Genomic DNA, 111,271 nt, shown 5'->3' with positions numbered 1-111,271 from the left:
CCTGGCTGCGGGCCATGAGCGGGTTGATCACCCGGCCCACGGCGAACAGCCCGAGCAGCCGCCGCACGCGCACCTCACCGGTCGCCGGGTCGACGACGGCTCAGGCGGCGATGACCTCGGAGACCGGCGCGTAAGGCAGGTCGAGGGCGATGGCGACCTGCTCGTTGGTGAGCCGCCCCGCGTGGGTGTTGAGGCCCAGCGCGAGGGGGGCGTCCTGCTTGAGCGCGTCCTTCCAGCCGAGGCCGGCCAGCTTGACCGCGTAGGGCAACGTGGCGTTGGTCAGCGCGTAGGTGGAGGTGTTGGCGACCGAGCCCGGCATGTTGGCCACGCAGTAGAAGACCGAGTCGTGGACCCGGTAGGTCGGCTCGGCGTGCGTGGTCGGCCGGGAGTCCTCGAAGCAGCCGCCCTGGTCGATGGCGATGTCGACGAGCACGGAGCCCGGCCTCATGGAGGAGACCAGCTCGTTGGAAACGAGGGTCGGGGCCTTGGCACCGGGGATCAGCACGGCCCCGATGACCAGGTCGGCCGCCAGGACCTCCTTCTCGATCGCGTACGAGGTCGAGACGAGGGTCTTGAGACGGCCCTGGTAGATGGCGTCGACGAAGCGCAGGCGGTCGATGTTGAGGTCGAGGACCGTGACGTCCGCCCCCATGCCGACCGCGATCTGCGCGGCGTTGAGCCCGGCCACGCCGGCGCCGATGACGACGACCTTGGCGGGTGCCACGCCCGGCACGCCACCGGGCAGCACGCCGCGCCCGCCGTTGAACCGCATCAGGTTGTAGGCGCCGACCTGCGGGGCCAGGCGGCCCGCGACCTCGGACATCGGGGCGAGCAGCGGCAGGGTGTTGCCGACCTGGACCGTCTCGTACGCGATGGCGGTGACCTGCCGCTCCAGCAGGGCGTCGGCGCACTCGCGGCCGGCCGCGAGGTGCAGGTAGGTGAAGAGCACCTGGCCGGGGCGCATGCGGTGGTACTCCTCCGCGATGGGCTCCTTCACCTTGAGGATCATCTCCGCCTGACCCCACACCTCGTCGGCGGCGTCCAGGATCTTGGCTCCGGCGGAGCGATACTCCTCGTCACCGAGGTGCGAGCCGACGCCCGCGCCACGCTGAACGTAGACGTCGTGGCCGTGCCGGACAAGCTCGTACACACCTGCCGGGGTCGCGGCGACACGGTACTCATGGTTCTTGACCTCGGCAGGTACGCCGATCCTCATGGGAGTTCCTTTCGGGGTTTCAACGGGATGTCACGGTGAGCCTCGGTGAACCGTGCGCGGCCGCTCGCGCTCAGAGCCGGCTCCACGCCTCCGTCAGCACCGAGCGGAGGATGGACTCGATCTCGTCGAACTCCTTGGGGCCGCAGATGAGCGGCGGGGCGAGCTGGATGACCGGGTCGCCCCGGTCGTCGGCGCGGCAGTAAAGGCCCGCCTCGTACAGGGCGCCGGAGAGGAAGCCCCTGATGAGACGTTCCGACTCCTCGGTGTCGAAGGTCTCCTTGGTGGCCTTGTCCTTGACGAGCTCGACGCCCCAGAAGTAGCCGGAGCCGCGCACGTCGCCGACGATCGGCAGGTCGCGGAGGCGCTCCAGGGTGGAGCGGAAGACCGGCTCGTTGCGGGTGACATGACCGAGCAGGTCCTCCCGCTCGAACAGGTCGAGGTTGGCCAGCGCGACGGCCGAGGAGACCGGGTGGCCGCCGAAGGTGTAGCCGTGGGCGAACATCTCGGTGCCGTTCTTGAACGGCTCAAAGAGGCGATCGGAGGCGATCATGGCGCCGATCGGCGAGTAGCCGCTGGTCATGCCCTTGGCACAGGTGATGATGTCGGGGACGTAGTCGAACTTCTGCCCGCCGAACATGGTGCCGAGCCGGCCGAAGGCACAGATGACCTCGTCCGAGACGAGCAGGACGTCGTACTCGTCGCAGATCTCACGGAGGCGCTGGAAATATCCGGGCGGCGGCGGGAAGCAGCCGCCGGCGTTCTGCACCGGCTCGACGAAGACGGCGGCCACGGTGTCGGGGCCCTCCATCTCGATGGCGCGGGCGACGCGCTCGGCGGCCCAGTAGCCGTACTGCTCCGGTGTCATGCCGGGCACGCCGGTGATCTCGTCGGCGCGGTAGTGGTTGGTGTTGGGCACCCGGACCGAGCCGGGGACCAGCGGCTCGAACATCTGCTTGAAGGCGGGGATGCCGGTGATCGACAGGGCGCCCTGCGGGGTGCCGTGGTAGGCGATCTGGCGGCTGATGACCTTGTGCTTGAGCGGCTTGCCGGTCAGCTTGAAGTACTGCTTGGCGAGCTTCCACGCGCTCTCGACGGCCTCGCCCCCGCCGGTGGTGAAGAAGACCCGGTTGAGGTCGCCGGGGGTCTCGGCGGCGAGGCGCTGGGCCAGCTCGACCGCCTTGGGGTGCGCGTACGACCAGAGCGGGAAGAACGCCAGCTCCTGGGCCTGCTTGGCGGCGGCCTCGGCCAACTCGCTGCGGCCGTGTCCCGCCTGGACCACGAAGAGCCCGGCGAGGCCGTCGAGGTAGCGCTTGCCGTGCACGTCGTAGATGTAGGAGCCCTCACCCCTCACGATCATCGGCACCTCGGCACCCTCATACGAGCTGTGCCGGGTGAAGTGCATCCACAGGTTGTCCTGCGCGGCCTTCATGAGTGAGGTCACGTCGGTGTTTTCAGGGTGCTTCATCACGATCTTCCCTCGTTTAGCTGAGCTCTCAACAGTCTGCCTGCCAGAACCGCTCTTGCCAAGTGAAAACGTGGTATTGAAGTGTTTGGAGCGTCGAAATCCGCAAAACATATATGCAACAACGACGAAATCCGTCATCGGGCGATGGTGGCTGACAACGGCGCCCGAATCTTACCCAACCCCCTGTTCCACTTGGCGGAACCCTGGCGCGCCGACGCCACGTGCGAGCGCCTCCGCGTCGGCGGCTGTGATCCAATAGGTAGGACGGACCAGATATTCAGATGCGAGGGAAAGTCGTGACTCCTGACGAGATCGAGAACGCCGTCACCGCCGGCCTGCCCCAGGCGATCGCGGACCTCAAGAGGCTCGTCGCCATCCCCTCCGTGGCCTTCCCCGGCCACCCGGAGGAGCCCGTGCACGCGGCCGCCGCGCTGACCGAGGAACTACTGCGGAGCACCGGCCTGCCCCGCGTCCAGCAGATCCCCGTCGAGGGGAGCTTCCCCGCCGTCTACGCCGAGGCCCCCGCTCCGCCCGGCGCGCCGACCGTCCTGTTGTACGCGCACTACGACGTGCAGCCCACGGGTGACCTCGCGCTCTGGCGCACCCCGCCCTTCGAGCCGACGGAGATCGATGGCGCGATCCACGGTCGCGGCGCGGCCGATGACAAGTCGGGTGTCATCTCCCATGTCGCGGCGCTCCGCACCTTCCAGGGCCGCTTCCCGGTCGGCGTCAAGGTCATCATCGAGGGCCAGGAGGAGTACGCCGGCGAGCGCCTGGAGTCCTTCGTCGAGCGCAACCCCGAACTGTTCCGCGCCGACGCGATCGTGGTCGCCGACACCGGTAACCCCCGGGTGGGCGATCCGTCGGTGACGACCTCGCTGCGCGGTATGGGCGCCTTCACCATCGAGGTGCGCACCCTCAAGGAGTCGTTGCACAGCGGCTCGTTCGGCGGCGCCGCCCCGGATGCCCTCGCGGCGCTGATCCGGATGCTCGCCGCCCTGCACGACGACCACGGCGACATCCGCGTCCCCGGCCTGCCACGCGGCAGCTTCCTCGGCTCCGGCCCGTCGGAGGAGGACTTCCGGTCCACCGCGGGCGTGCTCGACGGCGTCTCCACCATCGGCTCGGGCTCGCTGGCCGACCGCCTGTGGGCCTCGTACGCGATCACGGTCACCGGCCTGGACGTGCCGCCGGTCTCCGGCGCCGTCAACGCGGTCCAGGCTGTCGCCAGGGCCCGGGTGACGGTACGGGTGCCCCCGGCCGGCGACCCGAAGACGACGATCGAGGCGGTCGTCGACTTCCTGCGGCAGGTCGCGCCCTGGGGCGTCCAGGTGGACGTCGGCGACTACACCATGGGCTCCGGCTACCTCGCCGACACCGGTGGCGCGGCCCGCTCCGCACTGAACCGGGCCATGGAACGCGCCTTCGGCCGCCCGCCGCGCGACGTCGGCGCCGGCGGCTCGATCCCGCTCGTCTCCACCTTCGCCAGGCAGTTCCCCGCCGCCGCGATCCTGCTCTTCGGCGCCGAGGACGACGACGCGGCGATCCACGCCCCCAACGAGCGGGTGAACATCGAGGAACTCCGCCGCACCGCCACCGCCGAGGCGCTCTTCCTCCAGGAGTACGGCTCCGCGACGGCCTGATCGCCGAAGACCCCGGCACGGCGCCCACGGGTGCGTGCCGGGGTCTCCGGGCGATCCGGAGGGGCGCCGCGCTCGGCCTGTTCGACGGGGTGAACGACCTGGACGGGGCGCTATCCGTTCGCGAGCGGATGCCCTGCCTCCTGCGGTGGCGGTGCTGCGCGGCCGGCTGTCCGGCTGAGTCCCGTCTTCTCCGGCTTTCCGAGGGCGCTACCGTCCGGCGAAAAATCGCCATTGGTCGTACGATCACCTCGTGGTCTACTCCCCCGCAAGACCCCGCCGGCGTGTCCTGCCGTACCTGCTCGCCGTGGTGCTCGCCATCGCTCTGATCGCCGGGCTGCGCTGGTACTTCAGCGGTGGCCCGGGGGACGAGCCGAACGGGCCCAGCGCCTGTTCCGGCGAGTCGACGCAGATCAGGGTGGCGTCCTCGCAGGACAAGATCTGGATCCTGCGCGAGGTCGCGAAGGACTACAGCGGCCGTACCGTGGCCGGGCGCTGCGCCGACGTGGTCATCGACGAGGCCAACTCCGGCACCGCGATGCGGGCGCTGGCCAAGGGGTGGGACGAGAAGACCGACGGCAGCCGGCCGGACGTCTGGTCCCCCGCCGCGTCGGCGTGGGTGACGCTGCTGCGCCAGCAGGCCTCCAACACCGACGGCACCGTACCCGTCGCCGACGGCAAACCGAGCCCGATCGTCACCGCGCCCCTGGTCTTCGCGATGCCCAAGCCGATGGCCCAGGCGCTGGGCTGGCCCGGCAAGGCGATCGGCTGGTCGGAGCTGGCCGAGCTGGCGGCCGCCCCGCAGGGGTGGGCGAAGTACGGCCACCCCGAGTGGGGCCGGTTCAAGCTGGGCAAGACCAACCCCAACTTCTCCACCAGCGGCCTGAACGCCACCATCGGCGCCTACTTCGCCGCCACCGGCACCACCTCGGACCTGACGGCCCGTGACGTGGCCGACCCGAAGACCCGGCGCTTCGTCCAGGGGGTGGAGCAGTCGATCGTGCACTACGGCGACATCTCCATGACGTTCCTGGGCAACCTGCTGCGCGCGGACGACCGGGGCGAGTCGATGGCCTACATCTCCGCGATCACCGTCGAGGAGAACTCGGTCACCGACTACAACCGGGGCAACCCCTCGGGCAACCCGGCCACCCTGGGCCGGCACGCCCCGCCGCGCACCCCGCTGGTAGCGGTCAACCCCAAGGAGGGCACGCTCTACTCCGACCACCCCTACGTGCCGCTGACCTGGATGGACGCGGCCAAGAAGGCGGTCGCCGACGACTTTTTGACCTACCTGCACAGCCCCGAGGCGCAGGCGAAGTTCCAGGCGTACGGCTACCGCTCCTTCGAGGGCAAGCCCGGCCCGCAGGCCACCGAGCAGAACGGCGTCATACCCGACGCCAAGATCACCACGCTGAGCCCACCCACCCCTGTCGTCCTGGACAAGGTCCTGCAGAGCTGGTCGGAGCTGCGCAAGAGGGCCAACGTGCTGATCGTGGTGGACAAGTCCGGCTCGATGGAGGAGGAGGCGTCCGGCACCGGCGAGACCCGCCTGGAACTGGCCAAGAAGGCGGCGATCAACGCGCTGCCCCAGTTCCGGGGGGATGACAAGGTCGGCCTGTGGGCCTTCTCCACCGCGCAGGACGGCGAGAAGGACTATCTGGAACTGGTCCCGATCGACAGGGTGTCGAGGATCGGTGGCGCTCTCCGCGACCAGTTGAACGGGCTGACCGCCGGGGGTGGAACCGGGCTGTACGACACCACGCTGGCGGCCGTCGAACGGATGCGCGGCGCCAAGGACGAGGGGGCGATCAACGCGGTGGTCTTCCTCACCGACGGCAAGAACGAGAAGAACGGCGGCAGTGATCTGGACAACCTGCTCGGCAGGCTCAACCCGGAGGTGCGGCTGTTCACCATCGGATACGGCGAGGGCGCGGATCAGGGGGTGCTCAAGCGGATCGCCGAGGCCACCGACGGGGCCGCCTACGACTCGTCCCGGGCGGACACCATCGACCAGGTCTTCACCAGCGTGATCTCCAACTTCTGACCGCTACGACTTCTCGAAGACCTCTGGGCGTGGAGGCCTCCGGGCGTGGAGAACGAAGACTTTTGACCGTGGAGAACTCCGAAGGCGGTTCATTCGTCGGACAAGTACAGATATCCCCCGGGAGGCAGGGTTGTACCAGCAGCCGCAGCGACGGCGTAGGAACTTCGCCCCGTTCATCGTCGCGATCATTCTCGCCGGAGCTCTGATCGTCGCCCTGCGGATCTTCGTCGGCGCGAACGAACCCGGAGGGTCGGGCGCGTCGGAGGCCGGCGAGCAGCCCAAGGCGTGCGACGACGGCGTCACCCTGACCGTCGCCGCCTCGTCGGAGAAGGCCGAGCTGCTCAGGAAGATCGCCTCCGGCTACAGCGGCAGGACCGTGGAAGGGCGCTGCGCCGACGTCGTCATCGAGACCAAGGCGAGCGGCGGCGCGCTGCAGGCCCTGGCCAGGGGCTGGGACGAGCGGCAGGACGGCCCCCGCCCCGACGTGTGGTCACCCGCCAGCAGCGGCTGGGTCACCCTGCTCCAGCAGCGCGTCGCGGGAAAGGACGCCGGCTCCCTGGTCGCCGCCGAGAACCCGTCGATCGCCAAGACGCCCCTGGTCGTGGCGATGCCCATGCCGATGGCCCAGGCGCTGGGCTGGCCGGGCAAGAAGCTCGGCTGGTCGGACCTGCTCGCCGTGTCGGCCGGGTCGTGGGCGAAGTACGGCCACCCCGAGTGGGGCCGGTTCAAGCTGGGCAAGACCAACCCCAACTTCTCCACCAGCGGCCTGAACGCCACGGTCGGCGCCTACTTCGCGGCGACCGGCCTGTCCGGCGACCTGTCGGAGAAGAACGTGGCCGACGCCAAGACCAGGGACTTCGTACGGGACGTGGAGCGTTCGATCGTGCACTACGGCGACACGACGCTGACGTTCCTGTCCAACCTCCAGCGGGCCGACGACGCGGGCGCGGGCCTGAGCTACATCTCCGCGGTGGCGGTGGAGGAGAAGTCGGTCTGGGACTACAACCAGGGCAACCCGACCGGTGACCCCGCGACGCTGGGCAAGCACGCCAAGCCCAAGGTGCCGCTGGTGGCGATCTATCCCAAGGAGGGCACGCTCTACTCCGACAACCCGTACGCGGTGCTGACCGCCTCGTGGGTCGACGACGCCAAGCGGGCGGTGGCGGCCGACTTCCTGGCGCACCTGCAGGCCCCCGAGCAGCAGGCGCGGTTCGCCGAGTTCGCCTTCCGCTCCTACGACGGCAAGGCGGGCAAGCTGATCACCCAGGCGAACGGGCTGCTGCCCGCCGAGCCGAAGACGACCCTCAGCCCGCCCGCGCCGAACGTGCTCGACAAGGTGCTCACCAGCTGGGCCGACCTGCGCAAGCCCGCGAACGTCCTCATGGTCATCGACGTCTCCGGCTCGATGGGCGCCACCGTGCCCGGTACCGGCAAGAGCAAGCTCGACCTGGCCAAGCAGGCCGCGATCAACGCGCTGCCCCAGTTCGCCTCGCACGACAAGGTCGGGCTGTGGATGTTCTCCACCAAGCGTGACGGCGACAAGGACCACCTGGAGCTGGCCTCGCTCTCCGCCGTCGACGACGCCCAGCGCAAGAAGCTGCGCGCCAGGCTTGAGGGCCTGACCCCCGACGGCGGCACCGGCCTGTACGACACCGCCCTCGCCGCCCACGAGCGGGTACGGAAGCTGCGGAGCGGTGACGCGATCAACGCGGTGGTCTTCCTGACCGACGGCAAGAACGAGGACCCCGACAGCCTCTCCCTGGAGAACCTGCTGCCTGAACTGCGCACCGAACCCGGCCAGGAGACGGTACGGATGTTCACCATCGCCTACGGCCAGGACGCCGACCTCGACGTGCTGCGCAAGATCTCCGAGGCGACCAGCGCCGCCGCGTACGACTCTCGCAAACCTGGAAGTATCGACCAGGTGTTCACCGCAGTGGTATCCAACTTCTGATGGCACGCTTCGTCGACGAACTCAAGGACCCATGGGGCCTGCTGCTGGCCGCGACCGCCGGCGGCGCCGCGTGGGCCGTCAGCGTGCACCCGGTCGCCGCCGGATTCGTCGGCGTCGTCGTCTGGCTGGCCAAGGCCGGGATCTCGGCGTTACCGGAGCGCGGGAGCCGCGACCGGCCCGCCGTCACCCCCGGCAGCCAGGAGGAGTACTGGCTGAGACGGGCGGGATCCGCCGCCTACGGCTTCGCCGAGCTGAGCGCCTCGATGGGGCAGGGCCCGCTGGCCGAGCGGATCGCGCTGATGCGCCCCCAGGTGGACGACTCGACGGCCACCCTGGAGCGGCTGGCCGAGCAGGCCTCGCTCACCGGCACCGCGCTGGCCAGGTTCGACCTCGACAAGCTCGGCCACGAGCAGGCCCGGCTGACCCGAGCCCGCGCGGAGGCCAGGAAGGACCTGGTCGCGGACCTCGACCGCGCCCTCGCCTCGCTGGCCTCCCAGCGGGCCGTGGTCGACCGGCTCGCCTCGGCCCGCGAGCAGGTGCTCGCCCGGATGGAGTCGAGCGCCATCAGCATCGAGGAGCTCCTCGCCCGCGTGGTGGAGCTGTCGGCGGTGTCGGCGAACGGCCGGCTGGAGCCGACCCGGGTGCTGGACGAGCTCGCCGACGCCCTCGAAGGAGTCCGCCAGGGCCTCCACGAAACCGAGCAGATCACGCGCGACGCGCTGGATCGATAAGGAGCCCCCCATGTTCAAGGTCATCCGTAGGGCCTGGCGTTACCTGGTCTTCGCCCTCTCCGGACGGCTGGACGAGCTGTCCGACCCCCGCGTCCAGATCGAGCAGGCCATCGCGGAGGCCAAGGAGCAGCACCAGCGGCTGAGCCAGCAGGCCGCCTCGGTCATCGGCAACGAGCGCGAGATGGAGATGAAGCTCGCCCGCTCGATGGAGGAGACCGGGAAGCTCCAGGCCAACGCCCGCCAGGCCCTCCTGCTGGCCGAGCAGGCGCGGGCCGCGGGCGACGAGCGCAAGGCCCTGTCGTACGAGGACTCGGCCCGCGCCTTCGCCTCCCGCCTGGTGGCGGCCGAGGCCGCGCAGCAGGAGTCGCAGCTGACGTACGAGCGGGCCAGGCAGTTCTCCGCCCAGGCGCGCGCCGCGGTCGAGAACAACGCGATGGCCCTGCAGAAGAAGATCGCCGAGCGGATGCGGCTGCTCTCCCAGCTCGACCAGGCCAAGGTCCAGGAGGAGCTCAACAAGGCCATGGGTGATCTGTCCGGGCTCACCCCCGCCGGTGAGACGCCCACCCTGGACCAGGTCCGCGACAAGATCGAGAAGCGCTACGCCCGCGCACTCGGCGAGGCCGAGCTGACCTCGGGCTCCGTCGAGGCCCGCATGATCGAGGTCGAGCGCGCCGCCATCGACGTCGAGGGCGCGGCCCGCCTGGAGGCCATCAGGGAGAGCCTGAACACCGACAGGAAGCCCGAGATCGGGAAGTAGACGGACACTCCCAGGTGACAGTCACGGACACGCTCGGGGGCACTCTCGCCGGACCGGCCTCGCGACGAACGTACGATCAGGGCGGGGGTGCCCGCTCGACGGAGTCACGATCGCGGACCTGCTCCCGGCGTGGTTCAGCGAACGGGCAGGTCGTAGACGCGCCGCACGCTGGTGGGGGCGGCGCTGAGGTCGGCCCCGTAGATGTGCAGCGAGACGGCCGTCTCGTCCCCCGTGTTGTGGACGCGGTGGATGTCGCCGGGCGGGGCGAAACCACTGACCTCTCCGGTCCGGTTGGCGGTCCTGCCGATCTCGGTCAGGTGGTCGCCGTGGTCGCGGTAGAGGGTCTCGTACTCGACACCCCGCAGCACGCCGAACACGCACCAGGCGATGTGGTCGTGGATCGCGGTCTGCTGACCGGGCCGCCAGACCACGGCCACGATCGAGAAGCTCTCCTCGGCGTGGAGGGTGTGGCCGACGTAGCCGTCGGGGTCGCCGAGACGCTCCTCCTCGGTGAGAATCTCGGGGGACGGCAGCCGTTCACGCAGCAGGTCGGCCACCGCGAAGGCGGTCGCCCGGGGGTCGGCGGACGGATCGACGAGTGCCCTGACCCCCTCGACGATCTCGGCCAGGCCCGGACGGGTGCGCGTCAACGTCTTCATGGCCCCAGGATGCGCTTGGGGGATACATAACGTCTAATGCCCATTTTCCCGTTCATTCATCGATAAAGTTAATACATGCTCGATATCGTGCGGCTTCGTGTCCTCGCCGCGGTGGCCCGGCACGGCTCGGTGACCGCGGCGGCCAGGGAACTGCACTACTCCCAGCCCTCAGTCAGCCACCACCTCGCGAAGCTCGAAGCCGAGACCGGGGCCAAGCTGATCCAGCGGGTCGGCCGGGGCATCCGGCTGACCGAGGCGGGCCGTCTGCTGGCCGAGCGGGCCACCGAGATCATCGGCCGCCTCGACTCCGCGGCCGCCGAGTTGTCGGCGCACGTGGGCCTGCGCGCCGGGCGGGTCAGGCTGGCCGCCTTCCCCTCCGCCCTGGGCACGTTCGTGCCGCAGGCCGCCGCCGCCCTCGCCAGGGAGCACCCCGGCCTGGAGCTGCGACTGACCGAGACCGAGCCTCCTGACGCGCTGCGCATGCTCCGGGCGGGCTACGTGGACGTGGCGGTCATCTTCCGCTTCGAAGGCACCGACCCCGAGGAGGACGGGATCCGCCTGCTGCACCTGCTGGACGACACCAGCTACCTGGTCACCTCCGGCCAGAGCGACGGCAGTGGCGATCTGGCCTCGCACCGCGACTCCCGGTGGATCGGCGGCTGCGACCGGTGCCGCAGCCACCTGCTGGAACTGTGCGCCAGGGCGGGCTTCGAGCCGGAGATCGCCTTCACGACCGACGACGCCGTCGCGGTCCAGGCCCTGGTCGCCGCCGGGATCGGGGTGACCGCCCTGCCGAGGCTCGCCCTGCAGGCCCACCGGCACCCGGGGGTCACCGTGATCGAACTGCCCGGCTCGACCCGCCGCGTCTACGCCGCCACCTATGGCGAGCCCCCCGACCCGCCGGCCACCGCCGCCCTGCTGGCCACCCTGACCTCGGTGACCCGCCCGTAGGGAGACCGACCTGGTGGGGGCCCGCCTCCGCGGTATCGGCACCCGGCGGAAACCCGTTGGTCACCGGGCATCGGGCGAGCCTAGGATCTCGACATGCCTGATCTGACAATGGTCGCCCTCTTTGTGGCGGCTACCCTCGCCCTGCTGCTCGTGCCGGGGCCCGCGGTGCTCTATATCGTGACCCGCAGCATCGCCCAGGGCCGGAGCGCCGGGCTGGTGTCGGTGCTGGGGATCCACCTCGGTTCCCTGGTCCACGTGGCCGCCGCGGCCCTGGGCATCAGCGCCCTGCTGGCCGCCTCGGCGACCGCGTTCGCGGTGGTCAAGTATCTGGGCGTGGCCTACCTGGTCTGGCTGGGCGTCCGCAAGCTGATGACCCGTCCCGACCCGGACGGGGTGGCCGAGCCGCCGGTCGCGACGAGAAGCAGGATCTTCTGGGAGGGCTTCGTGGTCAACGTGCTCAACCCGAAGACCGCGATCTTCTTCCTCGCCTTCCTCCCCCAGTTCACCGATCCGGCCGCCGGCCCGATCGCCCCGCAGATCGTGCTCCTCGGCCTGATCTGGATCGCCCTCGGCATGGCCAGTGACGGTGCCTACGCCCTGCTCTCCTCGGCCATGGCCGGTCGCCTGCGCCGCTCGGCCCGCGCCCGCCGCCGCCTCGACGTCACCAGCGGCCTGGTCTACCTCGGCCTGGGCGCCGTGGCCGCGTTCACCGGCGAGAGCGCCGCGGCAAAGGCCTGAGCCCTCGTCCCGCCCTCCAGAGGGCGGGAGACTCAGCGGAAGCGGTAGGTCGTGGTGGAGGTGAACTCCTCGCCGGGGCGCAGGACCGTGGAGGGGAAGTGGTCCTGGTTGGGCGAGTCGGGGAAGTGCTGGGTCTCCAGGCAGAGGCCGGCGTGCCTGCCGTACGCGGTGGCGATGCCGTCCAGCATGTTGCCGGAGTAGAACTGCACGCCGGGCTCGGTGGTGGAGACCTCCATGACGCGCCCGCTGACCGGTTCGCCGACCTCGATGCCGCCGCGCAGCACGTAGCAGTGGTCGTAGCCACCCCCCAGCAGCGGATCGTCGATCCTGTCGCCGATCTCCCGCGGGGTCGTGAAGTCGAACGGGGTGCCCGCCACCGGGGCCAGCTCACCGGTCGGAATCTTGGTGGAGTCGACGGGGAGATAGCGGTCGGCGTCGATCCGGATCACGTGCTTGAGGATGTCGCCGCCCCCGGCGAGGTTGAAGTAGGAGTGGTTGGTCAGGTTCAGCACCGTCGGCGCGTCGGTGAACGCGCGGTAGTCCAGCCTTAGCGCGTCCTCGGTCAGCGTGTAGGTGAGCGAGACGGTCAGCATGCCCGGATAGCCCTCCTCACCGTTGAGGCTGACATATTCCAGCGTGATGGCCGAGGTGGAGACCTCGGTCACCCGCCACACCCGGTTGGAGAAGCCGCCGGGGCCGCCGTGCAGGCTGTTGGGGTCGTTGTTGACCGGCAGTTCGTGGTCACGGCCGTCGAGGGTGAAACGCCCGTTCGCGATGCGGTTTCCGTACCGGCCGACCACGGCGCCGAAGTAGCGGCTGCGCGTCAGGTAGTCGTCGAGACCGGTGTAGCCGAGGACCACGTCGACGCCGTGGACCTCCAGCGACTGCAGGATCGCCCCGTAGCTGAGGATCGAGGCGCGCATCGGCCCGTTCGACAGCACGTGCCGCTCGACGTGCTCCCCCGTCGGGGTGATTCCGAAGTTCATCAAAAAACCTCCAGCGTGGAGACCTGGAGCCTCAGCCCCGAGGGAAAAGCGCGGCACGGTCTGTGGATTCGCGGACGACCAGGTGGGTGTCGAGAGTCGCCAGGGTGGGGGTGGCGCCCTCGTCGAAGGACTGCAGCAGCAGGTCCACCGCCATCCGCCCGGCGGCGGCCGTGGGCATGGCCACGCTGGTCAGCTTGGGCCGGTTCAGCCGCCCGGCCACTATGTCGTCGACGCCGACCACGCTGATGTCATCGGGGACGCGCACGCCCCGTTCGTACAGCCCCTCGATGAGCCCGATGGCCACCAGGTCGTTGTAGGCGAGCACGCCGGTCACGCCCGAGGCGATCACCTCCTCGGCGACGGCGAGGCCGCCCCGCTCGGTGGGCGCGTTCGGGCCGAGGATCACCAGCTCGACGCCGTCCATCGCGGTCGCCGCGGCACGCATCTCACCGCTGGTCCACGAGCCGCTCGGCCCGGACAGCAGGGCGATCCTGCGGTGGCCGAGCCCGGTCAGGTGCTCGATGGCGAGGCGGGCGCCCTGGCCCACGTCCATCAGTATCGTCGGCATGCCCTTCACCCTCCGGTTGACCACCACGAACGGCACCTCGGCGTGGAGACGCTCTATGACCCGGTTGGAGAGCCGCGGGCTGCAGAGCAGGACCCCGTCCACCTGCTTGGCGAGGGTCTGGATCAGCTCCTCCTCGACCTGCGGATCCTCATCGGTGTCGGCGACGAACACGTGGTAGTCGCGGGCTCTGGCCTGCGCCTGGGCGGCCTTGATCAGCGGCGGGAAGAACGGGTTGGAGATATCTGCGACGATGAGGCCGATGTTGTGGGTCCTGCCGGTGGTGAGTGCCCGCGCGGCGCGGTTGGGCCGGTAGCCGAGGTCCTCGGCGACGGCGAGCACGCGGTTGCGGGTCTCGGCGTTCACCAGGTGCGGCGCCGAGAAAGTGCGGGACACCGTCGAGACGTGCACTCCCGACGCCCGCGCCACATCTCTGATCGTCGCTGCCACCGCACTCCTCCGTCATGGCCCTTCACCGGCCCCTGAGCACATTAGTGCAAGCGGTTGCGTAACTGTCAACGCCGGAACCGGACCGGGATCGAGCCCCGCAGCAGGGCACCCGGGGCCATGAAAGTTGCAAATAACGAAAAATCCGCAGATAAGCGGTGGTTTACAAAATTGGGCCCTTGACGTTGCCGGGATATGTCCGCCATGTTTCATGCAACCGGTTGCAGCCCCTGACGCCGACTCGGAAGGAGTTGCCGGCGATGGCAATCACCACGGCGAATCCCCGGATACGCCGCCGCCTGGGCCGCGCGGCCAGGACCCCCTACCTGCTGATCGCCCCCGCGGTGATCGCGATGCTCGGCTTCCTCGTCTACCCGATGGCCAGCGTCGTCTACTACAGCCTGCAGACCTACAACGTCACCAAACCCTGGGACAACGGCTTCGCCGGCCTCGACAACTTCCGCAGGCTGCTGTTCGAGGACCCGCTGTTCTGGCAGAGCCTCGGCTTCAGCCTCAAGTGGGTCGGCGTCGAGGTGTTCCTGCAACTGGTGTTCGGGCTGGTCCTGGCGCTGATCGTGAACGAGACCTTCGTCGGCCGTGGCCTGGCCCGGGCGACCGTGTTCTCCCCGTGGGCGGTCTCCGGGGTGCTGACCACCGGCATCTGGATCCTGCTCTACAACCCGACGACCGGCGTCTCCCGCTACCTCGCCGACCTCGGCCTCATGCAGTACGGCGCCGCGCCGCTGGCCAACCCCGACACCGTCTTCTGGGCGGCCGTGCTCGCCGAGCTCTGGCGCGGAGTGCCGTTCTTCGCGATCCTGCTCCTGGCCGACCTGCAGAGCATCTCCAAAGAGCTCTACGAGGCGGCCTCGGTGGACGGCGCCTCACGGATGCGGCGGTTCGTCCACATCACGCTGCCGCACCTCAAGGACGCGATCATCCTGTCCACGCTGCTGCGCTGCGTGTGGGAGTTCAACAACGTCGACCTGCTCTACACGCTGACCGGCGGCGGCCCGGCGCACGCGACCACCACACTGCCGCTGTACGTGGCGGCCAAGGCGGTGCAGTCCCACGACTTCGGGTACGGCTCGGCGCTGACCACCGCCGCCTTCCTGATCCTGACCTTCTTCTCGATCGCCTACCTGCGGCTGAGCAAGTTCGGAGCGAAGTCATGACACTCCAGACGGCCGAACGGCCGCGCCTGGCCCCGTCCGCGCTCGCGCCGCGTACCGGCCGCAAGGAGAAGGGGAAGGCCGGCCGGTGGGAGATCTGGGTCCCCCTCGGGCTCTACCTGCTGTTCACACTGGTCCCCTTCTACTGGATGCTGGTCTTCGCGTTCCGGCCCAGGGGATCGACCTCGCTGCTGCCCTGGCCGATCACGTTCGACAACTTCGCGACGGTCTGGAACGACCTGAGCTTCGCGGTCTTCTTCAAGAACAGCCTGATGGTGGGCGTCGCCTCCCTGGTCATGACGACCGTGGTCGCGCTGGCCGGCGGCTACGCCCTGGCCAGGTACGAGTTCCGCGGCCGGAAGCTGTTCATGGTCGGGATGCTCTGCACCCAGTTCATCCCCGGCGCGATGATGCTGATCCCGCTCTTCGAGATCTTCCGGGTCCTCGGCCTGGTCAACTCGCTCTGGAGCCTGGTGATCGCCGAGACGGTCTTCCAGCTGCCGCTCTCCCTCATCCTGATCAGCGGCTTCATCAGGAACGTCCCGGTGGAGCTGGAGCAGGCCGCCTGGGTGGACGGCTGCGGCCGACTGCGCGGCTTCTTCGCCGTGGTGCTGCCGCTGCTGCGCCCCGCCCTGGTCGCGGTCGGCTCGTTCGCCTTCATCCACAGCTGGAACAACTTCCTGTTCGCGCTGATGTTCGTCAGCGAGCAGGAGAAGTTCACGGTGCCCGTCGGCCTCGCGTACACCCTGGGCGAGTTCAGCGTGGACTTCGGCGCCCTGGCCGCGGGCGGCGTCGTCGCCGCCGTACCGGTGGTGCTGGTCTTCGCGGTGATCCAGCGCTACCTGGTACAGGGCATGTCCGCCGGGGCGGTGAAGGGATGAGTCCCCTGGCGGCGAATCCCCTGTCGACTAAGGAACGGTGAGCGACCGATGACACGAACTCTCGTCACCGGGAGCGCCGGGCGGCTGGGCCGGAGCGTGGTCACCGCGCTGGCCGACGCCGGACACGAGGTGATCGGCGTGGACACCGCGCCGGGCACCCCCTCGGCGGCCGCCACGGTGCTCCCCGCCGACCTGACGGACCTGGGTGAGTCCTTCGAGGTGATGGCCAGGTTCCGGCCGGACGCCGTGGTGCACCTGGCCGCGATCGCCACCCCGTTCAGCAGGACCGACGCCTTCACCTACCGGGTCAACACCCAGCTGGCGTTCAACGTCTGCGAGGCGGCCGCCGGGGTCGGGGTCGAGCGGATCGTGGTCGCCAGCAGCCCCACGGTCATCGGGTACGGCACGGACCGCTGGGTGCCCTCCTACCTGCCGCTCGACGAGGACCATCCGGTCGCGCCGTGGAACGCCTACAGCCTGTCCAAGCTGGTCGCCGAGCAGGTGATGGCCACGTTCGCGCGCAGTTCGAAGGCGAGGTTCGCGGCCGTGCGGCCCTGCTTCGTCGTCGCCCCGGAGGAGTGGGCGGGCGCGCCCACCCAGTCGGGGCACACGATCGCCGAACGGCTGGACCGGCCGGAGATCGCGGGGACGTCGCTGTTCAACTACATCGACGCCCGTGACGCCTCCGACATGGTGCTGACCCTGCTGGACAGGCTGCCCGAACTGCCGAGCGGCGAGGTGTTCTTCGCGGGCGCGGCCGACGCGCTGGCCCGCGAGCCGCTGGCCGAACTCCTCCCCCGCGTCAACCCCGCGACCGCCGGACTCGCGGAGAAACTGACCGGCTCGACGCCTGCCTTCTCCTCGGCCAAGGCCGGGCGACTGCTCGGCTGGCAGGCGAAGCGGAGCTGGCGCACCGAGATTGGAGCCCTGTGATGAACCTCAGCGGAGTGCTGTTCTTTCCCGTCACCCCGTTCCGCGCCGACGGCTCGGTGGCCGGTGACGTACTGGCCGAGCATGTGGGGCGCGGGCTGGAGCACGGTCCCGGCGGGGTCTTCGTGGCCTGCGGAACCGGCGAGTTCTCCGCGCTCTCGGAGGCGGAGCACGCCGAGGCGGTGCGGGTCGCGGCCGAGACCGTGAACGGCCGGGTGCCGGTGCTGGCGGGAGCGGGAGGGCCGATCGGCACCGCGCTCGCCCAGGCCAGGGCGGCCAGGGACGCGGGCGCCGACGGGCTGCTGCTCATGCCGCCCTACCTGGTGAACGGTACGCGCGAGGGCTACTCGGCGTACGTCTCGGCGGTCGCCGGGGTGCTGCCCACGATCATCTACCAGCGCGGCTCGGTGGTACTGGCCCCCGAGCAGGCGGTCGAGCTGTCCCGGATCCCCGGTGTGATCGGGATCAAGGACGGCGTCGGCGACATCGACCGCATGCAGCGGACGGTGCTGGCGGTGCGGGAGGAACGGCCCGGCTTCCTGTTCTTCAACGGCCTGCCGACGGCCGAGCTGACCATGCCGGCCTACCGCGGCATCGGGGTGGAGCTGTACTCCAGCGCGGTCTTCTGCTTCGCCCCCGAGATCGCCACCGCCTATCTGGGCGGCGACGAGCGGCTGATCAGGGAGTTCTACGCCCCCCTGGTCCGGCTCCGCGACCGGGTTCCCGGTTACGCGGTCTCGCTGGTCAAGGCCGGGGTACGGCACCGCGGCCTGGATGTCGGCGGGGTACGACCGCCGCTGGTCGACCCCTCTGCCGAGCACGTGGCGGAGCTCGCCGGGCTGATCAAGTCCGGCCTGGCCCTGATCGGGCGGTGAGCGGCCGATGACCGCGCGGCCAGTGATCACCTCCCTGGAGGCGACGCTGCGGACCGTGGCGCTGCCGCGGCCGTGGGGTGCCGACGTGCCCGCCAACCACGTGGTCGTCGTACGGCTGACGCTGGCCGACGGACGGAGCGGGACCGGGTTCTCCTGGACCCCGCAGATCGGGGCCCGGGCGGTACGGGCCCTGCTGGACGGCGAGATCGGCGAGGCCGTCGTCGGCCTGGAGCCGCACCCGGAGGTCGTCTGGGACCGGCTCTGGCGGCACCTGCGCGAGGCGGGCGGCGGCGGGCTCACCACGATCGCGATGGCCGGGGTCGACCTGGCGCTGTGGGACCTGCGCTGCGGCGAGGCGGGACTGGTCGACACGCTCGGGCGGCGCCGTGACAGCGTGCCGGTGTACGGCAGCGGCGTGAACCTGCACTACTCGATGGAGGAACTCGTCGCGCAGGCCGGGCGGTGGCGGGCCGCGGGCCACCCGGCGGTCAAGGTCAAGGTGGGCCGCGACTCGCTGGCCGAGGACGTGGCGCGGGTCGCCGCGGTCCGCGAGGTGATCGGGCCGGACACGCTGCTCATGGTGGACGCCAACCAGCGCTGGGACCTGCCTCGGGCCCGGCGGGCGATCGCCGCCCTGGCGGAGTACGGACTGCACTGGGTGGAGGAGCCGCTGCCCGCCGACGACGTGACCGGGCAGGCCCGGCTCCGCTCCTGCGTCGAGGTCCCGATCGCCGTGGGAGAGAGCGCCTACTCCGTCTACGACTTCCGGGACCTGCTCCTCGCCGGGGCCTGCGACGTCCTGCAGCCGAACGTGGTGCGGGTCGGCGGGATCACCCCGCTGCTCAGGATCGCCGAGCTGGCCAGGACGTTCGGGGTGCCCGTCTACCCGCACCTGCTGCCGGAGATCTCCGGGCAGCTCGCCCTGGCCCTGCCGCTGCCGTGCATGACCGAGGAGGTCGAGGACGCCTCCTTCGCGGCGCTCGGCCTGATCGAAGAGCCCTACCCGGTCTCGGTGGAGAAGGGCGAGTTGCGCGCCGGAGACCACCGGGGCCTTGGACTGCGATGGAGGTGACCTGATGGAACCGGTTCGCGTGGTGCTGGCCGGGGCGCACGGGCACGGCTGGTGGCACCTGTCGAACGTGCGGCGGCTGACCGAGGCCGGGCTGGTCGAGCTGGTCGGGGTGTGCGACGTGCGGCCGGCCGACGAGCTGCCCGCCGGGGTGGAGTTCTCCGGCGACCTGGCCGGGCTGATCGGGCGTACCTCCGCCGAGGTGACGATCCTGTGCACGCCCATCCACACCCACGCGGAGCTGGCGGAGCGGGCACTGCGCGCCGGCTCGCACGTGCTGCTGGAGAAGCCACCCGCCGCGACCTACGCCGACTACGAGCGGATCGCCGCGGTGGTCGCCGAGACCGGGCTCGCCTGCCAGGTGGGGTTCCAGAGCCTGGGCTCGGAGGCGATCCCCGCGATCCGGCGGATGGTCGCCGAGGGAGCGATCGGCCGGGTCACCGGGATCGGTGCCGCGGGCGCGTGGGAGCGCCCCTACACCTACTACAGCCGGGTGCCGTGGGCCGGCAGGCGCGAGGTCGGCGGCGTGCCCGTGGTGGACGGCGCCCTCACCAACCCGCTCGCGCACGCGACCGCGACCGCGCTGGCCATCTCCGGGGCGGAGGTGGGACAGGTCGAGGTCGAGCTCTACCGGGCCAACGCGATCGAGGCGGACGACACCTCATCCGTGCGGATGCGGATGGACGACGGGACCGTGGTGACCGTCGCGGTCTCGCTCTGCGCGGATCGGCGGCACGAGCCGTACCTGATCGTGCACGGCGAGGAGGGACGGATCAGGCTGACCTACACCGAGGACCGGGTCGAGTTCGACGGGACCTCGGCCGTACACCCGAGGACCGATCTGCTGGAGAACCTCGTCGCGCACATCCGCGACGGCGCGGAGCTGCTCGTACCGCTGGAGCGGACCCGGGGTTTCATGCGCGTCCTGGAGGCGGTCCGGCTGGCGCCCGAGCCCACCGCCATACCGGACGTGTTCCAGGAGGTCGGTGCGGAGCGCCGGGTGCTGCCCAGGATCGCCGAGGTGACGGCGTCGAGCGCGGAGCGGCTGGCGCTCTACTCGGAACTGCGGGTGCCCTGGAGCGGGCGCCTCCGCCGTACGGAGGGAGTCACCGCGGGACGGACGGTTCCCGGCCTGGGCGACGGGGCGCGGCAACCGCTCCGGGGCGACGCCTTGCGGCCGGTGCTCGTGGCGCACGGGCGACAGGTCGCCGAGTACGTCGTGGCGCCGGAGCTGCCGCCGACGTCGTCGCCCCGGCCGTACCTGCACCCGGTGCGCACCCTCGGCGGTACGACCGTGACCGAGGTCGCGCCAGAAGACCACGTGCACCACCTGGGAGTGAGCATCGCGATCTCCGACCTGGGCGGGGGCAACTTCTGGGGCGGGCGCACCTACGTCCGCGACGCCGGTCCCACCTGGCTCGGCGACCACGGCACGCAGCGGCATCTCGGATTCTCCTGGCGCGACTCCTCCGGGTTCGGGGAGTCGCTGGCCTGGGAGGGCCCTGACGGCGTCGAGACGGCCCGCGAGGCGCGGAGCGTGCGGGTGGTGGAGCTGGGCGGTTGCTGGGCGCTCGACATGTCGTTCACGCTGACGAACCTCACCGGCGAGCCGCTGCCCGTCAGGAGTTCGGCCACCAAGGGCCGCGCGGGAGCCGGGTACGGCGGTTTCTTCTGGCGGGCGCCGGGGACGGCCGCCGGCCGCCAGGTCTTCACGGCGGACGCCGAGGGCGAGGACGCGGTGCACGGGTCGACGGCCCCGTGGCTGGCCATGGCCTCGGCGGACTGGACCCTGGTCTTCGTCCAGCGGGACGATCCCTGGTTCGTCCGGGTCGTGGAGTACCCGGGCGCCGGGCCCGCCCTCGCCTGGGACACGCCGCTGCTCATCGAGGGCACCCTGCGGCGAAGGATCGTCACCGTCGTCGCGGACGGGCGGCTGGGCCCCGGCGACGCGGCGGCGCTCGCCGCGGAGGTTGCCTGGTGACGGGCCAGGGGCGAGACGACATCTCACGCGATGTAACCGACCCGGGACAACAGAGCGCCTCGGGCGGAGTTCGGCACCCATACCGTCAAGCAATGTCGGGGGACACGACACAGAGAGGTGGAAGAGCAATGACTTCACGCTCAAAGCGCCTGGCGATCCTGGCCACGGCCTTGACGCTCGGCACCGGGCTTGCCGCGTGCGGCGCGGAGGAGCCGGAGTCCTCCGGCGGGAAGACCACGATCACCTTCTGGGACGACAACGGCGGCCCGGCGCGTACCCCGGTGTGGCAGCACATCATCGCCGAGTTCCAGAAGGCGAACCCGTCCATCGAGGTGAAGTACGTCGGCATCCCGATCGCCCAGACGCAGCAGAAGTATGACACCGCGATCGCCGGAGGCGGCCTGCCCGACGTGGGCGGCGTCTCCACCGCGATGCTGTCGAGCCTGGTGGCGCAGAAGGCGCTGGAGCCGGTGGACGCCCGGATCTCCGGTGGCGCGCTGAACGGCAAGCTGAACGAGCAGGTCGTGAGCACGGTCAAGGGCACCGTGCCCGACGGCAAGACCTACCTGGTTCCGATGTCCACAAATATGGGTGTTTTCTGGTACAGGACCGACTGGTTCAAGGAGGCCGGCCTCAAGACGCCCACGACCTGGAACGACTTCTTCACCGCCACCGGGAAGCTGACCGACACCGCCAGGAACCGCTACGGCTTCACCATCCGCGGCGGGGCGGGCTCGATCGCGCAGATGCTGGAGGTGGTGTACGGCCAGTCCGGCATCACCGAGATCTTCGACGCCTCGGGAAGGTCCACGGTCAACGACCCGAGGAACGTGGCGGCCCTCACGAAGCTGGCCGGGCTGTACAAGAAGGTCACGCCCGAGGCCGACATCAGCAACGACTACACGAAGATGGTCGCCCAGTTCGACGGCGGCAACATCGCGATCATGCAGCACAACCTGGGGTCGTACCAGGACCACGTCAAGACGATCGGCGCGGGCAACGTGGCGGCCATGCCCGTGCCCAAGTCCGACAGCGGCGTCCAGGCGATCCTGTCCAACCCGGTCTCGGGCATCGGCGTGTTCGCCTCCGGCGAGAAGAAGGACGCCGCGTACAAGTTCGCGGAGTTCGCCGCCTCCAAGGAGATGAACAGCTACTGGTCGGAGCAGACCGGCGTGCTCCCGGCCAACACCGACGTCAACGACGAGCCGTGGATCGCGGGGCTGCAGCACATCGCCGCGGCGGTCAAGGTGCTCAACGACCCGGCGACGAAGATCGTGCAGATGCCCTACCACCTGCCGGAGTTCAACGCGATCACCAAGACCGACATGGAGCCGGAGTTCCAGAAGGTCCTGCAGGGTGCCCTGTCCCCCAAGGACTTCCTGGACGCGTTCGCGGCCAAGCTGACGGAGGCCCAGGCGTCGTACAAGCAGCGTAACGGCGGCTGAGCCTGACCATCGGGGGCGGGCGCTCCCATCCCTGACCTGGGCGCGCCCGCCTCCGCCATTCCGGAAGGCTCTCGGGGTTCTCACGGAGCCTCCCCTCCCACCTGACCTGTGGAGGAATCACCATGAAACGAGCCGTCGCGCTCACCACCCTGCTCTCCCTGGCGGTTCTCACCGCCCCGGCCGCATCCGCCGCCGTCTCGGAGACCCCCACCGCCTCGCCCGCCGGACGGAAGGCGGACCTGGGCCGCCAGACCCTGCCCGCGAACGACGGCTGGGCCGCCGAGGGCACCGGAACCACCGGCGGTGCCGCCGCGCCGGCGTCGAACACGCACACCGTGTCCACCCGGGCCCAGCTGGCCGCCGCGCTCGCCGCGCCCTCGCCGAAGATCATTTACGTGAAGGGCACCATCGACACCGACAGGACCTGCGCGGACTACGCGACCGGCGGCTACACGCTGGAGGCCTACCTCGCCGCGTACGACCCCGCGGTGTGGGGCAGGGACACCGAGCCCTCGGGCCCGCTGGAGGACGCGCGGGCCGCCTCGGCCGCCAGGCAGACCACCGACATCAAGCTCAAGGTCGGTTCGAACACCACGATCGTCGGCCTCGGCAAGGACGCGCGCATCCGGGGCGTCAACCTGCACATCGACAAGGCGGACAACGTCATCGTCCGCAACATCGACTTCGAGGACACCGCCGACTGCTTCCCGCAGTGGGACCCGACCGACGGCGACGAGGGCAACTGGAACTCCCTCTACGACAACATCTCGGTGACCGGCTCGACGCACGTGTGGGTGGACCACAACACCTTCACCGACGGCGACAACCCGGACTCGAGCCAGCCGCTGTACTTTGGCAGGCCCTACCAGGTTCACGACGGGCAGCTCGACATCACCAACGGCTCCAACTACGTGACGGCCTCCTGGAACCGGTTCGCCGACCATGACAAGACGATGCTGATCGGCTCGACCAACAACCCGGCGACCGACGCGGGCAAGCTGAAGGTCACCGTCCACCACAACCACTTCGACAACACGCTCCAGCGGCTGCCCCGCGTGCGCTTCGGCCAGGTGCACGTCTACAACAACTACTACGAGATCCCGGACGCCTCGACCTTCGTGTACGCCCTCGGCGTGGGCGTGCAGTCGCAGATCTTCGCCGAGAACAACTTCTTCCGGCTGAGCCGGGCCGTGGCTCCGGCGAACCTCCTCTACAACTGGGGCGGCACCTCCCTCACCGCCAGGGGGAACGTGCTCCGCGTCGGCGGGCCCGTCACCCCCCTCGACCTCGTCGCCGCCTACAACGCCGCCCACGACCCCGGCTTCGGCACGGACGCGGGCTGGACCCCCACCCTGCACACCGCGATCGAACCGGCCCCGGCGGTGCACAAGTCCGTCTCCCGGCACGCGGGCTCGGGCAAGATCGGCTAGGCCCTCACGGACCCCCGCCGACCACGGCGGACCCGGGCGGCTCGTGAGTCATGAGCCGCCCGGGTCCGCCGGCGCGTCAGGCGCGCCCCTCGACGAGGATCCCGTCGACCCGGCGGGGGATGCCGAGGGGGTTGTCGTCACGCAGCTCGGCTGGGAGCAGCTCGGCCGGCCAGTCCTGGTAGGCGGTGGGGACCAGCCACCTGCGGATCGCGGCGGCGCCGACCGAGGTGTGCGCGGCGGCCGTACTCGCGGGCCAGGGGCCGCCGTGGTGCATGGCCCAGCGGACCGCGACACCGGTCGGCCAGCCGTTCCAGATCAGCCGGCCCGCCTTCCTGAGCAGCACCTCGGCGCTCTCCCGCGCCTCGCCGGGGTCGGTGGCGTGGATCGTGGCGGTCAGCGAGCCGTCCAGCCTCTCCAGTACGGCGGGCAGCTCCGCCGCGTCGCCGTAGACCACGACGACGGAGACCGGGCCGAAGCACTCCTCGGCGATGTCGGGCAGGGCGTCGGCGAACGACGCCAGATCGGTGACGAACACCTGCGGCGCCACCGCGAAGGCCCCCTCGCCCGGCTGCCCCTCGGCCAGCGTGGTGAGCTTGCCGAGCCTGGCCAGCCCGTGCAGGAAGCCGCCCCGGATCCGCTCGGTGAGCATCGGCCCGCCCGCGGTCGCGGAGACCGCCTCGGAGATGGAGGTCAGGAGCTCGGTGTCGTCAGGGACGAAGACCAGTCCGGGGTTGGTGCAGAACTGACCGGTGCCGAGGGTCAGCGAGGCGGCGAACCCCTGGGCGAGCCCTTCGCGGTCGGCCGAGGGCAGCACGACGACGGGGTTGACGCTGCCCAGCTCGCCGTAGAACGGGATGGGTTCCGGGCGCTCGGCGATGAGAGCCTGGACGGCCTTGCCCCCGGGGACGGAGCCGGTGAACCCCACGGCCACCACGGAAGGGTGCGTGGCCAGCCGCTTTCCCGCGTCGAGCCCGCGGACCAGGCCCAGGAGTGCCGGATCGGGCAGCGCGCTCTGGATGATCTTCTGCGACAGCTCCGAGGTGCCCGGGTGCCCGTCGTGCGCCTTGACCACCACCGGGCATCCGGCGGCCAGCGCCGAGGCGGTGTCACCGCCCGCGACCGAGAAGGCGAACGGGAAGTTGCTCGCCGCGAAGACACCGGCCACGCCGGGCAGCGGGTGGTTCATCCGCCGCAGGTCGGGGACCGGCGGCTGGGCCGTCGCGTGGTCGATCACTGCCTCCACGTGCCCGCCGTCCCGCAACACCTGGGCGAAGAGCCGGAACTGGCCCGCGGCCCGCCCCACCTCGCCGCGGAGCCGGGTCTCCCCGAGCGCGGTCTCGGCGTCGGCGGCCCGCCAGAGCTCCTCGACGTTCGTCTCCAGCGCCGCCGCGACCGCCTCAAGCACCGGCGCCCGGTCGGCGGAACGCCAGGCGGGTCCCGCCGCGCGGGCGGCTCCGACGACCGCGTCCACCTCGCCGTCCGAGGTCAGCGGGTAGGGGTCCCCGGCGGGCTCGCCGGTCCTGGGGTCAACCGAGTGGATCAACACGAGAGCCTTTCTTCAATGACGCCTGTCACGCCGCGGGGGCGCCCCTCTTACGGTAAGCGCTTTCCCTCGTCGGAGCCACCCAACGCGCGACGGCTTCCAAGACATTCAACGGCACCGACCCCAGTACACCGGACATCCCCCGATTCACGGAAGGGCGGCCTTCGACGGGAGGCCGGTATCCGGCTCTCGTACCGCCACGTGACCCTCGCCGCGCTCAGCCGCGCGCCGCCCTGTTGGCCCCGGCACGAGCGGCGACCTCCGCGGCATAGCGCGACAGGCCGTCACCCTCTCGGAGGAAGAGGCGAGGTACGACCAGTTCACACTCCAGCAGGACGGGGGTTCCCAGATCACCCGGCAGCGCGTCGACACGGGCGAAGAGCAGCTCTCCATAATGCTCGGTGAGTGTGTTCACGACGTGGGTCGCCCAGTCCAGCTCCGCGCGCTTCGGTGTGACAGCGACGATCGTTCCTCCGAAGAGTTCGTGGGCGAACCAGCCGTCGTCGGCGACACGTTTGTGGACGGCATGACTGAAACCACCCCCCAGGAAGATGTAGGAGGTTTCTCCGGCGCTGAGGATTCCAGGCAGGAAGGGCTGTACGCCGATGGTGCGCTCGGCGAGCAGTTCCTCGAACAGCAGCTCCGCCTTCCCGTCGTCGGGCAGCAGGTGATGGTCCTCCCCCCGCCGGTCGGCGACCTTTCCAGTGCTCGCCCGGAATGTTCGCCAGGATCGCGAGGAGACGGCGGGCTTCACCACGACGTCCTCCCAGCCCTCGGCTGCCATCACGTCCGTCAGACTGCCGGGAGTGCCGCGCTGGAGCCATCTGGTCGGCACGGTGGCGATGCCCGCGCTTTCCAGCATCGGAATGTAGACGGACTTGTCGTACCCGCTGGGAATCAGTGTGGACGGGTTGACGAGGACCCCGGGGCCGCTGATTTTCTCGATATGGCGGCCAAGCCCGGAGACCCGTTCGGCGAAGTCGTCGTGCTTCTGGAAGCCGCGGCACATTCTAAGGTTGACCAGGTCAAAGCTCGCCCAGTCGGTACTGTCCATATCGTCCAGATGGACAGGGACCGCGGAGACTCCCCGCTCTTCCAGGGCCTCGGCCACCTCTGGGAATTCATCATGGGTCTGCCCCAGATGCACGTAGGCGACTTTCGTTGTGAGGGGCATGCGAACATTCGCCTTTCGTGAATTTCTGACTTGTCTGGCTTCGAATGAAGGGAAACGCGTGAGGAGGCTGATCCGTCGTTGACTCAGCGGGGGGCGACGCGGACGGCCACGGCCCGGCGATGACGACGGTCAGCCGATTCGCGCTCATGTGCCGTCACCGCCGACGGGCTATTCCGGGTGCACAGCACCGAGCTTCTCCGGCGACGCGAATCTTTTGCGGTGCCGACGTCGTCGCACGGCGGTGTCCGCGGCGTCGACCGCGTATCCAGCGATGATCAGCAGGGCCAGGGCGTGGGTACGCAATTTCAGCACGAGAGAGAATCGCCGCCACGTGCCGATCGGCAACCTGAGACGTGACTCCCTCGCCTTGCCCAGCCGGATCTCCCGCGGTGAGACGTAGTCGGTCGAGGAGACGTCGACGGTCCTCGTCGGCTCGGCCAGCAAAGCGCGCCAGAGGCGGGGGAAAGGGCGGGTCAGCGATATCTGGCAGTACGTTCCAGCGACCCGCTCGCCGTGTTCGACGCGCCAGCGGGCTCGCTCCGCCAAGCCCGCCTGCATGCGTCCCTGCCAGCGACGAACCGATGCGACGGGAAGCCAGCCCCAAATAGGGGCGTTCGAGTAGAACAGCCGGCGCTCACAGAATTTTCGACTGGCGGCCGTCCTGCGATCCTCAAGGGCGCTGTGGCCACCGGTGGCGCTCAACCAGTGACACCAGCGGGTCCTGGCGGTGCCGTTGGACCAGATCACCAGAAGATCGAGCATGTGGGAGAGCAGGAAGAAGCGCGGATCGGCTATCGCCGGGGTGTACTTCTCGCGGACCATGTTCCGGATAATGAGCCAGTCCTGGTATGTGCTTCTGTTGACTCGCCTTATGTATCGGGTGTCCAGGCGGTCTTCCTTGAGATCCCTTTCGATGATGTTCGCCAAATGCCATGAGGTCTGGCACGACTGGCCGATTCCCTGACTGTAGTACGCGTCGATGATCGAGGAGGCGTCACCCACCATCGCATAGCGCCTCGGGTGTATGAACGTGTCGGTCAAATACTGCACGTTGCGATACGACCGGAACTCGAGCAGCGTCTCCTCGGAGAGAACTCCGTCGAAAACAGGGTAGCGGCGGATTATCTCCCAGAATTTATCGCGGGGAGTCTTTCCCGGCGGCTGGCACCTTTGGTCGTACGTGACCCCCACGCTTACGCGTTGCCCGGAGAGGCGGATGATCCAGATCCAGTATCCTTCACCCCACAGGTGCAGGGTGTACAGATCGCGGCGACTCGAAGCCCCGTCCGGGTCTTGATAGCGCCACAGGGGTTCGAACATCTCCTCTTCGAGCCCGGAGAACTGACCCCAGAGAGCCGTCGTCTGGAAGCCGTCGACGAGTTCTCGTTTCTCTGCGACATGATCGAGGGAACGCGCCAGCACCCGGTTCCGGCCGGAACAGTCAACGACCCACCGAGCACGCAGTCGACCGCTCGTGTTCGCTGTGGAATCAGCCCACGAGACCGTGTGGAAGGCACCGTCGGATATGCCCGGGTCGGTAATACGCGCACTGTCCTTGAAATCGATTCCAGGATGGTCGCGCACCACCTTCAAAAGCACGTCCTCGGTTTCCGGACGGCAGATCTGCATATCAACGGTCAACGACCGGAACCACTTCTTGTCGTCGGCCAGCCGGTAGAGATAGTGGTCCTCGTGGCTCTCCGAAGGATGCGATACGGTGTACTCCGACAGCGGCGCGATCACCCACTCCGCCGGAGAGTCGAATTCCTTCTTTCCCTCCATGCCGTAAGTGAACCAAACACCGAGCTTGGTAAAGCACTCCTCGTTGAGGAAGTCGTCCAGCTCGCCGACGGTCCGCGCGAAACCGGTGGAGACAAGAAACGACTCCCCAACCTTGAAGCTCCGCTTCTGGCGAACCACGTCGTCGACTATCGTCACCCGCAGACCTCGCTTGGCGAGACTCAGAGCGTTGAGCAGTCCGATGATCCCCGCTCCCATGATGACGACATCCGTCGCCTCCGAAAGCTCCTCCGTACCGTCCATATCGCTGTAACAGTCCCTTCAACCCGGCGCATTGACTTGCCGAACCTCCCGCAGGCGCGGCCGCCGGCAATCGCAGGAATCCTCGGCACAGTCGTCGGACCTCCTACCATGTCGGCCCGACGCCACAAGCACAGCAAGGTCCGCTTGGAAACGGCTTGAAACAGATTGGGAACGGCACGACCAGGGCGGGTCCACCTGTTTGGACTCATCGCACGGGGCGGGATCAAGTCAGCTGCAAGCGGGCCCGGCGGCTTCGGGCGGGGCCGCCCGTCTCGGATCCAGGCGCGGGGGCGGCGCTCCCCTCACCGGATGGCCGGCCTCCGGCACCTCATCGACGACGCCGCCCAGACCGTCCGCGACCGGTGTTCCGAGAACCGGGGCTCCTCGTGCGGGACGCCCTTGAGCTCGTGGAAACCCGGTATGCCGGCCACCGGCGGCGTCCCGCCCCACAGACGGGCGGCCTGCTCACCCGTGAAGATCACCGGCCACTGGTCCACAGTGCGATGTACGGCCTCCCGAACGCCTCCTGGCCGTACTCCCGCCGCACGGCTGCGCCAAAGCGTTCACGGGTGCCGACCCGATACCCGTGTCGGTCTTCGGCAGCTTTTTGTTTCGGGCCCATTGCCACGCGGTTTGGTAGTGCACCCCGTTCCGGCGAGCCCATTCGGACAGCTTCACGTACTGATAACCCCAGACGAAAACTGAGAGACATTGATTATCTCACCAATAACAGAACGCCCCGGATATTCCGTGAATCACGGAAGCTCAGCCTTCCAGCTGGCGATCAGCGTCCGCTTCCCGATCCTTACCTCCACGTTGTCCTCGGCCGCCCCCAGGGCGGCCCGCAGCGTCTTCGCCTCCTGCCCTCGGTAGACCTGGGACACGATCCACCTGTCAGGCGTGGGCAGGGCCGGCGTGGGCACGTCCCTAGGCCAGGTCACCCGCCGTACCGGGTCGGTGTTCTCATCCTGGTACAGCGTCACCTCAATCGGCGCGGTGAGGTCCAGCTCGCCGGTGGTGCGGACTCGGTCGGTCAGCGCCGAGAGGCGCTGGATGGCGGCGAAGATTCGCTCGTCCTCCACCAGCGGCCCCCCCTCCAGCCGGGTCTCGTGGACCCCGCCGCCGGAATCCACCACGGTGACGACGCTGAAAGGCTGGTCGCTCGCCCCTCCGGTACGGTCGATCGTGCCCTCCCGCCACGCCAGGAGCGCGACGAGCTCGGACCTCAGATCACGCAGCTCGGCCGTGGAGAGCCGGACGACGACCAGTTCCCCGTCCCTCAGCGAGACGGCCCGCCCGTCCTCGCCGACGCGCAGCCTGTCACCTCCGACACACGTCATCGGACCGCAGCTCAAGAACCGGATCACGGGGTCGCCCGGCGCCCAGGCCGGCTTGGCGCTCTCGGCGGCCTTGCCGGTCTCGGCGGTCTTACTGGTCTCGGCGGCCTTGCCGGTCTCGGCGGTCTCGGCGGTCTTGGAGCAACCGGCCAGGAGGAGGGCGGCGGCCAACAGGAAGCGGATCACAGCATTGGAACGGACCAGGCGTCCATCCGGTTCACAAGAACGTCGGCCTGTCACAGGCGAGCTGGAACCGGCCCGCTCCGCCCACCTCGTCGTCGCGATCGGTCCCACGCGCTCGCCGGCCGATCCAGCCAACCCTCGCCAGGTGACCGGCCTCCGGCACCTCGTCGACGACGCCGACCGCGACGGGATTCAGAAAGTGGATCGCCCTCGACGAGCCGGCCGGCTCCGACCTCACCGGCGAGAGCGTCAGGACCGTACCCCGCCGCTGACCGGAGTGACTTCCGCTCCCCGGGCGGGGACACCGGGTGAAGACCGTCAGGACCGGGCGGCCTGGGCGGTTTCCCTGGCCCAGCGGTAGTCGGCCTTGCCCGCCGGGGAGCGGACCATCTCGTCGACGAAGGCGAAGGTCCTGGGCACCTTGTAACCGGAGAGCTTCGCCCGGCAGTGCGCGTCGAGGTCCTCCACCGAAGGGGTCGCGCCGGGACGGAGTTCGACCACCGCGGCGACCCGGCTGCCCCAGCGCTCGTCGGGGATGCCGGTGACGACCGCGTCGAAGACCGCCGGGTGCCCCTTGAGCACCGCCTCGACCTCCTCGGGGAACACCTTCTCACCGCCGGTGTTGATGCAGACCGAACCTCTCCCGAAGATCGCGATGGTACCGTCCTCCTCGACCTGGCCCATGTCGCCGGTGAGCAGCCAGCGCACGCCGCCTGAGTCGGTCACGAAGGTCTTGCCGGTCTTGTCGTCGTCCTTGTAGTAGCCGGAGGCGATCCGGCCGCTCCTGGCGACCATGCCCAGCTCACCCCCGCCGGGCTTGACCGGCTCCAGCCTCTCGTTGAGCACGGCCAGGTTGACCGCGACGTTGGCCTGGAAACGCTGGCCCGACTCGGGCGAGGAGCCGGGGATCGCCGAGGCGGTGTATCCGGACTCGCTGGACCCGAAGTTGTCCAGGATCATCCTGCCGGGCAGCAGTTCCGCCAGGCGGTCGCGGAGGGAGCCGGTCAGGATGGCGCCGGTGGAGCTGAGCACGAACAGCGACGACAGGTCGTAGCCGCCGCCCTCGAGCTCGTCGATCAGCGGACGGGCCATCGCGTCGCCGGTGATGTTGATCGTCAGGACCCCCTCCCGCTCGATCGCGCGCAGTACCTCGGCCGCGTCGAACTTGCGGACGTAGACCATGGTTCCGCCCATCCACCAGGTGATGAAGGTGGCCATCTGGGCCGCGCCGTGCATCAGCGGGGCCGCCGCCAGCATGGTGACAGGTCCGGAGGCCACAGCCGCCTCGATCACCTCCTCCGGCGTGGCCCGCGGCTCCCCACCCGGATTGCCGCCGCCGAAGGCGAAGAACAGGTCCTCGACCCGCCACATCACGCCCTTGGGCATGCCGGTCGTGCCACCGGTGTAGATGATGTAGACGTCGTCGCCGGACCGCGCGGGGAACCCCCGCTCCGGTGACCCGGCCGCCAGCGCCTCCTGGTACGGCACCGCCGTCTCGACCCCGGACGGCCCGCCCACCGCGATCAGGTGCCGGAGCCGCGGGACCTGTGGGGCGGTGGCCGCCACCCGGCCGTCGAACTCCACATCGAACAGGAGCGCCACGATGTCGGAGTCCTGGTAGAGGTAGAGCAGTTCGGCCTCGACGTAACGGTAGTTCACGTTGATCGGCACGGCCCGGATCTTGAGCGCGGCCAGCATCCCCACCAGGTACTCGACGCCGTTGTAGAGGTGGATGCCCACGTGCTGCCCGGCCGAGACGCCCCGGTCGAGCAGATAATGCGCGAGCCGGTTGGCCTCCGCGTCCAGTTCCGCGTAGGTCCGGCGATCATCGCCGCAGATGGCGGCGGTGCGGTCCCCAACCGCGTCCACGATCCCCTCGAACAGATCTGCGTGGTTGAACTCCATGGGCCCTCCTGGGGGGATCAGGGTCTGTCGCTGCCGACCATCCACATCGCGAAGAACTGGGCGCCTCCCCCGTACGCGTGCCCGAGGGCCCGCCTGGCACCGTCCACCTGGTGCTCCCCCGCCATCCCCCTGACCTGGAGCGCCGCCTCGGCGAACCGGATCAGCCCGGAGGCACCGATCGGGTTGCTCGACAGCACGCCGCCCGAGGCGTTCCACGGAATGTCGCCGTCCAGCGCGGTCGCCCCGGACTCGGTGAGCTTCCAGCCCTCCCCCTCGGTGGCGAAACCGAGGTTCTCCAGCCACATCGGCTCGTACCAGGAGAAGGGCACGTACACCTCCGCCACGTCGATCTCCCTGCGCGGGTCGGTGATCCCGGCCTGCCGGTAGACGTCCGCCGCGCAGTCCTTGCCACCCTGCGGGTTCACCGTGTCGCGGCCCGCGCGGAAGATCGGCTCGGAGCGCATCGCGGTGCCGAGGACCCAGGCCGGTGTGCTGTCGGTGAGCTTGTCGGCGGCGGACAGCACCATCGCGCAGGCACCGTCGGAGGACGGGCAGGTGTCGAGATAGCGGATCGGCTCCCAGAGCATCGGGGTCGACTCGACCATCTTCAGGTTGATCCCGGGGATCCTCAGATGGGCATACGGGTTCTTCAGGGCGTTCTGCCGGTCCTTGACGGCCACCAGGTGGCCGATGTGCTCGGGGGCGCCGGAGCGGCGGATGTACTCGCGGATGTGCGGGGCGAAGTAGCCGCCCGCACCGACGACCAGCGAGGCGCTGAACGGCTGGTGGGTGGAGAGCGCCCAGGTCGCGTTGGACTCCGACTGCTTCTCGAAGGCCACCACCAGCACCCGGTCGTGCACGCCGCCCTGGATCAGCGAGGCACCGACCAGCGCGGTGGAGCCGCCGACCGAGCCCGCGGTGTGGACCCGCATCATCGGCTTGCCCGCGGCGCCCAGCGCGTCGGCCAGGTACGCCTCGGGCATCATCACGCCCTCGAACAGGTCGGGCGCCTTACCGATGACCACCGCGTCGATGTCCTTCCAGGTCAGGCCCGCGTCCTGGAGAGCGCGCAGGGCCGCCTCGCGGACCAGGCCGGCGATGGAGACGTCGTGCCGCTTGGTCGTGTAGCGAGTCTGACCGACACCGATGACCGCGCAGGGGTTACTCATGGTCGCTCACCACTCCTCGCTCGCTCCGCGGACCACTTGCTTCGCGGCGCGGCCCACTCCGCTCACTGCGTCGGGTTCGCTCCATTCTCAGGCCTCCATCACGGTGACGAGGTTGTGCTGGAGGCAGGGGCCGCTGGTGGCGTGTCCGAGGGTGCGGCTCGCGGTGCCGTCCAGGATGTGCCGGGCCGCCTCGCCGATCCTGATGAGGCCGGTGGCCATGACCGGGTTGGCCGCGAGGGGGCCGCCGCTCGGGTTGACCCGGGTGCCCTCGGGAAGCTCCAGCGCCCGGCGCAGGATGATCTCCTCGTGGCTGAACTGGGCGTGCAGCTCGGCCACCTCGACGTCACCCTTGCCGACCCCCGCCGCTCGTGCGGCGTCCGCGGCGGAGGCCGACCGGGCGAGATCCCTCATGCCCAGGTAATGGGGTTCTATCCGGTGCGCGATCCCGGTGATCCACGCGGGGCGCTCGCACAGCTCCCTGGCCAGGTCCCCCGCCGCCAGCACCACCGCGGCGGCGCCGTCGGTGATCGGGGCGATGTCGTACGGCCGCAGCGGCTCGACCTCGGCCCCCTCCCCCGCCGGTTCCGGCAGGTCGAGGGCGTAGGGGTTGGCTCTCCCGTCGGCGCGGCTGCGCCGCACGATCTCGTCCAGCTCGGCCCGCTCCGCCCCGGTGGCCGACGCCTGGAGCGCGGCGAAGGAGACCTGGTCCAGGCCGAGGGGAGCCAGGTAGTACGGGTCCAGCTGGAGCGTCATGATCTCCCGCAGGTCCCCCTGGGAGGACTTGCCGAAGCCGTAGACCAGGGCCGAGTCGACGTCGCCGTGCTGCAGCCTGACCCAGGCCTCGTACAGCGCCCAGGCCGCGTCCATCTCGACGTGGCTCTCCGAGATCGGCGGCCAGGCGCCGAGCGCGTCGAGCGCGGAGACGAAGGAGAACGGGGCGCCCGCCAGATAGTCACACGACCCCGAGCAGGTGAAACCGAACTTCCGCAGCCCCGTGGCGGCCCTGACCGTCTCCAGCGGGGGCAGGATGAGCTCGGACTCGCTCTGTCCCTCGTCGACGGCGCTGTGCCTGGTCTGCGCGAACGCGACGATCGCTATCTCACGCATCTACAGCTCCACGTCCGGTTCGCCGGTGGGGGCGAACCACTTGATGTTCGACATGGACATCGTCCGCTCCTCCTCGGGCACCCACACGGCCCGCACCCGCATGCCCTGGCGCACCTCGTGGGCCGCGATCCCGCCGACCAGGGCGATCATCGGGATGTCGGCGCCGTCGAGCTGGATGTAGGCCGAGACGAACGGCACCTCGGGGGCGCGCGGGTCGGGCAGGTTGTTGATGGCGAAGGTGGTGATCGTGCCGGTGTCGGGGACGACCACCTCCTCGGTGATCGAGACTCCGCACTCGGGGCAGGACAGCCGGTAGGGCACGTAGACCTTGTGGCAGGTGCCGCACCGGCAGCCGATGAAGACGCCCTCGGCGACGCCCTGCAGGAATCGGGCCAGCGCCAGGCCTGGCCGGAGCGAGTACTCGACGCGGACCTCGGAGACGATCCTGGTGACCTCGGGAACGAAGCTCTCGATGTCGGTGATGTGCCCGGTGCGCTCGGCCCGCCAGCGGGGGCGTACCCGCAGCCCGGGGCGCATGGCCTTGACGTCTCCCGCGTCCACCGCGTGCACCAGTGCGGTGTCGGCTCCGTCCAGCCGGATCAGTGCCCAGGCGAACGGCCGGTCCAGCGGGTGGCCCTTCCTCGGGGTGTTCACCCACGCCCAGCTCTCGACGGTCCCGGCCGGCCCGACCTCGACGAACTCCTCGGTGACGGCATCGCCGGTGTCGGGGTCGTACTCCAGCGGCGGCACCAGTGTCCGCCCGGTCGCCGTACGGACCCCGACGACGCGTCCGTCCCGCAACTCGGTGAGAAAGCGTCCGATCACCGGTCCCGTCGTACGCGTGTATCCGCCGGGGAACTCCAGCGCGTGCCGAGCCCGCAGGGTCGTTGGATCGCTAGATGGCACGTTCGTGTCCCTCCCAGTACGGGTCACGTAGCTTGCGTTTGAGGAGCTTGCCGTTGGGCTCGCGGGGCATCTCGCCGATGAAGTCGACGGACTTGGGCCACTTCATCTTCGACAGGCGGCCTCTCAGCGACTCGATGAGCTCGGCGGCCAGCTCGGGCGAGGGCATCACTCCCGGGGCCGGCTCGACCACTGCCTTGATCTGCTCGCCCCACTCCTCGTCGGGGATGCCGAACACGGCCACGTCGCCGACCTTGGGGTGGACCATCAGCTCGTTCTCGATCTCGGCCGGGTAGATGTTGGCCCCACCGGAGATGATCATGTCGGCCTTGCGGTCGCAGAGGAAGAGGAAGCCCTCCTCGTTCAGGTAACCGATGTCACCGACGGTGAAATGGTCCTGCAGCCGGCCGGCCTCGGTCTTCTCCTGGTCGCCCTTGTACTCGAACCTGACGCCCATCATCTTCATGTAGATGGTGCCGGGGGTCCCGGTCGGGACGGGCTCCATGTCCTCGTCCACGATGAGCAGCTCGCTGATCGGCCAGGCGGTGCCGACGGTGCCGGGATGTTTCTTCCAGCCCTCCGGGGTGGCGATGGTGCCGCCGCCCTCGGTCGCCGCGTAGTACTCGTAGATGCAGTCGCCCCACCACTCGAACATGGCCCACTTGACCGGGACCGGGCAGGGGGCCGCGGCGTGGATCATCCATTTGAGGGAGGAGAGGTCGTATCGGGACTTCACCTCGTCGGGGAGCGCGAGCAGGCGCTTGAAGTGGGTGGGGACCATGTGCGAGTTGGTGACGCGGTACCTCTCGCAGAGCCGGAGCGTCTGCTCGGCATCCCACTTGTCCATGTAGACGAGCGTGTGCCCCATCTGCAGGGCCGTCCCGCCGAACTGGGTGACGGCCGTGTGGTAGTTCGGCGAGGTGACCAGGTGAACGTTCTCCTTGCCCGGTGTGATGCCGAACAGGGCGAGCAGGAAGGTCATCAGCTCGGCGGCGTCGTCGGGGTCCATGCCGTTGAGCGGGCGGCGCACGCCCTTGGGCTTGCCCGTGGTGCCGGAGGTGTAGTGCATGGTGGCACCCGCCGTACGGTCGGCGGGTGCGGTGTCCGGCTGCCCGTCTGTCAGCTCCGAGGCGGGCCGCACCCCGTCCACCTGGCCGAACGCGAAGACGCGGTCCCCGGCGATGCCCGAGGAGGTCACGCCGCGCAGGCCCTCGGTGGCGTGGCGCTCGTCTATGAAGAAGGCCCGCGCCTCGCTGTCCGCCACGATGTAGCCGATCTCGGGACCGGTGAGGTGCCAGTTGATCGGGGTGTAGTACCACCCGGCCTGCAGGGCGGCCAGGTAGAGGACCAGCCCGTCGGAGCCGTTGGGCACGAGCCCGCAGATGCCGTCGCCCGTCTTCAGCCCGAGCTCTCTCAGTCCGTGGACGAGGCGGTTGGCACGGGCGAGGAGGTCACCGGCGCGATGTTCCGTGCCGTCGGGATCAACGGCGGCCACCCACTCGGGGTCCGCCTGCGCCAGTCTCCAGAAACCGAGCGTACCCATCGGAAATCCTCTCTGTCGAAAGGCCCCGGCTCGCCGGAGTGAATCATGTTCTCTTTATGGCGACAAGCCCTGGCAGAACGGGGTAAATAGAACAGGAATCTGTTCTTGTACGCATGGGCAGACTAACCCCAGGAGGCACACCTAGCAAGCGCTTGATACGCACCTTGACCCCTGGATGGACCTTGACCATTTCACGATGACCCGGCCCCCTGGAAGGCGTCCGGGGAAGACTTCTCACGGCCGGGCGGCCTGGCGGTGCGGACCGCGCCGGATCTAGGATTGCCTACCAAGCGCTTGGTAAAGTAACGGAGGTCTTCCCGTGGAACTTCTGCCGATCAGCACGCCACACTGCCGGATCGAGCGCGACGGTCATGTCGTCGTCGTCACCCTGGACCGGCCCGAGGCGAAGAACGCGCTCTCGTCGGACATGCTGGTCGGCCTGGCCGACGCCTGGGCATACGTCTCCGACGAGCCCGAGGTCCGCGTCGCCGTCCTGACCGGCGCGGACGGGACGTTCTGTGCGGGCGCCGACCTCAAGGCCATGGGCACTCCTTCGCAGGATCCCCGGGTCAGGGAGCGGGCCGCGGCCATCCCCGACTTCCACTGGAAGGGCCTGCTCCGCGATTCGGACGCGCTGCCGACCAAGCCGATCGTCTGCGCGGTCGAGGGGTACGCGGTGGCCGGCGGCACCGAACTGCTGGTCGGCACCGACCTGCGGGTGATCGCCGAGTCCGCCACCCTCGGCCTCTTCGAGGCCCGCCGCGCGCTGTTCCCGATGGGCGGCTCGGCGATCCGGCTCCCGCGCCAGATCCCGTACGCCTTCGCCATGGACATCCTGCTGACCGGCCGTGCCGTCACCGCGCAGGAGGCGCTGAGCATGGGCCTGGTCAACCGTGTCGTCCCCGACGGGCAGGCGCTGGCCGTCGCGCTGGAGATCGCCGCCCAGGTCGCCGAGTGCGGCCCGCTCGCCGTCCAGGCCATCCTGCGCACCTACCGCGAGACCCTGGGCATGCCCGAGGCCGAGGCACTCAAGGTCTCCGACGGCATCGGCTGGCCGGTCATCGGCTCGGCGGACGCCAAGGAGGGCTCCCGCGCCTTCCGCGAGAAGCGCCCGGCCGTCTACCGGGGAGAATGAACCACCCACGGTGCTCGCGGGCCACCTGAACGGTGAGATCGCCGAGGCGCCGAAAGCCCTCATACGGAAGAGGGGACGCCCGGCGGGCGCCCCCTCTCATCGGTTCATCGCGGATCGCCGCGGCTCGGTTCAGCTGAGCGCGTCGGCCAGGTCGCGAAGAGCCTTGATCAGCGCTGCCTGCGCGCTGTCGGCGGCGTTGAGCTGGTTGGAGACAGCCCTCAGCTGCGCCACGGCGGCGTTCTTCTGCGGACCGTCCTTGAACTTCTCAGCCCGGTCGACGAACTTCTGCACGTTGTCGGCGGTGTTCTTCTTCATCGTGCCGGTACGCAGCGCCTGCGCGTAGTACGCCCGGACGACCTCGAAACTGGGCGCCCACGTGATCTTCGGCTGGGTCTGCGGGTTGAACGTGTCGAAGCGCACCAGGGCCGCGGCGTCGATCTCGGCCTTGTCCAGGTGCGCACTCGGCGTCAGCGCGAGCACGTCGAACCCACGGGCGATCTCGCTGCCGTAGACGTGGCCGTTGTAGTAGTAGCTGGACCAGACACCACCGGTGAGCAGCGAGGTCGCGTTGACCGGACCGCGGTCGAAGAAGGCGATCTCCTTCGGGTTGGCCGAGTCGGTGAAGTCGAAGGCCGAGATGCCGCCCTGGTACCAGGCCTGGACCATGATGTCGCGTCCGGGCACGGGGACGAGCGACCCGTTGTGGGCCACACAGTTCTCCTGGTTGACCTGAGGCACCGGGAGCTTGTAGTAGCTACGGAACTGCATCTTGCCGTCGACGATGTCGAAGATGGCGTTCGCGCCCCACGAGGGCTCGTCGGTCGTCCGGCAGCGCGCACCGGTGCCGCCACCCCACTCGTCGGTGAAGACGATCTTCGTCCCGTCGTTGTTCAGGGTCGCCGAGTGCCAGTAGGCGAAGTTCGGGTCGGTGACCTCGTCCAGCCTGACCGGGTTGGCCGGGTCGGAGATGTCGAGCAGGAGGCCGTTACCGGCGCAGGCCGCCGCGGCCAGGCCGATCTCCGGGTAGGCGGTGATGTCGTGGCAGTGGGTCGTGACCGGCTGCGGCGACCAGGTCGAGCCGGACGGGTGCCGGGGCGCGGGCGGGGTGTTCTGCAGGCCGTTGATCGCACCGGTCTCCCGGTCGGTGAACAGGCGGGGCCGGCTCACGATCGCCGCGTTCTGCGGCGCGGCCAGCGGCACCTTGATGATGTCGATCCGCCACTGCGCCGTGTTCGGGTCCGTCGCGGCCCCGTTGACGCAGCCGGCCAGCTCGCTGCCCGAGCGGATGCTGGAGGTGCCCGAGACGTAGACGTAGACGTTGTCCGGGTCGTCCTTGCTGGTCACCAGCGACTGGGTGTGCGATCCACGGCAGGTCTGGACCGCCGCCACCTGCACCGGGTGCTGGACGTCGCTGACGTCGAAGATCCGGACGCCCCGGAACCTGTCGGGGTTGACGGTGCCACTGGCACCCTGGGTACCGCAGTCGAGCCGTCCGCGCGTCTCCTCGACCGCCATGAACAGCAGGTTGCCGTGGACCGACATGTCACCCTGTCCACCCGGGCAGACCACCGAGGTGGTCAGGGTCGGATTCGCGGGGGTGGAGATGTCATAGATGTTGAAACCGTGGAAGTTACCCACGAAGGCGTGGTTGCCACTGAACGCCATGTCCGAGTTGGCGTACGAAAGATTGCCGACGTTCGTCGGCTGGAAGAACCCCTCCGGCTTGTCCCGGTGCGCCAGGAGCTGCAGACCGGCACTGGCCTCCTGTGCGTCCAGCCATCCAGCACCGAGACCGATCCGCGGATCGACGTCGGCCGCTACGGCCGTGGCGGGCAACATCCCGACCACGACCGCCCCCGTAGCGATCATCACCCCTAGCTTGCTCAACCCGGCACGTCCCCAACGTGCCGCACGGCCCTTACCCATGGGTCGTAGCTCCTTCTCTAATGTCTCCATTGACATGACCCAATGCAGTGCGATACAGGACATAAAGGACCCATACCGCACAAGCACCCAAGATCTATGCATCGGCACAAAAACTGTAGGGGAACATCAGGGGATGTGCTATACCCTGCGATATCTATTGATTACGGACTTTCAGCCCAATGAGTCGAAAGCGGATATATATCATGCTCTCGCCATCCCCGCTACGGCGCGTCTTCCCTCTTATGCTTATCGTTACAATTCTCGCGGCGTGCACGTCCGAGGGCTCCGAGCAGACCGCCGAACGCGCCCCCGCGGTCGTGCAGCCGGGCGCCCCCGGGCAGTCAGGCCAGGTGCTCACCGGCGACAAGCTGCCCCAACCCGAGGAGCAGCAGTACACCGAGGCCGACGTACGCTTCATGCAGGGGATGATCCCGCACCACGCGCAGGCCCTGGTGATGGCCGAGCTCGTCTCCACCCGCAGCACGCGCAGGGACCTGTCGCTGCTCGCCGAACGGATCAAGGCGTCACAGCAGGACGAGATCCGGCTGATGCAGGACTGGCTCCGGGCACGCCTCAAGCAGGTGCCGAACGGATCCTCCGGCCACGCGCACGGCGGGATCATGCCCGGGATGCTCACCGAGGCGCAGCTCACCGAACTGGAGAAGGCGAGCGGCGCCGAGTTCGACAAGCTCTTCGTCCAGTTCATGATCCGCCACCACACGGGCGCGCTGAGCATGGTGGAGAAACTCTTCGCCGACGGCGGCGGCCAGGAACCCGAGACCTACCGCTTCGCCACCGACGTCGACGCGGACCAGCGCATCGAGATCGACCGCATGCAACAACTCCTCGCCCAAATGGGCGGCACCCCGCTCAAGTAACCGTTCACCGACCGTCCCGAGGATCGCCGAATGCGGGTGGCTCACTGCACAGCGGAAATAACGGCTACTGAGCGGTTGCTGTATGCGTGGTATTTCCGGATTTCACACCACGGCCGGTGGGTGAGTGAGCACCGACGCGAGCCTCGCCGCCGCAGTGGCGGCAGATGACCATCGCGTCGAGGGGCTCGCCGCAGGAGTGCTGCCAGCGGACCGGGGGGTCGTCGGGATGCAGGTGGCGGTCGCCCCACCTCATGAGCGTGATCAGGACGTCGCACAGTTCGACACCCGCGGGCGTGAGGTGGTACTCGAAGCGTACGGGGTGGTCGCTGTAGCGCTCCCGCCGGATGATCCCGGCCGCCTCCAGCTTGCGCAGCCGGGCGGTGAGGATGTCGCGGGAGGCGCCGGTGTTGAGCACGATGCCGTCGAACCGCCGCACGCCGTGGCTGAGCTCGCGGATCACCAGCAGGCTCCACCGCTCGCCGACCAGGTCCAGGGTGTCGGCGATGGAGCACTCGCGCGGCTGAGCCTCCTTTGGCATGCCGTGCAGTTTAGCCGCCTCGGCCGCCGTTCCCACCGGCCCCGATCGGCTCATCGCTCAGCGCCTTTCGGGTCCGGTGCCGCCGGCCGGCGGGGCGAGGTCACACATCCCGCGGCCGACCCGTCACCAGGCGGAGCTGCCTGGCGGAGCCAAGATGATCCCCGTCAGGACCCCAGGCGTCGATCCGCTCGTCGATCCAGCCGTCGGCGCCCGCCTGATGCGTACGGGCGTGCAGGAGTACCCACGGTGACTCCGCCCGCGCGAGCCCGGCACCCGGCCGTACGGTGAACTCGACGGTGGGAATGGGCAGCATCTCCCGCAGGATCGCGGAGTAGGACGGCGCCAGCCCGTCCATCAGCAGGATCAGGCGATGCGCGTCCGGCGGCTCGGAGTCCTCCACCAGGCGGATCCAGGCGATCAGCTCGGCCTCGGTCCCGCCCGCGTAGGGACGGTCCGGCCCCACGGCACGGATCTCCATGGACGTGGAGATGGCCACGAACTCGGGCGGGATCGTGAAGACCTCGCAGTCCTCCGGTCGCGGCACGGCCGGCGCGGCGGGCGAGACGACCGGCCAGGAGGCGCGACCGGGAGACCCGAACGTCGCCGAGGCGTCGACATGGACGCCCTGCTCCGTCGTCGCCCGGCCCGCGAGCGAGGAGAGCGTGCGGCCGGAACGCACCGGCGAGACCTCGACGCGGAACCCTCCGTGGAGGGGGCGGTGGTAGCGCGCCGTACTACTCTGCAGCAGCGCGCCCGGCGCCTGCTCCCTCATCGCCGCCGTCAGCAGCGCGAGGGTCAGGCCACCGTGAACACCGCCGAAACCCCACAGGTGCTTTCCCGGATCGACGAGGTCGCCCACCGGTTCGCGCAGCAGGACACCCGGCGCGACGGCACCGTCCGTCCGCGTTGGGATCACAAATTCTCCTAGAGAGTTGGATTTTCCAACTAACTCGACCCTGGAGACCGTAACAGCAGCTAGTTTGAAAACACAACCCTCTGGTGATGGGGCAACGGCCGCCATGGTCGGGTCCGTCCGGTAACGGGACACCTCTTTATCGCACGGCTTCGTCCCCGACCCGGCCGATCAGCATCGCCACGCGGACGTGTTCGGTGAACGGCCGGTGCCGCTCCAGGGCACGGTGGATCTTCTCGGCGAAGAGCGGTCGCCGGTCCGGCGCGGGCAGTCGGTCGACGGGAAGCGCCGAGTAGACGCCGCCGACGATCTGGTCGAGATCGAGCTCGTCGGTGTAATCGACGTTGACCTCCCGCACATCGAACCCCGTGCCGGCCAGACTCTCGCGGTATCGCCGCCGGCTCGCCTCGTCGGTGCCGCAGGCATGGCTGACTTCGAACCCGAACCACTGTTCCAGACAGCCGCGCAGCGCCCGCGACCAGGCGGTGTCCTGCAGCCACAGCGGAGTCCCGTTGGCCACCACGGCCACACCGCCGCCGGAGCGCGCCAGCGGAGCCAGCGCGCGGAACAGCTCGTCATGGTTCATCCAGTGCAGGGCCTGGCCGATGGTCACCGCGCCCACGGTCCGGTCGCCGAGCAGGGCGCCCAGCGCCGGTATGTCGGTGTCCGCGCCCAGCATCCAGCTCAGGTTCGTCATGCTCCGCTCACCTGCGGCCTGCCGGGCCCGGAGCAGCATGTCGGGCTCCGGATCCACGCCGACGACCGCACGCACCCGCTCGGCGATCGGCAGGGCCAGCTGGCCGGTTCCGCAGCCGAGGTCGATCACGATGTCGTCCCGGGTCAGCTCGAACGCCTCCACCAGCGCGTCGATGACGGCCCGGGGGTAACCGCGCCGATACCGGTGGTAGAAGTCAACCACTTCACCGCGAAATCCCAGATCCATGGTCACAGCCTGCCCGCCGAGATCCCTGCCACGACAGCGATTCGGCTCGCGGCGTCAGTCCGGCGGGAACCGGCGCCGCGTTCGCGGGCCGCGGGCCGCAGGCAAGGAGGTCGACAGGGCACCGGCACAGAGCAAGACCACCCCGGTCTGCTCCCGCATCCGGATCGGCCCGCCTCACGCTGTCGCGCGGGTGGGCCGACCGCCCTTGCGGAACCTGCCCGGCGGACGGATTCCCCGCTGGACGAAGTTCCCCGCGCGGATTCCTCCGGGACCCGGCTGGATAGGCTTCGGCCAAGCCGTTCGCGAGCGGATCGGCCGCGGTCGGGTCGACAGCGATCCGGGAGGTCTCATGGCATACGACGTGGCAGCCGTACGGGCGCATTTCCCCGCCCTCGACGAGGGCGCGGCGCACTTCGACGGGCCGGGAGGCTCGCAGGTTCCCGAGCAGGTGGCGGACGCCGTGGCCGGCACCCTGCGGGCCGCCGTCGCCAACCGCGGCGCCGGAACCGCCGCCGAGCGCCGGGCCGACCGCATCGTGGTCGAGGCACGCCAGGCTATGGCCGACCTGCTCGGCGGTACGCCGACCGGCATCGTGTTCGGCCGGAGCATGACGCAGCTCACCTACGACATGGCCCGCACGCTCGCCAAGGGGTGGCGTCCCGGTGACGAGGTCGTGGTCACCAGGCTGGACCACGACGCGAACATCCGGCCCTGGACGCAGACCGCCGAGGCACACGGGGTCACCGTCCGCTGGGCCGACTTCGATCCGGAGCGCGGCGAGCTGGACGTCACCGCGATCACCGGCCTGCTCACCGAGCGCACCCGGCTGGTGGCCGTCACCGCCGCGTCGAACCTGCTGGGCAGCCGGCCGGACATTCCGGCGATCGCCGAGCGGGTACACGCGGCCGGAGCGCTGCTCTACGTCGACGGCGTGCACCTGACGCCGCACAGCCCGGTCGACCTTCAAGGGCTCGGCGCCGACTTCTACGCCTGCTCGCCGTACAAGTTCCTCGGCCCGCACCTGGGCGTGCTCGCCGCCGACCCCGCGCTGCTGGAGACCCTCCGCCCGGACAAGCTGCTCCCCTCCAGCGACGCGGTGCCGGAACGCTTCGAGCTGGGCACCCTCCCCTACGAGCTGCTCGCCGGTACGACGGCGGCGGTCGACTTCCTCGCCGGTCTCGTACCTGGCGAAGGCCCCCGGCGCGAACGCCTGGCCCGCTCGATGGCCGCGCTGGAACGCCATGAGGAGGCCATGCTCGGACGACTCGACGCGGGCCTCGCCGAGATCGGCGAAGTGACCTCGTACGGCACGGCCTCACGCAGGCGCACCCCCACGACGCTGTTCTCCATCGACCGCATCGGGCCTGCCGACGCCTACCTGTCCCTGGCCGAACGCGGCGTCAACGCGCCCGCCGGCACCTTCTACGCGCTGGAGTGCTCCCGCCGCCTGGGCCTCGGCGACACCGGCGCGATCCGTGCCGGAATCGCGCCGTACACCGACGAATCCGACGTGAACCGGCTACTGAAGGGCATCCACGAGCTGACCCGACAGGTCTGGTATTCCAGTGACACTTCGCGATCTTGAGGGGTCGGGCTCACATGGCGACGGCCACCGCGCGATCCTTCGTCGTCGATCGGCTGGGCCCCGGGGGCGTGCTGATACCGGCTTCGTCAAGAAAGGCACCCGGTCGGCGGGGGTACAACGGCAATACAGCGGCACCGCGGGCCGGATCGAGAACTGCCGGATCGGCGTGTTTCCGGCCTATGCCCACGCCGCGCCGGGCTGCACGTGATGACAAGGGCACAGCCTTTCGCTCGAGAGCACGGCGGCGGTCTCCGCCTGGCCGCTCCGCGGTTCCCTCTGCCCGGCTGTTGCCAATCACCGGCCTGCCATCGGGTGAATAAATCGGTTGCGGCTCGACAGGTGATCACATAGCTTGCGATCGGCATCGTCGAATCCGTCGTGAGGACACCCGCGTGACCCCGCCCGCTCTCTCCGCCTGACACCTTTCCAAAGCGCTTCGTCACCGACTCCGTCGGTACTACCGGGCTGTCCCGTTCCTGCGTGCCGCAACTGGCGGCTCTGCCGGGACCCCCGGCTCTTCAGCGTTTCAGGCCGTGTGACCACGGCCTTCGTCAGGTCAGAGAGATCATGTCTTCACAACCCCATAGAGATCATTCCGTGCTGTCCTGGACCGTACGGCGGACTCGCCTGCCCCTACTGCACTTCCACTGCCTGGAGTGCCGCTCGGCGGTGGCCACCGTCGCGGAGGGCAAGTTCCGGGTGAACGCCAACGGCAAGCTTCTCGACGTGTGGCTTCTCGTCCGCTGTGTCTCCTGCGATCAGACCTCGAAGATCACCGTACGCGAGCGAGTCCCGATTCGCTCCATTGATCCCGTCCAGCTCCACGCGTTCGAAACCAACGATCCGGCGCTCGTCATCCAGACGCTCCTGGACCCGTTGATCTCCCGGCGCAACCGGTTCAGCCTCGACTGGAAGGACGCATGGCGTCTGCATACGTCACCACCGCATCCGCCGGCGGACCCGGGCTGGCCGATCCGGGTGGAGGTCGAGTTCCTTGACCCCGTGCCCATCCGCCCGGAGCGGCTGATCGCCCACGGCCTCGGCATCAGCCGGAGCGAAACCGAACGCCGGATCAAGTCCGATGTCCGCCTCAACCGCACCACGACCACGAACTTCACCTTTGTCGTCCTTCCCGCCGCTCAGGGCGGGAGCAGGACGGTGTAGCCGCCCGGATCTCGTGCTGAATCCCTGTCTGCCGGTCGTGGCCGACCCGTCCGTCATCGCCCGCGATCTGTTTCCCACACGTCGGCGAAGCAGATCGCGGGCGATGACCTCCTCTGCCTCGTGTTCGGAAAACAGCCTTTCTCCGCTGACAGCGGAAACAGCTGATTTCCCGAACACATGCTTGTGGCGCATCCGGTGAGAGGCTCCCACCGCTGCGATAGAGACTGCCGCGAAATCGCTTCACCCGCAGGTCCGGGTTCGATGTCCACAAGCAACGCCCCGCACCGCAAATGACCTGGTCACGCCCCAAGCGGCAGGCGGGTTCGGCCCGGTGGTGCGGGACGGGCCATGGAGGTGACTCGCCACACCATCTGCCGGGTAGGAGCCTCAGAGGCCGACCGTCTCGTCCGTTTCGGGGAAGGATTTCACCATGTCAGTTGAGTTGAACCACACCATCGTGGCGGCCCGCGACAAGAAGGCGTCCGCCGAGTTCCTGGCAGGCGTCCTGGGCCTTGAGGTCGGGGCCCCCTACGGGCCCTTCATCCCCGTGGCGACCGGCAACGGCGTCACCCTGGACTTCGCCGACAGCCACGAGAAAGAGATCACCACCCAGCACTACGCCTTCCTGGTCTCCGAGAAGGAGTTCGACGCCATCTTCGGACGGATCCAGCAGGCCGGCATCACCTACTACGCCGACCCCTTCCACCGGCAGGTCGGGCAGATCAACCACCACGACGGCGGTCGCGGCCTCTACTTCGAGGACCCGAACCACCACAACCTGGAGATCATCACCCGCCCCTACGGCAGCGGTGGATGACGCAGAGGTGGGTGTTCCGGGCGGCGCGCAAAAGCCCGAGACCACCGCGCCCGGACAGGCCGGAGGCCTGAGAACACCAGACGGCGACTGAGACGGCCGCCCGGAACATCCACCCACCGGAGCGCGCGCCCTCGGCCGGCCATGGCTCATCGCAGCGGAACCGCGCCGATCAGCGCACGTGGACGCGAGAGTCACCGGAGTCCGTTCTACGATGCGAGAGAGAGGTGGAACGCCGCCCCCCGCGCACCATGAGATGGCGCGTGCCGTTCCGCCGAGGCCGGGCAAGTGACGAGGTCCCTCCGGCCGAACCTCGACAACGGAGAGCAGGAGCAACGGTGCGCACTTCTGACGGCCCGCCGGAAAGCGGCGGGAAACGGAGCGGGATCATCTCCTCCGCGCTCAGTTCCACCGTTCTGCTGTACTGGCTCCTTGGCCTCACCGTGCTTCTCCTGGTGTCCGGCTACCTGAGCGACAGAGAGAGCCGGCTGGTCCCCTTCCTCATCGTCCTGCCCGCCTTCGTCGCCGGGGTGGGGACGGTGCGGCAGACCTTCCTCACCGCCGGATGGGTCGTCCTCGTCGTTACCGGCTCGGTGCTCTACCACCCGTTGCAGCCGGCCGCCAATCTGTCATTGATCGTCTTCTCCGTCGTACTCGGGGGGTTGAGCGTCGCGGGAGGCCGGTGGCGGATCCACAAGAACGAGGAGATCGCCCGGCTGCGCTCGGCGTCGGCGGCCCTGCAACGGCAGATCCTGCGCCCGCTGCCGTTGCTCACCGACCAGCTCCTGGTCGACGGGCTGTACGAGCCCGCGGAGGAGGACAGCATGGTCGGGGGCGACGTCTACGAGGTCGTGGCCTCGCCATACGGCAGCCGGGTGCTCATCGCCGATGTCCAGGGCAAGGGCCTGCCCGCCATCGGCACCGCCTTCGCGGTGCTGGGCGCCTTCCGGGAGGGGGCCTTCCGGGAACCGGCTCTCCCCGCGGTGGTGGACGCACTGGAAAATGCCGTGGTGCGGCACAACGCCTTCGCGAAGCAGGCCGGCGAACCCGAACGCTTCGTCACCGCCCTCGTACTGAGCGTCGACAGCGGATACAAGGCCCAGGCCGTCAACTGCGGCCATGTTCCGCTGTACATCCTGTACGGCGAACGGGTCGGCCCGGTTCTCTTCCGTGATCCGGGCGTCCCCCTGGGGCTGGGCTCCCTCACCTCGCAACCACGTGCCGTCGAATGGTTCGACTTCCCTCCCGGTGCGACCCTGCTGCTCTGCACGGACGGCGTCACCGAGGCCCGTGACCCGTCCGGCGTCTTCTACCCCCTGGAGGACCGCCTGGCCCACTGGCATGACGCCTCCCCCGATCAGGTGGTCGGCACCCTCCAGACCGAACTGCTCCGACACACCCGGGGCAATCTCCGCGACGACGTCGCCGTACTGGCCGTCCGCCGGAACTCCCCCGGCACACCCGCGACCATCCATTGATCATGTGCACCCGGAACGGAGAGCGCGGCGGGCCACGAACCCGCGCTACTCCCCGGTCAGCCGCCCCAGCCGCTCGGTGGCCTCGATATACTCCTCCACCAGCCCGAACACCACGTCCTTGGTCGACCGTACCTGGTTCATGGTCCCGATGATCTGACCCGCCGGGAAGGTGGCCAGCTCGGCGGCGTCGGAGCGGGCGATGCGGCGGAGCGCGTCGGAGATCAGCATGAACTGCAGCGGCATCGGCAGGGTGCCGGGCGAGTCGGGCGCCTCCCAGGCGTCGGTCCACTCGTTCCTGAGCAGCCGGGCGGGCTTGCCCGTCCACGAGCGGGAGCGCACGGTGTCGCGTGAGGTGGCCTCCAGGATGCGCTGCTTGGCCATCGCGGGGGTGTCGGCCTCCTCGACGGCGAGCCAGATGGAACCGGTCCACACCCCCTCGGCTCCGAGCGCCATGCCCGCCGCCATCTGGCGGCCGTTGCCGATGCCTCCCGCGGCCAGTACGGGCACGTCCACCGCGTCCACCACCTGTGGGATGAGCACCATCGTGGAGATCTCCCCGGTGTGTCCGCCCGCCTCGGTGCCCTGCGCGACGACGATGTCCACGCCGACCTCGACCTGCTTGACGGCGTGCCGGGGGGTGGACGCCAGCGCCGCCACCTTCACGCCCTTGGCGTGCGCCAGCTCGACCACGTCGGCGGGCGGCGGCCCGAGGGCGTTGGCCAGCAGCGCGATCGGGTGCCGCAGCGCCACCTCGACCTGCGGCCGGGCGGTGGCGTCGGTCCAGCCGAGCAGGGCCCGGCCGGCCTCCTCGCCGGACAGCGGACCGACGCCGTGCGAGGTCAGCAGGTCGTCGACGAACGCGCGGTGCCCCTGGGGGATCATCCCCTGGAGCCGTCCCAGCAGATCCTCGGGCGAGTCGACGCCCAGGTCGGCTCCCGCATAGGAGGCGGGCATGACCACGTCGACGCCGTACGGCTTACCGTCGACGTGGTCGTCGATCCATTTGAGCTCCATCTCGAGCTCTTCCGGGGTGAAGTAGAGCGCGCCGAGCACGCCCATCCCGCCGGCGCGACTGACCTCGACGACGACATCCCGGCAGTGGCTGAAAGCGAATATCGGAAGTTCGATCCCGAGCATGTCCGTGACACGTGTCCGCATGCGCCCACGGTACGACCCGCCTCCGGCAAACTGCAACGTGTTCTAGTCTAGAATATTTCGTCGGTATTGTCGGGAAATCAAAATATTGCCGGGAAACTACAACAAGAACCCGTTTCACCGAGGCATTCGGCGCCAGATCGCGCGCGGCAGCACGCGCATCACCGCGAAGAACACCCGCAGCCCGCCGGGAACCCAGACGACCTCGGCGTCCGAGCGCAACCCGGCGATCACCGCGTCGGCGACCTGCCCCGGAGTGGACGACATCGGCGCGGGGGACATCCCCTCGGTCATCCTGCCGATCACGAAACCAGGCCGGACCACCATCACCCGGGCACCCGATCCGTGCAGGGCGTCGCCCAGCCCCTGCGCGAAGCCGTCCAGGCCCGCCTTGGCCGAGCCGTACACGAAGTTGGCCCGGCGCACCCGCACCCCGGCCACCGAGGAGAGCACCACCAGCGTGCCGTGGCCCTGCTCGCGCAGCCGCCGCGCGGCGAAGAGCCCGGCGGACACGTGCCCGCCGTAGTTGACCGCGACCGCCTCGGCGGCGGCCACCGGATCGGCGTCGTAGGTCTTCTGGCTGCCCAGCACGCCGAAGGCGGGGATGACCACGTCCAGGTCACCGACCAGCTTCGCGGCGGCCTCGATCACCTCGCCGTGCGTCTCGGGCCGGGAGGCGTCGAAGTCCAGCAGGTGCACCTCGGCGGCCCCGATCACCGGGGGCGGCCCGGCGGTGGCGTCACGGGCGGCGAGCACGACCCGGCGGGCACCGTCGCGGACCAGCCGCTCGACGATCGCCAGCCCGATCTCGCTGCGCCCACCCAGCAGCAGCACGGTGTCCACCGCGCCCAGGGCGTTCCTCATCGAATACCTCCAGCGTGGAGCCCCCGGGCCGCAGCCTTGGGGAGGAAGTCAACGGGCGGTCCTCCTCGGCGTCCCGGGACCGGGACCTGTCCGCTCACCCGCCACGGGGGCCGAGCCGCACGGCACGTCACGCGACCGCGGCTCACAGGGAGAGTCTTCTCGACAGGTCCGAGCGGAACACCCCGGCCGGATCCACCTCGTCACGGATCCCCCGCCACTCTGCCAGCCGGGGATACATCGCGGCCATCGTCTCGGCCGACATCCGCGAGTCCTTGGCCAGGTAGATCCGCCCGCCCGCCCCTGCCACCCAGCCGTCGAACTCGCGCAGCAGCCCGGCCAGCCCTCGCCGGCCGGCGGGGATGTCCAGGGCGAGCGTCCAGCCGGGGGCCGGGAACGACAGCATCCCCGGCGTGCCGGGGCCGAACCGCTTGAGCACCGTGAGGAAGGAGACCACCCCGTCGGCCGACAGCCGCGAGACGATCCGCCGCAGCGTCGCCTCCTCGCCGAACGGCACCAGGAACTGGTACTGGACGAAGCCGTGCGAGCCGTAGACCCGGTTCCAGCCGTCCACCGAGTCCAGCGGGTGGAAGAACGGCGCGAGTCCCTGGATGAGACCGGTGCCGGGGCGCGACTTCCGGTACCAGGCCTCGTTGAAGGCCCGTACGGTCACCTGGTTGAGCAGCCCGTTCGGCGCCCAGGCGGGGGCCTTCACCGCGAAACCGGGAGCGAACGCCAGCGGGTCGGCGCCGCGCGGCAGCTCGTCGCGGGCCGCGTGGTCTCCCCTGGTGAGCACGCTGCGGCCCATCCGGGCGCCCGCGGCGAGCAGGTCGATCCAGGCGACCGTGTAGCGGTAACGGTGATCGGTGGCCGCCATCGTCTCCAGCGTGTGGTCCAGGTCCCGGGTGCGCTCGACGTCCACCCGTACCCGGGAGGTCTCGATCGGCAGGCACTGGAACACCGCCTCGGTGATCACACCGGTGAGCCCCATCCCACCGACCGTGGCCCAGAACAGCTCGTCGCCCGGCGCCAGCGTACGGCCGGCGCCGTCGGCCGTGACGAGGGTGAGGGAGCGCAGGTGAGCGCCGAAGGAGGAGTCGGCGTGGTGGTTCTTGCCGTGCACGTCGGCCGCCACGGCCCCGCCGACCGTCACGTACCTGGTGCCCGGGGTGACCGGGACGAACCAGCCCAGGGGCACCAGAGCGGCCATCAGATCGTGCAGGCTCAGCCCGCCGGCGGCGGTGACCAGGCCGGTTGTCCCGTCCAGGGACCACGAGGTCAGCGCGGTGCAGTCGAGAACCAGGCCGCCGGAGTTCTGCGCGGCGTCGCCGTAGGAGCGGCCGAGTCCCCGGACCGCGACGCCCCGGCCCGGTGCCCGCCGTACCAGCTCGGCGACCTCCTCGGCGGAGCGGGGCCTGGCCAGACGCGCGGGGGTCGGCGCGGTACGGCCCCAGCCGGTCAGGAAGGTCATCGAACCTCCTTGAGCGTGGAGAACTCGGGCCTCGGCCCTGGAGAGGAGGTCAAGGCAGGTAGATCCCGAAGGCGAGCGAGACGAGCAGGAGCGCGACGAACACCTGCGTAGGCCGGTCGCGCAGGGCGAGTTCCTCGGGCTCCTCCCCCACGCCCCTGTCCACCAGCAGATTGTGCCGCAGCACGATGAGCAGGAAGGGCACGATGCTGATCCCGTAGAACGGGCCGGGGTGGTCGTTGAGCGCCCACAGGCAGTAGGTCACGATCATCGCGCCTGACGACATCATCCGGACACCGGCCAGGTAGCCGGGAGTGTAGGCGGCCAGGATGGCGCGGGTGGAGTTGCCACCGGCGGCGGCGCGCAGCTCGGCCTCCCGCTTGCCCGCCACGAGCTGGAGCGAGCCGAGCGAGATCACCACAAGGAACCAGCTCGTCACCGGCACGTCCACGGCGACCGCCCCGGCGAAGGCGCGGATCACGTGGCAGCCCGCGACCGCGACCAGGTCCACCACCACCTCGTGCTTGAGCCAGTAGGTGTAGGCGAAGGTCAGCGCCAGGTATCCGACGACGACGGCCGGCAGCCGCCAGTCACCCGACAGCGCGGCGAACACCGGGGCGAGCACGACGAGCAGGGCTCCGACGATCCAGGCGAGCCGTACCGAGACCAGACCCGCCGCGATGGGGCGGTGGCGCTTGCGCGGGTGGCGGCGGTCGGCCTCGACGTCGGCGGCGTCGTTGAGCAGGTAGGTGCCGCCGGCGGCCAGGCAGAACGCCACGAAGGCGATCAGCGCGCCCAGCAGGCCCTGGGCGGTCCCCAGCACACCGGCCGCCGCCGGGGCCGCGAACACCAGGGCGTTCTTCAGCCACTGGCGCGGGCGGCAGGCCCGGACAAGGGCGACGGGCGAGAGGCGCCGGGCGCCCGGAAGGGGGAGCTCCGGCGCGGCCGGGGCGGCCGTCGGCGAATTCGCCGACGGCCACGCGGCCACCGCTTTCTCGTTCACCGGATCCTGGCTCGCCAGGATCCGGTCACCGGAGCTCACCGCATTCCGATCGTCAGCCCCGGCCGGTCCTGCGGACCAGGAGGAATCCGGTGACCAGCAGGGCGAGGCCCACCAGCAGCAGGATCACCGGGATCGTCACCTTGAGCAGGGTGATCTGGCTCTTGCCCTCGGTGGCGTTGCGCACCAGCTCGTCGACGGTCTGCGGGGTCATCTTGGCCGTCGCCGCGAAGGCGATGATGCTGTGGGCGCCGTCCTGGGTCCTCAGGACGTCGTTGCGCTGCTGCTCCTGCTTGACCGGCGAGCCGGTCACCGGCTCGATCCAGTAGGTGTTCTTGCCCTCGTAGAACCGGTCCACCTGGACGTCGCCCGTCACGTCCGTCACGCCCATGATCGAGGCGGGGACGGTGCGGGTCTCGGTCTTCGTCTCCGGAGCCACCTGCTCGAACTTGTACGCCGGCAGGCCGTTGACGTCCTCCTCGCCGACGAACGTGGCGTCGAAGGCCATGCCCGCGGTGGAGTTGAAGACCTTGTAGGTCTTCTTCTCGACGTCGAAGGGGAACTTGTAGATCTGGCCTTCAAGCTTGCTGGGCTTCTTGTCGATGTTCACCGCGCAGCAGTTGATGCCCTCGCCGGTGTACTTGTTGAAGGCGCTCCGCCGTTCGTTGATCGCGATGCCCGGGTTACCGTTCGTCGGGTCGTTGACCGCGGTGAACTCGTCCCAGACGACCCGGTCCCCCTGGGACTGGGACACGTCCCCGCGGGTGGTGACGGTGATGGCGAGGTCTCCGGTCATCACCTTGAGGTCCTTGGCACTGAAGTACTGCGCTCCGGTGGCCTCCAGCTTGCTGATCCCGTATTGGGCGGCCGGAGCCGCGATCAGGCTGCCGCCGATCTGGAAACGCACCAGCGGCGCGAGCACAATGAGGAACGCCCCGACGGCTAACAGGATTACTCCGACGACCCGACGCATCTACCCTCCTGGGGGATTACAGCATGGGGGGTTTGGGGGGAAATATGTGGATTGACAAGGCTACTGACCAGTATGTTAGGTGCAGGGAGTGATCGACGTCACCGGGGGATGCGGAAAAGTGATCGAAACAAGTTCTAGATCGGAACAGCTCTCTCCGCAGGTTCCATCCAAAATAGTCGGTCATCTGGACACTCTTGACGGCGTGCGCGCCGTCGCCTCGCTCGCGGTGCTCGTCTTCCACGTCGCGAGCGAGTCCGGTGCCGCGCTCCGCGAAGGCTTCACCGGCGCGCTGCTCTCCCGCGGCGACGTGGCGGTGCCGATCTTCTTCGCGCTCTCCGGGCTGCTGCTCTACCGCCCCTACGCGGCCGCGCTGCTGTGCCGGACCCCCGCCGTCCGCACCCGCGCCTACCTGTGGAAGCGGGCGGTGCGCATCCTGCCCGCCTACTGGCTGGTGGTCGTGGTGGCCATGTTCATCTGGTCACGCGACCACACCTCCGACGCCTGGAGCTGGCTGACGCTGCTGACCCTCAACCAGAACTACGTCACCGAGCCCTGGTGGTTCGGCCTGGGGCCCAAGGGCCTGGCCCAGATGTGGAGCCTCTCCGTCGAGGTGGCCTTCTACCTGCTGCTCCCCCTGCTCGCGGCGGGCCTGGCCGCCTTCGCCCGGCGCGGCGGGGCGGACGTGCACCGGCGGGCCCGGCGGCTGCTGATGGGCCTGGGCGTGCTGATCGCGCTCTCCTTCGCCTGGACACTGCTGACCTACTACCCGGAGTACCGGCCCTTCCTGAACAGCTGGCCGCCCCGGTCGATGATCTTCTTCGCCGTGGGGATGGCGCTGGCCGTGGTGCTGGCCTGGATACGCGCCACCCCGGACACCGACTCCCCCGCCCGGCGTTTCGAACGGGCGGTGTGGGCCTCCCCCGGCTCGTGGTGGCTGGTCGCCGCCCTGGCGTATGCCGTCGCCGCCTCCCCCGTGACCGGAACCCGCTTCCTCGGCATCGACGGCGTCTGGTCGGGCCTGTTCGAGCTGGCCCTCTACGCGATCGTGGCCCTGTGCCTGCTCGTCCCGGCCACGCTGCCGCCGCCGGGCGACTCATTGGTGAAGGTCCTGCTCGCCAACCCGGTGATGGGCTTCCTCGGCCGCATCTCCTACGGCGTCTTCCTCTGGCAGTTCGTGGCCATCTACCTGTGGTACGGCTTCACCGAGCAGCAGCAGTTCTCCGGCAACTTCCTGGGCAACCTGGTACCCATCACCGTCATGACGCTCGTGATGGCCACCCTGACCTACCGGTTCGTGGAACGGCCCGCCCAGCGCCTCAACCGCCTCGTGCGCCCGCCCCTCCGCCCTGCGCCGGCGGAGGGCTCGGAGCGGCCACTCCCGCGGCAGGCCCCGGAGACCTCCAAAGGCTAGGAGGGCTGCTCGCCTTCGGCGACCGGCGCCCCGAGCGCGACGCCGGTCATGCAGAGCGGGGCCGTCGGGTCGTCCATCACGATCTTCATCCCCTTGCCCACCCCCGTCACCGGGAAGTGGACGAGGCCGCCGGAGGTCTGCTGCAGGCTGAGCACGATCCGTTCCTCACCGACCTGCACGGTCACCGAGACCGGCCGGTCGGAGATGTAGACCAGCGCGCCCGCCGTGGCCTTCCCGCCGAAGGAGACCGCGTCGGGGAAGAACGCGGTGCCGTCCAGGGTCCGTATGCACTGCTCGCCCTCGCCCCGGGTGGCCAGGAAGCCGAAGATGCTCATCCGCACCAGCCTGCCTTCACGATTGAAGACCTTGGCGTCCTCCGAGGGTTCCGGGTGCGCCATCCTGACCCGTACGGTCGGGCGGGCCAGCGGGGCGAGCAGATGGCTGCTGAGCCGCCGCTCGCCGTTGACCGGGAGCACGATGTCATCGGGGACCGGAGTCGGATAGATCACCACATTGTCCGGCGCCGCGGCGAGCTGCCCGGCGACCGTTTCAAGATATGTCCGGACGTGGTTGCCGGTGAGGGTGTCCCGATAGGCCCCGATCGAGATCAGCGACAGCATGAGGTAGGCACCCGAGGTCAACCCCGCGGCGAGGACGAGCGAGGACGGCGCGGGCAGCGCGCGGCGGTAGGCACCACTCTCCCCGCTGACCGGCAGCAGGGCGAGACCCAGGCAGATCATCAGGACGACCACCGCGTCCGCGACGTAACGGCTCTCCAGGCCCACCAGCGACGTGTAGTTGCCCCGGGCGATCACCGTGGGGATCGCGTCGGCGAGCAGCAGGTAGCCGCCCAGGACGAGCCACGCCCGCAGCGCGCGGCGCCGGTAGCGGACGGTGATCACAAGCAGGACCGCCAGGACCGCCCAGGAGACGGCGACGAGGGCGTCGGAGGGGGCGGTCAGGCCGCCGGTCGGGGTCGGCGCCCAGTCGACCGGACCCCCGATCGCGCCGCTGGGGAACGTCCGGCCCAGCAGGAGCGAGAGCAGGTCGGCGGTCACGCCGGGATCGGGCACCGAGGCGCCCTCCCCCGGCGCCGTGCTCATCCTGGCGAGATAGAGGACCGTGTAGGTGGCGAGCACCATCACGTGCGCCGACCAGAGCCGCCAGTGCCGCCGCACCTCGCCGAGCGCCGAGGTGATCCAGCCCTTCTCCCGCTCCCGCAGGAAGGCGGTGGTCAGGGCGAAGAGCAGGAAGGTGACGAAGACCCCCTTGGTGCTGAAGGCCATGCCGACCACGCACCACGCCAGCGCGTGCCGGCCGTACCGGGTGCCCTCGCCGCGGGCGAAGCGGACCTGGTCGGTCAGCGCGAGTACCAGGACCAGCTGGAGCGGCACCGCGTTGATGGCGGCCGCCCACCAGCCGAACGCCGGAATCGTCAGCGGGGAGAACAGGAACAGGGCCAGCAGCGGCAGGATCGCCGGCCGGGTGCCGAACAGCATCCGCAGCAGCCGGAGCGCCAGCACGCTGAGCAGCGCCTGCGCGACGAACGTGACACCGGCCACCAGCAGCCAGTCGTAGGGCGCGATGCGCGAGAGCACCCAGGTCAGCGCGAGGGCACCGGGCATGAAGTGGCCCTTGTGCACCCGGGTCACGAAGTCGAGGGTGAGGTCGCTCCGGTAGGCGTCGCCGACGAAGAGCAGGTCGTCCTCGACGAAGTAGGAGTCGCGCAGGATCAGCAGCCGCAGCACCAGCGACACCACGATGAGCAGGGCGGCGCCGAGCAGCACCGGACTGCGGAGGGCCGCCAGCCAGCCGGGCAGCACGATCCGCAGCGCCGGTGGCTCCGGCCGCTCCGGCCGTTCTGTCTCCGTGGCCTCCACTGGCCCTCCCCTGCTGATCCCCGTGTTCCGGCGGAACACCCTACGAGTGTGAAAAGTTCGCTGGCGATGCGGTGTTATGCTCCGCCCCACCTGGTTTGTTCTACTCCGTAGAGGAGCAGCGTTGGAGACCCACCCGGCATCGTTCCGTGCCACCCTGGGCCGGTCCGTCGCCCTGCTCGGCGGCTTCCGCAAGGAGCAGAGCGACCCGGACTTCTTCTACGGCATGCTGGCCAGGGACACGGTGGCCCAGCTCGCCTCCTACACCGAGCTGGACGGCGCGCTCGTCGCCGACGTCGGTGGCGGCCCCGGCTACTTCACGGACGTGCTGCGGTCCGTGGGCGCCCGGCCGGTCTGCGTGGACTGCGACGCGGGCGAGATGATGGCCCGCCAGGGCGCCGCCCCGGAGGGCGCCGTGCTGGGCAGCGCGCTCGACCTGCCGCTGGCGACCGGCTCGGTGGACGTCTGCTTCTCCTCCAACGTGCTGGAGCACGTGCCGCAACCGTGGCGGATGGCCGACGAGATGGTCAGGGTGACCCGTCCCGGTGGTGTGATCTACCTGTCCTTCACCAACTGGCTCTCGCCCTGGGGCGGCCACGAGACCTCGCCCTGGCACTACCTCGGCGGCCACCGCGCCGCCGAACGCTACACCCGCAAGTACGGCAAGCCGCCCAAGAACCGCTACGGCGCCGGCCTCTACCCGGTCTCGATCGGTGCGGCGCTGCGCTGGGCGAAGCGGCAGCCGGACGCCACGGTCCTGGACGCCCTGCCCCGCTACCATCCGCGCTGGGCGACCCCGGTGATCCACGTTCCCGGGCTGCGCGAGATCGTGAGCTGGAACCTGCTGCTCATCCTGCGCCGCCACTGACCACCTCCTCCGGTACCGCCATGCCGAGCACCACCGCGCGCAGGCAGACCCCGTCGTCCTGGACCGAGATCCGTACCGGCCCCGAGCCGGCCCCGGCCGGCAGGTAGACCCGGTCCTGGCCGGCCCTGAGCGGAACCTCGGTCCGCCGCCCGTCCCTGAGCACCGTAGCGCGCGTGTCCCTCGGCACCCGGTAGTCGATGCGGAAGATGTTCCCCTCGTACCCGGCGGGCAGGTCGGCGACGGCGGTGCGGTCGCTCAGCGGGAGGCAGCCGCCGTCCCAGGCCGCCACCTGGGCACCGAACACGGCGGCGGGCACCAGATGGCCGCGATCGTCGAAGGTCACCGCGTGATGAGCCGCCCCCGGATACCTGATCCGCTCGCCGAGGGCGCCCTCGGCGAGCGGGCTGAGCGCCCGGGAGGTCAGCCGGTCCTCGGCGGCCTGCCAGGGGAAGAGCATCCGGTCGGGTATCAGCGAGGGGTAGACACCCGTCTGGGGGCCGAGCCTGGCCAGGTCCGCGCGGGCCGCGTCGAAGTAGGCGCGGTTGCGCTCGCCCGGCAGCCCCTGGGCGAACCCCGCGGCCGACACCAGGGTGAGCGCCACGTAGGCGCACGCGGCGGGGAGGACGAACGGCGAGATCACGCCGTTCCCGGGTGAGTCCTGCCCCGGGGGCCCGGTCTTCCGCCACGGCATCAGGGCCAGGGCCAGGCAGACGGCGAGCACCGGCGTCGCGTCGGCGATGTAGCGGCTCTCGAAGGCGTGCTGCACCGACCCCGACCGGCTGAACATGATCAGCAGTGCGTCCGCGACCAGCAGGTAGCCCACGGCCAGTGCCCAGGCAGCGGCCGCCTCGGGGCGCCTGCGGCAGGTGCCCGCGACGACGGCCGCCAGGACCAGCCAGGCCACGATGACCTCGACGGCCCGGTGGGCGACCAGCGGGCCCGCCGTGGTCTCCGCCCCCCAGCTCAGCGGGCCCCCCACGAGCAGTGTCGGCACCGTGCCACCGAGGAAGTTCCCGATGTACTCCACGGCCGTGTAGAACTCGGGGAGCGCGAACCCCTGACCGCCGCTCCGTCCCGAGGCCAGCAGGTAACCGGTCAGATAGGCGCCGCCCATCACCAGGTAGGCCAGCCAGAGTCCCCAGTGCCTGCGCACCGCCCCGACCACGCCGTGCTCGCCTGCCAGCAGCAGCACCGTGAACAGCAGCAGCACCGGCGGGATGAGCACCGCCTTCTCGAAGAAGAACAGCCCGGCGCACGTCCAGGCGATCCCGGCGAGCGCGTGTCCGGCGCGGCCGGTACGGATCAGCAGCAACTGGGAGCGGATCGCCATGATCATGGCGATCTGCAGCGGCAGGATGTTGAGCGCCGCCGCGAACCAGGTGCCGGCCTGGAAGTTGGCGGGTGCGAACAGAAAGAGGGTGAACGGGACGAGGATGAGCGGCCTGGCACCGCAGATCAGGCGCAGCAACCGGTAGAGCGCCAGGGCCGCGCCCGCGTACAGCGCCATGATCACGATCGAGACCAGGCCCCAGTCGTAGGCGGAGATCGCCGTCAGGGCCCGGACCAGGGCGAGGGCGCCCGGCATCAGATGGCCGATGTGCACCCGGAACAGGTGGTCCCAGCCGAGGGGCTCGGCCAGCGCCCTGCCGACGAAGACGATGTCGTCCTCGGCGAAATAGGAACGGCTGAGCAGCCACCCCTTGACCGCGAGCCCCGCGAGCAGCAGGAGCAGCGCCACGACCGTGAGCCCGTGCCGCCGCGCGAACGGACTGTGCACCCAGCCGGGCAGCCGCAGCTCCACCTCCACCTGGCCGCCGCTCATCCGCGTTCACGCTCCGGTCCGGCACCGGCGGCCTTGGGAGGCCACACCCGCTCCATGAAGACATCGGCGGGCTCGGGAGGCCATACCCGCTCCATGAAGACGTCGGCGGACCGAGCGGGTCCGGCGAGCTCAGCCGGCCCCGGCTGCCCCGGACCGGCACCGGCAGGCTCCGGAGCCCGGGGAGGCCTACGGGGACGCAGGCCCCAGAGGACCAGCAGGAGTCCGGCGGCGAGGAAGACAGCGGGCAGCAGGTCACGGACGACGAGGACCCAGCGGGTGAAGGCGCGGACGTCGGAGACCCTGGCGTCGACGTCCTCCTCGGACATCACCAGGTCGGCCCTGAGACTCTCCTTGCGCTCGATGCCGTCGGGGGTGCGCAGGCCCTGGCGGTGCCGTTCCTCCACCTTCACGGTCAGGCCACTCTCCGGCTCGACCCAGAGCGTGCGGGTCACCTGGGCGTAGCGGGAGACGCCGATGGCCCGCCAGGCGGGCAGTCCCAGCACCTTGCCGGGGAACTGCTCGGGGAAGTCCTCGATCTTCACCGGGCCGGCCGTGTAGGTGTAACGGTAGGTACGCAGACCGTTGATCTGTTCCTGGCGCTCGTAGCGGAGCGGGACGGCCAGCCGGAGCGTCGTGTCGTACATCGGGTACGAGCGCGGCTCGGCGCGGAACGGCAGGCGGAAGGCCAGGCCCGACTGCCGGGCCTCGGGGTCCTCGTCGACATAGCTCTCGCAGCAGTCGACGGCCATCCCGGTACGGCGGTCGAAGGCGGTCCGACGCTCGTGGTAGTCGATCCTGTCCCCGGTGGCGGTCGTCAGCGAGGTGAACTCCACCCACACCGCCGTGTCGGCGGTCCCGGCTCCCGCGTCCCCGCTCAACGTCGTGGTGGACACCAGCGGGACACCGGTGTGCGAGGTCAGCGTGCCGGTGTCGAAGTAGTCGGCGTCCAGCGCGACCATCCGGTAGGTCCTGCCCTGCTCCAGCGGCAGGACCAGCACGCTCTCGTAGACGTAGAAGCGGAGCAGCGCGGCGAGCGTGAGCAGGAAGGCGCCCGCGCCCGCGAACACCGTCCGGGGGATACCGGCCCGGGTCACCGGCCCACCACCACCGATTCGGACTCGGGTTCGGGCCGCCGGGCCGTCCCGCGGCGCGACGGCGCGGGCGCCTCGGCCGCAGCGCGATCGGGAAGCCAGGCCGTCAGCCAGGCGAGCGCCAGCAGGCAGAGCACCTGCGGCACCGCACCGGTCAGCGGCCCGGTGAGCACCTCGGTCGCGTCGACCCCGCCGTACCGGGTGCCGACGGCGAGCGCGAGACCGGCCAGGCCGGTCGGCACGGCCAGTGCCCAGGGCGTGGCCACCGTGCCCGCCAGGCCGGGGAGCACGCCGAGACGGGCGTGCCTGGCCTGGGCCACCGCCCCCAGCCAGGCGAACAGGAGCGCCGCCCCGGTGACGATCGCGACGCCCGCGAAGCCCCCGGTCCACAGGCCGAGAAGCGGGACGAACGGCCAGACCCACAGCGCCCGGATCGCGACGGGCCCCGCCCCCGGCGACCGGGCAGGCCAGGCGGGACGGATGAGCGCCAGCGCCACCACCAGCAGCACCAGCATCCAGCCGCCGACCAGCGCCGTGCGGTAGGCGGAGTCAGGCTCGTAGCGCATGGTCACGACGCCCTGGCCCGAAGGCAGTTCCCACGCCTGCCGCCAGCCGTCCAGCCTGACCGGCTTCAGTTGCCTGCCGTCGAGGTACGCCTGCCAGCCGACGTTGTGGTTCTCGTTGACCACCAGGTAGGAGGGGGCCGTGGTGGAGACCTGGACCCGGCGCTCCCCCTGCCCCCACGCCTGCACGGTGGCGGGCGTGGCCGTGACCGCGCCCCGGGCGCCGTCGTCGGACGTCCGCACCACCATCGACTCGATCCTGAAGGCATCGCTGGGGGACGCGCTGATCCGCGCCTCCCCTGCGCCCAGTTCGACCGGCTCGCAGGTCCGGTAGCCGAGCGGGCGGCCGTTGACCACGTCGTCCAGCGTGCCGCTGACGATCTCGGTGGCCGCCGGGTTGCCGTTCACGGTGAGCGTGGGACCGTAGCCGCAGGGCAGCCTCAGCGGGAAGGGCTCCAGCGAGCCGAGCGGTTCCACCCCCGGGATGGTGATCTCCGACACCTCGATCGACCGGGACGCCGGGGCGATGAAGCCGATCTCCAGGCGGTCGGCGCGGATCGGCGCGAAGGAGACGCGCCCGTCGGAGCCGACCCAGCCCTGCGCGGTGCGGCCGCCGCCGCGCACACTCACCTTGATCGGCGGCTGCCCCAGGAACGAGTCGGGGAAGAGGACCATGATCTGCGAGATCGTGGTCTTCTTGCCGAGCTTGACGGTCAGCGTCGGATGGCGGTCGGTGGTCTGGGCGTACCAGGCCGTGTCCAGGTCGCCGTCCATGGCCGCGCGGCCGAGCACGGCCGGATGGTCGACCAGCGTGGAGGAGGCGCTCACCTGGGGGTAGACGCCCGGGACGGTGGTGAGCAGATGGGCGGAGGCGGGGTCGGTGAGCACCGTCCTGCCGGTGACGACGCGTTCCCCCGCGTCCCGGACCGTGAAGGTGCGGTCGAAGCCGGAGCCGTCCTCGCCGGTGATCTCCAGGGACGGCGAGCAGGTCCAGGTCGCCGAGCCGTGCATGCACGGCGACGCGGCCCCCTGGCGGGTCAGCAGCACCGTGCCCGGATCCCGCTCGCCGTCGGCGGGAACGACGATGCTGCGCCTCGCCCGGACGCCGGGAATCGCGACCTCGGTGATGCCGACCCGGGTGCCGACCCGCGACGCGGGCTCCGAGACCAGCTTGGTGACCCGGATCCGCAACCGGGAGGTCTTGCCGGCCGGCGGGTTCAGCAACTGCGGTTCCACCGAGTCCGCGACCGGCACCAGGCGCGTTCCCGCGTCGGTCTCCAGGGCGACCTCCGCCACGGCGGGTCCAGGCCTGCCCCTCTCGAACGCGACAGTGATCCTCGGCATGTCGATGGGCTCGACGAGGCGCACCTCCAGCCACTCCCCGACGGCTCCCCTCCAGCCGTCGGAGCGCCATCCGGTGCGCGGGTCGGCGTCGAGCGCCGCGTACGGCTGCCGCCCGGGGTCGCGCCGGTCGGCGGCCCCGACCCGCGACTCGGCGGAGGAGGCCCGCACGTCAAGGATGCTGGAGTAGCGGGCGGTCGCGGTGGCGGCGGTCCAGGCGGGGTCGGTGAGGTCGCTCTCCCTGCCACGTTCCAGCGGCTGGTCCTCGGTGAGCGTGGCGGTGCCGATCCGGCGCAGGTCGCCGAAGATGATCTCGCGGCGGCGCAGCGTGTCGGTCATCACGGTGTGCTCGGGGGACGTCGCGCCCGCGCCCGGCTCGTTGCCGACCACCATGGGCCGGTCGTCGTCGAGCAGGCCCTCCTCGGCGAGGGCCAGCGCCGCCTCCGGGGCCCCGGTCACCCTGAGGGTCCCCTCGCGGGGCACCGTGGCGACGAGCGGCGCGGGGTCGGGGACCGCGTAGACCTCCAGCGCCTGGTAGGGCTGCTCGAACCAGCCCGCGGCCGTCGTGCTGGCCCTGGTCCCGATCTCCGGGCCGAAGCCGGCGACCCGTTCCAGGCCGGTGGACTCGGCGATGGTCTCGTGCACCCGCGCGGGCCAGGCGGTGCCCAGGCTCTCCCTGGCCAGGTCGTTGCGGACGAGCAGGTAGCTGACCCCCATCCGGCGCAGCGCCGAGGTGAGCCCCGGCGAGCCCCGGCCGGTGGCGAAGCGCTCGTCCACCGCCTGGACCAGCCTGGCCAGTCCCGGCGACCCCCAGGGGACGTTGGTGTGGGTGGCCCAGCGCACGGTCAGCAGCGACTGCATGGGCTCGTCCATCGGACGGCCCCACAGGTACTCGCCCCGGCGCGATCCGGGGGCGGCCAGGACCATGCCGTCCCCGGTGTTCCGGTTCAGCCAGGTCGCCGCGTCCCGCCAGTAGGAGGGCACGTCCTCGAACGCGCCGGCCGGGGTCGTGCCCGCGGTGACGACGGGCGACGCGCCGAGTGCGACGAGGACCGCGGACGCCGCGAGGACGGGTCTGCGCAGCCGCGCGGGACCGGCCAGTGGCAGGGCGGCCAGGCCGAGGGCGAGCGGGAGCCGCAGTAGCGCGTCGAACTTGTGCAGGTTGCGGAAGGGCGCGAGGGGACCGTCCAGCAGCGCCCTCACCTGCTCGGTCCACGGGTGGGCGAGCACGTCGGCGTGGCCGGCGGAGACGATCACGACCCCGGCCAGCAGGCTGATCGCGAGGAATCCCCGCTCCGGGGTGGCGCGGGCGGTGATCCCGGCCAGGCCGAGCCCGGCGACCAGCGCGGTCAGCGCGATCATCACGGGTCCCGTCGCCTGCTCGAACGCCGCGGGCAGGAACGCCGCCCCGTCGACCGGCAGGAACGCGATCCAGCCCGAGGTGCCGCGCAGGACGTTGATCAGCGAGGTGACGTACGTGGTGGCGTCGGCGGTCTCGATGAAGGGCAGGAAGGAGAAGATGTAGCGGCCCATCACCAGCAGGGGCAGCAGCCACCACATCGACACCGCGCCCACACAGCCCAGCCACCACAGCAGCAGGTGCCTCCTGCGGGGGCCGCGCTCACGGGTCAGCAGGTACAGCAACGGCACGACCAGCACGGCGAGCACGGCCACGGCGTTGATCCCGCCGGCGAACAGGAAGGCCAGCGCCGACAGGGCCGCCGCCCTGCGCGGGCTCGCCCGCTGTCTGGCACCGTGCACGAGCGGCAGCAGGATCCAGGGCAGCACCGCGCTCGGCTGGAACTCCGAGGAGTTGACCCCGATCAGCGTGACGGCGTGCGGCGCCAGGGCGTAGGCGAGCCCGGCCAGTACGCGGGTGACGGGGGTGCCGATGTCCATCGCGCGGGCCACCCGCTCGACGCCGACGAACGCGGCGCACAGCACCAGGGTCATCCACAGGCGCTGGATGTTCCAGGGGGGCATGTCCAGCGCCTCGAAGAGGGCGTAGAACGGGCCCATCGGGAACAGGTAGCCGTGCGCCTGGTTCTGCAGGTGACCGAAGAACGCGCCGTCCCACAGGTGCATCGCCCGGGCGAGGAAGCCGAGGGGGTTGAGCGCCATGTCGAGCTTGGTCTCGGAGATGACCTGGCCGGGCGAGGTGTTGAACGCGATGGCCCCGAGCAGGAGGCAGCCGGCCAGCAGGTGCAGCCGGTGTCGAAGCCGGGCGGGCCCGGTGTCCGTGCTGTCAGGGGTCAATGCGGTGCTCAAATGGGGTCGGTCTCACCCATGGCGAGATGGAGGTCGGGGGTCCTGACCGGCGAGCTCACAGTGCTCACGGGCTGCTGTCGACGGGCGGCTACGGCGAGCTCTGTGGCGATAAGTCTGGTTATAGTAGCGCCAGTTCTTCCCCAGGTGAACTCGCCTGCCCAGGTCCGGCAGGCCTGCTGGATCGCCGCGCGCCGCACGGGGTCGGTCAGTTCCCCGATCGCCCGGTCCACCGCGTCCGCGAGCGTCTCGCCGTCCCGGACCAGCCAGCCGGTCACCCCGTCCTTGATCGAGTCGCGCAGCCCGGCGACGTCGTAGGCGACCGTGGGCACGCCGAAGGCGGCCGCCTCGATCACGGTGAGACCCCAGCCCTCGAACTCCGAGGCGGTCACGTTCAGCAGGGCCGAGCCGAGCACCGCGTTCTTGCCCGGCTCGCTGAGGAATCCGTGCAGGTGCACGCGGTCGGCGACGCCCAGTTCGGCCGCCACCGCCGCGAGGGCGTCGGACTCGGGCCCGCGGCCCACCACGTGTACGCGCAGCCCCGGACGGCTCTCGGCGAGCTCGGCCGCCAGGCCGACGACGCGGTCGACCCGTTTGTGGCCGACCAACCGGCCCAGGTAGACCACGGCGGGGTCGCCGGGCAGGGGATGCCGCGCGACCGAGCGGGCCACCGGGCTGCCGTTGGGGACGACCTGGATCGGGGCCAGCCAGCGCAGCCTGGCACGGAGGTCCGTCCTGGAGGACTCGGAAACCGTGATCGTGGTGCGGCGGCGATAGAGCAGCCGGGCCACCGGCCCCTCGATGAAGCAGCCGATCCTGGCCAGCCAGGAGGGCAGGAAGGCATGGAACTGCCGGTCGTGCACGTGATGCACCAGGCAGATCACCGTGGTGCGGCGCCGTACCACGAGGGGGGAGAAGAACGGGATGCCGTTCATCGAGTCGATGACCACGTCGAAGCGGCGGCGGTGCAGCAACAGCCAGAGCGGCACGAGCAGGTAGACGAGGTAGCGGTTGCCCATCCTGCGCAGCTCGACGCCGTTGCGCCGCTCGGCTCTGGTCTGGCCGGGCTCACGGCCGGTCACGAAGTGGACCAGGGCCCCCTGGGCGATCAGGTAGCGGCTGACCTGCCAGGCGTACTCCTCGGCGCCGCCGGCCGCCGACTGCTGTGGCTCGCGAAAGTTCAGCACCGCCACCCGAACCCCGTGCAGGGACGCCTCGGGGGTCTCGGTGACCTCCATGCTCAGGTTGGGCCACGACGGGTTGAACAGACGGGATCCGGCGTTCACGTTCCCGCCGGAAAAGGCCACGGTGTCGGCCACACTGTCTCCTCGGTCCTCTACGGCGACGCGCGCCCGACTCGGGGCACGGCGGAGCCACGCTCCGTACTGTCCATTGGTGTTCAGCCTGAGCGGCTGGGAGAAAACCGCGTCCGAGGGGCCCTTGTCCGGCCCCTCGGATCACCTGTCGCCGTAGTTGTACAGGGGCCGGTTGGGCGGCTCCGGTGTGGGGGCGGCCACGTTCACCACTGCCACGGAGGCACCCACCGCAAGCACCGTGCCGACGGCCAAGGCTGCGATCACTCGTAACACTGAGCTCTCCCTCCAGAATTCGGACAGTGTGCCGAGAGTAGAACGTGATTCATCTCATAAGCCATAGCTTTGGTGAAAATGTGACAAATAAAGTTACCACCGGGTAGTACGGAGGTCCGGGGATACGCCCAGTTCAGGAAGGTGCGTCAAGGCGCAGCAACCGGAGTTCGGGCCCATGGAAGACGGTCGCGGAACCGCGGAACGAATCGTCTCCCCCCGGGATTTGGAACGGGTTGTCACTCCCATGAATAAGAACATAACGGACATTCAGTCCTGATAGTGCCGCCAACCGCCCACCCGGCTCGACGGCCAGCGCCGCCTCCACCCCGGCGGAAGCCGGATCCTCCGCCGCGACCCGCAGTCTGCCTCCGCCGGGCAGCCCCACCAGCAGCGCGTCGTTCCAGAGCACCCGGCGCCGGAACATCTTGGTCGCGGGGTCGAGGATCACCCGGTCGCCGTTCCAGCCGAACGCCCGGTGCGCCCCCCACGGCAGCGAGAGCAACGCCCCCGGCGCGGGATCGGCGTTCACGATCGCCTGGACCTTTCGCCACTCGTCCGGGTAGTCCACCGCCGACAGCCTGCCGAACGCGCCGAGGGCGAAGGTGGGCAGGACCAGGACCGGGGTGGCCACCGCGACGGCCGCGACGGCACGCGAGTTCCAGCGCGCGACGACCGCGGCCAGGCCCACCGCCTGCAACAGGACGAACGGGGCGAGGTACAGCTGCCCGTCACGGAGCGGCCCGAACCCGGGCCACCAGCCGATCAGGCCGCCCAGCACGCCGGGGGCGAAGGCCCCCACCAGCGCCACCGCCAGCCCGGCCACCGCCGCCACCGCCAGCCCCGCCCGGTACGGCTCCGCCACCCCGGCGCCGTGGCGCGCCGGCGAGCCCGGCAGGCGAGCGAACCCCCAGACGGCGACCGCGGCGAGCAGCAGCCGTACGATCGCCGACCACCAGGTCTCCTGGCCGGGCAGGACGGCATGGGCGTTCCAGATCCCGCCCAGCGAGAGCAGGCTGCCGACCGTACCCAGTGGGCCGTCGGCCCTGGCCGCGAACGCCCAGGCCCCGGCCGGATCGGTCACGGCCCGGCTGCTCAGGGCGGGCACCAGCCAGGGCAGGCTCAGCACCGCCATGACCAGCGTGACCTCCAGCACCCGCCGGACCCGCACCCTCCTGGCAGGCGTCACGGACCTTCCATCGGCTGTCACCGGCCCTGTCACCGGCGCTGTCGCCGCCGTCGCGAGCAGGGCGGGCGCGGCGACCAGCATCGCCTGGAATCCGCCCACCGCCGCCGGGAGCAGCGCGGCGACCAGCCGCGACCGCCCGCCGAGCGCCACCGCGCGCACCGCCCAGGGCAGTCCCGCGACTCCCAGCAGCAGTGCCCACTGGCCGAGCAGCAGCCGCTGGGCGAGGTAGGCGTTCCAGCTGTAGAAGGCCGCCGCCGCCAGGCGGGGCCCCAGCCTCCGGGAGGGCGCCAGCGCGGCCGCGCCGGACGCGGCCAGCACGAAGACCCCCAGCAGCACGACCTTCTGGACCACCTGTTCGGGGACGACCCAGGAGAGGAGCGCGACCACCAGGTCACTGGGCACCGCCCGGGGAAACCCCTCCCCGGGCAGCACCGGCGGCGGGTCGGGCACGAACACCATGTCGTACCTGAGCACGAATCCCGGTCCCAGAGCGGGCCCGAGAGCGAGCAGCCCGAACAGCAGGCCGAGCAGGGCAGGCGCGAACCGCTTCGCCGTCTCGCCCCACTCGCCGCCCATGCTGACCGACTTTATGTGCTTGCTCCGGATAAACATGCATATATCCGGAGCTGTGGACTACTTACCCGGCTCGGGATCGCGGGGCAGGCCGAGCATGCGCTCGCCGATGATGTTGAGCTGCACCTCGGTGGTGCCGCCGTAGATCGTCATGGCGCGGGTGGCGAGCACGGCGCGGTTCCAGTAACCGGCGTCGCCGAGCTTCATGTCGGCGGCGACGACGGCCGAGGGGCCGAGCAGCGAGACCGCGCACTCCGAGACGTGCTGGGCGTGCGAGGTGGACAGCAGCTTGCGGACCGAGGCGTCGGCACCGGGCTCGGCGCCGGTCAGCTGCTTCAGGGTCACCCGCAGGCCGAGGGCGGCGATCGAGTGCCCCTCGCAGACGACCTGCGCCACCTCCTGGCGCTCGGCGGCGGTCAGCTCCCGGCCGAGGCGCCCGACCAGGCCGAGCAGGTCCGGAACGGACGCGCCGGTGCCGCCCGAACCCCCCGAGAGCGAGACCCGCTCGTTGGACAGGGTGTTCCTGGCGACCTTCCAGCCCTGGCCCACCTCGCCGACGACCAGCTCGTCCGGGACGAACACGTCGTCGAGGAAGACCTCGTTGAACAGGTTCTCGCCGGTCATCTCGGTGAGCGGCCTGACGGTGACGCCGGCCCCCTTCATGTCGACGAGGAAGTAGGTGATGCCCTCGTGCTTGGAACCCTCCGAGGAGTTGCGGGCGATGCAGATGCCCCACTCGGCGACGTGCGCCACCGAGGTCCAGATCTTCTGGCCGTTGAGCCGCCAGCCGCCCTCGACCTTCTCGGCCTTCATCTGCAGGGACGCGAGGTCGGAGCCGGCGCCGGGCTCGGAGAAGAGCTGGCACCAGATCATCTCGCCGCTCAGCGTGGGCGGCAGGAAGCGCTCCTGCTGCTCGGGGGTGCCGTACGCGGCGATCGACGGCACCACCCAGGCACCGATGATCATCTGGGGCAGCTTGACCCCGGCGGCCTTGAGCTCCTGGAAGATGAGAACCTGCTCCAGCGGCTTGGCGTCGCGGCCCCACGGCCTGGGCAGGTGCGGCATGACGTAGCCGGCCTCGGCCAACGCCCGCTTCTGCTCCTTGCCCTCCAGCGCGGCGAAGGCGGCGACCTCGGCCCGGATGTTCTCGCGCAGCTCGGCGGCCTCCTCGGGCAGCTCGATCTCCAGCTCCCTGCTCACCCCGTTCAGCGCCAGCTCGGCGACCACCTCGGCCCACTCCACCGAGGAGCCGAGCAGGGCGCGCAGGGTCAGCGCGCGGCGGTAGTACAGATGGGCGTCGTGCTCGTAGGTGTAGCCGATGCCGCCGAAGATCTGCACGGCGTCCTTGGCGCAGAGCACGGCCGCGTCGGGGGCGACCACGCCCGCGATCGCGGTGGCGTAGGCCAGCTCGTCCGCCGAGACGTCGCCACCGTCCGCGGCACGGGCGGCGTCCCACACCGTCGCGCGGGCCTGCTCCAGGGCGACGAGCATCCGGGCGGCCTTGTGCTTGACTCCCTGGAACTGCCCGATCGGACGGCCGAACTGCACGCGGACCTTGGCGTACTCCGCGGCCGCGGTCACGCACCACGAGGCGACGCCCGCCGCCTCGGCCCCGAGCAGGATCACTGCCAGGTTGTGGACCGCGGAGGCCTGCAGCCCGTCGAGAACCCGCCCGGCCGGTACGGTGACCGCGTCCAGCTCGACCTTGGCCACGCCCCGGGTGAGGTCGAGCGAGCCGACCGGCGTCACGGTCGCCGCGGAGGCGTCCACCGCGACCCACTCCTCGCCGCGGTCCGTGCTCACCGGGAGCACCAGGACGTCGGCCAGCGCGCCGCCCAGCACCAGATCCACGGTGCCGCCGATCGTCAGGGTGCCGTCCTCGCCTCGGGTACCGGTGATCGAGGAGAACGGCGCGACCGCACCGGTCAGCGTGCCGTCGGCGAGGCCGGGCAGCAGCTCGCCGTGCGCCTTGCCGTCGGAGGCGAGGATCGCGGCGCTGGCGAGCACCGTCGGAACGTAGGGCCCGGGGGCGACGCGCTCGCCGAGGGCCTCGACGGCGACGGCGGTCTCCAGCAGGCCGTAGCCGCTGCCGCCGTGCTCCTCGGGGATGTGCAGGCCGAGCAGGCCCTGGTCGGCCAGTCCCGGCCAGAAGCCGGGGCGCTCCTCACCCTCGGCCGCGATGACGGCACGCACGACCTCGGACGGGATGTTGCGCTCCGCCCACCCGGTCACCGATTCCCGGAGCGCCTCGTGCTCCTCGCTCAATCCGATCGCCATGACAGCCTCCAGACGCGATTCAATGACAGAACCATATTCTAGAAGGTGCTTCCATCACAACGCGCGAACCCTCTTCCCCGGGTACGCCGGCCCCCTTGCCGTCGCAGCCCACCGGTGACCGCGGAAGGCCCGGCTCTCACCGAACGGGCATGGCCGCAGGAGTGCGTCAGAGAGCGCGGGCGCTCGCCACCACGGGGGCGATGTCGGCCCAGAGCCGCTTGCGCGTGTCGGGCACGGTCACGAAGAGCACCGAGGGCTTGCGGCGGCCGATGTCGATCACCGCGAGCGCCGCCTGGGAGGAACGCTCCTTGCCCTTGACCTCGTAGGTCACCCGGTAGGCGAGCACCCACCCCTTGCCGGTGGCCAGGCGCTGCGAGGCGGTCCAGGTGACCTTGCCCCCCTCGGGGTGGTGGTTGCGGATCGTCCACTTCACCGCGCTCAACGCCACCTTGCGGTAGTCGGCGTCGCTCTTGAGCGGCTTGGCCGGGGTGGCACCGGGCAGGGGTCCCGAGGCGATGACCGTGCGCGGCAGCCCGGCCGAGCCGACCTGCTGGGCGGCGGAGAACGACGGCACGGCCTTGGCGGCCCACGGCTTGCCCAGGCTGGCATAGGTCACCGCGGATTTGGCATCGGTCACCGCGCCCAGCACCACGCTCGGCGTGCCCGGCAGCGCCTTCAGCGCCGTCGCGTCCGGCAGGGCGGGCAGCGTGATCGGAGACACGGTCGGCGAGGGCTGCACCGTGGGCGCCACGCTCTGGCGGACCCCCACCGGGTCCGAGGGCTCGTCGCCGGAGAAGAGCATGAAGATCAGAACCACGATGACGCCGGTGATGACGGCGGCACCAAGGCTGTAGGCGACCCGGATCGGGATGTCGCCGATCCGCATCAGCAGGCCGTCGGACTTCCGTCCCGCTCCGCTCGGCACGCCGGGCCGGACCCGCCCGGCCGGTTGACCCTGCGCACCCGGCTCGCCGAACACGCCGGGCCGCTGCGACGCGCCGGGCCACCCCGTCGCGACGCCGCCGTCCGCCCTGCCTCCCGTGCCCGCCCGACCGGAAGCGCCCGTCTGACCGGAAGCGCCCGTCTGACCAGACGTGCCCGTCCGACCGGAAGCACCGGCCCTGTCGGGACGCCAGGGGCCCGCGGAGCCGCCTATCTGCCTGACCGGGATCGTCCCGAGCCCACCGGACTCGCGCACCCGGTCGGTCTCCGCCCCCGGATCGTCCGCCCCGTCACCGGAAGTCGCGTCGGAACGGCCGGAATCGGGCGGCGGCGAGTGGGGGAACGATCCAGGCGGCGTTGGTCTGGAGACCAACACGGTCTCCTCACCGTCTCCGATGGGAAATCTTCTGGGCACCCGAGGGCTGATGACCGAACCGTCTTCAGCGGGAATGGCGGGAATGGGGGCCGTGGGCGCGTCATATGAGGGGATATATCTCTCGTTAGAGCGCCCGGAGGAGTTACCGCCGACGTCCGCCATACGCGTCAGGGTATGTCACCTGGGAAAGATTCGACGCATCGTCGTTTATTACGCTTCGGCCACGGGATGTGCATCAGCCCAGGTAACCGCCTTTCCCCTTCCATGAACAGAATGTCGTTCTGTATGGTCGCGGCTATGAGGGGCTTCTACGAGATCGCAACGGCCGATCCCGGACGTGTCGCCGTCGTCGCGGGCGACAGCGTGACCTACGGCGAGCTGCACGATCGGGTCAACCAGGTCTCGTACGGCCTTCTGGCGCGCGGTACCCGGCCCGGCGACACGGTCGTGACGGTCCTGTCCAACGGGATCGACGCGATCACGATGATGCTCGCGACATACCAGATCGGCGCCTATCACATCCCGGCGAACTGGCACTACACCGCCGAGGAGATCGGCTACATCATCACCGACTGCGCCGCGCGGGTGGTGGTCGGCTCCGAGCGGTACGGGCACGCCGTGCCGGGCGGGTTCGTGGAGACCGGTGCCCTCGCCGAGGGGCAGCCGACCACCCCGCCCGAGGAACGCAGGGCCGGGTCGATGATGCTCTACACCTCGGGCACCACCGGCAGGCCCAAGGGCGTACGGCGGCGGCTGATCGAGTTGACCCCGGAAGGCCTCCACCCGATCCTGATGCGCAAGAGCTGGCGGCACTTCGGGCTCGAATCCGGTGGGGTGCACCTACTACTGTCGCAGCTCTACCACTCCGCGCCGTACGGGCAGACGATGATGGCCCTGCACTTCGGCCACACGGTGGTGGTGACCGAGCGGTTCGACGCCGCGGAGGCACTGGCGCTCATCGAGCGGCACCGGGTGACCAACGCCTTCATGGTGCCGACCATGTTCCACCGGCTGCTGGCCCTGCCCACCTCCGTCAGAACAAAGCACGATTTATCGTCGTTAACACGTCTCTTTCACGGCGCCGCCCCCTGCCCGCCCGCCACCAAGCAGGCGATGATCGACTGGCTCGGCCCCGTGCTGTGGGAGTACTACGGCTCGACCGAGGCCGCCGTGGTCACCATGGTCTCCTCGGCGGAGTGGCTCCAGCGGCCCGGTACGGTCGGCCGGGCCATCGACGGCATGGAGTTCACCATCGTCGGCGACGACGGTGACGAGCTCCCGCCCGGCGAGCCGGGCCTGGTCTACATCGGCGGCATCAACCGCTTCGAGTACCACCAGGACCCGTCCAAGACCGCCTCGGCCATGCGCGGTCACCTCTACACCCCCGGCGACATCGGCTATCTGGACACCGACGGCTACCTGTTCCTCTGCGACCGGCGCACCGACCTGATCATCTCCGGCGGGGTCAACATCTACCCCGCCGAGATCGAGGCGGTGCTCCAGGAACACCCCTCGGTGGCGGACGTCGCCGTGATCGGCGTCCCCGACCCCGAATGGGGCCAGCGCGTCGTCGCGCTGGTCCAGCCCTCGGCGGACGCCGTGCCCGGCGCGGACCTCACCGGCGAGTTGCTGGCCCACTGCGCGGCCCGGCTGGCACGCCTCAAGCACCCCCGGGTGATCGAATATCGCGACCGGCTGCCGCGCACCCCCACCGGCAAGCTCAGCCGCAGCGGCCTTCGCGAGACGTATCTTCCTGCCTGAGCTGGGAAGATACCCATGCATGGGACGATCAAAGACAGGCGTCGCGTTGCTTGCGACCGCCGTCATGACGCTCGCGGGCTGCGGCCAGGACATGAGTCTGCAACCACCCGGGGCGGCCGGCTCACCCAGCGTCTCAGCGAGCACCTCCCCCGGCGCCTCCGCGGGAGGCTCGCCCGGGGCCACACCGGCTCCCGGAAGCGGCCCCGGTTCCCTGGAGGCCGCCTACGAGCAGATCATCACCAAGGTGCTGCCGTCCATCGTGCAGATCACCACGGGAGAGAGCCTCGGCTCCGGGGTCGTGTACGACACCGCCGGGCACATCATCACCAACGCCCACGTGGTCGGGGGCAGCAAGCGGTTCGAGGTCACGCTCGCCACCGGGGGCACCCCCCGGACGGCCAGACTGATCAGCTCGTTCGAGCTGGGCGACCTGGCCGTGATCAAGGTGGACGACCCGACCGGGCTGAAGCCCGCCGTCTTCGGCGACTCCGCAGGGCTGCGTGTCGGCCAGATCGTGCTGGCCATGGGAAACCCGCTGGGCCTGTCCGGCAGTGTCACCAGCGGGATCATCTCGGCGCTCGGCCGCACCGTCAACGAACCCTCGAACGAGACCTCGCCCGGGGCGACGATCAGCGGGGCCATCCAGACCTCCGCGCCGATCAATCCGGGCAACAGCGGCGGCGCCCTGGTCAACCTCGCGGGCGAGGTCATCGGCGTGCCGACCCTGACCGCCGTCAACCCCGAACTCGGCAACGCCCAGGCCGCGGGCATCGGCTTCGCGATCCCCTCCAACACCGTCAAGGACATCGCCACGCAGATCATCAGGGACGGCAAGGTCACCAACACCCACCGGGCCGCGCTCGGCGTCGTGGTACGGACCGTGATCGACATGAGCGGGGAGCCCGCGGGCGTCAGCGTCGTACGGGTGCTGAAGAACAGCGGCGCGCAGCGGGCGGGGCTCAAGGCCGGGGACCTGATCATCTCGATCGACGGCACGCCCACCCCGTCGACCCAGGACCTGTCGACGGTCCTGTCGTCCCTCAAGCCCGGCGAGGACGCGAAGGTCGAGATCCTGCGCCCCGACGGCTCAAGGACCACCCTCTCCGTTCCCCTTGAGGAGCTGCACGGGAGCTGAGCCGGGGCGGGACCGGGCTCAGCGGGACCGGGCTCAGTAGGGCAGGACGCGATCGCTGAAGGACTTGGCCACGAAGGGCGCCTTGAACTTGGGGAAGGCGATCGTCTTCGCGTCGCCGTCGGAGGTGTAACGCTCGTCGGCGTTCGCCTTCAACCAGTCGAGCCAGGCCACGGAGCAGAACTTGGCGCAGTCGCCCGTCTTGTCCATCGAGCGGATGCGCGGGATGCCGAGCGGGTCGAACTTCTTGTTGAACGGCGACAGCGCGGGGGTGTAACCGGCGAGGAACACACCGCCGTAGTTGTAGGAGACATCACCCGAGGAGCCCTTGAGACCCCACTCCTTGGTGTCGGGCTGGTTGCCGTACGGCAGCGCCAGCGTGACCGGGGGCGTCTTGATCAGCCCGGTGATGAGCCGGTGGCCCGCCGCCACCTCCGCGTTCACCGCCTTCTTCTCCTTGCCCCGCAGGTTGAGGTGGTCGCGGGTGTGGTTGCCGATGTCGAAGCCCTTGTCGGTGAGCCAGAGGAGCATCTGCGCCCCCTCCTCGGGCGTCTGCTTGCCGAACATGTCGCGCGTGACATAGAACGTGCCGACCGGGCGGAAGCCGGGGTGGGTCTTGGCGACGCTCTGCAGGATCGCGACCGCGGTGTTCGGCCGGGGGACGCCCGTCCCGTCCAGCTCGAACTGCGAGGGTGAGGAGTCGTCGAAGGTGAGGACGACGGGATGCTTGCCCGCCGGGATGTCGATATGCCCGGTGACGAACTCGGCCGCGGTGACGGGCACGTAGTCCTCCCTGGCCAGCCGCTCCAGCTCGGTGCGGAACTGTTTGGGAGTGCGGTCGTCCTGGGTCGCGGGCTTGTCGACCACCCGGTGGTACATCAGAACGGGGACCTGACCGAGCTCGTTGGCTTTGACCTTGGCGGCGGCCGCCGTCCTGGTCTTGAGGAGGTTGGCCTGCGAGGCCGCCGCGGCGGCCGACGCCTTGGCCGCGGCGGCCAGCTTCGCCTTCTGCTCGTCGGCCTCGTCCTGTCCCGATCCGCACCCGGCCAGCACGACTCCTGCCGCGACGACCACCACACCGGCCCTGCCTATTCTGAGACGGCCCATCGAATCCTCCAAGCGCGCTGACGATACGCTTCTCATCCCCCTCTGACCTGCGAGTTGACCTCCGCCACTGGCAAAGGTTCGCGCCGGAGCCACTTTCGGCGACATCGCGCGGGCCCTGCCCTTTCCGCGTCGCACCGGCCCCGCCCAGAAGGGGCGTCCGCCGCGGGAAATCGATCGGCAGCGGGATTCTCACCCGGTGTGGAAGCCGCGAGTGACAGGAGTCGTCCGGTATTTAGCGGTGTTACCGATGACTCATTTTGTTGACCATTATTCAATAATTCAGTCACGCTACCGTTGACCTCCCCCTATTTCGCGCCTACCGTCCGGGCATCCGAGCGGGATCCGGACGGCATCGCGAGGAGGAGAGATGGCGGAGCGACTGAGGGGCCGCGGGCTTCTCGGCGAGATGGCGGCCGAGTTCACCGGCACCATGGTGCTGATCCTGTTCGGGGTGGCGGTGGTGGCCCAGGTCGTGGCGGCCGGGGTCGGTGACCACGACAGCATCGCCTGGGCATGGGGGCTCGGGGTGACGCTGGGCGTCTACGTCTCGGCGCGCACCAGTGGCGCCCACATCAACCCCGCCGTCACCGTCGCGCTGGCCGCTTTCAAGGGCTTCTCCTGGCACAAGGTCCTGCCGTACTGCCTGGCGCAGACCGCGGGCGCGTTCGTGGCGGCGCTCATCGTCCGCTTCAACTACGGCGAGGTGCTGGAGAAGGCCGACCCCGGGCTCACCATCAAGACCCAGAGCGTCTTCTCGACCCTGCCGGGCAACGGGTCCCTGCCCGTCGGCACCTGGGGCGCCTTCCGCGACCAGGTGATCGGCACCGCCATCCTGCTCCTGCTCGTCTTCGCCCTCTCCGACACGCGCAACACGGCGCCCATGGCCAACCTCGCCCCCTTCGTGATCGGCCTGGTGGTCGTGGCCATCGGCATGGCCTGGGGCAGCAACGCCGGCTACGCCATCAACCCCGCCCGCGACTTCGGACCGCGGCTCGCCTCGTTTCTGACCGGGTACGAGACCGCCTGGCAGGACCAGTACGGGCAGCTCTACTTCTGGGTGCCGATCGTGGCGCCCCTCATCGGGGGGCTGATCGGGGCGTTCCTCTACGAGATCCTGGTGGCCAGATTCCTTCCTTCCGAGGAGACCGGCCCCGAGGTGGGGCGCGTAACGCCCGAAGACCCGCGCCACCCCTGAACGGGCGCGCGGCGACCGCGGGTAAGAACAGCAGCAGATCCCCCGGAGAATCTCACCAAGGAGGCACCACGCAATGCCTGACTTCGTCGGAGCGGTCGACCAGGGCACGACGAGCACCCGTTTCATGATCTTCGATCACGGCGGCAACGAGATGGCCCGGCACCAGCTCGAACACGAGCAGATCCTGCCGCGGGCGGGGTGGGTCGAGCACAACCCCACGGAGATCTGGGAGCGCACCAGGGCGGTGATCGAGACGGCGCTGAACAGGGCGGGCCTGGTCGCCGCCGACCTCGCCGCGCTCGGCATCACCAACCAGCGCGAGACCACGGTGGTCTGGAACCGGACCACCGGACGCCCGTACCACAACGCGATCGTCTGGCAGGACACCCGCACCGACCGGATCGCCTCGGCCCTGGACCGCGACGGCAGGGGCGACGTCATCCGCCACAGGGCGGGCCTCCCCCCGGCGACGTACTTCTCCGGCGGCAAGATCCAGTGGATCCTGGAGAACGTGGACGGGGTACGCGAGGCGGCCGAGGCCGGAGAGGCGATCTTCGGCAACACCGACACCTGGCTGCTGTGGAATCTCACCGGCGGTACCGACGGCGGCGTGCACGTCACCGACCCCACCAACGCCAGCCGCACGATGCTGATGGACCTGGAGACCCTCGACTGGGACGACGAGCTGCTGTCGTTCTTCGGCATCCCCCGCCGGATGCTGCCGGCCATCGCGCCCTCCTCCCACCCCGGTCTGTACGGCACCACCAGGAGGGGCGGCCCGCTGCGTGGCGAGGTCCCGCTCTCCGGTGACCTGGGCGACCAGCAGGCCGCCACCGTCGGACAGGTCTGCTTCGAGGTGGGCGAGGCCAAGAACACCTACGGCACCGGCAACTTCCTGCTGCTCAACACCGGCACCGATCTGGTCCGCTCGAAACACGGCCTGCTCACCACCGTCTGCTACCGCTTCGGTGAGGAGCCGCCGGTGTACGCGCTGGAGGGTTCCATAGCCGTGACCGGCTCCGCCGTGCAGTGGCTCCGCGACCAGCTCGGCATCATCTCGGGGGCGGCGCAGAGCGAGTCGCTCGCCCGGCAGGTCGAGGACAACGGCGGCGTCTACTTCGTGCCCGCCTTCTCCGGCCTCTTCGCGCCGTACTGGCGGTCGGACGCCCGGGGCGCGATCGTCGGCCTGTCGCGCTTCAACAACAACGCCCACCTCGCGCGGGCCACCCTGGAGGCGATCTGCTACCAGAGCCGCGACGTGGTCGAGGCGATGCGGCAGGACTCCGGCGTCACCCTCGACGTCCTGCGGGTCGACGGCGGCGTCACCGCCAACAACCTGTGCATGCAGATCCAGGCCGACCTGCTCGGCGTACCCGTCTCCAGGCCCGTGGTGGCCGAGACGACCGCGCTGGGGGCCGCCTACGCGGCGGGGCTGGCCGTCGGCTTCTGGAAGTCGAAGGACGAGCTCAAACAGAACTGGCAGGAGGGCCGCCGCTGGGAGCCGCAGTGGTCCGAGGAGCAGCGGACCGTCGGCTACGCCGGCTGGAAGAAAGCAGTCGAACGCACCCTCAACTGGGTCGACGTGTCCTGAACGCCCCGCTCCGCACGCTCCGACGGCCGGGGACGCCTCCCGTCCCTCCCGCCGCCCCTGACCGGTGGGCCCCCTCGGGCATCGGGCACACCGGTCACCGTCTGTGTCCCGTCTGTGTCCCGTCTGCGTCCCGGTCAGGCTCCGGCGAGCAGCTTGCCCAGCCGCTCCACCGTGGGCCGGGACTCCACGTGGAGCCGGGAGACGTCCAGCCCCTCGTCGGCGAGCACGACCAGCAGCGCCTCCTGGCGGATGGCGTAGACGACGATGTATCCGCCGCGGCAACGGGTCACCACCTCAAGAAGCTCCCCCATGCCCACCTCGTAGCCCGTGCGTTTTCCCAGCCCCAGGGTGGTGGCGGCCAGCGCGGCCAGCACCTCGGGCCGCGCACCGTCGCTGTCGGCCGCGACGAGCAGCCCGTCCACCGATGCGACGGCCGTCTCCAGCACGCCGGTCACCTGCTCGCGCAGGATCTTCAGCTCGGCGAGCACCGCCTGCTTGCTCATCAAATACCTCCAGCGTAGAAGCGGCGCGGTGCCACTCGACGAGTTCTTCTCGGAAATCTGAGCGGGCGCAGCCTGTGCGGCGGCCGTTCCACGGTCCGCCCTTCCCCGACGCCCTCATCCACCCGTGAGATCAGGGGCGTCCGCCTCCCGCGGGGGCAGGGACCTGAGGGCGAGGATGGGACGGGGCAGGGCCGGTCCTCCTCCGGCGGGGGCCAGTACTTCATTGATCTTGCTGGTACCCGGGCGGCGGGGCAGCTGGGCAGCCGGGTCCTCGTGCTTTCCGCCAGGTTCGGGGTCGGGGGCGGCTCCGCTCGGCGCGGCCTCGGGGCCGCCGAGGTCGAGCACTCCCTCCTCGACCATTCTGGCGATCTCGCTCATCACGGCGAACAGGCCCTTGCCCAGTACGAAGGCGATGTCGCGCGGTGTCCTGCGGCCGTTCGCCCGTTCCAGCACGGCGCGGCGGATGCGGTCGGAACCGAGCATCGTGGGAACGGGGGTGGCCGGGGGCACCGGCCTGACCCGCATGGACAGGTCGAGCCGGCGCCAGCCGGCCACGTGCTCCATCCGGCGGGCGGTCTCCCGCGCGAGCCGTTCGGGTCCGACGCCCGGCAGGACCGGCAGCAGTGGCAGGTGGTCGTCGGGTCCGGCCGGTTCCGCGACACACGACTCGACGCCGTAGAGGATCATGGCGAACACCGCGTCGAAGAGGGCGGCCATGCACACCGCCTCCAGGCCCGCCTCGCCGATGACGCCGCGCTCGACGAGTTCCGCGGCCAGCCGGTCCGAGGGGGCACCGACCGCGTACGCGTCGGTCCAGTCCCTCTCCGATACCCGGCCCGACCGCAGCAGCAGCGACTCCGGGCCGGGTGCGGCCGGTGTCGTGGCGGCCACCACCAGGCCGTTCCTGATCCACAGGGTCCCTCCGGGGCCGCCCTCAACGCGGAGCACGCCGGAGAAACCCTCCCGCGAGAAGCCGAGCAGAAAGCTTCCCATCTCGCCCAGAACTCCCGGCTCCCCGGTGGTCACGCCGTCATCCCGCCCTGCGGAAGGGAACGGTCCACCGCCCCGTGGGCCGGCCTCGGCCGGGTCATGGCAGACGACGGCACGGGGTCACCTCTGGTTCCGCTCACGGAGGCCGCGTCGTTCACGTACGTGACGTGGGTCGGCCTTGACCACTGTGTCTCCTCCATCTGTCCCGGCAGGCGCGCCCAGCCTGGGAAGGGTGCCGCCGCACGCGCCCCCGGGACGGGCCGGGAGGCGTCCGGGCACGGCAGACCTCTCACTCCGCGGACGGGACAGGTCATGCCCTCGACCACAGGATGGAGCTCCGGGTATCCCCTCGGATGAACCGGTCATCCGTTACTACACCATATTGCACTTCACTAACGGTAGTGGGTGAGTGTACTTTACGTATCTACCGCCACAGATGACCTCGTTCGCACGTCCGATAACTCCGTCCGGCGAGGCGGCGCCCGTACCGGCCCCCCTGGGAAAGAAGCTCATGAACATCGAAACCGCCCTCAAGGAAGCCATGACGATCGACGGCTCGGTCGGCGCGGCACTGGTCGACTACGAAAGCGGCATGTGCCTCGGCACGATCGGAGGAAGCCGCGATCTGGACCTGGAGGTGGCGGCGGCGGGCAACACCGAGGTCGTCCGTGCCAAGGTCCGGACCCTGTCGGCGCTGAACGTCAACGACTCCGTGGAGGACATCCTCATAACGCTGGCCAGGCAGTATCACATCATCAGGCTGCTGGCCGACAGCGGCGGCCACACCTTCCTCTACCTGGTGCTCGACCGGGACCGTGCCAACCTCGCCCTGGCCAGGCACCACCTTCGGCGCATCGAGAGCTCGCTCACCATCTAGGCCCGGGAGAACCACCGCCGGGTGCGAAGGGAATCCCGGCGCGCGAGTCCGCCACATCCGGCGGCCGCGCCCCGACGAGGACGAGGACGAGGTCACCGTGCTGACAGCGGACGCCCTGCATGAACGAAGGCCCGCATGAACGAAGGGCGGTCGGGGCGGCGAGGTCGCCGCCCCGACCGCCCTTCGGCGATCTGTTCCGCACGGTTCGAGCGCGGAACGGGGGTGGAGGTGGCGGGAATCGAACCCGCGTCCTTCAACTTCAAGACAGGGCTTCTCCGGGTGCAGCCTGCTGTGCTTTTCTCAGCCCCGGCAATCACGCAGGCAAGTTGCCGACGGGCTCAGCCACTGTAAGATTTCCCGATCTTCCCCGTGGCCGGGTCGATCGGTTGAGCCTCCTAGCGATGCCGGATCCGGGCCGGAGGCGCTCCCGGGCCGGCAGAAGTCACTCGCTGCTTAGGCGGCGAGTGCCAGGTTGCCCTGGCTGACTTCGGAGTGCGTCTTATTGGCACTTGTTGGTCGCGGTCACAGTGTTAACGAGGTTATGTCCGCAGTCCTCGACCCGCTTCACCTGGCTTGCAAAGCCAAAGTCGAAACCAGTCACCCCCCTGTTGAATTTTCAACCCGCCCCCGAGGGGGCGAGCTATCCGAAGATACCTGTTACAACAGAGGTAACGCCAATCGAATTCCCGCCCGGTGCGCCGGGCGAGGCGGTGGGGGCGCGGCGGAGTGCGGGCACCGGGCCGGGAACACCGAAACCCCGGGGACGCCCGCGAATCGCGAGCGTCCCCGGGGTCGACCGGCAGGGTCGAGCCGGTCCTGACGGGCAGGGCCTCCCCCGAGATGAGGCCCTGATCTCATCACAGCGACCGAGCCCGCAACCCCCCAAGCGGTGCCCGGTCACTTAGAAGGACGCAAACGAGGCACCCTGCGGTTGCTCAGGGTGAAAAGAATATTCCGGGAGGTCACAGCCCAGCGTGGAGCCCCTGGAAGAACCGTCCCGCGGCGGCCGCACCTGCCGTGGGGTCGGGGCTCTGCATCAGCACGGCGACGGCCACGTCTCCCTGCCATCCCACGAACCAGGCGAACGGCTTGCGGTTCTGCGAGGCGACGGCCGTGATGCCGTGGACGGGGTCGCCGGGGGCCGCGGCGGCACGTGCCGAGCCCGCGGTCACGCCACTGCGCATGAAGGTGCGGAGGGTGTCGACGGTCTTGTCGTCCAGTTTGATCGGATCGGGCGCCTTGTAAGGCTCGGTCTCCGTCGTGGGATCGGTGGTCCGAGGGTCGGTGACCAGAACCGGCGGACGCCAGGTGCCCGAGGCGACCGCCCCGGCGACCAGCGCCATGGAGAGCGGGCTGACCAGCACGTTCTGCCCGGCGAGTGCCTTCGCCGTGGCGGCGTCGTTCTTGAGCGGCCTCATGGAACCGCTGAACCCCTTCAGCGGCAGGGCCCAGGGCGCCCCGATGCCGAACTTCGCGGCGGCGGACGCCAGCTCGGAGCCGTCGATCCTGCGGGCCAGCGAGGCGAGCGCGGTCACGCAACCGGTGGCGAAGTTGGCCTGAAGGGTCGGCGTCACCCCGATGGGCGCGCCCTCCTGATGGAACGCGACACCACCGACGGTCCGGTCCGCGGGACAGGCCAGCTTCTGCTTGGGGCTGATCCGCGCCTTGAGCATGCCCTCGACGGACATGATGGAGAACGCGGTCCCCGCGGGGAACCTCCCGGCGAGGGCGTGCTTCTCCTGGTTGTACTCGTTGGTGCTGGACACCGCCAGAATGTCGCCGGTCGAGGCCTGAACCGCGACCATCATGCCGGACCCGCCCAGCAGCGCGCTGTCGGCCGCCTTCTGGTGGGCGCGGTCGAGCGTGGTCTGCACCGGCGAGGTGGAACGGTCGGGCCGCCACTTCTTGAGCTCGGTCACCTTGAGCGTCTTGAGATCGACAGTGATCACACGGGTGTCGGTCGAGCCGGTCAGGTGCTCCTGGTACGCCTTCTGCAGACCGGCCCTGCCGACCGTGTCCCCGGCCCGCTGCGGACCGCCGAGCTGCTGCTCGGTCTCGGGGGTGACGGCGGTGACGGTGCCGACGATCTGGGTGGGCGAGGCGGGGGCGACCGACTGCTCCTGCTGGGAGAGGATGATGCCGGGGATCGCCTCCAGCTGGGCGCGGAGCTGCCCGAACTTCGTACGGCCGAAGGTGACCAGCGGGACCTGGAGGTTGGGCTGGGCGGAACGGATCCGGCTCAGCAGGCGGTCATGCGGAAATCCAGTGATCTTGGAGAGCCGCTGGCAGAGCTTGTCCGCCTCGTCGTTCTTCAGATTGGCCGGAATCACGCTCGCCACGTGCAGGATGGCCTTCTCCTGCAGCGGGTCGCGGTTGCGGTCGAGGATCGGCTGGCGCCCCTCGGGGGTGACCTTCACGGCGAACCGCTGCCCCTCGCGCAGCTGGGGGTGGAGAACGCTGGGCGACCAGCGCACCTTCCAGCTGCCGTCGACCAGGTGCAGCGGGAGCTTGCCCTCGTACTCCCACAGGGGGTTGTTCTCCCCCAGGTCGACCTCGGCGTCGAAGTCGGCCTCGACCTCGTCCGCGGCGCGCCGCATGCTCTTGACGTTGAAGCGGAACGAGGCCGCGTCCAGCTGGAGTTTGGCGTCTTCGAGCGCCTTGCTGACAACCTTCTCATCGCCGTCGGTGCGCTTGGCCGCCGCGGCGTAGTCGCCCGTCTGCCAGCCGATCAGGAAGTCGCGCACCGCCTCGTGGGCCGAGGGCTCCTCGAAGCAGGCGGACAGCATGGGAGCCGTCACCGCCAGCGCGAGCGCCGCGGAGGCGGCACGCCTGGCCCTTCCTCTCACCGTCATCTGTTCCTGTGCCTGAGCGCGCGTGCCATCTCCCGCTTGGCCTGGTTCTCGGCCAGCGTCTGCCGCTTGTCCCAGTCCTTCTTTCCCTTGGCGAGGCCGATCTCGATCTTGGCCCTGCCGTCCTTGAAGTAGATGGCGAGCGGCACCAGGGTCAGGCCGCCCTCCTTGGTCTTGGCGACCAGCTTGTCGATCTCCTTGCGGTGCAGCAGGAGCTTGCGGGATCGGCGCGCGGCGTGGTTGGTCCAGGTACCCATGGTGTATTCGGGGATGTGGACGTTGATCAACCATGCCTCGCCGTCCTTGATGACGGCGTACCCGTCGAGGAGGGAGGCGCGGCCGAGCCGCAGTGACTTGACCTCCGTGCCCTGGAGCACAAGACCAGCCTCGTAGGTGTCCTCGATGTGGTAGTCGTGCCAGGCACGCTTGTTCTGGGCGATTACCTTCCGCCCGGTCTCACGTGGCATGTCTTGAGCCTACCGGTCAGCGGAGCCGCGAACCGCGCCCGAGAGCGGCGCGCGGGCGCCGGGCGCCCGCGCGACGGTCCTGGAGGGGCACGGGGGCGTCACACCCGCAGGTAGCGGCGGAGCGTGACGAAGGAGGCCAGCACACAGATGAACACACCGATGACCATGGTGAGACTGATCACCGAGGCGACCGTCTCCCAGGAGAGCTGGCTGTTGGGAGAGAGGTAGAGCTGCACCCCGTCGAAGAGGAAGACCTTGCTGACGATCAGCATCACCGCGGACACCACACCACCGATCAGACCGGCGATGACGCCCTCCATCACGAACGGGAGCTGGATGTAGAGGTTGGAGGCGCCCACCAGGCGCATGATGCCGGTCTCACGCCTGCGGTTGTACGCCGAGAGCCTGACGGTGTTGCCGATCAGCAGGGTGGCCGCGAAGACCAGGATGATCGCCACGATGAGGGCGGCCCAGCGGAGCTTCTCCAGCAGCCCGAAGAACTTCTCCAGGAGCTCCTTCTGGTTGACCACGTTGGAGACTCCCGGGGCGCCCTTGACCGCCTCGATCACCGGCCCGTAGGCCTCCGGGTCCTTGAGCTTGACCCGCAGCGACTCGGGCATGTCCTCGACCTGGATGGCGGAGAGCAGCACCGTGTTGTTGGCGTTCTGGTCCCGGAAGTTCTTGTAGGCCTCGGCCGCGTTCTCCACGGTGACCTGCTCGACCTGCGGCATGGCCTCGATGGTCGCCTTCAACTCGGCCTGCTCCTGGGCGTTGACACCGCCACTGCCCTTGCACTGCGGGAAGGGGTCGTTCTTCTTGCACAGGAAGACCGAGACCTCGACCTTGTCCGCCCAGAAGTCCTTCATGCTGGAGATCTGGGAGTTGATCATCAGACCGACGCCCAGCAACGCCATGCCGATCGCCACGGTCACGATGACCGCGATGGTCATCGTGAGGTTGCGGCGGAGGCCGATCCAGACCTCGGAGAAGATGAAGTTTGCCCGCATGCTCTTCCTGTCGCTCTTTCCGGTCCTGGTGTCAGTACGCCTGGCCGTACACGCCCCGCGACTGGTCACGGACGATCTTGCCGTCCTCCAGTTCCACCACCCGCTTGCGCATGGAGTCGACGATGGCCGCGTCGTGCGTGGCCATGACGACCGTGGTGCCGGTCCGGTTGATCCGGTCGAGCACCTTCATGATGCCGATGCTCGTCGCGGGGTCGATGTTTCCGGTCGGCTCGTCGGCCAGCAGGATCATCGGCCGGTTGACGAACGCCCGGGCCATCGCGACCCGCTGCTGCTCGCCACCGGACAGCTCGTCGGGCATTCGGTGTGCCTTGCCTTCAAGGCCGACGAGCTCGACGACCTCGGGGACCACCTTACGGATGAAACGCCGTGGCTTGCCGATCACCTCCAGAGCGAACGCGACATTTTCATACACGTTCTTGTTCGGGAGCAGCCGGAAGTCCTGGAAGACACAACCGATCCGGCGGCGCAGGTGCGGGATCTTGAAGTTGGACAGTCGGGCGAGGTCCTTGCCGGCCACGTGGATCGCGCCCGAGTTGGGGCGCTCCTCCTTCAGGACCAGGCGGAGAAAGGTCGATTTCCCGGACCCCGAGGGGCCAACGAGGAACACGAACTCGCCCTTGTCGACATCGACGCTGACGTGGTCCAGCGCGGGCCGGTTCTGGTTCGCGTAGACCTTGGTGACATTATCAAAATGGATCACGGGCGCATCACGGCATGCCAGTCTAGGGGGTAGGACGGTCGCAGGAGTGGCAGAGGGCCACTTCCACCTCTCGCCGATCGGGGGGCGCCGGTCATTTACGCTTGATCGACGTTCCGGTTGGCCGGAGCCCAGTCTAGGGGGAAGACTGGCATGGAACGTCCATAACGGAAACAAAACGATTCGGCGCCCGGTAACGACCGGATAAAGTGGTTCTGACCTCGAAGAGGGAGGACGGCATGAGCTGTGAAGACCTGGTCTGCGCGGGGTGTGCTCACCCCGTGGCCGAGGGCCGCTGCCCTCGCTGCCGCGCGTACCGCGCTCAGCACCACCACGGCCTCGGCGGCATGACCCCCGCGTTCATCGCCCTGGTGCTGATCGTGCTCTTCTTCCTCACCTTGGCCCTGAGACACCTCAGCGGGACCTGACGGCGTCCCTGGGGGGACACGGCCTCACGGACGCCCAGGCGCCCGTGAGGCGAGCACGCGGCCTACCCGCCCTCGACGCCCGCCTCCTGGCGGCGGGTCCAGCGGATCTCGGCCTCGATGAAGCCGTCCAGGTCTCCGTCGAGCACCGCGCTCGGGTTGCCCGCCTCGGCGCCCGTCCGCAGGTCCTTGACGATCTGGTACGGGTGCAGCACGTAGTTGCGGATCTGGGTGCCCCACGACGTGGTCGACTCGCCCCGGATCTCGTTCAGCGCCGCCGCCTCCTCCTGCCGCTTGCGCTCCAGCAGCTTGGACTGCAGGACCGCCATCGCGGTCGCCTTGTTCTGCAGCTGCGAGCGCTCGTTCTGGCAGGAGACCACGATGCCGGTGGGCAGGTGGGTCAGCCGGACCGCGGAGTCGGTCGTGTTGACGCCCTGGCCGCCGGGGCCCGAGGAGCGGTAGACGTCGACGCGCAGATCGTCCTCGTTGATGTCGATGTGGTCCGTCGTCTCGACGACCGGCACCACGTCGACGCCCGCGAAGGAGGTCTGCCGGCGGCCCTGGTTGTCGAACGGGCTGATGCGGACCAGGCGGTGCGTGCCGTGCTCGCCGCGGAGGGTGCCGTACGCGTACGGCGCCTTGACCGTGAAGGTCGTCGACTTGATCCCGGCCTCCTCCGCGTAGGAGGTCTCGTAGATGTCCGTCGGGTAGCCCTTGCGCTCGGCCCACCGCAGGTACATCCGCTGGAGCATCTGGGCCCAGTCGGCGGCGTCCACGCCACCGGCCTGGGACTGGATGGTGACGACCGCCTCACGGGCGTCGTACTCGCCGGACAGCAGGGTGCGGACCTCCAGCGCGCCGATGTCGTTCTTCAGGGACGCCAGCTCACGGTCGGCCTCCTGCTGGGTGTCCTCGTCGTCCTCGGAGGCGGCCAGCTCGTACAGGACTGAGAGGTCGTCCAGCCGCCGCCCCAGCGACTCGACCCTGTTGACCTCGCCCTGGAGGTAGGAGAGCTTGCTGGTGACCTTCTGTGCGCGCTCCTGGTCGTTCCACAGGTCCGGCGCGGCGGCCTGATCCTCCAGCTCCTCGATCTGCTTGCGAATCGCGCCGAGGTCGAGCACGTCCTGGATGCTGTTCAGCGTCCCGGTAAGCTCGTTGATCTGTTCTGCCGGATCGATGAGTGCCACGTCTGTAAAGGGTACGCGACCTTCGCACCCGATCGTGTACGGCACTCTCCCCCACCATGGCTAGCATGGCCCGCATCGGGGAGCATCGGGAGGTGGACGTGCGCGGACGCAGGCGAAGGGGCGTGCTCGCGCTCGCGCTGGCACTGGCCGCCGCGACCGCGGCGTGTTCCGATCCCCGTTCCGTCTCCGGTGACGCGCGGCCGGGGCGGAGCCCGTCGGGATCTCCGGCCGGTGACACGTCGGCCGCCCGCCCCACGACGGCGCCGTCGCTCCCAGCGCCTCCGGTCACCCTCGACGAGGCGGCGAAGGCCCTGGCCGGCGTCCTGGGCGCCGACGGGGTGCTGGGTGCGGCGACGCCGCACCTGGACGCCGACCGCAGGCTCATGCGGGAGCAGACCCGCGACGGGCAGGAGGCCCTCACGGTGGCGGCCTTCAACGGCTCCGCCGGGGCACTCCCCTCGTACACGTGGGGCGCCCCCGAGCTGCTGGTCCCGCGCGGGCAGGACGGCCCCCTCTGGTTCGCCGCGATCGTGGACCGCAGGGAGCCCTCCGGCGGGGTCCGCACCGCCGTGCTGACCCTCATGCGGTCACCCGGGGAGGATTGGCGGCTCAGCTCGACCTCGCTGCTCGATGAGGGCACCCGGCCCCCCGAGATCACCAAGGACGCCGACGGGTACGCGACGTCGCTGGGCGAGGATGACGCGACCGTGGCGATCAGCCCGCGGCTCATGGCCCCGCTGCACGCGACCTCGGCCGAGGAGGGCGAGCGGGGGTTCGCGGCCGGGCTGATCGAGAAGAGCCCGCACACGACCGGCTTCGCCGACGAGATCGCGAAGCGGCGCAGGGACGGGAAGAGCGCGTGCCTGGGCTACGACTCGATCTTCGCCGCGAGCAGCTACCCGGTGCACGCGTTGCGCACCACCGACGGCGGCGCGCTGGTCGTCTACTCGCTGATCAGGACGACGACCAGGAGCGTCAAGATCGATCCGTGCGCGTCGGACGCCCGTATCCCGCCGGACGCCAGGAAGCTGACGACCGAGAGCTTCATCCGTGAGGAACTGCGCACCGTGGAGACGCAGCTGTACGTGAGCACGGTCCCGGCCAAGGACAGCGGCCGGCCCGCCAGGGTCATCGGCTACCTGGGCGGCCTCACGAAGGTCATCGTGAGCTGACCGGTCCGCCCGGGTCCCCCGCGAGGGACCCGGGCGGGCGGCTCACGCCTCGGCGTGCGGGAGGTTGACGGTGGCCGCCAGCGTGCGGATCGCGCGCAGCGCCACCGACAGGGTCGCGAGGTCGAAGTTGTCGCTCTCCCAGATCTCCGACAGGGTCTGCTTCGCCCGCGAGACCGCGGCCGAGTTGGCCTCGGCCCAGCGCGCCAGGCGCTCCTCGGGCGACAGCCCCGGCGTGCTGTGCACCAGGACGTTGTGGGTGAGCGCCGCGTGCGCGGCGTAGAGGTCGTCGCGGAGCGCGGCCCGCGCCATGGAGTTCCAGCGGCTGTCCCTGGGCAGCGCGATGACGCGCTCGCGCAGCCTGGAGAGCTGAAGCCGGTCGGCGAGGTCGAAGTAGACCTCGGCGACGTCGTGCACCGGCCTGTCGGTGCGCGCGGCCACCTCGACCAGATCGAACGTGGAGTAGGCGGGCACCATCGCGGCGACGCGCTCGGCCAGCTCGGCGGGGACGCCCCGGGAGACGAAACCGTCGCGCCGCTCCTCGAACGCGACCAGGTCGGCCCCGGTCAGCAGCTTGGGCAGGTGCGGCAGCAGGCCGTTCATGCTCTTGGCGAAGAAGTCGACCGTGGAGGCCAGGTCCAGCGGCGGGCGCCGGTTGCCCAGCAGCCACCTGGTGCCCCGCTCGACGAGCTTGCGGGCCTCCAGCTCCATGGCGATCTGGGCGGAGGTGTCGACCTTGTTGTCCAGCTCCTCGATCTGGCGCCAGAGGCTGGGCAGGTCGAAGACCTCGCGCGTCACCAGGTAGGCGCGGGCGATGTCGGGAGTGGACGCGCCGCTCTCCTCACCGAGGCGGAACATGAAGGTGGTCCCGCTGGAGTTGACCAGGTCGTTCACCACACCGGTGGTGATGATCTCCCTCCGGAGCGGGTGGGTGTACATGTAGGCGCGAACCTCCCCGTTGCGCAGTGCCGAAGGGAAGTAGGACACCAGCCAGGACGTCAGGTAGGGATCGTCCGGCAGGTCGGAGGCGAGGATCTCGGCGTCGGTCACCAGCTTGGTGTAGGCCAGCAGCACCGAGAACTCCGGCGCGGTGAGTCCGAGCCCGGCCTGACGGCGCTCGGCGAGCGTCTTGTCCGACGGCAGGAACTCCAGCTCCCGGTTGAGCAGGCCGGCCCGCTCCAGCTTGCGCAGCTGGCGCGAGTGGATGTGCAGCATGTCGGCCGCCTGCTCGCGGGCGGCGGCCAGAACCACGTTCTGGTCGTAGTTGTCACGCAGGACCAGCTGGGCCACCTCGCCGGTCATGTCGAGGAAGAGCTGGTTGCGCCGCTTGTCGGTGAGATCCCCCTCCCGGATCGCCCGGTCCAGGAGGATCTTGATGTTGACCTCGTGGTCGGAGGTGTCCACACCGGCGGAGTTGTCGATGAAGTCGGTGTTGATCAGCCCGCCGTTGAGCGCGAACTCTATCCGGGCGAGCTGGGTGAAGCCCAGGTTGCCGCCCTCGCCGATCACCTTGCAGCGCAGCTCGGCGGCGGTGACCCGCAGGCCGTCGTTGGCCTTGTCGCCGACGTCGGCGTTGGACTCGCTCGCCGCCCTGACGTAGGTGCCGATGCCGCCGTTCCACAGCAGGTCGACCGGGGCTCGCAGGATGGCGCTGATCAGGTCGGCCGGGGCCAGCGACATCACGTCGTCGTCGAGGCCGAGCGCGGCGCGCATCTGCGCGGAGATGGGGATCGACTTGGCCGTACGGGGCCAGACGCCGCCTCCGGTGGAGATCAGCGAGGCGTCGTAGTCGGCCCATGAGCTGCGGGGCAGCGCGAACAGCCGGGCGCGCTCGGCGTAGCTCCGGGCGACGTCCGGGTGGGGGTCGACGAAGACGTGCCGGTGGTCGAACGCCGCGACCAGCCGGATGTGCTGGGAGAGCAGCATGCCGTTACCGAACACGTCACCGGACATGTCGCCGATTCCGGCCACGGTGAAGTCGGTGTTCTGGATGTCGACACCGGTCGTGCGGAAGTGGTACTTGACCGACTCCCAGGCGCCCCGGGCGGTGATGCCCATGGCCTTGTGGTCGTAGCCGATCGAGCCGCCGGAGGCGAAGGCGTCGCCCAGCCAGAAGCCGTACTCCTTGGACACGGCGTTGGCGATGTCGGAGAACGTCGCGGTGCCCTTGTCCGCGGCGACCACCAGGTAGGTGTCGTCCTCGTCGTGCCTGACCACGTCGGCGGGCGGGACGACCTGGCCGTCGACGAGGTTGTCCGTGAGGTCGAGCAGCCCGGAGATGAACATCCGGTAGCAGGCGATGCCCTCGGCCAGGGTGTCCTCTCGTGATCCCGACTTCGGCGGATTTTTGACGACAAAGCCACCCTTGGAGCCGGTGGGAACGATGACGGTGTTTTTCACCATCTGCGCCTTCACCAGCCCGAGCACTTCGGTGCGGAAGTCCTCCATCCGGTCCGACCAGCGCAGCCCACCCCGCGCGACCTTGCCGAACCGCAGGTGAACACCCTCGACCCGGGGCGAGTAGACGAACACCTCGAACTTCGGCCGGGGCAGCGGCAGCACGCTGATCGACGGCGAGTCCAGCTTCAGGCTGACGTACGGCTTGCGCTCGCCGCCGACCCGCTGGAAGTAGTTGGTCCGGAGCGTGGCCCCGATCATCTCCAGGTAGGCCCGCAGGATCCGGTCCTCGTCCAGGGAGGCCACCTCGTCCAGGGCCGCGAGGATCTCCTCGTGCAGCGCGTCGGCCAGGTCCGCGCGGACCTCCGCCGGGCGCCGGGGGTTGAGCCTGGCCTCGAACAGGCGCACCAGCAACCGCGCGAGCCGCACGTTGCCCATCAGCACCCGCTCGATGTACTCCTGGCTGAACGTGGTGCCCGCCTGGCGCAGGTACCTGGCGTAGACGCGCAGGATCTCGGCCTGCTCCCAGGTCAGACCGGCGGTCAGGACCAGCCCGTTGAACCCGTCGCTCTCCACCCGCCCGGCCCACAGGGCGCCGAACGCGTCCTGGAAGAGCCGCTTGAACTCGTCCCTGTCCACCTCGGGCGAGGGCGTGTAGCGCAGGCCGAAGTCGTAGATCCAGGCGTCCTTGGTCGCCGGGTCGTTGTCGCGGTCGATCTCGTACGGCCGCTCGTCGACCACCTCCACGCCCATCCGCTGGAGCAGCGGCAGCACCCTCGACAGGGAGACGGGCGCGCCGAGGCGGTAGAGCTTGAAGCGACGCTCTCCCTCCGAGGCGTCGTAGGGCTCGTAGAGGTTCATCCCGATCTCGTCGGAGGAGCCGGCCAGCGCCTCCAGGCGACGCAGGTCGGCGACCGCCATCCGGGCGGGGAAGTCGGCCTTGTACCCCTCGGGGAACGCCGAGGCGTAGCGGCGGACGAGCCCGGGGGCCTCGTCCTCGGGGCTCAGCTCGGTGATCGCGGTGACCAGGTCGTCCTCCCAGGACCTGGTGGCGGCGGCCAGCCTCGCCTCCAGTTCCTCGACGTTCACCGCGTCGGCGTGCAGCGGCCTGCCGCGCTCGCCACGCACGACCACGTGCAGCCGGGCGAGGGCCGACTCGCCGATCATCGCGCTGTAGTCGAAGGAGGTGCCGCCGAGCGCCCTGAGCAGGATGTCCTGCATCTTGACGCGGATCTTGGTGGTGTAGCGGTCGCGCGGAAGGTAGATCATGCACGAGACGTAACGGCCGTAGTCGTCAGGGCGGAGAAAGACCTTGACCTGCTTGCGCTCGCGGAGCCTGAGCACGCCGAGCGCGATCGGCAGCAGCTGCTCCACCGAGGTCTGGAAGAGCTCGTCCCTGGGGAAGGTCTCCAGGATCTCGATGAGGTCCTTGCCGTCGTGGCTGTCCGCGGTCAGGCCGGCGAGCACGATCACCTCGGCCAGCTTGCGCCGGAGCACCGGGACGCGCGAGATCGACTCACTGTAGGCCACATGGGTGAAGAGGCCGAGGAAGCGCCGCTCACCGACGACCTCGCCCGAGGCGTCGAAGAGCTTGACGCCCACGTAGTCGAGGTAGGCGGGCCGGTGGACCGTGGCGCGGGTGTTGGCCTTGGTGATGATCAGCATCTGCTGTTTCTCGCGGGCCTTGGCGCGCAGCTCGGGAGGGAGCGCGGCGAAGCTGCCGGAGTCGGCACGGTCGTTGCGGAGGATGCCCAGCCCGGTCCCGGGCATCGGGTGCAGCCTGTCGCCCTCCTCGCTCTCCTCCAGGCGGTATTCGCGGTAGCCCAGGAAGGTGAAGTGCCCGTCGGCCAGCCAGCGCATCAGCTCCAGGCTGTCCTCCACCCCGGCGGGGTCGAGGGGCGGCGGGTTGGCCGAGATGTCCTCGGCGGTCCGCAGGGCGAGCGCACGCATCTTGACGAAGTCCTCGACGGCGCCGCGCACGTCCTCCAGGACGCGCTGCAGTTCGGCCTCTATCGACCTGAGCACGGCGGGGTCGGCCTGCCTGTCGACCTCGAAGTGCATCCAGGACTCGGCGAGCATCTGCCCGGTGACGTCCTCCTGGCCGCGTCCGAGCAGCTTTCCGGTCATGTCCCTGCGCACCCGCATCTGCGGGTGGATGACCAGGTGGGTGCCGATGTCGTGGCGGTCGAGCTCCATCGTCACCGAGTCGACGAGGAAGGGCATGTCATCGGTGACGATCTCCACGATGGAGAACCCGGGGTCCCAGCCGTGCTCTTCCAGGCTCGGCGTGTAGGCCCGGACCAGGGCTCGGCCCTGGGGGCGCTCCCTGGCGAGCTGCCGCTGGGCGATCGCCGGGCCGTACAGATCGACCGGGTTCCGGCTCAGCAGGTCCTCCGGGGCGACATGCCGGTAGTAGAGCCGCAGAAAGGCGAGCGCCTCCTCCACGCTCACGTGGTCGCTGCCAGGTGTGTGCGCGCACGTCTCGGCGGCACTCCTCAGCAGCTCGTCCTTGGCCTCGTCGAGCGGCATGTCGCTCTCACTCCTTTGTGAGGGATTTTGCACATTTTGATGAGGAACCATGTTGAAACTCATGATTCCCGCCAGGGAGAAAGTGATGTCTCCGCACCCGCGTTCCGGTGTGCGGCGCCCTCTTCGGGCCACCCGTTCCCGGTCACGCTCCCCGTTCGGAGACCCGGGGCGCGGAACGCCCGCCACACGGTGGCCGTCTCGTCACGGGTGGGTGGGGTTCCGGCCGGTTGCCTCGGCTCGTCATGTGAGCCGAGATCTCTCACCGTCGCCCGCGGAGAACGGAAGGTCTCCGGGCCGGAGACGACGGACTCTCCCTGGGAGATGGCGGTAGGACAATCATCCCACAGGGTCGCCTCGGCGAGGCTACGGCGCAGCCGGGCGAGTCGGGTCTCGCTCCCTGCACCTCGCCCGGCGGGCGGGGCCGTCCGGCCCGCACTCCGCCCATCGGGCTTGGCCCGTGGCACGACACCTCCAGTGGCCCTTTGCCCCGATCCTCGTTGACCGGGGCACACCACCGTTACTGATATCACCCGAAAACCGGCCAAACGTCAATGTGACGTTCGACCGTCGTCCATGGAGTTGGAGCGGTCCCGCCGGACCACATCGAGGAATCCGGGAACCTCGCTCAGTTCCCGGAGCTCGATCTGGCACTCCTCGCATGTCATGAGGTGACGTTGGAACGCCTCGTGGTCCTCTTCGTCGAGCACCCCGAGGGCGTACGCCGCCACGTCATGATGCGGGGAGGGGAACATCAGCTCGCGACACCTCTCTCCTTCAGAACCTTTCGGAGAGCCCGGATCCCGTAGTAGAGCCGGGACTTGACCGTACCCGGCGGTATCCCGAGGATTTCCGCCGCCTCGTTAATCGTACGGTCCCGTAGGTAAGTCTGCTCTATGACTTCACGGTGTTCTGGGGACAGTTCTCGCAACGCCTCGGCGACGATCATCGCCTCCAGCGCGCGATCGGCTCCGTCGGGAACCGGCACAGCGTTCGCGTCGGCGGGTTCGACCTCCTGTGGTCTGGTCCCTCGCCTGCGACGACCGTCGATGACGATACGGCGGGCGACGGTGAGGAGCCAGGCCCACAACAGACCCGGCTCTCGTTGCAACCTCTCTGCGTTACGCCAGGCTCGGACGAGCGTCTCCTGGACGACGTCCTCCGCCCATTGCAGGTCGTTGCCTGTGGCCTTGCGCACATGACGGAGCAAGGGGACACCGAACTCCCGGTACAGGTCCTCTACCAGGACAACATCGGTGTCCGTGCTCTCGAACCGACTGTCGAGTTGACGACGCACGGGCACATCTTTACACCTTCGTTATCAGTCACGTCTGCAACTCCCGTAACTCCGGTCATTTCTAACTATCTACTCACTTCCCATGAACCGGCCCGGGTGATAGCGCGTACCTCCCCCCAAGTGCGCCCGCATCGGCGGGCCTCGGGGAAAGGAAACGACATGGCAGTGCGGCACATCCCGTGGCCGGTCGGAACTGTCCTCCTCCTGGCGTACCCGGTCCTCCCCGGGCCGGACGGCACGTTCGGCACCGCGCCGGGCACCGAGAAGGCCCTGGTAAAGGCCGGTATCTGAGAGCGGAACCGGGCCATGTTCAGATCACTGTTCCGCCGCTTCAAGAACGGCGAACCCCTGCTGTTCGGGGTCTTCATCGCGGTCGCCGCGGTGGCGGTCGTCCTGATCACCCCACCCGGCGGCACCGCGTCCCTGGCCACCGAGGGCTGGACCCAGACCCCGCAGGGGCCCCTGGGAGCGGCCGACCGCGACCTGCTGGTCAAGGTCCGCCTGGCCGGGCTCTGGGAGATTCCCAGCGGCCAGCAGGCCCAGCAACGGGCCGCGGGCAAGCGGGTGAAGGAGGTCGGCATGCACCTGATGACCGACCACCTCAAGCTCGACGAGGAGGTTCGCGCCCTCGCCGCCAAGCTGAACGTGCCGCTGCCCAGCCAGCCCAACGCCGACCAGCAGTCCTGGATGGCGCAACTGGCGGCGGTGAACGCCGGCGCCGAGTACGACCTGCTGTTCGCCCGGCTGCTGCGGCAGGCCCACGGCAAGGTCTTCACGGTGGTCGCCGCGGTACGCGCGGGCACCCGCAACGACCTGGTCCGGCCATTCGCCCAGCGGGCGGTGGAGGTGGTCATGAAGCACATGACCCTGCTGGAGAGCACGGGGCTGGTCGACTACTCGACCCTGCCGGAGCCCCCCGCGCCCTCGCCACCGCCCGTCACAGCCGCTCTCGACACACCTGTGAGGAGAGAACACGCTTGAAACGCATGAAACGCTCGCTCGTCCCCCTGTCAGCGCTGGCGCTCGCCGCCGGCACGCTCACCACCGTCACGTTCACGGCGGCGCGCACGGCCCCCGCCTACGCCGACCACTGCGATCCCGCCGAACAGGGCCAGAACCAGCGGAGCCAGCAGAACCAGGCACCCCCCACGCAGGACGCCCCGGCCGAGAATCCGCCGGCCCAGGACCAACCCGCCCAGGACCAACCCGCCCAGGACCAACCGGCACAGGACCAACCCCCGCAAGATCAGCCGGCTCAGAACCCGCCGGCGCAGGACCAGCCCGCCCAGGACCAGCCCGCCGACGCGCCCCCCGCGGCCGGAAGCCTCATCCAGGCGGCTCCCACGCCGCCACCGGCCGCCCCCGAGGAGTCCGTCGACCGGCAGACCGCCCAGAACAACATCGACTCCCGCCGCAGGCAGCCCACGCAGGCCCCAACTCAGGCGCCCACTCAGGCGCCCACCGATGCCCCGCCGGCCGACGCGCCCACGGACGCTCCCCCCGGCCAGACCCCCGCTCCCCCACAGGACGAGCAGGAGTGCGCCGACCTCGGGCCGTTCCCCGAGGACTTCATAGACATCCGGCAGGTCCAGCGGAACCTCCAGGACGTCAGGACCCGGCGCGGCGGCTCGGGCGGCACCTTCACCTCCCGGTGCGGCAGGAACGAGAACGGCCACCGCAACCCGGACAACTTCATCGTGGCCCCGGGGGTGAGCAACGGCGCCCACCACATCCACGACTACGTCGGGAACCTGTCGACCGACGCCTTCAGCACCGACCAGTCCCTGGCCGCGGCGGGCACCACGTGCGCGCTCGGCGACCGCTCGACCTACTTCTGGCCGGTCCTGCGCGACCGCACGTCCGACGCCAACGCCACCGACCCGGACGGCAACGTCGGCACCATCCTGCGGGCCCGCCAGGTGAGCCTGCAGTTCCGCGGCAACCCGGTGGCCAGGGTGACCGCCATGCCGCGCTTCATCAGGATGATCACCGGTGACGCCAAGGCCGCCACGAACGGCGGTGCGAACGCCCTGGCCAAGTGGACCTGCACCGGGTTCACCAACCGGATCACCACCAAGTACCCGCTCTGCCCCCGAGGCAGCCTGCTCGTGCGGATCCTGGACTTCCCCAGCTGCTGGGACGGCCAGAACACGGACAGCGCCAACCACCGCACGCACGTGCTGTTCCCCGACGCGGGCGGCGCCTGCCCGTCCGGTACCAGGCCGATCCCGCAGCTGCGGATGACCCTGGTCTACTCCACCCCGCGTACGGCCTCCTTCGCGCTGGACGCCTTCCCCGAGCAGCGCCACAACCCCGTCACCGACCACGCCGACTTCGCGAACGTGATGCCCGACCGGCTCATGAGGTTCGCCGTCGACTGCATCAACCGGGGGCGTCGCTGCTGACGATGTCCCCCGGAGTCCCCCGGAGCCGCCGCTCCCCGTCTCCGCGCCTCTTCCACACCCCCGCGGAGGCCGGGGAGCGGCATCTCGCAGTACCAGAGTCCATCCCCCTCGCACGCAGACGTCGTCGAACCGCTTCGCAGACAGGAGCAACAGGTGGGTAACAGACGGACTCCGCGACACACCCGCTCGGAGGCCGGGACAAGTCTCGACCGAAGACCCGCCAGGATCGGTCTCGGTGCCACGATCACGGTCTCCGTGGTCGGCCTGCTCATGCTCGGGCGGACCGGGCCCGGCATGGAGATGGCCGCGACCATCCGTGGGGTCTTCTCGTTCTTCGGGGGCGTGATCGCCCTCGTGTCGTTCACCGCGACCGTGGCACTCGGCCTGCTGTCGGCCGACCGGATCGTGCTGCCCGTCCCGGGCCGGATCCGCTCCCAGTTCGTGCACCGGGCCACCGCCATGATCGGTATGGGCTCCCTGGGCATCCACGTCACCATGAAGATCATCGAAAGCAGGACCTCTCCCGCCTCCGCCGTGGTCCCGCTGGCCACCGGCGGCCAGGGTCTGTACGTCGGTTTCGGCGCCATCGCCTCCGACCTGATGATCCTCGTCTTCCTCACCGGGGTCGCCCGGGCCAGGTTCGCGGAGAACAACAGGCCGTGGCTCTGGCGGCTGCTGCACGGCTCCGCCTACCTGGCGTGGCCGCTGGCGGTCCTGCACGGGCTGACCGCGGGCCGCCGTCCCGCCGAGTGGGTGACCTGGAGCTACGTGATCTGCCTGGTCGCGGTGGGCGCGGCCCTGCTGATCAGGGTGATCTCCGAGCTGCAGCCCGGGCAGATCCCGGTACGCGAGGAGGCCGCCGTGGAGGCGCCCGCCGCCGCGGAGCTGACCCCGCCCACGAGCATCATCGGCCGCATCCCGCGCCAGGTGCGCGAGAACCCACCGGAGCTTCGCCGCATCGGAGGCGTTGGATGATCCCTTACCGCGTTCCCCCGGTCCGGCAACTGGGGCCGGCCCGGCTGACCGCCGGGCTGGAGGACTGCCGCAGGATGGACCTCGCGGCCCACCGCGACATGCACGGCACGGCGCCCGGCATGTCCGGCGAGGAGCTGGCGGCGCTGGCCGACGAGGTGGACATGCGCGGGCGGGGCGGGGCCGCCTTCCCCTTCGCCCGCAAGGTCCGCGCGGTGATGGACAAGAAGCCGGAGAAGATCGTCCTGGTCAACGCGGCCGAGGGCGAGCCGGCCAGCAGCAAGGACACGATGCTGCTCACCAGAACCCCCCACCTGGTCATCGAGGGGGCGCTGCTCGCGGCGGGCGCGATCGGCGCCAAGCAGGTCGTGATCGCGACGGTCGAGGGCGGCATGGGCCAGACCTCCGTCACCGCCGCGGTCGAGGAGCGGGGCATCGGCGACCAGGTCCGGGTGGCCGGCATCGTCGAACGGTTCATCTCCGGCGAGGGCGGCGCCCTGGTCAGGTCAGTGAACGGGCAGGTAGGAGAGCCGCCGGGCCGCAAGGTCAGGGCCGTCGAGAGCGGGGTGAACGGGCTGCCCACCCTGCTGTCCAACGCCGAGACCTACGCCCAGCTCGCGGTCCTCGCGACCCTGGGCGCCGAGCGGTACGCCGACGTCGGCACGGCGCGCGAGCCCGGCACGGTGCTGCTCACCGTGGGAGGTTCGGCCAAGGCCCCGGCCGTCGTCGAGGTCGCGACCGGCACGCCGCTCTACGCCGTCCTGGACGCCTGCCAGGCATCCACCGGCGACGGCGTGCTGGTCGGCGGCTACCACGGCGCGTGGCTCCACGCGGACGCCGCGGCCGTGGCGACCGTCTCCCGGCAGGGCATCGCCGAGGCGGGCGGCCAACTCGGCGCCGGGATCATCGTGCCGCTCGGCGGGGAGACCTGCCCGCTGGGCGAGACGGTCAGGGTGGCGAGATACCTGGCCGCCCAGTCGTCGGGGCAGTGCGGTCCGTGCCGTCTCGGCCTCCCGGGCGTCGCGCAGTCGATGGCCGAGGTCATGGGCGGCTCCGCCGCCGCCCTGGACGAACTGCGCGCCAGGGCGGCGAGCGTCAAGGGCAGGGGCGCGTGCTTCCACCCCGACGGTACGGCCAGGTTCGTGCTGTCGGCGCTGGACGCCTTCCCCGACGACATCGAGGAACACCTCCTGCACGGCACCTGCGGGCGCCCGGTGCACGGCGTGCTCCCCCTGCCCCCGCAGGAGAACGAGCCCGAGGTGAAGCTGACCGTGGACTGGACCCGCTGCCAGGGCCACGGCCTGTGCGCCCGGCTCGCCCCCGACCTCGTCCGGCTCGACGAGCACGGCTACCCGGTGTTCGGCCGCGACACCGTACCCGCCCAGTTCCGGCGGATGGCCCGCAGGGCCGTCGAGATGTGCCCCGCCCTCGCACTGCGCGTGGTGCAGGGGACCTGACCCCGTCGAGACCCGTCGCGCGAACGGTGATGTGAATGTGACCAACCAGGTGATGGATGCGGTCGTCCTATCGGGTAGTCGACACGGAACCTCGGGGAGAACGCATGCGGACCGCTCCTGACAGGCGGGCATTCCTTCGTACCGGCGGCCTGGCCGCTCTGGCACTGGGCGCTCAGGGCACACCCGCCCTGGGCGCCACCGGCGTGACCGGCCGGGATACCACGGGCGCCGCGAGCGGCCCGCGCCCCGCCGACTGGCGGGCCCTGGCCGACGGGCTGGCCGGCAAGGTCATCCGGCCTGGCGACGCCTCGTACGACAGCGCACGCCGGCTGTTCAACCCCACCTTCGACGCGGTGCGGCCCGCGGGCGTGGCCTACTGCGCCAACCCCTCCGACGTCGCCGAGTGCGTCGGCTTCGCGCGCCGGCTGAACGTGCCGCTGGCCGTGCGGTCCGGCGGGCACTCCTACGCTGGCTGGTCCACCGGGACCGGCCTGGTCCTGGACGTGTCCCGGATGGGCAAGGTGAGCCACACCGCCGGGCGGGCGAGGGTCGGGGCGGGCGCCAAGCTGATCGACGTCTACGACAGGCTCGCCGCGAGCGGGGTCAGCATCCCCGCCGGGACCTGCGCCACGGTCGGGGTGAGCGGGCTGGCCCTGGGCGGCGGCATCGGCGTGGTCTCCAGGAAGTACGGCCTGACCTGCGACGTGATGGAGTCCGTCCAGATCGTCACGGCCGATGGACAGTTGCTGACCTGCGACGCGAACCACAACGCCGACCTGTACTGGGCCTCCCGGGGCGGCGGCGGGGGCAACCTCGGCGTGGCGGTCTCCTTCGAGTTCCGGACCCACCCGGCCCGCGAGGTCACGGTGTTCTTCCTGCACTGGCCGTGGTCGAAGGCGGCCAGGGCGCTGCGCGCCTGGCAGGCGTGGGGCCCCTCGGCCCCGGACGCCCTGTGGTCGGGCATGCACCTCAGCCGCGACGGCGGGATGGACGTGCAGGTCGTCGGGCTCTACCTCGGCGGCAAGGCCGACTGCGAGCGGCTGCTCGACCGGCTGGCCGACGCGGCCGGGTCGCCCTCGTCGAGCTACGTCCGGCAGACCTCCTACCGCCAGGCCATGCTGACCATGGCGGGTTGCGGCTCGCTCTCGGTCACCCAGTGCCACCTGGGCGGGTCCCTGCCGGGGCAGACCAGGGGCGGGCGGCTGTCCAGGGACACCTTCACCGCCAAGTCGCACATGGCCTACCGCCCGCTCTCCGAGGCCGGGGCCGGGACCCTGGTCGCCCAGGTCGCCCGCCCCGGCAACCACACCGTGCTGCTGGACGCCCTCGGCGGCGCCGTCGCCCGGGTCCGCCCCGACGCCACCGCCTTCCCGCACCGGGCCGCCCTCTACAGCGTGCAGTACTACGCCCACCGCGCCGGAGCGGCCGCCTGGGCCAGGACCGCGCACGCGGCGATGCGACCCCACTTCGGCGACCACGCCTACGTCAACTACATCGACCCCGAGCTCGGCGGCTGGCGCGCGGCCTACTACGGGGCGAACGCCACCAGGCTCGCCCAGATCAAGGCCGCCCGCGACCCGGGCCGGCTGTTCCGGCTCCCCCAGGGAATCTGACCCCGGGGGCCGCTCCTTTGATCGGCGAGTCCCACCCCGAGACATCGTCCCCCGGGCCGGATACGGTGTGGCGACCGGCTCGGGAGGCACAGTGGCGGCGGCAGCGGCGCGCATCGCGTGGTCATGGTGCGCCCTGACCCTGGTGCTGACCGTGCTCGCCGTCGTCCTGGCCGTTCTCAACGGGACGAATCCGCTCAACCTGTCCCACCTGCTGTTCGTGGCGGCCTGCGCGCTGGCGGGCGGCCTCATCGGTTCGCGCCGTCCCGAGCACGGAGTGGGCCGGCTGTTGACGGCGAGCGCGTTCTGCTTCGCGCTCATGGAGTTCTGCGGGCAGTACGCGATCCTCGGCCTCGTCACCCGTCCCGGGCTGCCACTGGCCGAAGCCCTGGCCTGGCCGCAGACCTGGCTCTGGGTGCCGGCGAACCTGTCGGCCTGCCTGATCCCGCTGTTCTTCCCCGATGGGCGGCTGCCCTCGGCGGGAGCCCGCCGGCTGGCGATCGGCGCCACCGCCGCGGGAGCGGTGACCATGGTGGCCGGCGCGTTCCGGCCCGGTGAGAACAGCCAGGTCGCCGAGGGCGGCGGTGTGGTCAACCCGCTCGGAGTGGCCGGTCTCGCGGACGTGGCACCGGTGGTGGAGACGGCGATGACCGCCCTGTTCGCCGTGGTGTTCTTCGCGGGCGCGCTGGACCTGGGCGTACGGGCTCTTCGGAGCGGCGGCCGGGAGCGCCGCCAGGTCGCCTGGCTGGTCTACGCGGTCGGCATCGAGGCGGTGGTCGTCGCGGCCAGGCTGGCGGCCGGGCTGACCGACGACGTCCCCGGCTCCATCTGGCCCATGACCAACACCCCGTGGGAGCTGGCCGGCGGAGTCGGCGTGACCCTCCTGCCGGTCGCCATCTGCGTCGCGATCCTGCGCCACCGGCTCTTCGACATCGACCTGGTGATCAACCGGACGCTGGTCTACGCGCTGCTGTCGGGGTGCGTGACCGGCGGGTACGTGGTCGTGGTCGGCTACCTCGGCGCGCTCTTCCCCACCGGGGACCTGCCGATCTCGATCCTGGCCGCCGGGCTCGTGGCCCTCGCCTTCGCGCCGCTGCGGGAATGGCTGCGGGGCTGGGTCAACCTGCTGATGTACGGGGAGCGTGACGATCCGTACGCGGCGCTCACCCGCCTGGGCCGCAGGCTGGAGAGCACCGCCGAACCGGGCACCGTGCTGCCGGGGGTCGCCCGGTCGGTCGCCGAGGCACTGCGCCTGCCGTACGCGGCGGTCGAGACGGCCGGCGGCGCGCGGTACGCGTCCGGCACGCCCGCAGGGGAGCTCGTACGGCTGCCACTGACGCACAACGGCGAGCGGGCCGGCGACCTCATCCTGTCGCCCAGGCCGGGAGAGAGCGGGTTCGGCCCCCGCGACCTGCGCGTCCTCGGCGACCTGGCCAGGCAGATCTCGGTGGCCGTGCACGCCGTACGGCTCTCCGCCGACCTGCGGCGCTCGCGGGAGCGGCTGGTGATGGCCCGCGAGGAGGAGCGGCGCAGGCTGAGGCGCGACCTGCACGACGGGCTCGGGCCCACGCTGGCCGCGCTGACCATGCGTGCCGAGGCCGTGCACGACCTGGTCGAGGACGAGCACGCGCGGCGACTGCTGGCCGAGATCGTCTCCGACGCCGAGGCCGCGGTGGCCGACGTGCGGACCCTGGTGGACGGCCTGCGCCCACCCGCGCTGGACTCCCTGGGGCTGCTCGGCGCGCTCCGCGCCCATACGATCCGGCAACCGGCCGGCCTGCGCGTGGCCCTGCGCGCCCCGGACGGCCTGCCGCCGCTGCCGGCCGCCACCGAGGTCGCCGCCTACCGGATCGCGTCCGAGGCGCTGGCCAACGTGCGCAGGCACGCCGGAGCGACCCGCGCGGAGCTGCGGATCGAGATGGCGGACGGCACGCTGCGGCTGGAGGTCTCCGACGACGGCCGGGGGATGCGCCGGGAGGCGCCCGTCCCCGACGGCCCCGGAGGGCTGGGCCGCGCGGGGGTCGGGCTGGCGTCGATGCGGGAGCGCGCTGTGGAGTTGGGCGGATCGTGCGTGTTCGAGGAGCATCCGGGAGGCGGGACCCTTGTCAGGGTCGTGCTGCCGGCGGCCGAGGAAGGAGGCAGTGGTGATCCGGATCCTGCTGGTTGACGACCATCCGGGTTTTCGCGCGGGGCTGCGGACCCTGCTGTCGACGACCGAGGGGATCGAAATCGCCGACGAGGCGGCCAGCGGCGAGCAGGCGCTGGCCCTGGTCGGGCGGGCGCAGCCCGACGTGGTCCTGATGGACCTGGCGATGCCGGGGATGGGCGGGGTCGCGGCCACCGAGCGGCTCACCCACGACCACCCGCACATCCGGGTGGTCGTGCTCAGCATGTCGGACGACGACGACTCGGTGTTCGCGGCCATGCGAGCCGGCGCCAGGGGCTACGTTCTCAAGGGCGCGAGGAAGGCGGAGATCGTCCGGTCCGTGCAGGCGGTGGCCGAGGGCGAGGCCATCTTCGGCCCGGCCATCGCCACCCGGCTGGTGAGCTACTTCGGCGAGCAGGGGCGCGAGCACGGGCGGGAGGAGGCGCTGCCCGAGCTGACCAGACGGGAGCGGGAGATCCTCGGCCTGGTCGCCGAGCATCTGACGAACCCGCAGATCGCCGCCAGGCTCGGGCTGAGCCAGAAGACCGTGCGCAATCACGTGTCGGCCGTCTTCACCAAGCTCCAGGTGGCGGACCGGGCACAGGCGATCATGCGCGCGCGGGAAGCGGGGTTGTGACCTGCCCGCTGACCTCCCCACTCCACTCGGCGTCCGGCATCCGCAGCACGCGCAGCGCGATCCAGCCGTACGCGGCCAGGTGGAACAGGGCGCCCGTCGCCTGCACGGCCGGTGCCTGGTCGACGGCCAGGAAGGGGACCAGCGTTCCCGCGAACGCGGTGACCGGCACCCACCAGGGGGCGATCCTGACCGCGGCCAGCGCGATGAGCAGGGTGAACAGCCCGACGTGGGCGAGGAAGGCGGGCAGCAGCATGCCGTACAGGAATCCCCACAGCTCGCCGGCCCGGGCCGTGACCGCCTCCGCCTGCGCGTCGGGCAGCATCTGAGCCAGGGCCAGGTCGTAGAAGTCGGTGGTGAAGAGCGTCAGCGCGTGCCCGCAGCCGATCAGGCCGATCGCGGCCCCCACGTTGCTCGTCCTCGGGGCGCGCCTGCGCAGCAGGTGGGCCAGGGCGAAGGTCACCGGGATGAGGGCGAGCGCGGCCCACAGGTAGAGAAGCGCGCTGACCTGCACCGTCGTCGCGTTCTCCCGGAAGACCGCGGGGGCGTGGCTTCTTCCCGGCGGCGCGGTGAGGAAGGCGAGGAACTCCAGCAGCGGCCAGGCGAGCAGGGCGATGCCGGCGACGATCCGGCGGAACGAATCAGGATTTTTCATCACCTGGACAGCGAACCCGGACCCCGTCCCAGGCCGCCTGGGCCGATGCCCCCGACTCCCGGGAGGAATGTCCCCGGAAGCCCGGGACCACCCCGCCACGTCCCACGGGGCGCATCTCGGCGGCCTCCATGGTTCGGGCGGTGCCTGGGAAGGCCGGTCCTCGGGCCCGTGCCCGAGGAAACCGCGCCCAAGGAAACCGTGCCCGGTGACGTGGCGGGGCGGGGCGGTCAGCGCCGCGCGGTGTCGGCCTCCGGGACGAAGTGGGAGAGGACCTCGGGGTTGGCCATGGCGTCGAGATTGGCGGCCTTCTCCGGGGGGATACCGAGGAGGATCTTGCGGATCGGGACCTCCAGCTTCTTGCCACTGAGGGTGCGGGGGATGCCGGGGACCTCGATGATCTCGTTCGGCACATGGCGCGGGGAGAGCCTCTCCCTGAGCTCCCGGCGCAGGCGCATGACCAGGTCGTCCCGGAGCGTCTCCCCCTCGGCCATGGTGACGTACAGCAGCAGGCGGCCCTCCTGCCCGAGCTGGCCGGTGTCGATCACCAGACTGTCGGCGATCTCCTCGAAACCTTCCACCACACGGTAGAACTCGCTGGTGCCCATCCGCACCCCGCCCCGGTTCAGTGTCGAGTCGGAGCGGCCGTAGATCACCGAGCCACCGCCAGGAAGGATCTTGATCCAGTCACCGTGCCGCCAGACCCCGGGGTACTCGGAGAAGTAACTGTCGCGGTAGCGCGACCCGTCCGGGTCGTTCCAGAACATCACCGGCATCGACGGCATCGGCAGGGTCACCACCAGCTCGCCGACCTCGCCGATCACCGACCTGCCCGACGGATCGAAGGACTCCACCTTCGCTCCCAGGCAGCGGCAGGGGATCACGCCCGCCCGGACCGGGAGCAGCGGGACCGCGCCGACGAAGCCGGTGCACACGTCGGTGCCCCCGGAGAACGAACCGAGCTGCACGTCCGGCAGCGCGTCGTGCACCCAGCCGAACCCCTCGGGCGGCAGCGGCGAGCCGGTGGAACCGAGCCCCCGCAGCCGGTCGAGGCCCGACGGCTTGAGGCCGGCCTTCATGGACGCGATCACGTACGGAGCGCCCGTGCCGAAGTAGGTGACCCCCTCCTCGGCGGCCAGCCGCCAGAGCGCGTCGGTCTGGGGGTAGGTCGCCGCCCCGTCGTAGAGCACCACGGTCGAGCCGACCAGCAGTCCGCCGACGAGGTAGTTCCACATCATCCAGCCGGTGGTGGTGTACCAGAAGAAGACGTCGTCCTCACCCAGGTCCTGGTGGAAAGAGGTCGCCTTGAGGTGTTCGAGCACCACACCGCCGTGGCCGTGCACGATCGGCTTGGGCAGCCCGGTGGTGCCCGAGGAGTAGACGATCCAGAGCGGGTGCCCGAACGGCACCGGCTCGAAGTCGAGCGGCCCCGCGACGGAGCGCAGCTCCGCCCAGCTCACCGTACGGACCCCGGCCCCGGGCCCCGGAGCGTCCGCCGCGCCGGAGCCGCCGGGGATGTCCGCGCCCGGCGTACTCCGCGCGCCCCGCACGTCCTCGGCCGAGATCCGGACCCGCGCCACCAGCGTCGGCAGCCTGGCCGCGATGTCGTCGACGACCGCGCTTCGGTCGAAGCTCCTGCCGTTGTAGTCGTAGCCGTCGACCGCGACGAGCACCTTCGGCTCGATCTGGGTGAAACGGTCGATCACGCTGGACGCCCCGAAGTCGGGCGAGCAGGAGGACCAGACGGCTCCCAGGGAGGCGGTCGCCAGGAAGGCGATCAGCGCCTCGGGAACGTTCGGCACGTAGGCCGCGACCCGGTCGCCCCGTCCGACACCCAGCGCCGCCAGGCCCGCGCGGACCCGTGCCACCTCCTCGGCCAGCTCGCCCCTGGTGAACGTCCGCCGCCCGCCCGCCTCGTCGCGGGCGACCAGCGCGAGCCGCCCGGGGTCGGAGGCGGCCCCACGCAGCGCGTTGGCCGCGTAGTTCACCGTCGACCCGGCGAACCATTCCGTGCCGGGCATCTCCCCCGACAGGACCGGCCCGTCACCGCGCTCCCCCACGACCCCGAAGTAGTCCCAGATCGACGTCCAGAACTCGGCCGGGGCGTCCACCGACCACTGCCACAGGGACTCGTAGTCACCGGCCCGGCCCAGCCACTCCGCATAACGGGTGACCTTCGCGTTCCTCACAACCTCCGGGGAGGGCTCCCAGAGCAGCGCACCTTCCTCAACCATGGCCCTATCCTCTCGGCGCCCCAACCGAATGTCATCCCCAGGGTTCACATATCGCCCCGGCACACCGTGTGGACCGACCACACACACCCTCGCCACCGCCCCCGGAAAACACGTCACCACCAGCACCGATATCCATTCGGCTATCGATCTCATCCTGTCCCAAATATTGGACATAAGGGACAACTCTCTGGTCTCCTCTGTCCCCGACGACGAAGGGCGACCACTGCCATGAGGCTGAGACACCTGGCCACCGCGACCGCACTGGTGCTGGCGGCCGCGAGCGCGGGCACTGTATGGGCACTGCACACCGAGGGCTCGCCCGAGGAGACCGCGGAGATGTTCCTGACCGCGTGGAGCCCAGGACTACCCGGCGATGCGTGCGCTGACCGTCAAGCCGCCGGACGACTTCGAGCGCTGGTACCGGCGTTTCCGTACCGACCTGAAGCTGACGGGGGCCGCCTTCAGCGTCCTGGGAGACGCTCGGGGCGTCGAGCCCGCCACCGTCGGGTTCCGCGCGACGCTTGAGGGGCCCGTGAACTGGGCCTACGAGGGGTCACTGAGACTGGTCGAGCACGAGCGCGCCTGGCGGGTGGAGTGGAGCCCGGCCGCCGTCCACCCCAGGCTCGGAACGGGCCTGGGGATCAAGACCATGCTGGTCAAGGCCGAGCGGGCGCCGATCCTCGCCGCCGACGGCACCCGGATCGACACCCCCGCCACGCCGGGCTCGGTGCAGCAACTCGTCGAGGGACTCACCCAGACGTACGCCTCCCGCCTCACCGGCACCTCATCCGCGCGGATCGACCTGGTGAAGGGCACCGAGAAGGTCGCCACGCTCGCCACCGCCGCCGCCAAGGCCGGCCGGGAACTGCGCACCACCATCGACCTGGACGTCCACCGCGCCGCCGCGTCGGCACTGGAAGCGGTGAACAGGCCCGCCTCGCTGGTCGCGCTCCGGCCCTCGACCGGCGAGATCCTCGCCGTGGTCAACAAGCCCGGCGGGTTCAACCGGGCGCTGCTGGGCCACTACCCGCCGGGCTCGACCTTCAAAGTGATCACCACCTCGGCCCTGGTCGCCGACGGCATGACCGCGGACGAGCAGGTGAGCTGCCCGGCCGAGCAGAACATCGGCGGCTTCGCCTTCCACAACGCCGGGTTCAAGGACTACGGCACGCTCTCGTTGCGCACGGCGTTCGCGCACTCGTGCAACACCACGTTCGGCGCGCTCACCGTGGATCGGCTCGGCGGGCAGCGGCTCGCCACCGTCGCCGGGAGCTTCGGGTTCGGCGCCCCCGTCCGGCCCGGCGTGCCCGCGGTACGGGCCGAGTTCCCCGCGCCCAAGGACGACACCGACCTCGCATCGGCCTCGATCGGCCAGGGCCGGGTGCTGGCGAGCCCGCTCAACATGGCCACGGTCGCCGCGGCGATCGCCGACGGCTCCTGGCGCCCACCCCGCCTGGTGGCGGCCTCCCCGCTGCCCGAGGCCGAGCCGCGGAAGCTGGAACCCGAGATCCTGCGGGCACTGCGCACGCTGATGCCCGCGGTGGTGGTGGAGGGCACCGCGAGCGCGGTCCCCTTCCCCTCCGGCACGGCGGGCAAGACCGGGACCGCGGAGTTCGGCTCGGGCAAGGAACCGCCGTCGCACGCCTGGTTCATCGGCTACCGGGGAGACCTGGCGTTCTCCATCGTGGTGGAGGGCTGCGGCGCCGGCTCCACGGTGGCCGCCCCCATCGCGAGCCGCTTCCTGACCGGCCTCCCGCAGCGGTGACCTTCACCCGCGGGCCGCTCCCGCCCTCCGGCACGTGAAGGTAGTTGATCACCATTTGGCGTCATCCGTGCCCGGCGGAGGTGTTCGATCGGAGGATGGGACACATGACGGATCAGCGAAGGTCGTCGCGGGAGAAGCCGCCGACAGCGGTCTCCGCCGTGGTGGCCGACTTCACCGCCCGGCCGCCGGTGCGTGAGCAGATCGTCGAGGGCGCCGTCCCCGCCCCGCCCGCGGGGTTTCAGGTACGCGAGGATCTACTGGCGCCACTCGCCGCCGAGGAGGCGGTGTGCGCGCTGACCGGCGCTCCGGGGGTGGGCAAAACGCTGCTGGCCGCCTCGTACGCGTGGGCCTGCCAGGCGGCGGGGTGGCCGGTGGTGGCCTGGATTCCCGCCGCGACCACCGATCAGATCCTCGCCGGGCTGGAGGACCTCGCCCATCGGCTGGGGGTACGCGTCCCCGTTGACACCATCGAGAGTGCCTCGGACAAGGCGAAGGCGTGGCTGTCGGAGACGCGACAGCCATGCCTGGTGGTGTTCGACGGCGCCACCGACATCCAGGCGGTGCGGCGGTGGTGTCCGGCCGGCGGAGCGGCCCGGGTGGTGATCACCTCCCGCGACCGTGCCTTCGGAGATCACTACACCTCGCTGGAGGTGGACGCCTTCACCCCGGCCCAGGCGGTGGCGTTCCTGGCCGGCCGCACCGGCCTGGTCGATGAGGACGCGGCCGCCGAGCTGGTCGAGGAACTGAGGTGTCTGCCGCTGGCGCTGGCCCAGGCGGGCGCGGTCATCGCCCGGGAGAAGACCGGCTATCGCGGCTACCTGCGCTCGCTGCGCGACCTGTCCCCGGATCGGCAGCTGACCACCCTGGAGGACGACGGCTATCCGGCCGGGGTGGCACAGGCGGTCCTTGTCTCGCTCGGCCAGGCCGAGGAGGCTGTCGCGGGCGCCCGCCCGGTGCTGGAGAGGCTGGCGGTGCTGTCCTCGACCGGCGTGACCAGGTCGCTGCTGCCCGGTGGCGCGGAATCCGAGGAGCGATCGGGCGTCGACGAGCTTCTGTCCGGGTTGGCCGACACCTCGCTGATCACCTTCAGCGACGATGGCCGGGTGGTGCTGATGCACAGCCTGATCCAGCGGGTGCTGCGCGAACGCGCCCACCACGACGACCGCCTGGGGCAGGTGCTGGCCGATGCCGTCGGCCCGCTGCGCGCGTTGAACGACCTGATCAACGAGGAGACCACGCCCTGGAAAGCCAGGGGCATGGCGAAGTCCCTGCGGGAACACATCGGTGTCCTCTATGCCACCGCCTTCCCCGTCGGCCTCCTGACACCTGACCTGCTGCTGCTGCGCGGCTGGTCCGGCGACTACCTGCGGGAGATGGGCGACCTGTCCCGCGCCATCACCCTGCATGAGGTGACACTGGCCGAATCCGAACGGCTGCTGGGCACCGACCACCCCACCACCTTGAGTAACCGCCACAACCTCGCCTGTAGCTATCAGGCGGCGGAGCGGACGCAGGAGACCATCGCCCTGTTCGAGCAGGTCCTGGCCGAACGGGAGCGGGTGCTGGGGGTCGACCACCTCGACACCCTGACCAGCCGCCAGGTCCTTGCCTACACCTACCAGTGGGGAGAACGGACGCAGGAGGCCATCACCCTGTACGAGCGGGCAGCGGCCGACTGCGAGCGGGTGCTGGGCAGCGACCACCATCTCACCCTGGGCACCCGCCATGACCTCGCCGACACCTATCGGTCTGCGGGGCGTACGCGGGAGGCCATCGCCCTGTTCGAGCAGGTCCTGGCCGACTGCGAGCGGGTGCTGGGCACCGACCACCACATCAGTCTGGCCAGTCGCCACAACCTCGCCGACGCCCATCAGATGGAGGGACGGACGCAGAAGGCCATCACCCTGTACGAGCAGGTCCTGCCCGACTGCGAGCGGGTGCTTGGCCACGACCACCTCCTCACCTCGACCACCCGCGGCAACCTCTCCGGCGCCTATCGGGCGGCGGGGCGGACACAGAAGGCCATCACCTCGTATGAGGCGATACTGACCGACTGCGAGCGGCTGCTGGACGCCGATGACCCCCTCACCCTGACCGGCCGCCACAACCTCGCCGAGATTTACCTGGAGGCGGGTCGGCTGCGGGAGGCCATCGTCCTGTACGAGCGGGTCGTGGCCGAACGGGAACGGAAACTGGGCGCCGACCACCTTGACACCCTGACCAGCCGCCACTACCTCGCCTACGCCCACGACTCGGCGGGACGGACGCGAGAGGCCATCGTCCTGTTCAAGCAGGTCCTGGCCGACTGCGAGCGGGTGCTGGGCGCCGACCATCCGAACA

Annotated in this window: 86 protein-coding genes, 1 other RNA gene and 2 pseudogenes (1 of these 89 only partly in view); 41 read left to right on the top strand and 48 right to left on the bottom strand. The window is 70.2% G+C overall.

All coding sequences use genetic code 11. The features are described 5' to 3' along the window. The 3 genes and pseudogenes from ACWD3H_RS16045 to ACWD3H_RS16035 all read right to left on the bottom strand — a co-directional run. A pseudogene (locus ACWD3H_RS16045) lies at positions 1–82 on the bottom strand (hypothetical protein); the annotation flags it as partial. A gap of 18 nt (positions 83–100) precedes the next feature. Next, positions 101–1,216 carry an alanine dehydrogenase gene (gene ald / locus ACWD3H_RS16040; protein WP_451955489.1) on the bottom strand — a complete coding sequence of 372 codons (1,116 nt, stop codon included), beginning with the start codon at positions 1,214–1,216 and terminating at the stop codon, positions 101–103. A 70-nt stretch (positions 1,217–1,286) separates the two neighbouring features. Then, positions 1,287–2,681 carry an aspartate aminotransferase family protein gene (locus tag ACWD3H_RS16035; RefSeq protein ID WP_451955488.1) on the bottom strand — a complete coding sequence of 465 codons (1,395 nt, stop codon included), beginning with the start codon at positions 2,679–2,681 and terminating at the stop codon, positions 1,287–1,289. A gap of 296 nt (positions 2,682–2,977) precedes the next feature. Between ACWD3H_RS16035 and ACWD3H_RS16030 the strand changes: the two genes are divergently transcribed. The 5 genes from ACWD3H_RS16030 (at position 2,978) to ACWD3H_RS16010 (ending at position 9,810) form a co-directional block, all read left to right on the top strand. Then, positions 2,978–4,324 carry a M20/M25/M40 family metallo-hydrolase gene (locus ACWD3H_RS16030; RefSeq protein ID WP_350921101.1) on the top strand — a complete coding sequence of 449 codons (1,347 nt, stop codon included), beginning with the start codon at positions 2,978–2,980 and terminating at the stop codon, positions 4,322–4,324. A 250-nt stretch (positions 4,325–4,574) separates the two neighbouring features. Continuing rightward, the gene (locus tag ACWD3H_RS16025; RefSeq protein ID WP_355617069.1) at positions 4,575–6,368 is read left to right on the top strand and encodes a substrate-binding and VWA domain-containing protein; all 1,794 of its coding nucleotides are present in this window, start codon (positions 4,575–4,577) and stop codon (positions 6,366–6,368) included. A 130-nt stretch (positions 6,369–6,498) separates the two neighbouring features. Then, complete coding sequence (locus tag ACWD3H_RS16020) at positions 6,499–8,322, top strand: substrate-binding and VWA domain-containing protein (RefSeq protein WP_355551887.1); 1,824 nt, start codon at positions 6,499–6,501, stop codon at positions 8,320–8,322. Continuing rightward, on the top strand, positions 8,322–9,053 hold the full coding sequence (locus ACWD3H_RS16015) for a hypothetical protein (protein ID WP_350921087.1): 732 nt from the start codon (positions 8,322–8,324) through the stop codon (positions 9,051–9,053). The genes ACWD3H_RS16020 and ACWD3H_RS16015 overlap by 1 nt, the downstream gene beginning before the upstream one ends. Before the next feature lie 10 nt (positions 9,054–9,063). Continuing rightward, the gene (locus ACWD3H_RS16010; protein ID WP_355551891.1) at positions 9,064–9,810 is read left to right on the top strand and encodes a PspA/IM30 family protein; all 747 of its coding nucleotides are present in this window, start codon (positions 9,064–9,066) and stop codon (positions 9,808–9,810) included. A gap of 134 nt (positions 9,811–9,944) precedes the next feature. On the opposite strand, the gene ACWD3H_RS16005 is transcribed toward ACWD3H_RS16010, so the two are convergent. Further along, the gene (locus ACWD3H_RS16005) at positions 9,945–10,469 is read right to left on the bottom strand and encodes a cysteine dioxygenase family protein (RefSeq protein WP_355551894.1); all 525 of its coding nucleotides are present in this window, start codon (positions 10,467–10,469) and stop codon (positions 9,945–9,947) included. 75 nt (positions 10,470–10,544) lie between these two features. Between ACWD3H_RS16005 and ACWD3H_RS16000 the strand changes: the two genes are divergently transcribed. Beyond that, entirely contained in the window at positions 10,545–11,420 is an 876-nt protein-coding gene (locus ACWD3H_RS16000; protein ID WP_350921080.1) for a LysR family transcriptional regulator, read from the top strand. A 93-nt stretch (positions 11,421–11,513) separates the two neighbouring features. Continuing rightward, entirely contained in the window at positions 11,514–12,158 is a 645-nt protein-coding gene (locus tag ACWD3H_RS15995; RefSeq protein WP_355551899.1) for a LysE family translocator, read from the top strand. Positions 12,159–12,190: 32 nt separating this feature from the next. On the opposite strand, the gene ACWD3H_RS15990 is transcribed toward ACWD3H_RS15995, so the two are convergent. Together ACWD3H_RS15990 and ACWD3H_RS15985 are read right to left on the bottom strand one after the other, a co-directional pair. Next, complete coding sequence (locus tag ACWD3H_RS15990) at positions 12,191–13,144, bottom strand: aldose epimerase family protein (RefSeq protein ID WP_355617079.1); 954 nt, start codon at positions 13,142–13,144, stop codon at positions 12,191–12,193. A gap of 31 nt (positions 13,145–13,175) precedes the next feature. Next, entirely contained in the window at positions 13,176–14,159 is a 984-nt protein-coding gene (locus ACWD3H_RS15985; RefSeq protein ID WP_355551905.1) for a LacI family DNA-binding transcriptional regulator, read from the bottom strand. Positions 14,160–14,416: 257 nt separating this feature from the next. On the opposite strand from ACWD3H_RS15985, the gene ACWD3H_RS15980 reads away from it, so the two are divergent. The 8 genes from ACWD3H_RS15980 (at position 14,417) to ACWD3H_RS15945 (ending at position 23,939) form a co-directional block, all read left to right on the top strand. Beyond that, positions 14,417–15,331 carry a carbohydrate ABC transporter permease gene (locus ACWD3H_RS15980; RefSeq protein WP_355551908.1) on the top strand — a complete coding sequence of 305 codons (915 nt, stop codon included), beginning with the start codon at positions 14,417–14,419 and terminating at the stop codon, positions 15,329–15,331. After that, complete coding sequence (locus ACWD3H_RS15975; protein WP_355617083.1) at positions 15,328–16,209, top strand: carbohydrate ABC transporter permease; 882 nt, start codon at positions 15,328–15,330, stop codon at positions 16,207–16,209. The genes ACWD3H_RS15980 and ACWD3H_RS15975 overlap by 4 nt, the downstream gene beginning before the upstream one ends. A 48-nt stretch (positions 16,210–16,257) precedes the next feature. Continuing rightward, complete coding sequence (locus tag ACWD3H_RS15970) at positions 16,258–17,142, top strand: NAD-dependent epimerase/dehydratase family protein (protein ID WP_355551914.1); 885 nt, start codon at positions 16,258–16,260, stop codon at positions 17,140–17,142. Continuing rightward, the gene (locus ACWD3H_RS15965) at positions 17,142–18,014 is read left to right on the top strand and encodes a 5-dehydro-4-deoxyglucarate dehydratase (protein ID WP_451955487.1); all 873 of its coding nucleotides are present in this window, start codon (positions 17,142–17,144) and stop codon (positions 18,012–18,014) included. The genes ACWD3H_RS15970 and ACWD3H_RS15965 overlap by 1 nt, the downstream gene beginning before the upstream one ends. Positions 18,015–18,021: 7 nt before the next feature. Then, positions 18,022–19,086, top strand: a complete 1,065-nt coding sequence (locus ACWD3H_RS15960; RefSeq protein ID WP_451955486.1) for a mandelate racemase/muconate lactonizing enzyme family protein — start codon at positions 18,022–18,024, stop codon at positions 19,084–19,086. A gap of 4 nt (positions 19,087–19,090) precedes the next feature. Further along, on the top strand, positions 19,091–21,064 hold the full coding sequence (locus ACWD3H_RS15955; RefSeq protein ID WP_451955485.1) for a DUF6807 family protein: 1,974 nt from the start codon (positions 19,091–19,093) through the stop codon (positions 21,062–21,064). Between the two features lie 128 nt (positions 21,065–21,192). Continuing rightward, a complete protein-coding gene (locus tag ACWD3H_RS15950) occupies positions 21,193–22,509 on the top strand; it encodes an ABC transporter substrate-binding protein (protein WP_451955484.1) in 1,317 nt (438 codons plus the stop codon). 122 nt (positions 22,510–22,631) lie between these two features. Next, positions 22,632–23,939 carry a pectate lyase family protein gene (locus ACWD3H_RS15945; RefSeq protein ID WP_451955483.1) on the top strand — a complete coding sequence of 436 codons (1,308 nt, stop codon included), beginning with the start codon at positions 22,632–22,634 and terminating at the stop codon, positions 23,937–23,939. Positions 23,940–24,015: 76 nt separating this feature from the next. Here the strand turns inward: ACWD3H_RS15945 and ACWD3H_RS15940 are convergent, their stop codons facing one another. From ACWD3H_RS15940 to ACWD3H_RS15895, 10 genes are all read right to left on the bottom strand, one after another. Beyond that, complete coding sequence (locus ACWD3H_RS15940; protein ID WP_451955482.1) at positions 24,016–25,485, bottom strand: aldehyde dehydrogenase (NADP(+)); 1,470 nt, start codon at positions 25,483–25,485, stop codon at positions 24,016–24,018. 214 nt (positions 25,486–25,699) lie between these two features. After that, positions 25,700–26,656 (bottom strand): ATP-grasp domain-containing protein, encoded by a 957-nt coding sequence (locus ACWD3H_RS15935; RefSeq protein ID WP_451955481.1) that lies wholly within the window; start codon positions 26,654–26,656, stop codon positions 25,700–25,702. A gap of 168 nt (positions 26,657–26,824) precedes the next feature. Beyond that, positions 26,825–28,699, bottom strand: coding sequence for an NAD(P)/FAD-dependent oxidoreductase (locus tag ACWD3H_RS15930; RefSeq protein WP_451955480.1), 1,875 nt, complete (start codon positions 28,697–28,699; stop codon positions 26,825–26,827). A gap of 755 nt (positions 28,700–29,454) precedes the next feature. After that, the gene (locus ACWD3H_RS15925; protein WP_451955479.1) at positions 29,455–30,222 is read right to left on the bottom strand and encodes a hypothetical protein; all 768 of its coding nucleotides are present in this window, start codon (positions 30,220–30,222) and stop codon (positions 29,455–29,457) included. Positions 30,223–30,253: 31 nt separating this feature from the next. Beyond that, positions 30,254–30,457 carry a hypothetical protein gene (locus ACWD3H_RS15920; RefSeq protein WP_451955478.1) on the bottom strand — a complete coding sequence of 68 codons (204 nt, stop codon included), beginning with the start codon at positions 30,455–30,457 and terminating at the stop codon, positions 30,254–30,256. Positions 30,458–30,537: 80 nt separating this feature from the next. Continuing rightward, positions 30,538–32,124, bottom strand: a complete 1,587-nt coding sequence (locus ACWD3H_RS15915) for an acyl-CoA synthetase (protein WP_451955477.1) — start codon at positions 32,122–32,124, stop codon at positions 30,538–30,540. 17 nt (positions 32,125–32,141) lie between these two features. Next, positions 32,142–33,293: a thiolase domain-containing protein gene (locus tag ACWD3H_RS15910; RefSeq protein ID WP_355551957.1), complete on the bottom strand. Its 1,152-nt coding sequence runs from the start codon at positions 33,291–33,293 to the stop codon at positions 32,142–32,144. A gap of 87 nt (positions 33,294–33,380) precedes the next feature. Further along, entirely contained in the window at positions 33,381–34,400 is a 1,020-nt protein-coding gene (locus tag ACWD3H_RS15905; RefSeq protein ID WP_350921023.1) for a thiolase domain-containing protein, read from the bottom strand. Beyond that, a complete protein-coding gene (locus tag ACWD3H_RS15900; RefSeq protein WP_451955476.1) occupies positions 34,401–35,306 on the bottom strand; it encodes a Zn-ribbon domain-containing OB-fold protein in 906 nt (301 codons plus the stop codon). Then, positions 35,296–36,846, bottom strand: coding sequence for an acyl-CoA synthetase (locus ACWD3H_RS15895; RefSeq protein ID WP_451955475.1), 1,551 nt, complete (start codon positions 36,844–36,846; stop codon positions 35,296–35,298). Before ACWD3H_RS15895 ends, ACWD3H_RS15900 begins: the two co-directional genes overlap by 11 nt. A 319-nt stretch (positions 36,847–37,165) precedes the next feature. Here ACWD3H_RS15895 and ACWD3H_RS15890 point away from each other — a divergent pair, with 319 nt between their 5' ends. After that, complete coding sequence (locus tag ACWD3H_RS15890) at positions 37,166–37,981, top strand: crotonase/enoyl-CoA hydratase family protein (RefSeq protein ID WP_355551968.1); 816 nt, start codon at positions 37,166–37,168, stop codon at positions 37,979–37,981. A gap of 129 nt (positions 37,982–38,110) precedes the next feature. Here the strand turns inward: ACWD3H_RS15890 and ACWD3H_RS15885 are convergent, their stop codons facing one another. Next, the gene (locus ACWD3H_RS15885; RefSeq protein ID WP_451955474.1) at positions 38,111–39,850 is read right to left on the bottom strand and encodes an LVIVD repeat-containing protein; all 1,740 of its coding nucleotides are present in this window, start codon (positions 39,848–39,850) and stop codon (positions 38,111–38,113) included. A gap of 299 nt (positions 39,851–40,149) precedes the next feature. On the opposite strand from ACWD3H_RS15885, the gene ACWD3H_RS15880 reads away from it, so the two are divergent. Continuing rightward, positions 40,150–40,785: a DUF305 domain-containing protein gene (locus ACWD3H_RS15880; RefSeq protein WP_451955473.1), complete on the top strand. Its 636-nt coding sequence runs from the start codon at positions 40,150–40,152 to the stop codon at positions 40,783–40,785. 64 nt (positions 40,786–40,849) lie between these two features. Here ACWD3H_RS15880 and ACWD3H_RS15875 read toward each other — a convergent pair whose 3' ends face one another. The 3 genes from ACWD3H_RS15875 to ACWD3H_RS15865 all read right to left on the bottom strand — a co-directional run bounded on the left by ACWD3H_RS15875 (position 40,850) and on the right by ACWD3H_RS15865 (position 43,179). Then, the gene (locus ACWD3H_RS15875; protein WP_451955472.1) at positions 40,850–41,323 is read right to left on the bottom strand and encodes a winged helix-turn-helix transcriptional regulator; all 474 of its coding nucleotides are present in this window, start codon (positions 41,321–41,323) and stop codon (positions 40,850–40,852) included. Positions 41,324–41,423: 100 nt separating this feature from the next. After that, the gene (locus tag ACWD3H_RS15870) at positions 41,424–42,239 is read right to left on the bottom strand and encodes a thioesterase family protein (RefSeq protein WP_451955471.1); all 816 of its coding nucleotides are present in this window, start codon (positions 42,237–42,239) and stop codon (positions 41,424–41,426) included. 136 nt (positions 42,240–42,375) lie between these two features. After that, positions 42,376–43,179: a class I SAM-dependent methyltransferase gene (locus tag ACWD3H_RS15865; RefSeq protein ID WP_451955470.1), complete on the bottom strand. Its 804-nt coding sequence runs from the start codon at positions 43,177–43,179 to the stop codon at positions 42,376–42,378. Positions 43,180–43,528: 349 nt separating this feature from the next. Here ACWD3H_RS15865 and ACWD3H_RS15860 point away from each other — a divergent pair, with 349 nt between their 5' ends. The 5 genes and pseudogenes from ACWD3H_RS15860 (at position 43,529) to ACWD3H_RS15840 (ending at position 48,220) form a co-directional block, all read left to right on the top strand. Then, the gene (locus tag ACWD3H_RS15860) at positions 43,529–44,764 is read left to right on the top strand and encodes a cysteine desulfurase-like protein (protein WP_451955469.1); all 1,236 of its coding nucleotides are present in this window, start codon (positions 43,529–43,531) and stop codon (positions 44,762–44,764) included. 73 nt (positions 44,765–44,837) lie between these two features. Further along, positions 44,838–44,948: pseudogene (locus tag ACWD3H_RS15855) on the top strand (transposase); the annotation flags it as partial. Between the two features lie 413 nt (positions 44,949–45,361). Then, positions 45,362–45,928 carry a DUF1062 domain-containing protein gene (locus ACWD3H_RS15850; RefSeq protein WP_451955468.1) on the top strand — a complete coding sequence of 189 codons (567 nt, stop codon included), beginning with the start codon at positions 45,362–45,364 and terminating at the stop codon, positions 45,926–45,928. Positions 45,929–46,358: 430 nt separating this feature from the next. Further along, positions 46,359–46,745: a VOC family protein gene (locus tag ACWD3H_RS15845; RefSeq protein WP_355551989.1), complete on the top strand. Its 387-nt coding sequence runs from the start codon at positions 46,359–46,361 to the stop codon at positions 46,743–46,745. Between the two features lie 335 nt (positions 46,746–47,080). Next, entirely contained in the window at positions 47,081–48,220 is a 1,140-nt protein-coding gene (locus ACWD3H_RS15840; protein WP_451955467.1) for a PP2C family protein-serine/threonine phosphatase, read from the top strand. A gap of 45 nt (positions 48,221–48,265) precedes the next feature. Here the strand turns inward: ACWD3H_RS15840 and ACWD3H_RS15835 are convergent, their stop codons facing one another. From ACWD3H_RS15835 to ACWD3H_RS15815, 5 genes are all read right to left on the bottom strand, one after another. Beyond that, positions 48,266–49,378, bottom strand: a complete 1,113-nt coding sequence (locus tag ACWD3H_RS15835) for an NAD(P)H-dependent flavin oxidoreductase (RefSeq protein ID WP_451955466.1) — start codon at positions 49,376–49,378, stop codon at positions 48,266–48,268. Between the two features lie 114 nt (positions 49,379–49,492). Next, positions 49,493–50,239: an SDR family NAD(P)-dependent oxidoreductase gene (locus ACWD3H_RS15830; protein ID WP_355551997.1), complete on the bottom strand. Its 747-nt coding sequence runs from the start codon at positions 50,237–50,239 to the stop codon at positions 49,493–49,495. Between the two features lie 142 nt (positions 50,240–50,381). Then, a complete protein-coding gene (locus tag ACWD3H_RS15825) occupies positions 50,382–51,707 on the bottom strand; it encodes an FAD-binding protein (RefSeq protein WP_451955465.1) in 1,326 nt (441 codons plus the stop codon). Between the two features lie 49 nt (positions 51,708–51,756). Then, a complete protein-coding gene (locus ACWD3H_RS15820) occupies positions 51,757–52,707 on the bottom strand; it encodes a decaprenyl-phosphate phosphoribosyltransferase (RefSeq protein WP_451955464.1) in 951 nt (316 codons plus the stop codon). A gap of 52 nt (positions 52,708–52,759) precedes the next feature. Further along, on the bottom strand, positions 52,760–53,677 hold the full coding sequence (locus tag ACWD3H_RS15815; protein WP_355552002.1) for a DUF3068 domain-containing protein: 918 nt from the start codon (positions 53,675–53,677) through the stop codon (positions 52,760–52,762). A 202-nt stretch (positions 53,678–53,879) separates the two neighbouring features. On the opposite strand from ACWD3H_RS15815, the gene ACWD3H_RS15810 reads away from it, so the two are divergent. After that, the gene (locus ACWD3H_RS15810; protein WP_451955463.1) at positions 53,880–55,088 is read left to right on the top strand and encodes an acyltransferase family protein; all 1,209 of its coding nucleotides are present in this window, start codon (positions 53,880–53,882) and stop codon (positions 55,086–55,088) included. On the opposite strand, the gene ACWD3H_RS15805 is transcribed toward ACWD3H_RS15810, so the two are convergent. Then, positions 55,085–56,968, bottom strand: a complete 1,884-nt coding sequence (locus tag ACWD3H_RS15805) for a hypothetical protein (protein ID WP_451955462.1) — start codon at positions 56,966–56,968, stop codon at positions 55,085–55,087. The genes ACWD3H_RS15810 and ACWD3H_RS15805 overlap by 4 nt on opposite strands. A 76-nt stretch (positions 56,969–57,044) precedes the next feature. Here ACWD3H_RS15805 and ACWD3H_RS15800 point away from each other — a divergent pair, with 76 nt between their 5' ends. Continuing rightward, on the top strand, positions 57,045–57,833 hold the full coding sequence (locus ACWD3H_RS15800; RefSeq protein WP_451935324.1) for a class I SAM-dependent methyltransferase: 789 nt from the start codon (positions 57,045–57,047) through the stop codon (positions 57,831–57,833). Here the strand turns inward: ACWD3H_RS15800 and ACWD3H_RS15795 are convergent. The 8 genes from ACWD3H_RS15795 to ACWD3H_RS15760 all read right to left on the bottom strand — a co-directional run bounded on the left by ACWD3H_RS15795 (position 57,814) and on the right by ACWD3H_RS15760 (position 71,855). Beyond that, positions 57,814–59,655 carry a hypothetical protein gene (locus ACWD3H_RS15795; RefSeq protein WP_451955461.1) on the bottom strand — a complete coding sequence of 614 codons (1,842 nt, stop codon included), beginning with the start codon at positions 59,653–59,655 and terminating at the stop codon, positions 57,814–57,816. The two genes, ACWD3H_RS15800 and ACWD3H_RS15795, sit on opposite strands and share 20 nt — an antisense overlap. Beyond that, positions 59,652–60,749 (bottom strand): DUF3068 domain-containing protein, encoded by a 1,098-nt coding sequence (locus ACWD3H_RS15790; RefSeq protein ID WP_451955460.1) that lies wholly within the window; start codon positions 60,747–60,749, stop codon positions 59,652–59,654. Before ACWD3H_RS15790 ends, ACWD3H_RS15795 begins: the two co-directional genes overlap by 4 nt. Next, a complete protein-coding gene (locus ACWD3H_RS15785; RefSeq protein ID WP_451955459.1) occupies positions 60,746–64,918 on the bottom strand; it encodes an alpha-(1->3)-arabinofuranosyltransferase domain-containing protein in 4,173 nt (1,390 codons plus the stop codon). Before ACWD3H_RS15785 ends, ACWD3H_RS15790 begins: the two co-directional genes overlap by 4 nt. Then, complete coding sequence (locus tag ACWD3H_RS15780; RefSeq protein WP_451955458.1) at positions 64,915–66,234, bottom strand: glycosyltransferase family 4 protein; 1,320 nt, start codon at positions 66,232–66,234, stop codon at positions 64,915–64,917. The genes ACWD3H_RS15785 and ACWD3H_RS15780 overlap by 4 nt, the downstream gene beginning before the upstream one ends. 138 nt (positions 66,235–66,372) lie before the next feature. After that, on the bottom strand, positions 66,373–66,495 hold the full coding sequence (locus ACWD3H_RS15775) for a hypothetical protein (RefSeq protein WP_350920967.1): 123 nt from the start codon (positions 66,493–66,495) through the stop codon (positions 66,373–66,375). Between the two features lie 142 nt (positions 66,496–66,637). After that, entirely contained in the window at positions 66,638–68,266 is a 1,629-nt protein-coding gene (locus ACWD3H_RS15770) for a hypothetical protein (RefSeq protein WP_451955457.1), read from the bottom strand. 57 nt (positions 68,267–68,323) lie between these two features. Then, the gene (locus ACWD3H_RS15765) at positions 68,324–70,540 is read right to left on the bottom strand and encodes an acyl-CoA dehydrogenase (RefSeq protein ID WP_451955456.1); all 2,217 of its coding nucleotides are present in this window, start codon (positions 70,538–70,540) and stop codon (positions 68,324–68,326) included. A gap of 166 nt (positions 70,541–70,706) precedes the next feature. Beyond that, on the bottom strand, positions 70,707–71,855 hold the full coding sequence (locus ACWD3H_RS15760; protein ID WP_451955455.1) for a hypothetical protein: 1,149 nt from the start codon (positions 71,853–71,855) through the stop codon (positions 70,707–70,709). Between the two features lie 300 nt (positions 71,856–72,155). On the opposite strand from ACWD3H_RS15760, the gene ACWD3H_RS15755 reads away from it, so the two are divergent. Then, the gene (locus tag ACWD3H_RS15755; RefSeq protein ID WP_451955454.1) at positions 72,156–73,619 is read left to right on the top strand and encodes an AMP-binding protein; all 1,464 of its coding nucleotides are present in this window, start codon (positions 72,156–72,158) and stop codon (positions 73,617–73,619) included. A gap of 19 nt (positions 73,620–73,638) precedes the next feature. Continuing rightward, a complete protein-coding gene (locus ACWD3H_RS15750) occupies positions 73,639–74,754 on the top strand; it encodes a S1C family serine protease (RefSeq protein ID WP_451955453.1) in 1,116 nt (371 codons plus the stop codon). A 33-nt stretch (positions 74,755–74,787) separates the two neighbouring features. Here the strand turns inward: ACWD3H_RS15750 and ACWD3H_RS15745 are convergent, their stop codons facing one another. Next, a complete protein-coding gene (locus tag ACWD3H_RS15745; protein WP_451955452.1) occupies positions 74,788–75,858 on the bottom strand; it encodes a polysaccharide deacetylase family protein in 1,071 nt (356 codons plus the stop codon). 367 nt (positions 75,859–76,225) lie between these two features. Here ACWD3H_RS15745 and ACWD3H_RS15740 point away from each other — a divergent pair, with 367 nt between their 5' ends. After that, positions 76,226–77,053, top strand: a complete 828-nt coding sequence (locus ACWD3H_RS15740; protein ID WP_451955451.1) for an MIP/aquaporin family protein — start codon at positions 76,226–76,228, stop codon at positions 77,051–77,053. 73 nt (positions 77,054–77,126) lie between these two features. Next, positions 77,127–78,644 (top strand): glycerol kinase GlpK, encoded by a 1,518-nt coding sequence (gene glpK, locus ACWD3H_RS15735; RefSeq protein WP_355552045.1) that lies wholly within the window; start codon positions 77,127–77,129, stop codon positions 78,642–78,644. A gap of 134 nt (positions 78,645–78,778) precedes the next feature. On the opposite strand, the gene ACWD3H_RS15730 is transcribed toward glpK, so the two are convergent. Beyond that, positions 78,779–79,147, bottom strand: a complete 369-nt coding sequence (locus ACWD3H_RS15730) for a roadblock/LC7 domain-containing protein (protein ID WP_355552048.1) — start codon at positions 79,145–79,147, stop codon at positions 78,779–78,781. A gap of 114 nt (positions 79,148–79,261) precedes the next feature. Beyond that, entirely contained in the window at positions 79,262–80,173 is a 912-nt protein-coding gene (locus tag ACWD3H_RS15725) for a DUF4388 domain-containing protein (protein WP_451955450.1), read from the bottom strand. A 475-nt stretch (positions 80,174–80,648) separates the two neighbouring features. Here ACWD3H_RS15725 and ACWD3H_RS15720 point away from each other — a divergent pair, with 475 nt between their 5' ends. After that, entirely contained in the window at positions 80,649–81,014 is a 366-nt protein-coding gene (locus ACWD3H_RS15720) for a hypothetical protein (RefSeq protein ID WP_355552054.1), read from the top strand. 220 nt (positions 81,015–81,234) lie between these two features. Here the strand turns inward: ACWD3H_RS15720 and ssrA are convergent. From ssrA to ftsE, 5 genes are all read right to left on the bottom strand, one after another. After that, positions 81,235–81,619, bottom strand: a transfer-messenger RNA (tmRNA) gene (gene ssrA / locus ACWD3H_RS15715). Between the two features lie 357 nt (positions 81,620–81,976). Next, positions 81,977–83,866, bottom strand: coding sequence for a penicillin-binding transpeptidase domain-containing protein (locus ACWD3H_RS15710; RefSeq protein WP_451955449.1), 1,890 nt, complete (start codon positions 83,864–83,866; stop codon positions 81,977–81,979). Next, on the bottom strand, positions 83,863–84,330 hold the full coding sequence (gene smpB / locus ACWD3H_RS15705; protein ID WP_350920945.1) for an SsrA-binding protein SmpB: 468 nt from the start codon (positions 84,328–84,330) through the stop codon (positions 83,863–83,865). Before smpB ends, ACWD3H_RS15710 begins: the two co-directional genes overlap by 4 nt. Before the next feature lie 98 nt (positions 84,331–84,428). Continuing rightward, complete coding sequence (gene ftsX / locus ACWD3H_RS15700; RefSeq protein ID WP_350920942.1) at positions 84,429–85,337, bottom strand: permease-like cell division protein FtsX; 909 nt, start codon at positions 85,335–85,337, stop codon at positions 84,429–84,431. A gap of 31 nt (positions 85,338–85,368) precedes the next feature. Next, positions 85,369–86,058: a cell division ATP-binding protein FtsE gene (gene ftsE / locus ACWD3H_RS15695; RefSeq protein WP_012888192.1), complete on the bottom strand. Its 690-nt coding sequence runs from the start codon at positions 86,056–86,058 to the stop codon at positions 85,369–85,371. Between the two features lie 236 nt (positions 86,059–86,294). On the opposite strand from ftsE, the gene ACWD3H_RS15690 reads away from it, so the two are divergent. After that, positions 86,295–86,483 carry a hypothetical protein gene (locus ACWD3H_RS15690; protein ID WP_350920940.1) on the top strand — a complete coding sequence of 63 codons (189 nt, stop codon included), beginning with the start codon at positions 86,295–86,297 and terminating at the stop codon, positions 86,481–86,483. Between the two features lie 62 nt (positions 86,484–86,545). Here the strand turns inward: ACWD3H_RS15690 and prfB are convergent, their stop codons facing one another. Then, complete coding sequence (gene prfB, locus ACWD3H_RS15685) at positions 86,546–87,667, bottom strand: peptide chain release factor 2 (RefSeq protein ID WP_451955448.1); 1,122 nt, start codon at positions 87,665–87,667, stop codon at positions 86,546–86,548. 65 nt (positions 87,668–87,732) lie between these two features. On the opposite strand from prfB, the gene ACWD3H_RS15680 reads away from it, so the two are divergent. Continuing rightward, the gene (locus tag ACWD3H_RS15680) at positions 87,733–88,839 is read left to right on the top strand and encodes a hypothetical protein (RefSeq protein WP_451955447.1); all 1,107 of its coding nucleotides are present in this window, start codon (positions 87,733–87,735) and stop codon (positions 88,837–88,839) included. Between the two features lie 42 nt (positions 88,840–88,881). Here the strand turns inward: ACWD3H_RS15680 and ACWD3H_RS15675 are convergent, their stop codons facing one another. From ACWD3H_RS15675 to ACWD3H_RS15665, 3 genes are all read right to left on the bottom strand, one after another. Then, a complete protein-coding gene (locus ACWD3H_RS15675; RefSeq protein ID WP_451955446.1) occupies positions 88,882–93,762 on the bottom strand; it encodes an NAD-glutamate dehydrogenase in 4,881 nt (1,626 codons plus the stop codon). A gap of 548 nt (positions 93,763–94,310) precedes the next feature. Beyond that, the gene (locus ACWD3H_RS15670) at positions 94,311–94,514 is read right to left on the bottom strand and encodes a zf-HC2 domain-containing protein (protein WP_350920930.1); all 204 of its coding nucleotides are present in this window, start codon (positions 94,512–94,514) and stop codon (positions 94,311–94,313) included. Next, positions 94,514–95,056, bottom strand: a complete 543-nt coding sequence (locus tag ACWD3H_RS15665; RefSeq protein WP_350921124.1) for a sigma-70 family RNA polymerase sigma factor — start codon at positions 95,054–95,056, stop codon at positions 94,514–94,516. The genes ACWD3H_RS15670 and ACWD3H_RS15665 overlap by 1 nt, the downstream gene beginning before the upstream one ends. 159 nt (positions 95,057–95,215) lie before the next feature. On the opposite strand from ACWD3H_RS15665, the gene ACWD3H_RS15660 reads away from it, so the two are divergent. The 8 genes from ACWD3H_RS15660 to ACWD3H_RS15625 all read left to right on the top strand — a co-directional run bounded on the left by ACWD3H_RS15660 (position 95,216) and on the right by ACWD3H_RS15625 (position 104,283). Then, positions 95,216–95,347, top strand: a complete 132-nt coding sequence (locus ACWD3H_RS15660; RefSeq protein ID WP_355558208.1) for a hypothetical protein — start codon at positions 95,216–95,218, stop codon at positions 95,345–95,347. Positions 95,348–95,362: 15 nt separating this feature from the next. Then, positions 95,363–96,037, top strand: coding sequence for a DUF4142 domain-containing protein (locus ACWD3H_RS15655; protein ID WP_451955445.1), 675 nt, complete (start codon positions 95,363–95,365; stop codon positions 96,035–96,037). A gap of 5 nt (positions 96,038–96,042) precedes the next feature. Then, positions 96,043–97,461 (top strand): DUF1996 domain-containing protein, encoded by a 1,419-nt coding sequence (locus ACWD3H_RS15650; protein WP_451955444.1) that lies wholly within the window; start codon positions 96,043–96,045, stop codon positions 97,459–97,461. Positions 97,462–97,614: 153 nt separating this feature from the next. Further along, positions 97,615–98,436 (top strand): hypothetical protein, encoded by an 822-nt coding sequence (locus tag ACWD3H_RS15645; RefSeq protein ID WP_355558200.1) that lies wholly within the window; start codon positions 97,615–97,617, stop codon positions 98,434–98,436. Then, complete coding sequence (locus tag ACWD3H_RS15640) at positions 98,433–99,890, top strand: NADH-ubiquinone oxidoreductase-F iron-sulfur binding region domain-containing protein (protein ID WP_355558197.1); 1,458 nt, start codon at positions 98,433–98,435, stop codon at positions 99,888–99,890. Before ACWD3H_RS15645 ends, ACWD3H_RS15640 begins: the two co-directional genes overlap by 4 nt. A gap of 104 nt (positions 99,891–99,994) precedes the next feature. Further along, positions 99,995–101,503 (top strand): FAD-binding oxidoreductase, encoded by a 1,509-nt coding sequence (locus ACWD3H_RS15635; protein ID WP_451955443.1) that lies wholly within the window; start codon positions 99,995–99,997, stop codon positions 101,501–101,503. 91 nt (positions 101,504–101,594) lie between these two features. Further along, complete coding sequence (locus ACWD3H_RS15630) at positions 101,595–103,667, top strand: sensor histidine kinase (protein ID WP_451955442.1); 2,073 nt, start codon at positions 101,595–101,597, stop codon at positions 103,665–103,667. Further along, on the top strand, positions 103,645–104,283 hold the full coding sequence (locus ACWD3H_RS15625) for a response regulator transcription factor (protein WP_355558188.1): 639 nt from the start codon (positions 103,645–103,647) through the stop codon (positions 104,281–104,283). The genes ACWD3H_RS15630 and ACWD3H_RS15625 overlap by 23 nt, the downstream gene beginning before the upstream one ends. Here ACWD3H_RS15625 and ACWD3H_RS15620 read toward each other — a convergent pair. After that, entirely contained in the window at positions 104,255–104,935 is a 681-nt protein-coding gene (locus ACWD3H_RS15620; RefSeq protein WP_451955441.1) for a hypothetical protein, read from the bottom strand. The two genes, ACWD3H_RS15625 and ACWD3H_RS15620, sit on opposite strands and share 29 nt — an antisense overlap. A gap of 227 nt (positions 104,936–105,162) precedes the next feature. Then, positions 105,163–107,166 (bottom strand): acetoacetate--CoA ligase, encoded by a 2,004-nt coding sequence (locus ACWD3H_RS15615; RefSeq protein ID WP_451955440.1) that lies wholly within the window; start codon positions 107,164–107,166, stop codon positions 105,163–105,165. A gap of 373 nt (positions 107,167–107,539) precedes the next feature. On the opposite strand from ACWD3H_RS15615, the gene ACWD3H_RS15610 reads away from it, so the two are divergent. Both ACWD3H_RS15610 and ACWD3H_RS15605 read left to right on the top strand, forming a co-directional pair. Further along, the gene (locus ACWD3H_RS15610) at positions 107,540–108,931 is read left to right on the top strand and encodes a penicillin-binding transpeptidase domain-containing protein (protein WP_451955439.1); all 1,392 of its coding nucleotides are present in this window, start codon (positions 107,540–107,542) and stop codon (positions 108,929–108,931) included. Between the two features lie 104 nt (positions 108,932–109,035). After that, positions 109,036–111,271, top strand: the 5' portion of a protein-coding gene (locus ACWD3H_RS15605) for a tetratricopeptide repeat protein (RefSeq protein ID WP_451955438.1). Its footprint extends 74 nt past the window's final position; the window shows 2,236 of its 2,310 coding nt (coding positions 1–2,236); the start codon lies at positions 109,036–109,038; the stop codon falls past the right edge of the window.

It is taken from the genome of Streptosporangium sp. NPDC002607, from assembly GCF_053592655.1.
Note: the sequence above shows the minus strand (reverse complement) of the source record. Positions and strands in the feature narration are given on the sequence as shown.

What these genes read in the sequence shown, in the direction of transcription:
- ACWD3H_RS15620 (WP_451955441.1), bottom strand. Translation starts at nt 104,935, where the DNA reads ATGAAAAATCCTGATTCGTTCCGCCGGATCGTCGCCGGCATCGCCCTG.
- ACWD3H_RS15710 (WP_451955449.1), bottom strand. Translation starts at nt 83,866, where the DNA reads ATGACGGTGAGAGGAAGGGCCAGGCGTGCCGCCTCCGCGGCGCTCGCG.
- ACWD3H_RS15825 (WP_451955465.1), bottom strand. Translation starts at nt 51,707, where the DNA reads ATGACCTTCCTGACCGGCTGGGGCCGTACCGCGCCGACCCCCGCGCGT.
- ACWD3H_RS15740 (WP_451955451.1), top strand. Translation starts at nt 76,226, where the DNA reads ATGGCGGAGCGACTGAGGGGCCGCGGGCTTCTCGGCGAGATGGCGGCC.
- ACWD3H_RS15910 (WP_355551957.1), bottom strand. Translation starts at nt 33,293, where the DNA reads ATGAGTAACCCCTGCGCGGTCATCGGTGTCGGTCAGACTCGCTACACG.
- ACWD3H_RS15865 (WP_451955470.1), bottom strand. Translation starts at nt 43,179, where the DNA reads ATGGATCTGGGATTTCGCGGTGAAGTGGTTGACTTCTACCACCGGTAT.
- ACWD3H_RS16005 (WP_355551894.1), bottom strand. Translation starts at nt 10,469, where the DNA reads ATGAAGACGTTGACGCGCACCCGTCCGGGCCTGGCCGAGATCGTCGAG.
- ACWD3H_RS15960 (WP_451955486.1), top strand. Translation starts at nt 18,022, where the DNA reads ATGACCGCGCGGCCAGTGATCACCTCCCTGGAGGCGACGCTGCGGACC.
- ACWD3H_RS15750 (WP_451955453.1), top strand. Translation starts at nt 73,639, where the DNA reads ATGGGACGATCAAAGACAGGCGTCGCGTTGCTTGCGACCGCCGTCATG.
- ACWD3H_RS15955 (WP_451955485.1), top strand. Translation starts at nt 19,091, where the DNA reads ATGGAACCGGTTCGCGTGGTGCTGGCCGGGGCGCACGGGCACGGCTGG.
- ACWD3H_RS15720 (WP_355552054.1), top strand. Translation starts at nt 80,649, where the DNA reads ATGAACATCGAAACCGCCCTCAAGGAAGCCATGACGATCGACGGCTCG.
- ACWD3H_RS15765 (WP_451955456.1), bottom strand. Translation starts at nt 70,540, where the DNA reads ATGGCGATCGGATTGAGCGAGGAGCACGAGGCGCTCCGGGAATCGGTG.
- ACWD3H_RS15795 (WP_451955461.1), bottom strand. Translation starts at nt 59,655, where the DNA reads ATGAGCGGCGGCCAGGTGGAGGTGGAGCTGCGGCTGCCCGGCTGGGTG.
- ACWD3H_RS15845 (WP_355551989.1), top strand. Translation starts at nt 46,359, where the DNA reads ATGTCAGTTGAGTTGAACCACACCATCGTGGCGGCCCGCGACAAGAAG.
- ACWD3H_RS15930 (WP_451955480.1), bottom strand. Translation starts at nt 28,699, where the DNA reads ATGGACGGTACGGAGGAGCTTTCGGAGGCGACGGATGTCGTCATCATG.
- ACWD3H_RS15995 (WP_355551899.1), top strand. Translation starts at nt 11,514, where the DNA reads ATGCCTGATCTGACAATGGTCGCCCTCTTTGTGGCGGCTACCCTCGCC.
- ACWD3H_RS15915 (WP_451955477.1), bottom strand. Translation starts at nt 32,124, where the DNA reads ATGGAGTTCAACCACGCAGATCTGTTCGAGGGGATCGTGGACGCGGTT.
- ACWD3H_RS15965 (WP_451955487.1), top strand. Translation starts at nt 17,142, where the DNA reads ATGAACCTCAGCGGAGTGCTGTTCTTTCCCGTCACCCCGTTCCGCGCC.
- ald (WP_451955489.1), bottom strand. Translation starts at nt 1,216, where the DNA reads ATGAGGATCGGCGTACCTGCCGAGGTCAAGAACCATGAGTACCGTGTC.
- ACWD3H_RS15975 (WP_355617083.1), top strand. Translation starts at nt 15,328, where the DNA reads ATGACACTCCAGACGGCCGAACGGCCGCGCCTGGCCCCGTCCGCGCTC.
- ACWD3H_RS15680 (WP_451955447.1), top strand. Translation starts at nt 87,733, where the DNA reads ATGGCCCGCATCGGGGAGCATCGGGAGGTGGACGTGCGCGGACGCAGG.
- ACWD3H_RS15690 (WP_350920940.1), top strand. Translation starts at nt 86,295, where the DNA reads ATGAGCTGTGAAGACCTGGTCTGCGCGGGGTGTGCTCACCCCGTGGCC.
- ACWD3H_RS15905 (WP_350921023.1), bottom strand. Translation starts at nt 34,400, where the DNA reads ATGCGTGAGATAGCGATCGTCGCGTTCGCGCAGACCAGGCACAGCGCC.
- ACWD3H_RS15990 (WP_355617079.1), bottom strand. Translation starts at nt 13,144, where the DNA reads ATGAACTTCGGAATCACCCCGACGGGGGAGCACGTCGAGCGGCACGTG.
- ACWD3H_RS15980 (WP_355551908.1), top strand. Translation starts at nt 14,417, where the DNA reads ATGGCAATCACCACGGCGAATCCCCGGATACGCCGCCGCCTGGGCCGC.
- smpB (WP_350920945.1), bottom strand. Translation starts at nt 84,330, where the DNA reads ATGCCACGTGAGACCGGGCGGAAGGTAATCGCCCAGAACAAGCGTGCC.
- ACWD3H_RS15660 (WP_355558208.1), top strand. Translation starts at nt 95,216, where the DNA reads ATGGCAGTGCGGCACATCCCGTGGCCGGTCGGAACTGTCCTCCTCCTG.
- ACWD3H_RS15655 (WP_451955445.1), top strand. Translation starts at nt 95,363, where the DNA reads ATGTTCAGATCACTGTTCCGCCGCTTCAAGAACGGCGAACCCCTGCTG.
- ACWD3H_RS15650 (WP_451955444.1), top strand. Translation starts at nt 96,043, where the DNA reads ATGAAACGCTCGCTCGTCCCCCTGTCAGCGCTGGCGCTCGCCGCCGGC.
- ACWD3H_RS15640 (WP_355558197.1), top strand. Translation starts at nt 98,433, where the DNA reads ATGATCCCTTACCGCGTTCCCCCGGTCCGGCAACTGGGGCCGGCCCGG.
- ACWD3H_RS15875 (WP_451955472.1), bottom strand. Translation starts at nt 41,323, where the DNA reads ATGCCAAAGGAGGCTCAGCCGCGCGAGTGCTCCATCGCCGACACCCTG.
- ACWD3H_RS15880 (WP_451955473.1), top strand. Translation starts at nt 40,150, where the DNA reads ATGCTTATCGTTACAATTCTCGCGGCGTGCACGTCCGAGGGCTCCGAG.
- ACWD3H_RS15935 (WP_451955481.1), bottom strand. Translation starts at nt 26,656, where the DNA reads ATGCCCCTCACAACGAAAGTCGCCTACGTGCATCTGGGGCAGACCCAT.
- ACWD3H_RS15815 (WP_355552002.1), bottom strand. Translation starts at nt 53,677, where the DNA reads ATGCGTCGGGTCGTCGGAGTAATCCTGTTAGCCGTCGGGGCGTTCCTC.
- ACWD3H_RS15950 (WP_451955484.1), top strand. Translation starts at nt 21,193, where the DNA reads ATGACTTCACGCTCAAAGCGCCTGGCGATCCTGGCCACGGCCTTGACG.
- ACWD3H_RS16035 (WP_451955488.1), bottom strand. Translation starts at nt 2,681, where the DNA reads ATGAAGCACCCTGAAAACACCGACGTGACCTCACTCATGAAGGCCGCG.
- ACWD3H_RS15610 (WP_451955439.1), top strand. Translation starts at nt 107,540, where the DNA reads ATGCGTGCGCTGACCGTCAAGCCGCCGGACGACTTCGAGCGCTGGTAC.
- ACWD3H_RS15970 (WP_355551914.1), top strand. Translation starts at nt 16,258, where the DNA reads ATGACACGAACTCTCGTCACCGGGAGCGCCGGGCGGCTGGGCCGGAGC.
- ACWD3H_RS15755 (WP_451955454.1), top strand. Translation starts at nt 72,156, where the DNA reads ATGAGGGGCTTCTACGAGATCGCAACGGCCGATCCCGGACGTGTCGCC.
- ACWD3H_RS15830 (WP_355551997.1), bottom strand. Translation starts at nt 50,239, where the DNA reads ATGAGGAACGCCCTGGGCGCGGTGGACACCGTGCTGCTGCTGGGTGGG.
- ACWD3H_RS15615 (WP_451955440.1), bottom strand. Translation starts at nt 107,166, where the DNA reads ATGGTTGAGGAAGGTGCGCTGCTCTGGGAGCCCTCCCCGGAGGTTGTG.
- ftsX (WP_350920942.1), bottom strand. Translation starts at nt 85,337, where the DNA reads ATGCGGGCAAACTTCATCTTCTCCGAGGTCTGGATCGGCCTCCGCCGC.
- ACWD3H_RS15635 (WP_451955443.1), top strand. Translation starts at nt 99,995, where the DNA reads ATGCGGACCGCTCCTGACAGGCGGGCATTCCTTCGTACCGGCGGCCTG.
- ACWD3H_RS15770 (WP_451955457.1), bottom strand. Translation starts at nt 68,266, where the DNA reads ATGGGCGGCGAGTGGGGCGAGACGGCGAAGCGGTTCGCGCCTGCCCTG.
- ACWD3H_RS15745 (WP_451955452.1), bottom strand. Translation starts at nt 75,858, where the DNA reads ATGGGCCGTCTCAGAATAGGCAGGGCCGGTGTGGTGGTCGTCGCGGCA.
- ACWD3H_RS16010 (WP_355551891.1), top strand. Translation starts at nt 9,064, where the DNA reads ATGTTCAAGGTCATCCGTAGGGCCTGGCGTTACCTGGTCTTCGCCCTC.
- ACWD3H_RS15885 (WP_451955474.1), bottom strand. Translation starts at nt 39,850, where the DNA reads ATGATCGCTACGGGGGCGGTCGTGGTCGGGATGTTGCCCGCCACGGCC.
- ACWD3H_RS16000 (WP_350921080.1), top strand. Translation starts at nt 10,545, where the DNA reads ATGCTCGATATCGTGCGGCTTCGTGTCCTCGCCGCGGTGGCCCGGCAC.
- ACWD3H_RS15670 (WP_350920930.1), bottom strand. Translation starts at nt 94,514, where the DNA reads ATGTTCCCCTCCCCGCATCATGACGTGGCGGCGTACGCCCTCGGGGTG.
- glpK (WP_355552045.1), top strand. Translation starts at nt 77,127, where the DNA reads ATGCCTGACTTCGTCGGAGCGGTCGACCAGGGCACGACGAGCACCCGT.
- ACWD3H_RS15895 (WP_451955475.1), bottom strand. Translation starts at nt 36,846, where the DNA reads ATGGGTACGCTCGGTTTCTGGAGACTGGCGCAGGCGGACCCCGAGTGG.
- ACWD3H_RS15675 (WP_451955446.1), bottom strand. Translation starts at nt 93,762, where the DNA reads ATGCCGCTCGACGAGGCCAAGGACGAGCTGCTGAGGAGTGCCGCCGAG.
- ACWD3H_RS16015 (WP_350921087.1), top strand. Translation starts at nt 8,322, where the DNA reads ATGGCACGCTTCGTCGACGAACTCAAGGACCCATGGGGCCTGCTGCTG.
- ACWD3H_RS15835 (WP_451955466.1), bottom strand. Translation starts at nt 49,378, where the DNA reads ATGCGGACACGTGTCACGGACATGCTCGGGATCGAACTTCCGATATTC.
- ACWD3H_RS15730 (WP_355552048.1), bottom strand. Translation starts at nt 79,147, where the DNA reads ATGAGCAAGCAGGCGGTGCTCGCCGAGCTGAAGATCCTGCGCGAGCAG.
- ACWD3H_RS15945 (WP_451955483.1), top strand. Translation starts at nt 22,632, where the DNA reads ATGAAACGAGCCGTCGCGCTCACCACCCTGCTCTCCCTGGCGGTTCTC.
- ACWD3H_RS15860 (WP_451955469.1), top strand. Translation starts at nt 43,529, where the DNA reads ATGGCATACGACGTGGCAGCCGTACGGGCGCATTTCCCCGCCCTCGAC.
- ACWD3H_RS15800 (WP_451935324.1), top strand. Translation starts at nt 57,045, where the DNA reads ATGCTCCGCCCCACCTGGTTTGTTCTACTCCGTAGAGGAGCAGCGTTG.